The sequence below is a fragment of the Niabella aquatica genome, assembly GCF_054779315.1.
Map to the genome: position 1 here is coordinate 113409 of NZ_BAAGYM010000016.1, position 115343 is coordinate 228751.

General features: G+C 42.7%; 88 protein-coding genes (1 of these 88 only partly in view). 65 read left to right on the forward strand and 23 right to left on the reverse strand.

The genetic code is table 11. From position 1 onward, the window contains the following. Positions 1-53, forward strand: the 3' portion of a protein-coding gene (gene atpF / locus ACYVBM_RS14070; RefSeq protein ID WP_460686312.1) for a F0F1 ATP synthase subunit B. Its footprint begins 442 nt before the window's first position; the window shows 53 of its 495 coding nt (coding positions 443-495); its start codon lies off the left edge, out of view; the stop codon is at positions 51-53. A gap of 63 nt (positions 54-116) precedes the next feature. Next, positions 117-680, forward strand: a complete 564-nt coding sequence (gene atpH, locus ACYVBM_RS14075; protein ID WP_460686313.1) for an ATP synthase F1 subunit delta — start codon at positions 117-119, stop codon at positions 678-680. Between the two features lie 60 nt (positions 681-740). On the opposite strand, the gene ACYVBM_RS14080 is transcribed toward atpH, so the two are convergent. From ACYVBM_RS14080 to hemH, 4 genes are all read right to left on the reverse strand, one after another. Beyond that, complete coding sequence (locus tag ACYVBM_RS14080; RefSeq protein WP_460686314.1) at positions 741-1961, reverse strand: purple acid phosphatase family protein; 1221 nt, start codon at positions 1959-1961, stop codon at positions 741-743. Between the two features lie 6 nt (positions 1962-1967). Then, positions 1968-2525 (reverse strand): CopD family protein, encoded by a 558-nt coding sequence (locus tag ACYVBM_RS14085; RefSeq protein ID WP_460686315.1) that lies wholly within the window; start codon positions 2523-2525, stop codon positions 1968-1970. Further along, a complete protein-coding gene (locus ACYVBM_RS14090) occupies positions 2518-2994 on the reverse strand; it encodes an OsmC family protein (protein WP_460686316.1) in 477 nt (158 codons plus the stop codon). The genes ACYVBM_RS14085 and ACYVBM_RS14090 overlap by 8 nt, the downstream gene beginning before the upstream one ends. A gap of 97 nt (positions 2995-3091) precedes the next feature. Continuing rightward, complete coding sequence (hemH, locus tag ACYVBM_RS14095; RefSeq protein WP_460686317.1) at positions 3092-4135, reverse strand: ferrochelatase; 1044 nt, start codon at positions 4133-4135, stop codon at positions 3092-3094. 347 nt (positions 4136-4482) lie between these two features. Here hemH and hemA point away from each other — a divergent pair, with 347 nt between their 5' ends. From hemA to fabG, 12 genes are all read left to right on the forward strand, one after another. Further along, positions 4483-5724 carry a glutamyl-tRNA reductase gene (hemA, locus tag ACYVBM_RS14100; RefSeq protein ID WP_460686318.1) on the forward strand — a complete coding sequence of 414 codons (1242 nt, stop codon included), beginning with the start codon at positions 4483-4485 and terminating at the stop codon, positions 5722-5724. After that, complete coding sequence (hemC, locus tag ACYVBM_RS14105) at positions 5724-6665, forward strand: hydroxymethylbilane synthase (protein ID WP_460686319.1); 942 nt, start codon at positions 5724-5726, stop codon at positions 6663-6665. Before hemA ends, hemC begins: the two co-directional genes overlap by 1 nt. Beyond that, a complete protein-coding gene (locus ACYVBM_RS14110) occupies positions 6658-7335 on the forward strand; it encodes a uroporphyrinogen-III synthase (RefSeq protein WP_460686320.1) in 678 nt (225 codons plus the stop codon). The genes hemC and ACYVBM_RS14110 overlap by 8 nt, the downstream gene beginning before the upstream one ends. Further along, positions 7332-8369, forward strand: a complete 1038-nt coding sequence (gene hemE, locus ACYVBM_RS14115) for a uroporphyrinogen decarboxylase (protein WP_460686321.1) — start codon at positions 7332-7334, stop codon at positions 8367-8369. The genes ACYVBM_RS14110 and hemE overlap by 4 nt, the downstream gene beginning before the upstream one ends. A 40-nt stretch (positions 8370-8409) precedes the next feature. Further along, positions 8410-9402 (forward strand): oxygen-dependent coproporphyrinogen oxidase, encoded by a 993-nt coding sequence (gene hemF, locus ACYVBM_RS14120; protein WP_460686322.1) that lies wholly within the window; start codon positions 8410-8412, stop codon positions 9400-9402. A gap of 5 nt (positions 9403-9407) precedes the next feature. Further along, positions 9408-10280 (forward strand): hypothetical protein, encoded by an 873-nt coding sequence (locus tag ACYVBM_RS14125; RefSeq protein WP_460686323.1) that lies wholly within the window; start codon positions 9408-9410, stop codon positions 10278-10280. Between the two features lie 25 nt (positions 10281-10305). Then, positions 10306-11292 carry a porphobilinogen synthase gene (hemB, locus tag ACYVBM_RS14130; RefSeq protein WP_460686324.1) on the forward strand — a complete coding sequence of 329 codons (987 nt, stop codon included), beginning with the start codon at positions 10306-10308 and terminating at the stop codon, positions 11290-11292. Between the two features lie 39 nt (positions 11293-11331). Continuing rightward, positions 11332-12696: an oxygen-independent coproporphyrinogen III oxidase gene (hemN, locus tag ACYVBM_RS14135; RefSeq protein WP_460686325.1), complete on the forward strand. Its 1365-nt coding sequence runs from the start codon at positions 11332-11334 to the stop codon at positions 12694-12696. Positions 12697-12705: 9 nt separating this feature from the next. Further along, positions 12706-13224 (forward strand): STM3941 family protein, encoded by a 519-nt coding sequence (locus tag ACYVBM_RS14140; protein WP_460686326.1) that lies wholly within the window; start codon positions 12706-12708, stop codon positions 13222-13224. Between the two features lie 88 nt (positions 13225-13312). Beyond that, positions 13313-14620: a glutamate-1-semialdehyde 2,1-aminomutase gene (hemL, locus tag ACYVBM_RS14145; protein ID WP_460686327.1), complete on the forward strand. Its 1308-nt coding sequence runs from the start codon at positions 13313-13315 to the stop codon at positions 14618-14620. A gap of 351 nt (positions 14621-14971) precedes the next feature. Further along, on the forward strand, positions 14972-16519 hold the full coding sequence (locus ACYVBM_RS14150; RefSeq protein ID WP_460686328.1) for an HAL/PAL/TAL family ammonia-lyase: 1548 nt from the start codon (positions 14972-14974) through the stop codon (positions 16517-16519). Positions 16520-16711: 192 nt separating this feature from the next. Then, a complete protein-coding gene (gene fabG / locus ACYVBM_RS14155) occupies positions 16712-17440 on the forward strand; it encodes a 3-oxoacyl-ACP reductase FabG (RefSeq protein WP_460686329.1) in 729 nt (242 codons plus the stop codon). 102 nt (positions 17441-17542) lie between these two features. On the opposite strand, the gene ACYVBM_RS14160 is transcribed toward fabG, so the two are convergent. Continuing rightward, positions 17543-18595: a 3-oxoacyl-ACP synthase III family protein gene (locus ACYVBM_RS14160; RefSeq protein WP_460686330.1), complete on the reverse strand. Its 1053-nt coding sequence runs from the start codon at positions 18593-18595 to the stop codon at positions 17543-17545. Between the two features lie 181 nt (positions 18596-18776). Here ACYVBM_RS14160 and ACYVBM_RS14165 point away from each other — a divergent pair, with 181 nt between their 5' ends. Beyond that, positions 18777-20018: a multidrug effflux MFS transporter gene (locus tag ACYVBM_RS14165; RefSeq protein ID WP_460686331.1), complete on the forward strand. Its 1242-nt coding sequence runs from the start codon at positions 18777-18779 to the stop codon at positions 20016-20018. On the opposite strand, the gene ACYVBM_RS14170 is transcribed toward ACYVBM_RS14165, so the two are convergent. Continuing rightward, positions 19947-20564 (reverse strand): DinB family protein, encoded by a 618-nt coding sequence (locus ACYVBM_RS14170; RefSeq protein WP_460686332.1) that lies wholly within the window; start codon positions 20562-20564, stop codon positions 19947-19949. The two genes, ACYVBM_RS14165 and ACYVBM_RS14170, sit on opposite strands and share 72 nt — an antisense overlap. 44 nt (positions 20565-20608) lie before the next feature. Continuing rightward, positions 20609-21214, reverse strand: coding sequence for a Crp/Fnr family transcriptional regulator (locus ACYVBM_RS14175; RefSeq protein ID WP_460686333.1), 606 nt, complete (start codon positions 21212-21214; stop codon positions 20609-20611). 241 nt (positions 21215-21455) lie between these two features. Between ACYVBM_RS14175 and ACYVBM_RS14180 the strand changes: the two genes are divergently transcribed. From ACYVBM_RS14180 to ACYVBM_RS14215, 8 genes are all read left to right on the forward strand, one after another. Continuing rightward, positions 21456-23876, forward strand: a complete 2421-nt coding sequence (locus ACYVBM_RS14180; RefSeq protein ID WP_460686334.1) for a TonB-dependent receptor — start codon at positions 21456-21458, stop codon at positions 23874-23876. Between the two features lie 124 nt (positions 23877-24000). Then, a complete protein-coding gene (locus tag ACYVBM_RS14185; protein WP_460686335.1) occupies positions 24001-24693 on the forward strand; it encodes a Bax inhibitor-1/YccA family protein in 693 nt (230 codons plus the stop codon). 157 nt (positions 24694-24850) lie between these two features. Continuing rightward, complete coding sequence (locus ACYVBM_RS14190; RefSeq protein ID WP_460686336.1) at positions 24851-25456, forward strand: RNA polymerase sigma-70 factor; 606 nt, start codon at positions 24851-24853, stop codon at positions 25454-25456. A gap of 18 nt (positions 25457-25474) precedes the next feature. Continuing rightward, entirely contained in the window at positions 25475-26473 is a 999-nt protein-coding gene (locus ACYVBM_RS14195; RefSeq protein ID WP_460686337.1) for a FecR family protein, read from the forward strand. 11 nt (positions 26474-26484) lie between these two features. After that, on the forward strand, positions 26485-29157 hold the full coding sequence (locus ACYVBM_RS14200; RefSeq protein WP_460686338.1) for an outer membrane beta-barrel protein: 2673 nt from the start codon (positions 26485-26487) through the stop codon (positions 29155-29157). A 137-nt stretch (positions 29158-29294) separates the two neighbouring features. Then, positions 29295-31103, forward strand: a complete 1809-nt coding sequence (gene typA / locus ACYVBM_RS14205; protein ID WP_460686339.1) for a translational GTPase TypA — start codon at positions 29295-29297, stop codon at positions 31101-31103. Between the two features lie 337 nt (positions 31104-31440). Further along, positions 31441-31656, forward strand: coding sequence for a hypothetical protein (locus ACYVBM_RS14210; RefSeq protein ID WP_460686340.1), 216 nt, complete (start codon positions 31441-31443; stop codon positions 31654-31656). A 104-nt stretch (positions 31657-31760) separates the two neighbouring features. Then, complete coding sequence (locus ACYVBM_RS14215; protein ID WP_460686341.1) at positions 31761-32390, forward strand: hypothetical protein; 630 nt, start codon at positions 31761-31763, stop codon at positions 32388-32390. A gap of 219 nt (positions 32391-32609) precedes the next feature. Here ACYVBM_RS14215 and ACYVBM_RS14220 read toward each other — a convergent pair whose 3' ends face one another. Both ACYVBM_RS14220 and gcvH read right to left on the reverse strand, forming a co-directional pair. Continuing rightward, positions 32610-32993 (reverse strand): VanZ family protein, encoded by a 384-nt coding sequence (locus ACYVBM_RS14220; protein WP_460686342.1) that lies wholly within the window; start codon positions 32991-32993, stop codon positions 32610-32612. Between the two features lie 25 nt (positions 32994-33018). After that, positions 33019-33396 (reverse strand): glycine cleavage system protein GcvH, encoded by a 378-nt coding sequence (gcvH, locus tag ACYVBM_RS14225; RefSeq protein WP_460686343.1) that lies wholly within the window; start codon positions 33394-33396, stop codon positions 33019-33021. A 293-nt stretch (positions 33397-33689) separates the two neighbouring features. Here gcvH and ACYVBM_RS14230 point away from each other — a divergent pair, with 293 nt between their 5' ends. From ACYVBM_RS14230 to ACYVBM_RS14245, 4 genes are all read left to right on the forward strand, one after another. Continuing rightward, complete coding sequence (locus tag ACYVBM_RS14230) at positions 33690-36125, forward strand: TonB-dependent receptor (protein WP_460686344.1); 2436 nt, start codon at positions 33690-33692, stop codon at positions 36123-36125. A 120-nt stretch (positions 36126-36245) separates the two neighbouring features. Then, positions 36246-38681: an outer membrane beta-barrel protein gene (locus ACYVBM_RS14235; protein WP_460686345.1), complete on the forward strand. Its 2436-nt coding sequence runs from the start codon at positions 36246-36248 to the stop codon at positions 38679-38681. A 160-nt stretch (positions 38682-38841) separates the two neighbouring features. Then, positions 38842-39345: a hypothetical protein gene (locus ACYVBM_RS14240; RefSeq protein WP_460686346.1), complete on the forward strand. Its 504-nt coding sequence runs from the start codon at positions 38842-38844 to the stop codon at positions 39343-39345. Between the two features lie 80 nt (positions 39346-39425). Further along, positions 39426-39632 (forward strand): hypothetical protein, encoded by a 207-nt coding sequence (locus ACYVBM_RS14245; protein ID WP_460686347.1) that lies wholly within the window; start codon positions 39426-39428, stop codon positions 39630-39632. Between the two features lie 58 nt (positions 39633-39690). On the opposite strand, the gene ACYVBM_RS14250 is transcribed toward ACYVBM_RS14245, so the two are convergent. Together ACYVBM_RS14250 and ACYVBM_RS14255 are read right to left on the reverse strand one after the other, a co-directional pair. Then, positions 39691-41481 (reverse strand): AMP-dependent synthetase/ligase, encoded by a 1791-nt coding sequence (locus tag ACYVBM_RS14250; RefSeq protein WP_460686348.1) that lies wholly within the window; start codon positions 41479-41481, stop codon positions 39691-39693. Between the two features lie 129 nt (positions 41482-41610). Further along, on the reverse strand, positions 41611-42630 hold the full coding sequence (locus tag ACYVBM_RS14255) for a tetratricopeptide repeat protein (protein ID WP_460686349.1): 1020 nt from the start codon (positions 42628-42630) through the stop codon (positions 41611-41613). 290 nt (positions 42631-42920) lie between these two features. Between ACYVBM_RS14255 and ACYVBM_RS14260 the strand changes: the two genes are divergently transcribed. The 5 genes from ACYVBM_RS14260 to ACYVBM_RS14280 all read left to right on the forward strand — a co-directional run bounded on the left by ACYVBM_RS14260 (position 42921) and on the right by ACYVBM_RS14280 (position 48905). Continuing rightward, positions 42921-44621, forward strand: a complete 1701-nt coding sequence (locus tag ACYVBM_RS14260; protein ID WP_460686350.1) for an NAD+ synthase — start codon at positions 42921-42923, stop codon at positions 44619-44621. 34 nt (positions 44622-44655) lie between these two features. Beyond that, on the forward strand, positions 44656-45657 hold the full coding sequence (locus ACYVBM_RS14265) for an AAA family ATPase (RefSeq protein ID WP_460686351.1): 1002 nt from the start codon (positions 44656-44658) through the stop codon (positions 45655-45657). Between the two features lie 211 nt (positions 45658-45868). Next, positions 45869-46741: a DUF58 domain-containing protein gene (locus ACYVBM_RS14270; protein ID WP_460686352.1), complete on the forward strand. Its 873-nt coding sequence runs from the start codon at positions 45869-45871 to the stop codon at positions 46739-46741. Positions 46742-46770: 29 nt separating this feature from the next. Next, on the forward strand, positions 46771-47715 hold the full coding sequence (locus ACYVBM_RS14275; RefSeq protein WP_460686353.1) for a hypothetical protein: 945 nt from the start codon (positions 46771-46773) through the stop codon (positions 47713-47715). Positions 47716-47891: 176 nt separating this feature from the next. Continuing rightward, positions 47892-48905, forward strand: coding sequence for a vWA domain-containing protein (locus tag ACYVBM_RS14280; protein ID WP_460686354.1), 1014 nt, complete (start codon positions 47892-47894; stop codon positions 48903-48905). A 112-nt stretch (positions 48906-49017) separates the two neighbouring features. Here ACYVBM_RS14280 and arfB read toward each other — a convergent pair whose 3' ends face one another. After that, positions 49018-49416 (reverse strand): alternative ribosome rescue aminoacyl-tRNA hydrolase ArfB, encoded by a 399-nt coding sequence (gene arfB / locus ACYVBM_RS14285; protein WP_460686355.1) that lies wholly within the window; start codon positions 49414-49416, stop codon positions 49018-49020. A 52-nt stretch (positions 49417-49468) separates the two neighbouring features. On the opposite strand from arfB, the gene dtd reads away from it, so the two are divergent. The 4 genes from dtd to ACYVBM_RS14305 all read left to right on the forward strand — a co-directional run bounded on the left by dtd (position 49469) and on the right by ACYVBM_RS14305 (position 52083). Continuing rightward, positions 49469-49921, forward strand: coding sequence for a D-aminoacyl-tRNA deacylase (dtd, locus tag ACYVBM_RS14290; RefSeq protein WP_460686356.1), 453 nt, complete (start codon positions 49469-49471; stop codon positions 49919-49921). Positions 49922-49923: 2 nt separating this feature from the next. Next, entirely contained in the window at positions 49924-50268 is a 345-nt protein-coding gene (locus ACYVBM_RS14295; RefSeq protein ID WP_460686357.1) for a nucleotide pyrophosphohydrolase, read from the forward strand. A gap of 6 nt (positions 50269-50274) precedes the next feature. Further along, on the forward strand, positions 50275-51282 hold the full coding sequence (locus ACYVBM_RS14300; protein WP_460686358.1) for a YihY/virulence factor BrkB family protein: 1008 nt from the start codon (positions 50275-50277) through the stop codon (positions 51280-51282). Between the two features lie 93 nt (positions 51283-51375). Next, positions 51376-52083: an outer membrane beta-barrel protein gene (locus tag ACYVBM_RS14305; RefSeq protein ID WP_460686359.1), complete on the forward strand. Its 708-nt coding sequence runs from the start codon at positions 51376-51378 to the stop codon at positions 52081-52083. A gap of 315 nt (positions 52084-52398) precedes the next feature. Here the strand turns inward: ACYVBM_RS14305 and ACYVBM_RS14310 are convergent, their stop codons facing one another. The 3 genes from ACYVBM_RS14310 to ACYVBM_RS14320 all read right to left on the reverse strand — a co-directional run bounded on the left by ACYVBM_RS14310 (position 52399) and on the right by ACYVBM_RS14320 (position 55950). Then, a complete protein-coding gene (locus tag ACYVBM_RS14310) occupies positions 52399-53973 on the reverse strand; it encodes an NAD(P)/FAD-dependent oxidoreductase (protein WP_460686360.1) in 1575 nt (524 codons plus the stop codon). Between the two features lie 146 nt (positions 53974-54119). Further along, positions 54120-54704: a hypothetical protein gene (locus ACYVBM_RS14315; RefSeq protein WP_460686361.1), complete on the reverse strand. Its 585-nt coding sequence runs from the start codon at positions 54702-54704 to the stop codon at positions 54120-54122. Between the two features lie 64 nt (positions 54705-54768). Further along, complete coding sequence (locus ACYVBM_RS14320) at positions 54769-55950, reverse strand: DUF3298 and DUF4163 domain-containing protein (RefSeq protein ID WP_460686362.1); 1182 nt, start codon at positions 55948-55950, stop codon at positions 54769-54771. Between the two features lie 365 nt (positions 55951-56315). Between ACYVBM_RS14320 and ACYVBM_RS14325 the strand changes: the two genes are divergently transcribed. Then, positions 56316-58325, forward strand: coding sequence for a TonB-dependent receptor (locus ACYVBM_RS14325; RefSeq protein WP_460686363.1), 2010 nt, complete (start codon positions 56316-56318; stop codon positions 58323-58325). Between the two features lie 20 nt (positions 58326-58345). Here the strand turns inward: ACYVBM_RS14325 and ACYVBM_RS14330 are convergent, their stop codons facing one another. The 4 genes from ACYVBM_RS14330 to ACYVBM_RS14345 all read right to left on the reverse strand — a co-directional run bounded on the left by ACYVBM_RS14330 (position 58346) and on the right by ACYVBM_RS14345 (position 61599). After that, complete coding sequence (locus ACYVBM_RS14330; RefSeq protein ID WP_460686364.1) at positions 58346-58708, reverse strand: TM2 domain-containing protein; 363 nt, start codon at positions 58706-58708, stop codon at positions 58346-58348. Beyond that, complete coding sequence (locus ACYVBM_RS14335; RefSeq protein WP_460686365.1) at positions 58674-58988, reverse strand: DUF2752 domain-containing protein; 315 nt, start codon at positions 58986-58988, stop codon at positions 58674-58676. Before ACYVBM_RS14335 ends, ACYVBM_RS14330 begins: the two co-directional genes overlap by 35 nt. Positions 58989-59374: 386 nt before the next feature. Continuing rightward, positions 59375-60646, reverse strand: a complete 1272-nt coding sequence (locus ACYVBM_RS14340) for an ABC transporter permease (RefSeq protein WP_460686366.1) — start codon at positions 60644-60646, stop codon at positions 59375-59377. Between the two features lie 20 nt (positions 60647-60666). Further along, a complete protein-coding gene (locus ACYVBM_RS14345) occupies positions 60667-61599 on the reverse strand; it encodes an ABC transporter ATP-binding protein (RefSeq protein WP_460686367.1) in 933 nt (310 codons plus the stop codon). Between the two features lie 181 nt (positions 61600-61780). Here ACYVBM_RS14345 and ACYVBM_RS14350 point away from each other — a divergent pair, with 181 nt between their 5' ends. Together ACYVBM_RS14350 and ACYVBM_RS14355 are read left to right on the forward strand one after the other, a co-directional pair. After that, the gene (locus ACYVBM_RS14350; RefSeq protein ID WP_460686368.1) at positions 61781-62770 is read left to right on the forward strand and encodes a zinc dependent phospholipase C family protein; all 990 of its coding nucleotides are present in this window, start codon (positions 61781-61783) and stop codon (positions 62768-62770) included. Between the two features lie 76 nt (positions 62771-62846). Beyond that, complete coding sequence (locus ACYVBM_RS14355; RefSeq protein ID WP_460686369.1) at positions 62847-63332, forward strand: metallophosphoesterase family protein; 486 nt, start codon at positions 62847-62849, stop codon at positions 63330-63332. Positions 63333-63368: 36 nt separating this feature from the next. Here ACYVBM_RS14355 and ACYVBM_RS14360 read toward each other — a convergent pair whose 3' ends face one another. After that, complete coding sequence (locus ACYVBM_RS14360; RefSeq protein ID WP_460686370.1) at positions 63369-63827, reverse strand: hypothetical protein; 459 nt, start codon at positions 63825-63827, stop codon at positions 63369-63371. Between the two features lie 99 nt (positions 63828-63926). Between ACYVBM_RS14360 and rpe the strand changes: the two genes are divergently transcribed. After that, positions 63927-64574 carry a ribulose-phosphate 3-epimerase gene (gene rpe / locus ACYVBM_RS14365; RefSeq protein ID WP_460686371.1) on the forward strand — a complete coding sequence of 216 codons (648 nt, stop codon included), beginning with the start codon at positions 63927-63929 and terminating at the stop codon, positions 64572-64574. Between the two features lie 42 nt (positions 64575-64616). On the opposite strand, the gene ACYVBM_RS14370 is transcribed toward rpe, so the two are convergent. Further along, on the reverse strand, positions 64617-65039 hold the full coding sequence (locus tag ACYVBM_RS14370) for a DUF5684 domain-containing protein (RefSeq protein ID WP_460686372.1): 423 nt from the start codon (positions 65037-65039) through the stop codon (positions 64617-64619). A gap of 189 nt (positions 65040-65228) precedes the next feature. Continuing rightward, complete coding sequence (locus ACYVBM_RS14375) at positions 65229-67679, reverse strand: DUF5686 and carboxypeptidase regulatory-like domain-containing protein (RefSeq protein WP_460686373.1); 2451 nt, start codon at positions 67677-67679, stop codon at positions 65229-65231. A gap of 219 nt (positions 67680-67898) precedes the next feature. Between ACYVBM_RS14375 and ACYVBM_RS14380 the strand changes: the two genes are divergently transcribed. Together ACYVBM_RS14380 and ACYVBM_RS14385 are read left to right on the forward strand one after the other, a co-directional pair. Further along, positions 67899-68882, forward strand: coding sequence for a PhoH family protein (locus ACYVBM_RS14380; RefSeq protein ID WP_460686374.1), 984 nt, complete (start codon positions 67899-67901; stop codon positions 68880-68882). Then, a complete protein-coding gene (locus ACYVBM_RS14385; RefSeq protein WP_460686375.1) occupies positions 68845-69510 on the forward strand; it encodes a YiiX/YebB-like N1pC/P60 family cysteine hydrolase in 666 nt (221 codons plus the stop codon). The genes ACYVBM_RS14380 and ACYVBM_RS14385 overlap by 38 nt, the downstream gene beginning before the upstream one ends. 316 nt (positions 69511-69826) lie before the next feature. Here ACYVBM_RS14385 and queA read toward each other — a convergent pair whose 3' ends face one another. After that, a complete protein-coding gene (gene queA, locus ACYVBM_RS14390; protein WP_460686376.1) occupies positions 69827-70876 on the reverse strand; it encodes a tRNA preQ1(34) S-adenosylmethionine ribosyltransferase-isomerase QueA in 1050 nt (349 codons plus the stop codon). Positions 70877-71786: 910 nt separating this feature from the next. On the opposite strand from queA, the gene ACYVBM_RS14395 reads away from it, so the two are divergent. The 23 genes from ACYVBM_RS14395 to ACYVBM_RS14505 all read left to right on the forward strand — a co-directional run bounded on the left by ACYVBM_RS14395 (position 71787) and on the right by ACYVBM_RS14505 (position 115069). Then, positions 71787-72365 (forward strand): RNA polymerase sigma-70 factor, encoded by a 579-nt coding sequence (locus ACYVBM_RS14395; protein ID WP_460686377.1) that lies wholly within the window; start codon positions 71787-71789, stop codon positions 72363-72365. Between the two features lie 59 nt (positions 72366-72424). Further along, a complete protein-coding gene (locus tag ACYVBM_RS14400) occupies positions 72425-73489 on the forward strand; it encodes a FecR family protein (protein ID WP_460686378.1) in 1065 nt (354 codons plus the stop codon). Positions 73490-73647: 158 nt separating this feature from the next. Further along, positions 73648-77070 carry a TonB-dependent receptor gene (locus ACYVBM_RS14405; RefSeq protein ID WP_460686379.1) on the forward strand — a complete coding sequence of 1141 codons (3423 nt, stop codon included), beginning with the start codon at positions 73648-73650 and terminating at the stop codon, positions 77068-77070. Positions 77071-77167: 97 nt separating this feature from the next. After that, positions 77168-79213: a RagB/SusD family nutrient uptake outer membrane protein gene (locus ACYVBM_RS14410; RefSeq protein ID WP_460686380.1), complete on the forward strand. Its 2046-nt coding sequence runs from the start codon at positions 77168-77170 to the stop codon at positions 79211-79213. A gap of 150 nt (positions 79214-79363) precedes the next feature. After that, positions 79364-80173, forward strand: coding sequence for a DUF3823 domain-containing protein (locus tag ACYVBM_RS14415; protein ID WP_460686381.1), 810 nt, complete (start codon positions 79364-79366; stop codon positions 80171-80173). Between the two features lie 34 nt (positions 80174-80207). Further along, a complete protein-coding gene (locus ACYVBM_RS14420; protein ID WP_460686382.1) occupies positions 80208-82370 on the forward strand; it encodes a hypothetical protein in 2163 nt (720 codons plus the stop codon). A 386-nt stretch (positions 82371-82756) separates the two neighbouring features. Then, positions 82757-85876 (forward strand): SusC/RagA family TonB-linked outer membrane protein, encoded by a 3120-nt coding sequence (locus ACYVBM_RS14425; RefSeq protein ID WP_460686383.1) that lies wholly within the window; start codon positions 82757-82759, stop codon positions 85874-85876. 38 nt (positions 85877-85914) lie between these two features. Further along, positions 85915-87777 carry a RagB/SusD family nutrient uptake outer membrane protein gene (locus tag ACYVBM_RS14430; RefSeq protein ID WP_460686384.1) on the forward strand — a complete coding sequence of 621 codons (1863 nt, stop codon included), beginning with the start codon at positions 85915-85917 and terminating at the stop codon, positions 87775-87777. Positions 87778-87798: 21 nt separating this feature from the next. Further along, positions 87799-89577 (forward strand): DUF4886 domain-containing protein, encoded by a 1779-nt coding sequence (locus ACYVBM_RS14435; RefSeq protein ID WP_460686385.1) that lies wholly within the window; start codon positions 87799-87801, stop codon positions 89575-89577. A gap of 97 nt (positions 89578-89674) precedes the next feature. Next, complete coding sequence (locus ACYVBM_RS14440) at positions 89675-91606, forward strand: glycoside hydrolase family 172 protein (RefSeq protein WP_460686386.1); 1932 nt, start codon at positions 89675-89677, stop codon at positions 91604-91606. Between the two features lie 947 nt (positions 91607-92553). Beyond that, positions 92554-94116 (forward strand): ADP-ribosylglycohydrolase family protein, encoded by a 1563-nt coding sequence (locus ACYVBM_RS14445; RefSeq protein WP_460686387.1) that lies wholly within the window; start codon positions 92554-92556, stop codon positions 94114-94116. A 271-nt stretch (positions 94117-94387) separates the two neighbouring features. Further along, positions 94388-95884 (forward strand): SUMF1/EgtB/PvdO family nonheme iron enzyme, encoded by a 1497-nt coding sequence (locus ACYVBM_RS14450; RefSeq protein ID WP_460686388.1) that lies wholly within the window; start codon positions 94388-94390, stop codon positions 95882-95884. Between the two features lie 81 nt (positions 95885-95965). Further along, positions 95966-99202 carry a SusC/RagA family TonB-linked outer membrane protein gene (locus tag ACYVBM_RS14455; RefSeq protein WP_460686389.1) on the forward strand — a complete coding sequence of 1079 codons (3237 nt, stop codon included), beginning with the start codon at positions 95966-95968 and terminating at the stop codon, positions 99200-99202. A 71-nt stretch (positions 99203-99273) separates the two neighbouring features. Further along, positions 99274-100995 carry a RagB/SusD family nutrient uptake outer membrane protein gene (locus tag ACYVBM_RS14460; protein ID WP_460686390.1) on the forward strand — a complete coding sequence of 574 codons (1722 nt, stop codon included), beginning with the start codon at positions 99274-99276 and terminating at the stop codon, positions 100993-100995. 44 nt (positions 100996-101039) lie between these two features. Next, positions 101040-102008 (forward strand): family 43 glycosylhydrolase, encoded by a 969-nt coding sequence (locus tag ACYVBM_RS14465; protein WP_460686391.1) that lies wholly within the window; start codon positions 101040-101042, stop codon positions 102006-102008. Between the two features lie 70 nt (positions 102009-102078). Then, positions 102079-103257 carry a glycoside hydrolase family 172 protein gene (locus tag ACYVBM_RS14470; RefSeq protein ID WP_460686392.1) on the forward strand — a complete coding sequence of 393 codons (1179 nt, stop codon included), beginning with the start codon at positions 102079-102081 and terminating at the stop codon, positions 103255-103257. Between the two features lie 724 nt (positions 103258-103981). After that, a complete protein-coding gene (locus ACYVBM_RS14475) occupies positions 103982-104965 on the forward strand; it encodes a metallophosphoesterase (protein ID WP_460686393.1) in 984 nt (327 codons plus the stop codon). Between the two features lie 127 nt (positions 104966-105092). Continuing rightward, positions 105093-106127, forward strand: a complete 1035-nt coding sequence (locus tag ACYVBM_RS14480; protein WP_460686394.1) for a LacI family DNA-binding transcriptional regulator — start codon at positions 105093-105095, stop codon at positions 106125-106127. Positions 106128-106357: 230 nt separating this feature from the next. Next, on the forward strand, positions 106358-107521 hold the full coding sequence (locus ACYVBM_RS14485) for a glycoside hydrolase family 172 protein (RefSeq protein WP_460686395.1): 1164 nt from the start codon (positions 106358-106360) through the stop codon (positions 107519-107521). Positions 107522-107538: 17 nt separating this feature from the next. Further along, positions 107539-108786, forward strand: coding sequence for a DUF6786 family protein (locus ACYVBM_RS14490; RefSeq protein ID WP_460686396.1), 1248 nt, complete (start codon positions 107539-107541; stop codon positions 108784-108786). 59 nt (positions 108787-108845) lie between these two features. Continuing rightward, positions 108846-110633, forward strand: coding sequence for an L-fucose isomerase (locus tag ACYVBM_RS14495; RefSeq protein ID WP_460686397.1), 1788 nt, complete (start codon positions 108846-108848; stop codon positions 110631-110633). Between the two features lie 153 nt (positions 110634-110786). Then, a complete protein-coding gene (locus tag ACYVBM_RS14500; protein ID WP_460686398.1) occupies positions 110787-112082 on the forward strand; it encodes a sugar MFS transporter in 1296 nt (431 codons plus the stop codon). A gap of 413 nt (positions 112083-112495) precedes the next feature. Then, positions 112496-115069: a GH116 family glycosyl hydrolase gene (locus ACYVBM_RS14505; RefSeq protein WP_460686399.1), complete on the forward strand. Its 2574-nt coding sequence runs from the start codon at positions 112496-112498 to the stop codon at positions 115067-115069. The last annotated feature ends 274 nt before the right edge of the window (positions 115070-115343 follow it).

Here is a 115343-nt window from a genome sequence, read left to right on the forward strand (position 1 = left end):
ATAAGCAGGAAGCTCATATCAACAGTATGGTAGATAGCATTAAGCTCAATTAACCGGGTAATAAAAGGCGCGTGTTGAGTAGTATTCCATTCAAATATTAAACTTCAAATAAAAAAATGCTTAATCCCCGTTTAGCATACAGGTACGCAAAAGCTTTATTGGATATCGCCGTAGAAAAGGGACAGCTGGAGCAGGTGTTTGCCGATATTCAATGGTTACAGGCTGTTTGTAAAAGTAATAGTGATTTTGTAAGCCTGCTCAGAAGCCCTGTTATCAAGGCAGATAAAAAGCAAAAGATTATAGAAGCGGTTGCTAAAGCAAATATCGGGGAAATTTCACAGGGGTTTATCCGCCTGCTGATTATAAAAGGACGTGAAGCCCATTTGCCTGAAATGCTGAATGAATTTATTGTACTTTACAAAAAATATAATAATATTCATACGGTAACGCTAACCACTGCGGTACCTGTAAGTAATGCTGTTAAGGACAATATTGTAGCACAGGTTAAAAAGGCTGCCGGTGTAGAAAAAATAGAGCTTAATGAAAAGGTGAACCCTGGCATTATTGGCGGCTTTGTATTGGAAATGGGCGATAAAATGGTGGATGCCAGCATTGCTTATGATCTGCGTGAAGTAGCTAAACAGTTTAAGAACAACGATTTTATTTACAGGGTCAGATAGAAAAAAGATTTCTGGATAAGAGAAAAGCCGTTGCACTTGCAGCGGCTTTTCTCTTATCGGTTACTTTCTTTTCACCAGGCAGCTGCCCACTTTGGTACCATCATCTCTTAGCATTGTAAGGTTGATTTCCTGCTGGCTGGCTTTTACTTTTATAAGCGTTCTGTTACCTTCTTTGGGGCCTCCGCCAATAATGATAGGGTAATTATGTTGCCCTTTTTCGGGAGCAAAGACCCCGTATTTATGGGTGTGCCCTGCAATAAACAGGTCTATTTTATATTTATCAAATAGCGGGGCAAACAGTTCCCGGCAATGCAAGGTTCCATGCCAGTCGCCCGAGTAAAAGTGGGGGATATGCATCATTACTACCCTGAAAGGTGCTGTTTTAAAAGCTTTGGTCTGCATTTCTTTTTCAAGCCAGCTGGCCTGCTGTTTCCTGTAATTATCAAAGTCTACGATGCCAGCATAAACTTCGTGGTCATCGGGCTTATCTTCGCCGGTATCTAATACAATATTATAAACAGGCCCCCATTGGTAGCTGTAATAGTATCTTCCGGAAGGAGATGCGAAATAATCGGCAATCTCACGTGCAAATTTACCCCTGGTCTCATGGTTGCCGCGCACAAAAAGAAATGGCGTTGTGCCGGCAAACACGTCGGTACAGGGTTTTAATAAGTGATTGATGAGCTGCTGCTCATCGGTCTGATAATCAAACATATCTCCGTTCAGGAAAACATAATCGTAAGGATCATCACCGTTCAGCTTCATCAGCTGCGCAAAAGATTGAGGGCGGTCGTGTATGTCATTCATCACCAGCCAGCTTACTTCCGGAGCCCCGGGGTTTATGGTAGAAAATGTTTTTACTTCGCTGCTGATCGTTTCCCCATAGGTTAATTGGTAAGGCTGGAAACCGGTGATTTCTTTTGATACCACGCGATAGCTGTACCGGGTATTGGGTTTTAGGTTGGGCAAATGCACATTGTTAACACGGTTGTAGGCGTTTACCAGGCCGTTGGTTACTTCATGTGCTTTCTGATCCAGCTTTTTGCCTGCTCCATATTCTACCCAGCTGTAACAAAGCTTATTCGTGATCCATACAATATTCATACTGCCGGGGGCCGGGGCCTGCAGGTAAGGCTGCGATAAAAATACATGCCCCTCATCCGGGCGGGCTGTAAGCCCGTTTACATCTTTTATAAGTGTTGCTCCATTGCCAATGCCCAGCGCTCCGAATATCCCGGCTTTGGAAATATGACCGATAAACTCCCTGCGTTTCACAGACATGATTAACTAATTTTTATTCCTGATATGTTTATAAATCCTGATGGCAAGCATTAATAGTACTACCAGTAATACAGTACCCGCAATTCCCCATACCAGGCTGATGCCCTGTTTTACTACTACCAGCATTACAATGGTAATAAGAAAGATCGTTGCTATTTCATTCCACAGGCGCAGCTGCTGGGAGCTGAACCTGAAAATGCCTTTAAGCTGCTGCCTGAAAATAATATGTGTTGCCAGGTGGTACCCGTAAAGAAATACAACCAGTACCAGCTTCAGCAATAGCCAAAGCCCGGCTTTTTCAAATAACAGGGCAACCCACGCACTTTTAAACAAAACGATCAGTCCGAATAATAAGGTAAGAACAGCCGAAGGCCAGGTAATGCCATACCATAACCTTTTCATCATAATGCCAAACTGGTGTTGCAGCGCTTCTTTTACTTCTTTAGGTTTGTCGTTAGCTTCTACATTGTAAATAAGCAGGCGCGGCATGTAAAATAACCCGGCGAACCAGGTTACTACAAAGATGATGTGGATAGCCTTAAAATATAAGTATGCGTTAGACATTGCTTTCTTTAACGATTGTCTTCGGTTGATGAGTAACCGCAAAGTTGAGGGAATTGGCGATAAAACAAAACTTATTTGCTTCCTTATGAAGACCTTCTGCCTTGCTTATCATCTCTTTTGACAAAACCGTTACAATTGGATGCAGCGCTACTTCGGTAAACCTGCCGCTACCGTCAGCATTTTCTGTCATCATACCTTTGGCTTTATCTTCATAATAGGTAACGATTACTCCGTTGATGGCGCATAAATGTAAATACCAAAGCATATGGCAATTGGCAACAGAAGCAACAAACAGCTCTTCGGGATTATATTTAGACGCATTGCCTCTGAACGAAGGGTCTGAAGATGCTTCAATAACAGGTTTATTTTTGACGCTTATGGTATGGTCGCGCTGATAGCCTTTATAATCAATAGTCCCATCCTTGCTCTCCCATAAAATAGTAACGTTGTAATGATGCTGCCTGCTCATATGATGAAGTATAAAAAAGCCGCGGCTTGCGGCTTAAAAAAGAGATCAGTTTAAAAGATACTTCAATTCACTTTGAAGTACCTTGAATTTTCTATCGCTAATTTACAAAATTTTCATACGGAGCATCAACCGCCTCCTCTATCAGTTGCACCAATGCGTCTACCCATACTTCATTGGTATTAACACAAGGAATATATTCGTACTTTTCTCCGCCATGGGCCATAAAGTCTTCTTTACCGCGTTCTTCGATCTCTTCCAGCGTTTCCAGGCAGTCGCTGATAAAAGAGGGGCAAACCACTTTTATTTTTTTAACGCCTTCCTTTGGCAGGTTGGGCAGCCGTTCCTGTGTGCTGGGCAAAAGCCACGGGTCGCGTCCGAGGCGGCTTTGATAGCTTTGCGCCCATTGATTTTTTTTCAGCCCCAGCTTTTTGGCCACCAGCTCGCTGGTCATGGTTACCTGGTGGCGGTAGCAGGTGGCATGCGAAGCGCTCGATTTGTAGCAGCAATTCTCTACCTGCATACAATGGCTTTGGGTAGGGTCTGTTTTTAATACATGCCGTTCGGGGATGCCGTGGTAGCTAAACAGCAACTGGTCGTACTCATCCTGCAAATAGGGTTTCATACTTTCCGCAAGGGCATTAATATATGCCGGGTGCTTATAGAACGGCGGTACGGTTTTCAGCTTAAAACGATATTGATGTTTGGCATGAATTTCTTTCATGTACTCCACCGCAGTTTCCCAGCTGCTCATAGCATAGTGGGGATATAAAGGCACCAGAATCACTTCCTCCAGTTCCGGTACTTTAGCCAGCAGGTTGTCGTAGGCCGTTTTGGGATGTGGCTTGCGGTACCGCATTGCTATTTCCACCGGAGCTGCTACTTTGAGTTGTAATGTTTCTTTAAGGCGCTCGGTAAGTACGATCAGGGGCGATCCTTCGTCCCACCAGATCGTTTTATAGGCTTCTGCCGATTTTGCAGCCCTGAAGGGAGTGATAATACCTCTAACCAGCAATAACCGTAGCAGGTACGGCTTGTCAATCACCCGTTCATCCATCAGAAACTCGTCCAGGTATTCTTTCACATCGCTGCGGCTGGTAGAATCCGGCGAGCCTAAATTCATTAATATAATTCCTCTTTTCATTTATTATGATATCAGCAGATGCATTCCTGTAGCTATCGGGACAGCATCGGTATTCCCATTGTACCTCTCATTGGTCCGGTTGCAGGTCATCATTTACGTACGACGTAAGGAGAACGGTGTACATTTATCCTGAATCCGTACATCCAATATCGTATATCGTACATGTATTCACCTGCCGGGGTCCAAAAAAAATTTCCGCGAAGGTAGCAAATTGTTATGGTGGGGCATAGAAATTTAAGAGTGATAAATATGATTATGATCATAAAAAGAACTGATATTTTTTTTGTTGCCAGATGACAATATTATGACGCTAACAAAAGGATCGTTATATACATTTGCACCACTCAATGTCTGCAGAAGAATTTCATATTTCAAAACAGGTGCTCGACAGGTTTTGTGTGGCCGGGATCAACTACCATAAAGCTGATGCTGCCACACGGGGATTGTTCTCTATTAATAACAGCGAATTTGCTGCCCTGGCGCAGGAAGCCAAAGCTGCGGGGATAAAAAGTGTGTTTGTGGTATCTACCTGTAACCGTACAGAAATTTACGGGTTTGCAGAGTCGGTAATACAGCTGGTGAACCTGCTGCTGGAACATTGCAAAGCCGATCGTAAAACTTTTTTTGAATATGCTTATTTAAAAAACGGCAATACCGCGTTGCGGCATCTGTTCCACGTGTCGGCCGGCCTGGATTCCCAGATCCTGGGCGATTACGAAATACTGGGACAGATCAAAAAATCGGTGGAGCTGGCAAAAGATCATGACGTCATTGGCCCGGTAATGGACCGGACCCTGAATTTTGTTTTCCAGGCTTCTAAAAGGATTAAAACAGAAACGGAGCTGAGCAATGGTACCGTATCTGTTTCTTTTGCTGCTATAGAGTTGCTGCAGGCCATACCTGATATTGCTGCTAAAAAGATACTGGTAATTGGTGCCGGCAAATTTGGTTCTAATGTTTGTAAAAACCTGATCAGTTATTTTCCGTCTGTAAAGCTTACGGTAATGAACCGTACGGATGATACAGCACTGGCTTTATCAAAAGCCAGCGGTATTCATTTTTGTGAATATAAAGCCCGCAGGGAAGCGATTTCCGCAGCAGATGTGATTATTGTATGCACGAATGCCAATGAGCCTACGGTGCTGCCCGGGCATTTAAATGAAACCGATGATAAGCTGATATTAGACCTTTCTGTTCCCGTGAATGTACATCCTGATGTAAAGCAAATGAAAGGGAAACTGGTAATAGATGTAGATGAGATATCTACCACTATTTTAGATAAAACCCTGGCACGGCGGCGCGAAGAAGTGCCCAAGGCGGAAGCGATCATTGAGCATTATACCCAGGAGTTCTGGCAGTGGCTGAAAGATTATCGCTATGTTCTTCACCTTAAAACGTGGAAAAGCAAGCTGCAGGAAATTGATAAATTGCAGGATTTTACCTGTGAATTTGCTAAAGATGCGGTATTAAAAGAGCAAACTTTAAAAGCCCAGAAAGCGGTAAAGCAATTGGCTGTAAATCTTAAAACAAAAAATGACAAGGGTTGTCAGTTTATTAATTTGATTAATGATTACCTGCAAATGTCCTGATGCAAAATAATCCCATCCGAATAGGTACCCGCGAAAGTCAGCTGGCCATATGGCAGGCCGATTTAGTAAAAAGTTTACTGGAACGTAATGGCTGTAAAGCTGAGCTGGTTTATATAAAAAGCGAAGGTGATTTAGACCTGGTAACCCCGTTATATGCAATGGGCGTGCAGGGCGTGTTTACCCGTAGCCTCGATATAGCCCTTCTTAACGGGACAATTGATATTGCAGTGCATAGCATGAAAGATGTACCGGTACAGTTGCCGCAAGGCATCACCCAGGCAGCCGTGTTGAAACGGGCGAATTATAGGGACGTATTAGTTCACAGAGTTCATATAACAGGCAAGGAAAATAAGCTGTCGGCTATCAACGATCAACCGGCATCTCTAACCATTGCAACCAGCAGTATCCGCCGCCGGGCACAGTGGCTGCACCGCTATCCCAATACTACAATAGAAAATCTGAGGGGGAACATCAATACCCGGCTAAAGAAAGTAGCAGCAAGTAACTGGGACGGGGCTATTTTTGCAGCGGCAGGTTTAGAGCGCATTAATCTTCGGCCAGAAAGCAGTACAGACCTGGATTGGATGCTGCCTGCTCCTGCACAAGGCGCGATTATGGTGGTGGGCAGAACGGATGATACCCGTACACTTGAGGCCGTTTTAGCGTTAAACCACAGCGATACAGCAACCTGTGTAAAGATAGAACGTGATTTTTTGAGCGCTTTAATGGGCGGATGCTCCACACCTATCAGCGCTCTTGCTGAAATAGTGAACGGTGAAATATTGTTTAAAGGGAATATTGTTACCCCCGATGGAAAAAATAAGGTTGGAGTGGAAAAGATTTTTAGTTGGCAGGATGCAGCAACAGCCGGAGCAGTTGCCGCAGGAGAAATATTGCAAAACGGTGGAAACGCAATCATCGAAAAACTAAAAAATGGCTGATGCGGAAAGGAAAATATTGAGCACAAGAGTTTTAGAACCCGCTATAATAAGTGCAGCAGGAAGAAAAGGGATTCTTATCGATTGTATTTCATTTATTGATATTCATTACAAATCAATAGCCGGTATTAGCCAGCAGTTGGGAAATATTGATACCGGCGATATTTTTCTTTTTACCAGCCAGCATGCCGTGCAGGCAGCGTTTGAGATTTTGAAAAATTTGAAGAATAAAACTTATTGCATATCCGGCGCTACTTTTCATGCAGTAAAACAAACCTCTTTGGATGTGATAGCTACTGCAGCCTATGCCGGTGATTTGATACGCTTAATAGCTGTGAATGAAAAAGCCCGCTATGTCTTGTTTTGCGGAGATAAAAGATTACCAACAATCCCCCATTTTTTACAGCAACTGCAATTGAAGTCATCAGAAGTGATTTGCTATGAAAACCGGGCAAGTTCCAAAAAAGTAGAGCAACAGTATGACGGTATTATGTTTTACAGCCCATCGGGCGTGGAAAGTTATTTTGAGCTGAACAGCGCAGCCCCTCATCAAAAATATTATTGCATAGGAACTACTACAGCCCAGGCAATATTAAAGTACAGCAAGGAAAATATTATCATCGCAGAAAAACCGGAGATACGTGCGATGCTCGAAAAAATAAATGGATCATGAGAAGAGACAAAAATTTGCAAAACGATTTATTGGTTAGAACTTTATTAGGAGAACCAACAGAACGAACGCCTGTATGGATGATGCGCCAGGCAGGAAGGTACCTGCCTGAATATATTAAGCTAAGAGAAAAATATACTTTCTTTGAAAGGTGCCAGAATCCTGAGCTGGCCTGCGAGATCACTTTGCAGCCGGTGGATATTATCGGTGTGGATGCCGCTATTCTGTTTTCAGATATCTTAGTGGTGCCGCAGGCAATGGGCATGGAAGTGCAGCTGATAGAAAAACAGGGGCCTTTATTGCCACAACCTGTAAAAACGCGGCAAGACCTGGAACGCATCTGTGTACCGGATGTAGCAGACCGGCTGCATTATGTATTTGATGCCATTCAACTGATAAAACAGGAGCTGAACGGGCGGGTGCCATTGATCGGTTTTGCGGGAGCTCCCTGGACATTGTTGTGTTATATGGTGCAGGGAAAGGGAAGTAAAACTTTTGATGAGGCGAAAGGATTTTGCTATCAAAACCCTGATCTTGCGCATACTTTATTACAGATGATCACGGATACTACTATCAGTTATTTAAAAGGACAAATTGCCGCCGGGGCTGACCTGGTGCAGATTTTTGACAGCTGGGGTGGACTGCTGGGTAAAAAGGATTTTGAAACATTTTCATTGCAATATATCCGCCAGATCGTTGCAGCCGTGAAAGAAGAAGCACCAACGATCGTTTTTGCGAAAGGTGCCTGGAGTTCTTTAGGTGAAATGGCTGCAACCGGGGCCCATGGCCTGGGGATCGACTGGTGCGTCGAGCCGCAAATGGCAAGGCAACTGGCCGGCAACAGCGTAGCCCTGCAGGGAAATTTTGACCCGGCAAAACTCTTATCACCCATTCCTGTTATACAAAAAGAGGTAAAGGAAATGTTGCAGGCTTTTGGCCCTGGCAGTCATATAGCCAATCTGGGTCATGGTATCCTGCCTAATGTGCCTGTGGATCATGCAAAGGCATTTGTGAACACGATAAAAGAGTATAGCTGAAAATACGATCTGGCCATTTTGCTGTCTTAAAATTTTAGGAATGAGAAAAGAAGAAACAAAAACATTCAGGGACAGGTGGATCCGTTTTGTATACCATCTTCAGGAAACAATCTGTTCTGCCCTTGAAACTGAAGATGGCGCGGCGAAATTTAAAAGCGATACCTGGGAGCGTGCCGGAGGCAAAGGGGGCGGCGGACTGTCGTGTATTATGGAAAACGGGGTTGTATTTGAAAAAGCCGGTGTTAATGTATCTGTTGTATATGGAAAGCTAACCGGCAGGATGAAGAACATTCTTCCTGTTTTTGCTTCGGATGAGGGCACCTGGTTCGCTTGTGGCATCAGCCTGGTGCTGCATACACAAAATCCGTTTGTGCCGGCAGTACATGCCAATTGGCGTTATTTTGAACTTCATAATGAAGAAGGAAGGGTAGTTGACCGGTGGTTTGGCGGAGGTTCTGATATTACGCCATATTATTTATACGAAGATGATATCAGGCATTTTCATACCACGTTTAAAAACGCGATCGATCCTTTCGGGAAGGATTTGTACCCGCTCTATAAAAAACAATGTGATGAATATTTTTCTAATACACACCGGGATCATGAAATGCGTGGACTGGGAGGCGTTTTTTACGATCATTTAAAAGCAGAGAGTGAAGCTGAAGCTGCAAGGTTACTGGCTTTCCAGGAAGCTAACGGGAACGCATTTTTAAAAGCGTATCTGCCCATTGTGCAAAAGCGAAAAAATATACCATACGCTGCAGAAAATAAAACCTGGCAGGAAATAAGGCGGGGCCGTTATGTAGAGTTTAATTTGCTGCACGACCGGGGCACTGTTTTTGGTATCAAAACAAAAGGAAGAACAGAAAGCATTTTAATGAGCCTGCCCCCTACAGTGAAGTTTATATATGACTATCATCCTGAACCCGGAACGGAAGAAGATAAGTTGTTACAGGCCTGTAAGCAACCGAGGGATTGGGTGGTAACAGAAATCTCAGAAGAAGAATGGGCCGGCAGGGTAAATAAATGCTGATAAAAATGAGACCTGGAAAGTATATGTTTTCATTGCTGCTGCTTTTCCCCTTTGCTTTAATGGCCCAGGATAAAATCTTTTTCAATTGGAAAGGCAATGCGCTTGAGGTTTTTGAAAAGCCTGATGTAAAAAGCAAATTGTTGGGCAAAATAGCAAAGGGAGCAAGCGTAGAAGTTACCGGCACTGTTGCGGGCATTTTTCCTGTATATCTTAGCTACTATGGTGATACGGTAACTGCAAAGAAAGAGGAGCACGATTTTAATGAGCGCGCTTATTACACCATGAAGTCGGCATGGGTAAAAGTGAAATGCAATAATACCACCGGCTTCGTGCCTGATGCATATCTGTCCCGCCTCGAGCAAAAGAAATTACCCGTAACTGAGGAATATAACGAAGGAGTCAACCGGGTGCTTGAATGTCTGGAAATTTATTTTGGTAAACCGGGTGCTTATAAAAAGGATGAGTTGGAAAAGCAGGATTCGATGGAGGTGCATACCAGCGAAACATACCATTTTGCTGGCAAAGTGCATTATATATGGGTACAGCAATATTTTGAGGATTCGGGTGCCGGGGGTGAAACGCATACTATATTTTTGCCGGGCTTTAAACTAAATGAAGCGGTTTTGTTCCTGCTGCAGGTAACCGGTGCAGAAACTTTTCGCCCGGGAAATGTGAAATCATTCAATAAGCTAAAAAGCAGTTACGATAATTTTTCATGGTGGTATCAGCCTGTTAGCTATAACGATGATGGAGTGCTTATAAAAGCGCCTGACGGTCAGTACAGGTTTTATTATGAAACGGAAGGTAGTGGAAGCAGTGCGGCGTTTACAGAGAAAGATGGAGGTATAGAAATAGTGTACGGCTATGGAGAATGCTGAAAGTATTTATTAAACTTTTGAAGATATGTATTTACAAAGAAGAAACCGTATAACCAGGAAAACGGCTGCTGTACGGGCTTTGGTAGCGGAAACCGTTTTAACGCCCAATGATTTTATCATCCCTTTGTTTATTGATGAAGGCAAAAACATGAAAACAGCTATCCCGTCTATGCCGGGCTATTACCGTTATAGCCTTGATTTAATACTTAAAGAGGTAAAAGAATTGTGGGGCCTGGGCATTAAGGCTGTATTGCTGTTTGTAAAAGCTAAGGAAGAAGTAAAAGACAATACCGGTAAAGAGGCATGGAACCCTGATGGGCTGATGCAGCATGCTGTTAAGGAAATAAAAAATGCTGTTCCTGAGATGATAGTAATGACCGATGTGGCATTAGACCCGTATTCTGTTTACGGGCATGATGGTATTGTGGATGTTGAGAAAGGAACCATTCTTAACGATCAGACAGTGGAGGCGTTAACATTAATGAGCCTTTCCCATGCTGAAGCCGGTGCAGACTTTATTGCCCCCAGCGATATGATGGACGGGCGTATTGGCGCTTTTAGAAAGGCCCTGGAAGAGAACGGTTTTATTAATACAGGCATCATGAGTTATAGCGCTAAATATGCCAGCTGTTTTTATGGACCGTTCCGGGATGCGCTGGACAGCGCCCCGGGCTTTGGGGATAAGAAAACGTACCAGATGAATTATGCCAACCGCATTGAAGCTGTTAATGAAACGTTGCAGGATGTAGAACAAGGCGCAGATATTGTAATGGTAAAACCTGCAATGGCTTACCTGGATATTATTCGCGAGGTAAAAAATGCCGTAACAGTACCTGTATCGGCTTACCATGTAAGCGGCGAATATGCCATGATAAAAGCTGCGGCAGAGCGTGGCTGGTTAGACGAGCCTAAAGCAGTAATTGAAAGCCTGACATCTGTTAAAAGAGCAGGAGCCGATCTCATTGCTACTTATTTTGCAAAAGATGCGGCGAAGATATTGCACGAATTGTAAACAGTACAGGTGCTGATCCTGAACCCCACACTACGAATCATGAACCAGACCCTCATTAATAAATATAACATTCCGGGTCCCCGTTATACGAGCTACCCCACGGTACCTTATTGGGAAGAAGATTTGTTTTCGGCAGATGAATGGATTGAAACTTTAAAAAGAAGTTTTGAGGAAACGAATGATACGGATGGGATCAGTATTTATATACACCTTCCTTTTTGCGAAAGCCTCTGTACGTTTTGCGCCTGCCATAAGCGCATTACCAAACAGCATGGAGTGGAAGCTCCTTATATTGAAACGGTGCTGAAAGAATGGGAAATGTATGTGGATATTTTAGGAAAGCGGCCTAAAATAAAGGAGCTGCATTTAGGCGGTGGTACGCCTACTTTTTTTAAGCCCGAAAACCTGAAAATTTTGCTTGAAGGAATCTTTGCCCTGGCCGACATCAACGAACATCCCGAATTCAGCTTTGAAGGCCATCCGAATAATACAACGGCCAGGCACCTGAAAACCCTGTATAGCCTGGGATTCAGGCGGGTGAGTTTTGGTGTGCAGGATTATGATCCCCAAGTGCAAAAAACAATTAACAGGATACAGCCTTTTGAAAAAGTTGCCGAAGTTACATCCCTGGCAAGGGAAATGGGGTATGAAAGCATCAGCAACGACCTGGTATTCGGCCTGCCGCACCAAACATGGATGAGTATGAAGCATACCATTGAAAAAACAAAGCAGCTAAAACCAGACAGGATCGCTTTTTACTCGTATGCACATGTGCCCTGGATCAAAGGGGTAGGGCAAAGAGGCTTTGACGAAAGTGACCTGCCTTCACCGGAGTTAAAAAGGGAATTGTATGAAAAAGGCAAAAATCTCCTGGAGGAAATGGGCTATATAGAGATCGGTATGGACCATTTCGCATTACCAACGGACAGCCTTTATAAAGCCATCCAGGACAAAACCATCCACCGGAACTTTATGGGCTATTCTTCTTCCTCAACGCAGGTAATGATCGGTTTGGGAATGTCGGCCATTAGTGATAGCTGGTATGCTTTTGCCCAGAACGATAAATCCGTGGAAGATTATACCGCAAGGGTTAAAAACGGCTCCCTGCCGGTATTTCGGGGGCATATACTGAACAGGGAAGACCTGGTGGTAAGAAAGCATATCTTAAACCTGATGTGTAACCTGGAAACATCGTGGAATGAAGCAGATATGCATTTGCCGGAAATGCCCGGAATATTGTTGCGCCTGGAACAAATGGTGCAGGATGGGCTTATAGAGATACAGGCCGGTTCATTGAAGGTAACAGCAGCCGGCCGTGGCTTTGTACGCAATATTGCCATGGCTTTTGATTTAAGGATGATGCGTAAGCAGCCACAAACAAGAATTTTTTCAATGACAGTATAAAGAAGTATTATGATAATTGAAGTACCCGTTAATAAATCAAAAGCCCTGAAGCGGTTTGCATTATTCGTTGTACTGCTGATTTTGTTTACACTAATGGCGGTGCAGCCCCAATTGTTTGTAAAGGGCCATAGCTATGGCTTTATAAAAGTGGCAGGGTTTATAGGAACTTTTGTATGTATTATCTTAACCGCTTTTGTTGCGCAAAAAGTGTTCAATAAAAAGCCGGGGCTGACAATAGATAATGAGGGTATTACAGATAATTCCCTGGGAGTGATGTTTGCCAAAGTACGCTGGCGCGATGTAACGGATATTACGCACCTGCAAAATGCAGGCGACCATTATATAAAAATAACTATTAAAGACCCTGAAAAGTATATGGAGGCAGAGTCCCATTCATTAAAAAGAAAAATGCTCGAGATGAATTACAATACGCTTAGAACCCCGGTAAACATTGCAGCCAGCCGGTTAAAAATAAACTTTGATGAGCTGTTTGCTATAGTAAGAAGGGAGTTGGAAAAGCATCGCTAAATAGTACCGGAACAGGTAAGATAAAGCGTGCGGCACAGTCATTCGCTGTATAAGGCCTTCTCGCCTTTGGCAATTAATAAAAAACCATTTGATTAATCAGAATATGTATCAATACGAATCAAGCAAAATATTATTTGAAAGGGCGCTGCAATCCATTCCCGGTGGCGTCAACTCGCCGGTGCGCGCGTTTAAAAGCGTGGGCGGTACGCCATTGTTTATTAAAAACGCCAAAGGGGCTTACCTGTACGATGCAGATGATAACCGGTATATTGATTACATCGCGTCCTGGGGGCCAATGATCCTGGGTCATGCCTATGGGGCTGTAGTTAAAGCTATACAGGAGCAGGCCGTATACTCCACTTCTTACGGGACTCCAACCGAGCTGGAGATTAAAATGGCTGAGCTGATAAAATCAATGGTGCCGAACGTGGATCTGATACGAATGGTAAGCAGTGGTACAGAAGCCTGTATGAGCGCTTTACGTTTGGCAAGAGGCTACACCGGCCGGAATAAATTCATCAAGTTTGAGGGCTGTTATCATGGTCATGCCGATGCATTCCTGGTAAAGGCGGGGAGTGGTGTAGCAACGTTTAACATTCAAACGGTACCGGGGGTAACAGCCGCTATTGCTAACGATACACTTACATGCGCTTATAATGACCTGGAAGGTGTAAAAAGGCTGGTTGCAGAAAACCGGGATGAAATTGCGGCCATCATTATAGAGCCGGTGGCAGGCAATATGGGTTGTATTTTGCCGCAGCCGGGATTTTTGGAAGGGGTACGTGCCATTTGTAACGAAGAAAGAATCGTATTGATTTTTGATGAAGTAATGACGGGCTTTCGCCTGGCGCTGGGTGGTGCGCAGGAGAAGCTGGGTATTGGGGCCGACCTGGTTACTTACGGAAAAGTGATCGGCGCCGGGATGCCCGTAGGTGCTTTTGGGGGAAAGAGGGAAATAATGGAATGTATAGCCCCGCTCGGAAACGTTTACCAGGCGGGTACCTTAAGCGGGAACCCTATTGCAATGATCGCAGGGTTTACTTTATTAAGCGAGCTTAAAAGTAACCCGTTTTTGTTACAGCAACTGGATGCCAAAACGCAATACCTGCAAGGAGGGCTGGAAAAAGTGCTGAACGAATGGGGACAGCCGTATACAATCAATCACCTCGGTAGTATGATCAGTGTGCATTTTGGAGACAAGCCGGTTACAGACTTTGCCGGTGCGGCAGGGTGTGATATGGAAAGGTTTAAACAATTTTTTCATGCAATGTTACAGCGTGGAGTGTATTTGCCGCCATCGGCTTACGAAAGCTGGTTCCTGAACAATGCGCTGAGCTATGAAGACCTGGATAAAACAGTGCAAGCAGCAAGGGAGAGTTTGCAGACCCTGGGTTAGGGTTTTAGAAGACATAGCTGGAAAACTTTTGAAATCCTATCATTTAGACATTAAAAACCTGTTCAATACGCAATGTTGTGGTGCGCTTGCCGACCATGTTTCTCGAAACACCTGTAGATAATATACCATCTCCTTTAAGGTGATTTTTTTGAGAGGAATAAATACGACAATTACTGCAGATGCATACCATTTTGTTGTCGTGTTTTATAACCGGCAGCAGCAGCGGGGCCATTATGGGTGTTTGCCCAGCAATACAATAAATGGGGTGCGCTTATTACTCTAAAGGATATTTTTGGCTGCCATCTATATATTTTGTTCTTTTGCTTCCTTGTTTAATCAATACAATTGCAAATGATAAAGGTAGGCGGTAGCAGACTGTCTTTGAAAGATTTTGAGGAGATTCTTCTATATAAAAAACAGATAGCGGTTGATGAAGCAGCTATTAAAAAGGTAAAAGCTTCTTTTGATTTTTTACAGCAGTTTTCCGATCATAAGCTCATCTATGGCATCAATACGGGTTTTGGCCCGATGGCCCAGTATAAAATCAGCGATGACAATATCCTGCAGCTGCAATACAATCTTATCCGCAGCCATAGTAGCGGAGGAGGCAATGTACTGAACCCGCTTTTAGGCAGGGCCGTGATGATAGCCAGGCTCAATAATTTCCTGCAGGGTTACTCAGGGGTAAATACAGAGCTGGTTGAGCTGCTAACGGCTATGATCAATGCGGATCTTGTGCCATGCATATATGAGCATGGAGGGGTGGGGGCCAGCGGCGACCTGGTGCAATTGGCCCATTTGGCCTTAGGTGTTATTGGTGAGGGTGAAGTATGGTACCTGGGGCAGCTGATGCCTGCGGCCCAGGGATTTGAGCTGGCGGGGTTAAAGCCGTTGCAGGTACATATCCGGGAAGGACTTTCTTTGATCAACGGTACTTCGGCCATGACAGGCGTAGGGTTACTGAATATCATCCGGGCACATAAGCTGCTCGATTGGTCGGTAACACTTTCGGCCATTACGAATGAGCTGATGGAAGTGTACGATGATCATTTTTCGTATGAACTGAATATCGTTAAACACCATAAGGGGCAAAACCATATTGCATCGGCCTTCAGGGATATCTTAAAAGGCAGCGAAATGATCCGCAGTCGCTCCGAGCATTTATATAATCCCGAAAATATACAGCACGATGTTTTTGAAGACAAGGTGCAGGAATATTATTCTTTACGTTGTGTAACGCAGGTATTAGGCCCGGTTTACGATACCTTGGCGCAGGCTGAAGCAATTGTGGTGAACGAGCTGAACTCGGTTAACGATAACCCTGTGGTGGATGTGGCCAGCCATAATATTTTTCATGGGGGTAATTTCCATGGCGATTATGTGTCTTTTGAAATGGATAAAATTAAAATCGCCATTACCAAGCTCACTATGCTGAGCGAGCGCCAGCTGAATTATTTCCTCAACAGCAGGCTCAATCAAAAATTCCCGCCCTTTGTAAACCTCGGTGTGCTCGGGTTGAATTTTGGGATGCAGGGCATCCAGTTCACCGCCACTTCCACCACTGCCGAAAATCAAACGCTTTCTTATCCCATGTATGTGCATAGCATACCTAATAATAACGATAACCAGGATATAGTAAGCATGGGCTTCAACGCTGCACAATTAACCAAAAAGGTAATTGATAATGCATATGAGGTCATTTCCATACAGGCCATGACCTTGCTGCAGGCAGTAGATTACCTGGAATGCCATCAAAAGATGTCGCCCAAAACAAAAGCCGTTTATAATGCGCTGCGAAACATTTTTCCAAAGTTTGTGGAAGACAGTCCGCTTTATAAAGATCTGGCTAAGGTCAGAACATGGCTCGAAGCCAACGCACCGGAAACGGTATATGGATAGTTATTATGTTACCGGCTGTTGAATAAATGGTGTCGGAATTGCGTCGCACTCTTGTGCGGTAGAATATAAGCAGCAGGTCGGGAAATCCAGGATTGAATATTTATCAGAGATACCGGCGACTTGCTTTTACTCTTCCGGGCTTTCGGGCCACTTCAACCTCAAACCCTCAACTTTAACCTTCAAATCTTCAATATGAAATGTGCTTTAGTAACCGGTGGCTCCCGCGGAATAGGCCGGGCAATATGTATAAAGCTGGCCTTCATGGGCTACTATGTTATCATTAACTATAAAGGCAGCCTGCAAAAAGCCGAAGAAACCCTGGAGGCGATAAAAGCCGAAGGAGGCGATGGGGCTTTATTACAGTTTGATGTGGCCGATCGGGAAGCAGTAGCAGCCGCCTTAAATGGATGGATGGAGGCCAATACGGATAAAATAATTGAAGTGCTGGTAAATAATGCCGGTATTAAAGACGATGTTTTGCTGATGTGGATGAAGGATGAACAGTGGGACAATGTTTTAAACACCAGCCTTGGAGGATTTTTTAATGTTACACGTATTATAGTAAACGGTATGTTGCGCCGGCGCTACGGCCGTATTGTAAACGTAGTATCGTTAAGCGGGCTGAAAGGCCTTGCCGGGCAAACCAATTATTCTGCTGCCAAAGGTGGTGTTATTGCAGCAACAAAAGCCCTTGCACAGGAAGCAGGCAAGCGCAATATTACTGTAAATGCAGTAGCTCCGGGATTCATTAAAACCGATATGACTGCGGATATGGATGAAACCCAAATGAAGCAATTAATACCGGCCGCCCGCTTTGGCACACCCGAAGAAGTGGCTCATGCCGTGGCGTTTTTTGTGTCCGCGGAGGCTGGTTATATTACAGGGCAGGTACTGTCGGTTAACGGCGGTTTATATACATAAACCGTGGATGAGAAATTGGGGATGATATTACTTTTGGGTTAGCCCGGGATCTAAAAGCATCGATTGCCTGACTTCTAAATGCTATCGGCTGTCTTCTCATCCTTACCATTTCATCAGGGCACTGGCCCAGGTAAACCCGCTGCCAAATGCAGCCAGGCATACCAGGTCTCCTTCTTTTACTTTTCCTGCTTCCCATGCTTCACAAAGTGCCAGCGGAACAGAAGCAGCTGTGGTATTCCCGTATTTCTGTATATTATTAAACACCTGGTTATCGCTTAAGCCTAATTTTTGCTGCATAAACTGAGAGATACGCAGGTTGGCCTGGTGTGTTATCAACAGGTCAATATCGCTTCCCCTGTAACCATTTGTATAAAGCGCTTCATCAATAACTTCCGGCATTTTTATAACAGCCCGTTTAAACACAGCCTGCCCGTCCATATAAGGATACATATCCTGCCTGTCGACCAGGTCCTGGTTGACAAAAAGGTTGGCATAAGGATTATTTTCATCCACCTTCGGTTTCCACCCGGGGTTGTGGGCCCCTGCATGAAAACCAGGGTTAGGCATGCTTAAAATTTCTGCATCTTCGCCGTCGCTGTGCAGGTGCGTGCTTAGTATACCGCGATCCGTACTGGGAGAAGGTTGTAGTATTACGGCTCCTGCACCATCGCCAAAAATAACCGATACATTGCGCCCGCGTGTACTGAAGTCCAGCGCATAGGAATGAATTTCGGCGCCAATGATCAGGATATTTTTATACATTCCTGTTTTAATGAACTGGTCGCCAATGCTCAATGCATACACAAACCCACTGCATTGGTTGCGGACATCTAAGGCGCCCACTTCTTTCAGGCCTAATAACCGCTGTACCAATACGCCGCAGCCGGGAAAAAAATAATCGGGGCTTAAGGTGGCGAAGATCAAAAAATCAATATCACCGGCAGTTATGCCTGCCCGTTCCATAGCTATTTTGGCAGCCTTGGCGCCAAGTGTAGCAGTAGTTTCTTCAAAGCGGGTGGCATAGCGGCGTTCGCGGATGCCGGTACGTTCCTGTATCCAGGCATCACTGGTGTCCATCACCTTTGTAAGCGCTTCGTTGGTAATCACATTTTCGGGAACGTATTTTCCGATACCTGCAATGATCGTTTTGTTCATACTAACAACTGTTATTATCGGGCAAGATAATAAATACAGGCAATTGGCAATAGTTGCATTGTTAAATTATTTCAGGAGGCTTTTAAAAGGTGTATAACCAGGAAATGAGCACCTGCCGGATGGGTTAAAATGCTCTTTACAACATTTTTGTGGCGGATGTGTTATACTTGCTCAAACTTTTATGCGCATTACAGAGACCGTTATAAATCCACGTTCTTTTACCAATGTAAAAAGATTACCCGGGCAGCACAAGAAAATAGCTACCTGGCTTTCCTTTTTGCTGATACCGCTTTCCGGGCTGATCACGGATATTTATATTCCTTCGATGCCGCATATGGCGCAGGATCTGCACCAGTCAGAAAGCGCTATACAATTAACCCTTACCTTGTTTTTGATCAGCTATGGCGCTTCGCAGTTTATAGCAGGCAGCCTGATCGATAGCTTTGGCCGGTTCCGCTTAGCGCTTTTCTCCCTGGGCGCTTTTGTTATCAGTAACCTGGTCATTATCAATACACAGCATATAGAGGTTATTTACGCCATGCGGATTGTTCAGGGCATCACAACTGGCTTTATAGTAACGGCCAAGCGTGCTTTCTTTGTAGACGTATATGAAGGGGAGAAACGTAAACACTACCTGAGCATGATGTCCATCGTATGGTCATCTGCCCCGGTAATAGCACCTTTTATAGGCGGCTACCTGGAAAAATATTTTAACTGGCAGGCTAATTTCTATGTGCTTGCAGGTTACGGCCTTATTATGCTGGTACTGGAATGGGTGTTTTCTGGAGAAACGGTTCCTGCATGGCGCAGTTTTAAGCTATCTTATATTATAAGAGATTATAAAATAATGCTGCGCGACAGATTATTTGTATGTGGGATAATAATATGCGGACTGGCGTATGGCTCCACAATGATTTTTGGATTATCCGGCGCTTTTATTATTGAGCACCGGATGCATTATTCGCCGGTAGTAGCTGGCTACGCTGCTCTCATAATGGGGCTGGCCTGGATGAGCGGCGGCTTCCTGGGAAAAGCCCTCATTCGAAAGCCTTTTCTGCCCAAGCTGAGGCTGAGCAATATTTTACAGATCGTATTTGTTGCGCTGATGATCCTGAGCACCTTATGGTTGTATAATATTTATTCTCTTTTGCTCTTTGCCTTTTTAGTGCACCTGTGTGTTGGCTTCATGTTCAATAATTATTTTGCGTTTTGTTTAGGCCGTTTCCCAAAAATGGCAGGTGTGGCAAGTGGTTTTGCCGGTGGTTCTAATTATATTATTACCTCTATAGCGAGTTATGCAGCTGTAGGCCTGTTAAAACCACAGGATCAGTTTGAGCTGGGCTGGGGTTATTTAGTCATGGCTGTACTCGCGTTTATTGTTTTGCACGGAATACTGAAAAAGCATCTGTTTAAAACTGCCTGATAAATTACCGGCAGCTTCCAAAGCCTGTTGCAAATGTCTTTCGTTGTGATAAATCACTACCCTGAAAGTGTCTCCAATTTTGAGCTTGATGAAGGGGCTGATACTGATAGACGTTCTTGTTTTATTAAGATTTATTGTGGCTGCTTGATCCAGTAATTGTAATAATTGTTGGAGGCGGCTTTCGAACTTCGTCAGGGTTTGCCTGTTAATATGCTCATGAGCAGGATTCATGGATCTGAATGTTTTCATTTTGTTGAGCCTTTCTTTGGGCCACATCATTTTCGCAAAATAATTACCCAGCCATCCGCTTTTAAATATAGTATCGGGCTTTGTGCCGGCCTGGTTGATCCTTTTTTCAATTTCAGGATGATAAAATGCAGCATAACGGTTCAGGTGCTCTGTACATTCCAGCGCGTTCCAGCCCTGGGCATGAGGGCGATGCTCCAGGTCGGCATCTGGCATGGATTGCAGGTGTTGTAGTATTTCACAATGTCTTTGTGTTATTGCCTTCAGGTCACCGAGTAATTGTATGGTGGGTAGTTTCATATGGCAAAATTCATCATCCTGCTGTTAAAAAATATTGACCAGACTCAACGTTTTTTTAGCCTGGATAATGTTTCGGGGCTCATACGGAGATAAGATGCGATATACTTATTGGGTATTTGCTGGAACAACTGCGGGCTTCTTTTCAGCACCCGTTTATAGCGTTCAACAGGGGATTGTATCAGCAGATCTTTCTCCCGCTCCATCTGCTGTATGACCAGGTTCTCAAGAATCGTTGCCCAAAGATTTGACTTTATTTCAGTTTGCTGTATGAATTTTTGAAAAAAAGATTTGCTGATAATTTTTACTGTGGTTCTTTTGATTGCCTGGATATACAGATCGGAGGGTTGCGCTGTTAAGAAAGAATCCAGTGGTACTATAATATTGCCCGTGTAGCCAAAGCGAGTGATTCTTTCTTCATCTCCGTCCATGATAAAAGCATACACAGCGCCCGATTGAATAAAATAGATGTGGGTATCCACACTGCCTGCCTTTGTGAGGTAAGATCCTCTCTCGGCAACGACTGTTTTTTCAAATAATCCGTTTGAATTAAAAAATGAAGCGATTTCATCAGGGCCCATAATAGTGTTCAGGTCTTGTTTTAGTTCATACTGTTGATGTATTGGGTATAATCTGGCATTAAGATAAGTCAAAAATCAGGCTATTCGTTTTTTATTTATTCATTGTCTGTTTTTATTGCACATAAGCCGGGTATACATTTATTGGCCTGCTTATATCTTTTTTAGAGCGCCCGCTGAAAAATTCCCGATATCGTAATTTTTTTTCCTGATTGGTAAATGATGTGAGAGTGCAGGTGCTTTATTTTGCAGTGACTGAAATATTAGAACCATCCCGCTCATAATAACGAGCCATTCAAAAAAAATAAAGTATAGCGTGAAAGTATCGGTATTGTGTATATTCTTTTTTTTACCTGTTGTCCTGTTATCACAACCCCAGCGGTTAGACGTACGTGGGAAAATAACAGATAGCATTACTAACAAGCCAGTGATTTATGCTACTGCATATCTGATTTCAGAAAACGGGGACGCGCTGGCTTCTGCTTACAGTAATGAAAACGGAGAAATTTTATTGAGTGATAGTATGGGAACCCGTAACCAACTGTTTTTAATTATTTCTGCTTTGAACTATTCGGAAAAAAAGATATCCATTAACGCTGAAGGTGGTTCCCTCCGGAATATTGGCAACATACCGTTGATGCCGGGTGATAAGGTTTTGGAGGCTGTAACGGTAACGGCTTCTAAGAAGATCATTGAATTGAAGCCCGGTGTGATCGTATATAATGCCGAAAATGATGTAAGTAATACAGGAGGTACCGCTGCAGATGTTTTGCGAAAAGCGCCTGTTCTGAATGTAGACGGGCAGGGAAATGTATCCATGCGGGGAAACAGTAATCTTAAAATATTGATTGATGGAAAGTATTCGGGCCAAATAGCCCGAAGCCCTGCCGATGCACTGAATATGATGCCTGCAGATCTTATAAAATCAGTAGAAGTTATTACAACGCCATCTGCTAAATATGATGCGGAAGGTGCTGCGGGTATCATAAATATCATTACAAAGAAGAACCGGGAAAATTTTAGCGGAACGATGGAGCTGGTGGGTGGTAACCGGGAGCAGGCTTTTAACCCGCGCATTTCGGCCAACCGGGGCAAATGGAGCTTTTCTCTGCATGGTCATTTACATCAGTTACAGTTTAGAAATGCCCAGCAAACAGAGCGGGTACAGGTGAATAACGAAATGAGGGGTAACAGGCTAACTCAGGATCTTTTTAAAAATAACCGTTCGCCGCATGGCTCTGGGGACATAACGGTAGTATTTTCTCCCAACGAAAAAACGGAGTGGAGCCTCGGCGCAAATTTATGGTTTGGCAGATGGCCTGATAATAGCACTATTACAACAGCTGAATATAGCATGAGCGGTATTTTAAATAATTCATATCAGCAGCAGATCATCCGCAGGGAGGGATATTTTGGAACGGACATGAATATAGGATTTAACAGGAAACTACGAAAACCGGGCCAGGAGATTACGCTCTTAACCCAGTTTACACCTTCCCGCTCCCGCTCTCCTTATCAGTTCTATCTTTTTGAACCAGGTAAAGCCGCCCCTTTTTACCAGGAAGAAAATTTCAATACCATCCGGAATGAAGAATGGACTTTCCAGGCCGACTATGTACATCCTTTGGATCGGCTGGGCAAATATGTCCTCGAAACCGGTGGGAAAGCTATTTTACGGAATGTAAAAAATGATTATGAAGTGATAACAACAAATAATGGTGAAGCAGCTGTTACAGATTGGGGCAGGACAGATGTTTTTCAATATAGCCAGGATATATGGGCCGGATACGGTATCATAAAAGCAAAATGGGAAAACAACTGGTATGCTGAAGGAGGCATAAGGTATGAGGCGACTGATGTATATGGAGATTTTATAAGGCAATCTGCCAAAATTAAAAATACATTTCATAACCTTATCCCTGGTTTTAACATTACCAAAAAGCTAAATGAAAGTCACATGCTGGGCCTGAGCTATACCCAAAGGATAACCAGGCCGTATATCTGGGATTTAAACCCGAATGCAAATGCCAGCGACCCCAGGAATATTGAAGTGGGGAACCCCGAGCTGAAGCCTGAACAAATGCATCAGGCTGAAATGACTTATGGCTTCCAGGCAAAACCGGGCTTTTTTTTGAACACAGCGGTTTTCTGGAAACAGACAGATAATGCGATCGTTGATTTTACAGAAATCAATGATCAGGGAATTGCTGTAACCAGGAATGAAAATATGGCTTCTACTATTATGTACGGCGTCAATCTGTCGGCCTCACTGCGTCCCAGTAGTAGTTGGAGTATCAATAGTAATCTTAACGTAAATTATCTGAATTACACGAATAATGCCTGGCACGTTTTCAATAAGGGATGGGCGGCAGATATGACTGTAAATACCACTTATAAGCTTCCGCAGAGGTATGCCCTGCAGGCCTTTGGAGCATATAATACCCGCACGGTTACTATCCAGGGTTATAAAACACAAAAATTCTACTATGTGTTCGCAGTTAAAAAGGAAGTCGTAAAGCCAAAGATCACTGTAACAATAGCTACAGCCAATCCTTTTTCTGCTTACATTCCACAAACAAGTTATATCTCAGCTCCCGGATTTATTTCAACTGTTAAAAATCGGGACTATATGCGGGCCTTCAGAATTACGGTAGGGTGGGAGTTTGGCGGCAACGGGAAAATAAAAGAGGTCAAAAAAGTGGTGAACGATGACATTAAAAGTTCAGGCAAGGAATAATACAAGAGGTTTCTTAAAATTCCTGTATCATTGATACACTTTTCTCTTGAATAATTTATTATTGTTTTGGGCCAAGACGAACCTTTGATGAAATTTGTATATTTTCACTTTTAAAACAGTATTTATGAACGATAACATGATCCTTGTTTCCGAAGCTAATGATGTAGAGCGTGCCGTGTTCTATAAAAAGACCTACCTGCATGTGGCTATTGCCATTTTATCTTTTATGGTAGTTGAAGGATTTTTATTAAGAACAGTTCCGCAGGAGCTCGTATTGCAGATGATCTCCGGAAAATTCATCTGGCTTTTCATTATCGGTATGTTCTGGCTGGCCAGCATTCTGGCCGACAGGCTTGCTTTTTCAGCAAGTAAAAATATGCAATACGCTGGGTTAGGCTTATATGTATTGATTGAAGCCATCATTTTTCTACCTGTTCTTTATATCGCTTTGGTAATGAGCGATGGTGCGGCAGTAGTGCAGCAGGCTGCCGTAATTACTTTATTTATGTTTGGAGGCCTTACTGCCGTGGTTTTCATGACCAATAAAGATTTTTCATTTTTAAGGTCAGCACTGGTTATTGGAGGTTTTGTTGCTTTAGGATTGATTGTAGCTGGCGCTATCTTTGGCTTTAATCTGGGCCTGTGGTTTTCTGTGGCAATGGTAGCATTAGCAGCAGGCAGTATTTTATACCAGACCAGCCAGGTAAAATATAAATATGCAACAGGTCAATATGTAGGGGCAGCTTTGCAATTATTTGCATCTGTAATGTTACTGTTCTGGTATATTTTAAGGATATTAATGAGCAGAAGAAGCTAATTATTCTTTTATAAATTGATTAAATCCCCTGTGGTTATGACTGACAGGGGATTTTTTTTATAAAAAAAATTACAGGCAGTACGTAGTTAAAAAAAATTCTGTGTCCAACAAAAAGGAAATTCCAAAATAAATGGCCGGTAGCTGCCAGGTTTATATTATGGATATACACGAGGTGAGTATTTTAATAGAAGATTTAAAAAAGGATGACCGGCAGGCATTTGATAAACTCTTCCGGCAATATTATGTGCGGCTGGTAAAATTTGCAACAACCTTTTTAGACTCCCGGCAAAGTGCGGAAGATGCCGTTTCTGTCTTCTTCATGCGCCTCTGGAAAAAAAGAAAAATTTTACCAGTTATTAAATCTCCGGAAACTTATTTCTATACGGCTGTTAAAAACACCTGCCTGAATTACAAAAGAGATTTCAAATTTAAAACAATGCCTTATCAGCAGGAGGAAATACTATCAGCCGGCCTCCAGGCAACGCACCAGCAGCCGATCGAACTGAAAGAATTAAAATACCTGATTGAAAAAGCAGTTCAAACTTTACCCGGGCAAAGGCGGCTTATCTTCCGCCTGGTAAAAGAAAACGGGCTGAAGTGCAGGGAAGTAGCAGAAATACTAAGTCTTTCCGTACGGACCGTAGAAACCCAGTTGCATAAGGCAGTGAAAACGTTGGCGGACGAAATCAGTCATCATATTGGATATAACCCGCAGCAAAAGGGAGCAGGCAGGAACTTAAAATTGTTGCTTTTATTGATGTAAAATAAAAACGTTTCATAAATGGACAGGAAACTTTTTATAACCTTGCTGACAAAAAAAATCAGCCATGAGCTTTCAGAAAAAGAAGCAGCGCTGCTAAATACCGCTATTGCTGAAAATGCTGAATACGCGCAGATAGCAAGGGGAATATCGGAATATGGCCACCCACAGGAAGACCTTACAGCAGATTATGTGCAAAGCAAGCTGGATACCACCTGGAGCGGGATGTCGCATGAGGCTGAAATAAAACCATTCTACCGCAACACGGCTTACCCGAGGTTGTTAAAAATTGCTGCCGTTCTCCTCATTATGCTGGCCTTAGGCTTCTGGTTATTTAATGCTAAACATAGGCCTACGGCTTTAGCTGCTGTGCAAATGGATACCATTCAGTCCGGGGAACAAAAGTTGTACACTACATTAGATGACGGCACGCAGGTAACGCTGAATAAAAACTCATCTGTTGTTTACAACAGGGGTTTTGGGAAAACAGTAAGGCATATTATTTTAAATGGGGAGGCTTTTTTTGATGTAACATCTAACCCAAACGTACGATTACTGTTAGAAGCCGGTAATATTCACATTGAAGTGAAAGGAACCGCTTTTAATGTCAACGCCTATAAGGACAACAAAAATATTGAAGTAATACTGGTGCGCGGACTGATAGAAGTAATCAATAAGTACAATAAAAAAAATAAAGTGCTGCTCAACCCCAATCAAAAGCTCCTGGCACCTGCAGAAAAACAGGCCAATCTGTTATTTAATATCAGGAATGTAGACACCATTGTCCCGGTAAAACAATTGCCGGATACCGTAAACTTCAGGAAAGAAAAGCTGGAAAGCCTTGCCCGGCTGCTTGAAAAAAAGTACACGGTAACAGTAACAATTCAAAACGAAGCGTTGAAAGAAAAGCGCTTTAGCGGCATGTTTGTCAAAGAAACACTCGAAGAAGCATTAGATGCCTTAAAACTGTCTTACCCGTTCAATTATACCATACAGGCCAACCAGGTAATTATAGAATAACAGCAGAAAACATGACAATTAGATTTTTACTGGCAATCATCTTTTTGTGCGTTTGCTACGGGCTAAATGCGCAGCACCGGAAAATAACCCTGAATATAAAGGAGCAGCCGCTGCCCAACGTGCTTGCCCGGATACAAAAACAAGGCAGGTACAATATTGTTTACAGCGATGAAATTGTAAGCGATACCATGCTGGTGACGCTGTATGCCAATAAAAAAAACGTATCTGATATTTTGCAAACCATACTGGAACCTAAGCATTTGTTCTACGCCCCTCGTGCCAATGATATGATTGTGATTGGCAGCAACGCACTCAGAGACCAGGGCATTGACATAGCTTTTGCCTATTCTGATATTTCCGGAAAAGTGCTGAGCGAAGAAAACACTCCGGTTCCTTACGCTACGATTTCCGTATTGCAGGATAAGAGCATATTGATTAATACAGCCGCAGATGAAAAAGGTAACTACCGGTTGCGTTTCCCCTTTAAGAAAGGCGATAGCTATACCATTGAAGTATCTTCAGTAGGTTATATTGCCCAGACAAAGCAGTTTCAATATCCTGATACCGCAGCTTTAAACAAAATAGTGCTGGTGAAAGAAAAGAACATCCTCGGCAGCGTAACCGTTACTGCCCGAAAACCGCTGATAGAGCAGCAGGTGGACCGGCTGGTGTTTAACGTAGAAAATTCCATTGGCGTATTGGGTGGCGATGCAATGGATGCTTTACGCATTACACCCAGAGTGCAGATAAAAGGCGAGGATATTACATTAATAGGTAAATCAGGTTTAAGGGTAATGGTAAATGATAAACTGCTTCCGCTTTCCGGCGATGCTTTGGTAAGCTATTTAAAATCCATACCTGCCGCAAACATCAAAAGAATAGAAGTCATTACCACACCTCCATCAAAGTACGATGCAGAGGGCAACAGCGGGCTGATTAATATACAGCTTAAAGAGGCAAAATCTGATGCATGGAACACCACGCTGCGCGGCAGTTACACGCAAACTACTTATTCACAGAGCAACGCGGGTATCAATTTTTCTTATAAGAAAGATAAAATAGCCTTGCTGGCAGATGTGGGCATTGGCAAAAGCGCGTCTTTATACACCAACGATATTTATTATCATTATCCCGAAGAATTGTGGCACAACCAGGTAAGGAATAAAACAAACTGGCAGGGCATTACCGGTATGCTCAATTTTCAATACAGCTTAACAAAGGCAAAATCCATAGGGTTCCAATACAGCAGCAACAACACTATCGGCCATCCCTTTACTGACGAGAGAAATATTTCGCAGAGCTTTGCAGGCAATAAATTAATAAAACGGTTTGTGTCTGACGGAGGTACCGGCATTCAACCCAACAATCAGTCTGTTAACCTCAACTACAATCAGAAAATAGATACCCTGGGCAAAAATTTTTCTGTGGACTTAGACTATTTCAACAATAAAAATCCGCGCAGCAACTCGTTTGCAGCCGACCTGGATTTTATCCCGCAGGACAGCATCGTGCACCAATACGTGGTAAACAACAGTATGCAACATATTCAAAACTATTCAGCCAAAATGGATTTTTATATGCCTTACAAATGGGCTACGCTGGAATATGGGGCTAAAGTAGCCACCACCCAAACGGACAATAATGTAAGCGCTGATCTCTTTTACAATTATCCAAACAACCCGGCCTATCTTTCTGAACGGGATACTTTTCAATACCGGGAAACTACTGAAGCGCTTTATTTTTCAGCGCATAAAAAGATCAGCGATAAAATAGAAGCCAAAGCCGGATTAAGAGGCGAATACACGCAGACCCGCGGGCATTCCATCAGTATAGATAGCCTGGTGCTGCGCAATTATTTTAAGCTCTTCCCCACTGTTTACCTGCTTTACAAGCCCGGTGGAAAAAATACCTGGTCTGTAAATTTCTCCAGGCGCATATCCCGGCCTACTTTCTGGTACCTGAACCCCGCCAGATCGTATATGAATTCCAATTCCTATACGGAGGGCAATCCTTTCCTGCAGCCGTCTTTCACGTACAATTATTCAATGAACCACAGCTATAACAATATGCTCAACACCAATATTTATTTTTCTGATACCAGGGACGGGTACAGCCAGTTTGTTTATCATGATACCATAAATAATATACAGATTTTTAAACGCCTCAACTTTTATAAGAACTGGTCGGCAGGTATTTATTCTTCGCTGAACAAGCGGTTTTTTACCTGGTGGGAGCATACTTCCGGCATCAATCTCAGCTACAGTAAAACACACAATTTTATTCCGCAGGTAAACCCCTATTATTACGGGTACAGAGGCTGGTTTTCAACTACTAATACGCTTACATTGAACAAAGCGCAAACACTATTCACCACTGTTTCTTTCAGTTATAATACCCCGGCAAAGAATAATTTTTATAATACTACCACCTCTTCATCGCTGGATATAGGCTTCAAATACCTGCTGGCAAAAAAGAAATGGGTGCTGGGCCTGAATTTTTATGACCTGCTGAAAGACGACTATTACACCATTCACTATTTTGCTGACGGGGTGCAACAGTCTTACACACAATATTATGATTCGCGCGGGGTGCGGCTATCCATAAGCTATAACTTTGGAAATAAGAATATTTCGGTAAGCTCAAGAAAAGTGGGCAACCAGGAAGAGAAGAACCGGTCAAATTAACTTGCATCTGCCTGTAACTAAATTCATACATAAAAAATCTGTTTTGCCATAATTGCCGTACCTTTGCGCTCTTTTTAAGGAAAGATGGCTGATAATTCCTTATCAATCCATCAACTTTCAACTTATCAATATAGTACATGAACTTAAGAAACATAGCTATCATAGCGCACGTAGACCATGGTAAAACCACGCTGGTAGATAAAATTCTGCACGCTACCAAAGTGTTCCGCGATAACCAGGAAACCGGTGAACTGATTATGGACAGCAACGACCTGGAACGCGAGCGCGGTATCACCATTTTTAGTAAGAATGCGGCAGTTACTTACAAAGACTTCAAAATCAATGTTATTGATACACCGGGCCACGCCGATTTTGGCGGTGAGGTAGAGCGGGTATTAAAAATGGCCGACGGTGTGATCCTTTTGGTGGACGCTTTTGAAGGCCCTATGCCGCAAACCCGTTTTGTGCTGCAAAAAGCATTGGCATTGGGATTAAAACCTATTGTAGTTATCAATAAAGTAGATAAGCCCAACTGCCGCCCCGATGAAGTGCACGATGCAGTGTTTGATTTGTTCTTTCACTTAGATGCAACCGAAGAGCAGCTCGATTTCCCTACTTATTACGGTTCGGGCAAAAACGGCTGGTTCAATGATTCATTAACTGAAATTGATAATATTAATCCGTTGCTGGATGGTATTATCAAATACGTACCACCACCACATATCCATCATGGTACATTACAGATGCAGATCACTTCGCTGGATTATTCTTCCTTCCTCGGGCGTATTGCTATTGGTAAGGTAAGCCGTGGATCTATAAAAGAAAACCAGCAGGTAGCACTGGTGCAGGCAGACGGTACGATAAAGAAAACCCGTGTAAAAGAATTATATGTGTTTGAAGGAATGGGTAAAAAGAAAATAACCGAAGTACATGCAGGTGACCTTTGTGCCGTTGTAGGTATCGAGGATTTTAACATTGGCGACACCATTGCAGATGTCGAGAATCCGGAGGCATTGCCTATCATTAGTGTAGATGAACCCACTATGAACATGATGTTCGGTATCAACAATTCCCCTTTTTATGGCAAAGACGGAAAATTCGTTACCAGCCGCCACCTGCGCGACCGGTTAATCAAAGAAACGGAGAAAAACCTGGCGTTACGCGTTGAAGAAAGCGAAGGCGGTGAAAGCTTCCTGGTATATGGCCGGGGAATCCTGCACTTAGGGGTGTTAATAGAAACCATGCGCAGGGAGGGCTACGAGCTTACCGTAGGGCAGCCCCAGGTGCTGGTGAAAGAAATCGATGGCAAAAAATACGAGCCTTATGAAACGCTGGTAGTGGATGTGCCTGAAGAATTCGCGAGCAAGGTGATTGATTTGGTTACCCGCCGTAAAGGTGAAATGCTGGTAATGGAAACCAAAGGCGAAATGCAGCACCTGGAATTTGATATTCCTTCCCGCGGTCTGATCGGATTGCGTACGCAAATGCTCACGGCAACTACCGGTGAAGCAGTAATGGCGCACCGTTTTAACGATTATCAGCCCTGGAAAGGGAATATTCCCGGCCGGAACAATGGTGTTTTAATCTCAAAAAACCAGGGAAAAACAACCGGATACTCAATTGATAAACTGCAGGATAGGGGTACCTTTTTTGTAGACCCGGGCGATGAAGTGTATGCAGGACAAATACTTGCGGAAAATATTAAGCCCGGCGACCTGGTGGTGAATGCTACGGAAGAAAAGAAACTAACGAACCACCGTGCCAGCGGCAGCGATGATGCTACGCGCATTGCTCCTAAAACTTTATTGACACTGGAAGAGTGCATGGAATATATACAGCACGATGAATGTATTGAAGTAACGCCTAATTTCATCCGCATGCGTAAAGTAATTTTAGATGAAATAGAACGTAACCGGCAGGCCAAGAAAATGGCTGCAGAAGCATAATATACTGTAAAATATTATTTTATACAAAAATCCCGGCTTATACCGGGATTTTTTATGTCCCTATAAATAGAGTGCAGTCATCGTATTTACAAAACAGAATTATTACTAAAAGTACGGCAACATTCCGGCGATCAGTGCCTTTGGCTGAATGGGGAGGATGAGATACTGAAAGCATTTTGAAAGAACGGGAGTGCCTCCCAGGCATTTTATTGCGAATAGAAGGAGCAAAGTAAAAAACAACAGGCGCTTTTTCTAAAGCCTATCCCGAAGCGTCTTTTAACATTGTTCAACCAAACAATTACCTCCCTTTGATTACGTAAAATCGTAACTTTGCAGTATGATAAAGGGTGCTGCTTTATTGGTTGCTGTTTTATTGTTGCGTGTTGCGGCTTTTGCGCAATGTTCCATTTGTACTAAAACTGCCCAGCAGTTAGGTGACGGACCGGCTTCTGGCCTGAACAGTGGCATTATTTACCTGGCATTTATACCTTTACTGGTAATAGGATATATTGGGTTGAAATGGTGGAAAAGCGAAAAAAAGAATAACCGGTGAATATTACGGCTGACCTTATTTCGGGAAATTACCTGCTCGATTTCAATCAATATCCGATATCATCTATAGCTGCTTTTAATTTTCAACAACTATAAACAAATTCTATGCTGGAACAGATTTTAGACCTCGTAAAGCAGCAGGGACAACAATTTGTTGTGCAAAACCCTGAAGTGCCTGATAGTGAAAATAATGCCGTAATGATGGAGGCCGCTAATACCATAACCGGTGGTTTTCAAAATATACTGAGCGGCGGAGGGTTGCAAAGTATTATTTCAATGTTTACCGGCGGTGGTCAGGGACCCGATAGCAATGGTGGTAATGGAATGCGCTCCAACCCTATGGTAAGTATGATGATAGGCCATTTAGCGAATAACCTGGTAAAAAAGATGAACCTGAATCCTGCTGTTGCAAATAGCATAGCCAATAATATTATTCCGGGAGTTTTAAGCAGTCTGGTTAGCAAAACAAGAAGCAATGATCCTGCAGATAACGGATTTGATTTAAATAATCTGGTGGCATCTTTAACAGGAAGCCCTGCTGCACCCGATAACACGCAGATCAACGGGTTTGATTTTCAGGGTTTGATAGGCCGGTTGGGTGCTGATACCAATGGGGATGGCAAGGTAGATTTAAGTGATATTGTGAATGTGGTAACAGGGCAGGCCCAAAATCAGCAACAAGAGCAGCAGAAAAGCGGCGGGCTTGCGGACCTGATCAAGGGGTTCTTCCGGTAAACTTTCTTTTTCGAGTCTGCTTTTTGGCATGATTTCTGTTAAATATTAAGTGAAGTTCTTTAATAGCTGTAAATAACAGATTAAATCTTTTAAATTACTTTAACAAGTTCAGTAAAATAAAAAATCAGCTTGGTGCGTTTTAATAAATGTACAAGTTTAAGATAGTCAATTTTCTCATAAGCAGTTAGTTTTGGTTGCGACCCCTGTTTCTACAGGGGTCTATTTTTTTATAAATACTTTAAGGCTGATCAAAACACCTGTAATAGCGCCTGCGCTGTCTGCCACTACGTCCCACAAATCATAATCTCTGTTAGGTATTAAATATCGTTGCACGAGTTCCAAAAGATAACCCAGTAGTATGCCCGCTATAGCAATGAGTATAAATTTTTTTGAAAGCCCCGCAGGAGAACTTCTTAAGCTGACGGCCCAGCACCACAGGAAAACAAAAAGTGCGAAAATGCCAAAATGTACCCACTTGTCAAAGTAAGGTATTTCAAGAAATGAAGATTCATCAGGTAGGTCCGATCCCGGGATGCATAATAATATAATGACAATGGCCGACCAAAGTATGGCCGGCCAGTAACTGTTGAATAGTTTTTTCAAAACACTTGTTTTATGTCGTATGTAATTATCCGGTAACGGCTTCATAGCCAGCTGCGTCCAGTAAACCCTCTACATCGGCAGGATTATCCACGGTCATTTTTATCATCCAGCCTTCGCCATAGGGATCTGTATTTACCAGCTCTGGTGCATTGGCAAGTGCGGGGTTCAACTCGTTAATTATGCCGCTTACAGGCAGGTAAAGATCCGACACTGTCTTTACAGCTTCAACAGTACCGAACACATCATTTGCATTCAGTTTTTTGCCGATCGTTTCTACTTCTACAAAAACAATATCTCCCAGCTCCCTTTGGGCAAAATCAGTAATACCTACTGTGGCAATATTACCGTCCAGTTTAATCCATTCATGGTCTTTGGTATAACGCAGCGTATCAGGATAACTCATAGCTATATGATTGTTTAATTTGAAGTACAAATATGAGGTAAAACCTTTGAATTTTTTGGAAACGATCACTTTTTTTATGCCTTTTTAAAATGTATCGGCTCCATTGCCCTGTTTACCGGATCTTTTATGGTTGGTAACATTTATCTGTTTTAAACGATTTAACAGGTAGATTATGTTGCCAACCCGTATAAATAGTATTTTATCACTTTCAGCAGGCATTTTATACCATTTACCGCTAAAAGCTTTTAGGGTGCAACGCTGCAGGGTAGTTTTGTTATATACAAACCGATTTTATGCGATTACTTTTTTTACTACTTTCTTTTACTACAGCTACTGTAATTACAAAAGCACAGGTTATTACAGGGAAAATAGCAGATACAGGGTCTAAACCATTACCGGGGGCATCCGTTGCGTTATTAAAAGCAAGCGACTCTGCATTAGTTAAAATGAATATAACCGATAAGGAAGGCCTTTACCGGTTCGATAATATTATATCCGGCAATTACCTGCTGCAGGTTACCAGCGTGGGCTATACAAAAACTTTTTCCCCGGTATTTAATCATAGTACAGATAGCAAACAGAATGTAGCACTGGAGAAAACAGGTACACAAATGGCCGGCGTTGTAGTAACAGCCAAAAAACCACCGGTTGAGGTAAAAGCCGGTAAAACTGTTGTAAATGTGGATGCTTCGCCTTCTAATGCAGGGTTGAATGTATTAGAGATATTGCAAAAATCACCAGGCGTATCTGTGGATAATGATGATAACATCAGCCTGCAGGGGAAAGGCGGTGTTTTGATATTAATTGATGGCAAGCCCACTTATTTGAGCGGACAAAACCTGGCAACTTTTTTAAAAAGCCTGCAGGCTGGCAGTCTTGACCAGATTGAGATCATGACCAATCCCCCGGCAAAATACGATGCGGCAGGAGCTGCCGGTGTAATTAACATTAAAACTAAAAAAGGAACGATAAGAGGGATGAACGGAAATATGAATTTGAATTATGTGCAGGGATTATATCCCAAGTATAATGGTGGGGCTAATTTTAATCTGCGCAATAAAAAAGTGAACCTGTTTGGCAGCTATAACGGTGGTGCATGGGAAAGCTGGGGCATTATGAATATTAACAGGAATTTTTATAGGGAAGCCGCTTTCAGCGGCTCGTCCAAACAAACTACACAACGTCATAATAAAAGTTCCTGGCATAACGGCAAAATGGGAATGGATTATTATTTTACCGACAAAGATGTGGCCGGTGTAGTGGTAAGTGGTAATATAAATCCATGGAATAACTGGCAAGAAAGCGCCTCCGAACTGTATAATGCCGCTAATAACCTGAACAATGTATTAAGATCAAAGGCTTACAATGGAGGGCGTGCAAAAAATATTACAACGAATCTGAACTATAAACATACATTTGATTCGGCGGGAAGAGAAGTATCTTTTGACCTGGATCAGGGTTATTATCATAATCGCAGCAGTAACGCTCTTACAACAAGCGTGTACAAACCTGATAACACACAGGAGGGCAAAACAGTAATGCTTAACGGAGTACTGCCTTCCATTATCAATATATACAGCGGTAAGGCAGACTATGCACATCCGTTCAATAAAAATACAAAACTGGAAACGGGTATTAAAACCAGCTTTGTAAACACCGATAACAATGTTTTATATCAAAGGGATACCAGTACCGGCTGGTATGTTGATGAGCAGAGAACGAATCATTTTATTTACAGGGAAAACGTTAATGCAGCTTATGCCATCTTAACAAAGCATATAAAGAAGTGGGAGTTTACAGCAGGGTTGCGTGTGGAAAATACCTATACAAAAGGCATACAGCAGCAGGGCGATTCTGCGTTTAAAAGAAATTATACCAACCTGTTCCCCAATGCAGGTATAGCTTATAGCATTAATGATAAAAACCAGCTAAGCGCTGCATACAGCCGCAGAATAAGGCGGCCCGATTATAATGACCTGAACCCGTTTGTTTATTTTATAGATTCTCTTACTTATGGCCAGGGTAACCCCTATCTGCAACCGGAATTTTCTAACAGGGTGGAAGTGACTCATACGTTCAACCGTTTCCTGTCTTTTACTGTCAGCCATACACGAACAAATAATATTATCACCCGGCTGCTAAAACAGAATACAGAAAAGAAGACGGCCTTTCAAACAACAGAGAACTTGAGTACACGCAGGCAATGGGGTGCTTCTGTTTCAGTAAATAAGCAAATTGTAAAATGGTGGAACCTGAGCCTGTACAGCGGTGTATTTAATAACCAGTATAAGGGATTATACATTGAAGACGCTAAAAACACGCCGATAAAAATTAATATAAATGTATTAGACGCGAATATGAGCAGCAGTTTCAGTTTCGCAAAAACATGGACAGGGGAAATTAGTGGCTGGTACGTCAGTAATCCCTCGGAGGGGCTGATCATTGGCAGGCCTATGGGCGGAATGAACGCGGCCATTTCAAAACAAGTATTAAAGAAAAACGGAACGGTGAAACTCGGGGTAAGAGATATTTTCAGAACACAGAATTTTAGCGGATATTCCCGTTATGCTGATGTAGACATCAATATCTTTAATGACCGCAGGAGAGATAGCCGGCAGTTTAATATTTCCTTTGCTTATAAATTTGGTAAAAACGGTGCAGCACCTGCCAGGCGCAGAACAGGTGGTGCGGGTGATGAGCAAAGCCGGGTGGGTAGCGGAGGTAATTAATCTGTAAAAACAGCTTACACGCTTTAATATACCATTCACCGGATTTTTTTTACCGTTGAGCGGCAAGTGTTTTCCTGCATGTAGGGTAGCGCATAAGTTTGCATCAAATTTCGAAAACCAATGTTTATAAAAAATCTAATGTGCCTGGTGTTTTTAGCAGGGTATGCTAACCTGAACGCCCAAAAGATCACCGGAATGGTAAAAGATGCGGGGGGCAGTGCCCTAAGCGCAGCTACTGTATCACTACTCAACAGCCGGGATTCTTCTATTGTTAAATTAAATGCTACCGGTAAAAACGGGACGTATGTATTTGAAGGAATAGATACAGGGAATTATCTTATTATGGCAACGTCACTTGGCTATATTAAATCGTACAGCCAGCCTTTTAGTTATAATGGTGAGGATAAAAGGATAGAAGAAATAGTGCTTGCCAAAACAGCTACTGAGCTGGAAGGAGTGGTGGTTACCGCCAAAAAACCGCTGATTGAAGTAAAGGCCGATAAGATGATTGTGAATGTGGAAGGTACTATTAATGCAACCGGCAATGACGGGATTGATTTATTAAGGCGGTCTCCGGGCGTTCTGGTAGATAAGGACGACAACATCAGTATGGCTGGCAAAAACGGCGTAGAAGTTTATATTGACGGGAAGCCCAGTCCCTTGAAAGGTACGGACCTGGCTAATTATCTTCGCTCCCTTCAGTCATCCAGTATTGAAAGTATTGAGCTGATTACTAATCCCTCTGCCAGGTATGAAGCATCTGGTAATGCGGGTATTATCAATATTAAATTAAAAAAAGATAAGGCGTTAGGTACCAATGGTACCGTTACTGCCGGCTATAATGTGGGGGTTTATGCTAAATACAATGGCGGATTTTCGCTAAATCACCGCAGCAAAAAAGCCAATTATTTCGGAAATTATAATTATAGCAGGGGATTGAACTACAACACCCTTTCTTTATACAGGGAGATAGCGGACACTGTTTTCAACCAGCTTTCTGAGATGAAGGGTGAAAGAGCGGCGCATGGATTTAAAGCCGGTATGGATTATTATATCAACAGTAAAAATACTTTAGGGGTTATTTTGAGCGGTAATCTCAGTGATAATACTAATCGTACCAGCGGAGGCATGACTATTACACGAAGAGGCGATGCTTCTCCGCTCCGGATCCTGGAAGCGAACCCGGTAATGGAAGGAGACCGGAAGAACTATAATGCCAATGTGAATTACAGGTATGCAGATACCCTGGGCCATCAGTTAAATATGGATCTTGATTATGGCCGCTATGAGAATTATACCAACCAGTATGTACCTAATATTTATTATAATGGCGATTATTCAGCAGAGCTGTCTCGCAATATATACCGGATGATTACCCCTACAGACATCAATATTTACTCTTTTAAAGCAGACTACGAGCAAAATGCCTGGAAAGGAAAGCTGTCTTATGGAACCAAAATCGGCTTTGTTGAAACATTTAATCATTTCAACCGGTATGATGCGAACGGTAGCACAGAAGTACCGGACCGGAAGAATTCCAATGTATTTGATTACTCTGAAAATGTAAATGCGCTGTATGTAAACTATAACCGCCAGCTTAAAGGATTCATGATACAGGTAGGCGTAAGAGCCGAAAATACTTATTCTAAAGGCATCTCCACAAGCGAGGTAACCAGCGATTCAACGGTTAAAAGAAATTATACAGATCTTTTTCCAAGTGCTGCCCTCACTTTTAACAAAAATCCTATGAGCCAATGGAGCGTTACCTATAGCCGCCGTATAGACCGGCCGAATTATAGTAATCTGAATCCTTTCAGATTTGCGCTTAACGATTATACCTACCAGCAGGGAAATCCTTATTTAACGCCACAGTATACCAATAGCTTTGGCCTTACCCATACTTTTAAATACAAGCTGAATACCACGTTGAATTATAGCCATATAAAAGATATGTTTGCGCAAATACTCGATACGATAGAACAGAGTAAATCGTTCCAGATAACGCGAAACCTGGCTACGCAGGATGTGGTAAGCCTGAACATAAGCTATCCGTTCAACTACAAAGCATTGACTGTGTTTACAAATCTTAATTCCAATTACTCCGTATATAAAGCGAATTTTGGTGGGGCAGGCAGGGATGTGAAGGAGGATGTTTTCAGCTATGTTCTCTACGCCCAGGGCAGCTATAAGTTTGCTAAAACCTGGACAGCGGAGCTGACCGGTCTGTATGTTTCTCCATCAATATGGCAGGGTATATTCCAGAGTAAATCAATGGGTTTTGTAGATGCAGGATTACAAAAAAGCGTTTTTAAAGGAAAAGGCACGATTAAAACAAGTGTGAGCGATATTTTTAAAACGATGCATTTCAGGGGCGATGCTAATTATGCCGGGGCGGTAAATCGCATTGGCGCCAATTGGGAGTCGCGCCAGTTCAAAGTTAATTTTACTTACCGTTTTGGCAGTTCGCAGGTAAAAGCTGCAAGGCAGCGTAAAACGGGGCTGGAAGAAGAGAACAGGCGCACAGGAGAGGGCGGAGCCACACCGGGCGCCCAGTAAAAGCTTAGTTTTGTTGGTTTGAAATAAAGTTGCCGGCTTTTGTTGGCAACTTTTTTGCATGATATTCCTATTATGAAACGCTCATGAAAATCCTGATAGGATATATATGAGTACTCACCTGACAAAAAATCTCCGCCCAGGCGGATAAAAAAACATACGGATGAAATATGTATTGTTATATGCTGCTGTGTTTGCGCTTCTTATAAGCTGCAATAATTCATCAAGGGTTAATAAGTCTGATGAGGGGGATACGGTAGCTGCTGAAACAAAGTTAAAAGATACCGCTATAGTGCTGGATAGTATTACTGAGGCAGATACAGTATCTGCTGTTCTCCCCGTGGAATACGTTATAGAGGTAGCTGTGCCTGCCGCAACATTACCTGTAAAACTGAATAAAACAATAGTTGCTGAAACACAGTCCGTTCACATAACCCTCACTGACCTGGATCCCGGCCTCCTGAATGTAAGCATCAGCCCTGGTAAACCCGGTGCCAATATCAGGATCAGCCAGGTAGTAATGCCGGATGGCAGTACAGACGGGCCTTTTGGCCAGCAGCTTACCTTTGATGCCAGGCAGAAGGGGAATTATACCATTATAATCAATAAAAGCAATATGGCCTCTGGCAGCCAGGTAGGTGATGTGCTTATAAGTATTGAGAGATAACAGAACAGGTATGATAATTGCCTGTAATATAAGAATGCATATACTATTGTATTATTATTTAACGATTTAAATTTTTAGCTATGGATAATAAAAATGCAAAAAAGGATCAGGAAAATAAAGATCATCAGGATGCTCCTGTAAAGCCCGATCCCGAAACGTTGGGTAAAACTGATCCCCAGGAAAAAATGGAAGGCCCGGTATCTTCGTTAATGCAAAAAGGCAGTAAAGTAATGGAGAGTAAAGAAGATAAGGAGCATGCTACTAAAAAGCACGATGAAAAAATGTAGCTAACAGGAGTGCTGATTTCCCGGCCGGATTTTTAACCGGAAAATCGATCAGTGTTTTTTATACTGTTTCGTATATTTTTTCAATATCTGCGCTATATTTTTCTATGATCATTTTACGCCTGAGACTCATTTTGGGTGTCATTTCTCCGCCTTCCACACTCCACTCTTTAGGCAGCAGCACAAACTTTTTGATCTGCTCTACATGATTGAAATTGACATTGTAGTGGTCCAGCACAGAACGGAAAAGTGCATGCACCTTAGGATTTTTTACTATATCGTCATTGCTCATGTCAGGAATATGGTGCTCCTTCATCCAATGCCGAATTGCCGAAAAAGAGGGAACGATCAATGCGCTTACAAACTTTTTTTCGCTTCCCAGTACAATAATCTGTTCAATAAACTTGCTTTCCTTCATTTTATTTTCAATAGGTTGCGGCGCTACATATTTACCTCCGCTGGTTTTAAACAGCTCTTTTTTACGGTCGGTGATTTTGTAAAAGCGGTTTTCTATGATGGCTCCTATGTCACCTGTATGCAACCACCCGTCTATAATAACTTCACGGGTTAATTCCGGGTGCTTATAGTAGCCTTGCATCACGCTGGGCCCCTTCACCAGTATTTCGCCATCTGCTGCAAGCTTTACTTCGATGCCTTCTACAGGAGGCCCTACGGTGCCTAAATAAGTTTCATTGTTTTGCTTACGGTTTACACAGATTACAGGGCTGTTTTCGGTAGGGCCATAACCTTCATAAATGGGAATGCCTGCCGCGTTAAAAATACGAAGCAGCTTTTCCGATGCTGCCGCCCCGCCTGTAATAATAAAGCTAATGTTGCCTCCAAGGGCTTCACGCCATTTGCTGAAGACCAGCTTGCGGGCAATATTCAGCCTGAATCTATAAAAAGCAGACAACGGCTTACGGTTATCATATTTAAGGCCCAGCCCTACGCTCCAAAAGAAAAGCATTTTTTTGATGCCGCTCAGCTCCTTACCCTTAGCCATTATTTTCTCATATACTTTTTCAAGGAGCCTGGGAACAGTGGTAAAACCATCGGGCTTTATCTCTTTCAGGTTATCTGCAATTGTTTCCAGGCTTTCGGCGTAATAAATAGATATGCTGCTGAACAGGTATATATAGCTTACCATTTTCTCAAATATGTGGTTGAGCGGAAGAAAGCTCAGTACTTTGGTCTGGGGCTGATCAGGGAACGGGAAGCTGGCTTTTGAAAAAAATGCGTTACTTACAATGTTACTATGGCTTAGCATTACACCTTTTGGCTTCCCGGTAGTGCCACTGGTATAGATAATAGTGGCTAAATGCGTATTGGGTACCTGCTGTTTTGTAGTGGTTACCTGTTGCAATAACCCGTCATTCGCAAGCTCTAACAACTCGGTAAAATGGGCCGCCCCCTCTATTTTATCGAAAGTATAAATGCCTTTTAAAAAGCTGCTTTTCAGTAACCGTACTTTTTCGAGTAGTTCTTCATTACTGACAAAAATATATTTAGCTTCCGATTCGTTCAGTATATATTCCAGCTCCAGCGAACTGGTGGTAGGGTACATAGGCACCAGTATCGCGCCGATTTGTTGAGTAGCAAAATCAGTGATCAGCCATTCAGGACGGTTGTTGCTGATGATGGCTATTTTATCGCTTCCTTCGGGGCTGAAGTCATTGCCGCTCACTCCTTTGGCTAAAAGACCTGCTGAAAGCCGGTCAGCAAGGTCGGCTACTTCCTGTGTGGCATAAGATCTCCACCGGCCTTTTTCTTTGGCATTGAGCATATCGGTTTTTGGAAAATGCTCAAGTTGGTAAGCTATGGCATCAAATAATCGGTATCCCGGATACTCCATACAGCAAATAATTATTAGGTAGACAAGTTAAGAAAAAATGTTAAGAAAGAAAGAGCCGGGGCTATGAATAGAATACATAAAAAAACCACCTGCGTTTAGGCAGATGGTTACAGCGTTATTTCGGGAATTTTATTTCACAGAATACACTTGTCCCGCAGGCATTTTAAAAATCCTCGAGGTATGAAAAGCGGTGAATTTATCGTACGATTCTTTATGCGCCCCTACCCATTGTTCAAATGTAGACTGGTTATCTACCGGTCCAAACATCCACTGGTTATAAGAGTCAAATAGCCCGTCCTTCATTAGCTGCTGGTGATAATCAAACAGGCGGAAAGGAAATTCTTTAGCATAAGAAGTGTTCCAGTCAAGTATAAAGCGGGTACGTATCATTGCCAGGCTCTCGGGCGTGATTCCCTGTGCAGATATACCGGATTGTTTAGCGAAAGTTTCTATAACAGCTTTTGCAAAAGCATTTTTCTGGTTGGCTGCATCAGCTTTTAAATTATTTGAAATGAAAAGTTTTTGCTTATAAGCGTCCAGAACCATTTTCTTGATGCTGTTGGCTTTAGGGTTAAGGCTTTCCATATTAGCATAAATTTCTCCGTAAATGATCGCCCAGATCTTGTCATCCTGCTGTTTATAATAATGAACGGCGGCATTGTAGTAATTGCCTCCATAAGAAGGGGCTACCTGCATTCCTTTTTGCCATTGATCAATAGCACCTGCCGGGTTTTTTAAGATATCCAGCAATTCGCCATAGTCATTATGCAAAGGCCCGCTGTTGGGAAAATCTTTTAAGCCGTCCTTATAATTTTTTTCTGCTTCCTTGTAGTTTTCCTGGGCTTTGTAAATGTTACCCGCCAGTTGGTAAGCTGCCGGGTCGCAATCAGGACTGGCAATCACTGCTTTGATAATTTCTAACGATTTGGGGTAATCTTTTTTATAATAATAGGCCAACGCAAGATCTTTCTGCAGTTCCATATCGTTTTTATTGGCCTCGCTGGCTTTGGTAAGCACCAGCACAGCATTGTCCAGGTCGCCCGATTGCATGAAATTTCTTGCCCGCTGGCGCTCTGAGGAAATAGTGCTTTGCCCTAATACAGTCATGCAAGCAGATATAAATAAGCCTGTTACAAATATTTTTTTCATTCAATTATTTTTTTTGACTAGCTAAAGAAACAAAAAACAAGCCGAAAATGACGGTCCCGTAATATAAGATGCAAAAGTAGGAGAAAGGGTGGCAGCAAGGGAAAATTTATTTCACATCCTGAATTTTTAAGCATTTGTTAAAATGTTATAAAAAGCTGGATGTTAAAACCTTGCAAAGCGCTGTATTTTTTATAGACAGAAGGCTACATTTGTAAGTATTATACTATAGTATAGAACGTTTTTGCCGCGACGGAATAAATTATCGGGCTACCAACAATAAAACAGAATAAATGAAATTTGCATTAGCACAACAAAATTATCATATTGGCAATTTCGAAGCGAATATTCAGAAAATTATCGCCGCAATTCAGCAGGCAAAAGCTGAAGGTGTTGACCTGGTCATTTTTTCCGAATTATGTATTTGCGGGTATCCGCCCCGCGACTTCCTGGAATTCGATGATTTTATTAACCAGTGCTACGCCGCTATTGATGCCATACGGGAACAGGCCGATACCATAGGAGTGCTGGTGGGAGCGCCTGCACGAAATCCCAATCCATTAGGTAAAGACCTTTTCAACGCCGTTTTTTTATTGCATGAAAAAAAAGTTAAGGGAGAAGTACATAAAACCCTTCTTCCTACTTATGATGTATTTGACGAAGGCCGTTATTTTGAACCGGCTTACAGCTGGAATGTATTAGAGTTTATGGGTAAAAAGCTCGCAGTAACCATTTGCGAGGATATATGGAATATGGGCAGCAACCCGCTGTACCGTATTACACCTATGGAAGAGTTGATTCAATTTAGCCCTGATGTGATCATTAATCTCTCAGCCTCTCCTTATAACTATGCGCAGGACGTGGTGCGCAACAGTATTGTAAAAGCGCATACCTTAAAGTACAACCTGCCGATGCTGTATTGCAATGCTGTAGGATCGCAAACAGAGATCGTGTTTGACGGCGGAAGCCTTGTTTATGATGATGCAGGTAATAAGGCAGGAGAACTGAAATATTTTGAGGAAGATTTTAAAGTGTTTGATTTGGATGACCTGTTGAATAAAACACCGGAAAGCACAGCCGATACCACCGTGTACTTTGCTTCATCGGAAGTGGGCTTTGGTAAAGATGTGCTGGAATATCTTACAGATGAAATTAACATTGCAGAAATCTATTCGGCACTGGTGCTGGGTATAAAAGATTATTTTGCCAAGATGGGCTTTACAAAGGCCATTATAGGATCCAGCGGGGGCATTGATAGTGCGGTTACCATTGCGCTTGCAGTGAAAGCATTGGGAAAAGAAAATGTGCGTGCGGTGCTGATGCCATCTCAGTATTCCACTTCGCATTCTGTAAGTGATGCAGAGCAGCTAAGCCAGAACCTGGGTAACCCGTACGATATCATTGCCATAAAAGATATTTATGATGCGTTTCTAACACAGCTGAGCCCTATATTTAAAGACCTGCCTTTCAGTGTGGCGGAAGAAAATATACAAAGCCGCACCCGCGGGAATTTATTAATGGCCATCGCTAACAAGCTTGGTTATATACTTTTAAATACTTCCAATAAAAGCGAACTTGCTACAGGCTATGGTACATTATATGGAGATATGGCCGGCGGTCTGGGCGTTCTGGGAGACGTGTATAAAACACAGGTATATGCCCTGGCCCGGTATATCAACCGGGACAAGGAGATGATACCCGGTAACATTTTAATGAAAGCGCCATCAGCAGAATTGAGGCCCGATCAGAAAGACAGCGACAGCCTGCCCGAATATGATGAGCTGGATACGATTCTTTTTAAATATATAGAAGAGCGGCAGGGACCTAAAGAGCTGGTGGCACAGGGGTTGGATGAGAAGCTGGTGGCGCGTATTTTACGTATGGTAAACCTGAACGAATATAAGCGCAACCAGTTTTGTCCTATTATAAGAGTGAGCTATAAGGCATTTGGTGTGGGAAGACGGATTCCTATTGTGGCAAAATATTTGAGTTGATTGGCAATGAATAATCAGTAATTAATGATTCATAATGAATAGAACAGCAGCAGATATTAAGATTTTAAATGACAAAGTAGCGGCCGCGGGCGGTTTTGTTGATAAGCTGAAAGATGAGGTTGGACATATCATCATCGGGCAGGCCCACATGCTGGATCGCCTGCTGACAGGTTTATTAAGTAACGGGCATGTGCTGCTAGAAGGTGTGCCGGGCCTTGCCAAAACATTAACTATAAAATCGCTGGCAACTGCTATACAGGCCAATTTCAGCCGCATCCAGTTTACGCCCGACCTGCTGCCTGCTGATGTAATAGGAACCCTGATGTACAACCAGCAGCTGAACGATTTTGTGGTAAAGAAGGGCCCCATCTTCGCCAATTTTATTTTGGCTGATGAAATTAACCGGGCTCCGGCAAAGGTACAATCGGCGCTTTTAGAGGCTATGCAGGAAAGGCAGATAACCATTGGCGATACCACTTACCGGCTGGAGGAGCCTTTTTTGGTTTTGGCTACGCAAAATCCGCTGGAACAGGAAGGCACCTATCCTTTGCCAGAAGCGCAGGTAGACCGTTTTATAATGAAGGTGATTGTGCGCTATCCTGAAATGCAGGAAGAGCAGCTTATATTAAGGTCTAATGTGCAATCGGTAAAAATGCCGGAGATAAAGCCTGTAGTACAGGTGCAGGATGTGCTGTATGCAAGAGATCTGGTAAGGGATATTTACTTAGATGAAAAAGTAGAACAGTATATACTTGATATTGTTTTTGCAACGCGTTATCCGGACCGGTATCAATTGCAGCAATTAACGCCTTTAATTGCTTATGGCGCTTCGCCTCGGGGCAGCATTAACCTGGCGCTTGCAGGAAAAGCCCAGGCATTTTTAAATAAAAGGGCATTTGTAATACCGGAAGATATAAGAAGCATTGCACATGATGTATTGCGGCATCGTATTGGCCTTACCTACGAAGCCGAGGCCGAGAACATTGATGTAGAAAATATTATCAGTGAAATATTAGGGAAGGTGAATGTTCCGTAATTGAGATGACAGTTGACGCATAACAGGTATATTGTTTTTTCATGATCTTAATATTGCTGTAATGGTAGAAATTATTAGTGAACCGGAGTTTGAGCCATTCACAGGTATGATTGATGAATCTGTTAAGATACTAAATGGTCTTATCAACTATTATGAAAGATCAACCCTTAAATAGCTGTCATCCGTCATCTATCATCTGTCAACTAAATAAATGCGTTCCACATCCGAAATATTAAAAAAAGTACGTGAGCTTGAAATTAAAAGCAAGAAGCTGGCAAAAGACCTGTTTTCCGGCGAGTATCATAGCGCTTTTAAAGGGAAAGGCATGTCTTTCAAAGAAGTGAGAGAATATGCAGCGGGCGATGATGTACGTTTTATCGACTGGAACGTATCCGCACGGTTCGGCCATCCTTTCAGTAAAATATTTGAAGAGGAGCGGGAGCTTACCGTAATGCTGCTGGTGGATATCAGCAACAGCTCTTTATTTGGTACGCATTACGGTTTGAAAAGGGATGTGGCCACCGAAATAGCAGCCGTTCTTGCATTTTCTGCTGTAAGCAATGGCGATAAGGTGGGCGCCATCTTTTACAGCGATAAGGTAGAAATGTATGTTACTCCTAAGAAGGGAAGGCAGCATGCCTTATATATTGTCCGTGAAATATTAAGCCTTGAAGCAAAAGGTAAAGGTACCCGTTTAAGCGCCGCACTGAAGTATTTTACAAATGCCATCAGGCAATCGAGCATTGCCTTTGTGCTGAGTGATTTTATTGATGCCAACTATGAAGATGCGCTTCGTGTGGCCGGGAAGAAGCATGACCTGATAGGCGTCAGGATATATGATCAGATGGATCAGGCCCTGCCTGATGCAGGCTTAATGCAGTTAATGGATGCGGAAACAGGGCTTACACAGTGGGTGGATACCGGCAGCGCCTTTGTACGCAAAAAATATGAAGAGCAGTTCTTTAAAGCTACAGAGTACTGCCTGAATGTTTTTAAAAAATCCGGTAGTGACCTGTTACATATAAAAACCGGTGATGATTATGTAAAGGTATTACAACGGTTTTTTAAGAGCAGGATTAAATAATTGAAATTTAGGTTTAAAAGTTGAAAGGTTTGAAAGAATGTGCATCAAATAAAAATCACTATCTTAAAAATATACGATCATATATAGCAGGAATATTGGTTGTGGTGTCTGTGCTGCTGTTTTCGGCTGCTTATGCACAACCTGTTGCTGTACGGGCCTTTACAGATAAGGGAAGAGTGCTGTTGGGAGAACCGTTATGGCTTACACTGGAAGTAAAAACGCTGCATGGTGCCAAGGCGCCGGCTTTTAAGGTGGACAGTATCCCACATTTCGAGTTTATTATAAAAGACAGCTTTAAAGTATTGCAAAAGGGCGATACCACGGTTTATCACCAGTACTATCAGCTTGCCAGTTTTGATTCCGGCAGGTGGGTAATACCACAATTTACTTTGAGACCTTTTGTAAAAACTAACAGTATTTTAATAGATGTGGTGTTTACCGATAATTTTGATCCCCGGCAGCCTTATCATGATGTACAGGAAATAAAGGATGTGCCTTTTAAAATAGATGCTGGTATTGACCGCTGGTGGTACATGATCGCCGCTATACTGATCCTGCTGGTACTGGTGATTTATTGGGCAACACCACCTGGGAAGGCCCGAGCCGACACAAAGATAATTGCTGCCGGAACGGCGTACCGAAAAGCGATGCAAAGCCTGCAGGAGCTGAAGCAGCGCGGTCCTGATAAGCAGCGCTTTTATACACAGCTGGTAGAAATTTTCAGAACTTATATCCTGGAGCGAACGGGCATCAGTTCGTTGCAGCAAACGACAGCTGATCTTGTAGAAAAGATCAAATCTTTGATATCAGATGAGGCGGGGTATAACCGTCTTTCACAGGTATTATATCTTTGCGAACTTGTAAAGTTTGCAAAGTATGACCCTGCAGACAATGAAGCTGCCTCTGCTTTTGAAGTGGTGGAAGCGGCTATTAGTGATATAGAAAGCGGATTAAAAAATAAACCGGGAGGCTGACCCCAAAGGCTTCTTGATTATCATATTGAGGCACAAATAACAGGAAAATCAAGCCTGCCTGCGGTAGGTAAGTTCTTTAAAACGACAAATAAATATCGTTACTTGCTTTCATTCACAGGTGTACAAGAGTGCGACGCAAAGCTGTTGATAGTAGCACTAAGCTCATAAAATAAAAAATGATCTACGACTGGTTAAAAAATATTGTATTTATATGGCCGGAAAATTTTATACTGCTGGGCATTATCCCGTTTTTGATAGGGCGGTATATCAAAAACGAAGGCAGGGATAAGGGCGCTGTTATGGCTTCCGCTGTAAATGCGCACATTCCTGCTACTTTCAGAACCCGGTTCCGCCATTTGCCTTTTGTGTGCAGGATGCTTGCGGTTACCTGCCTGGTAATGGCGCTTGCACGTCCACAGCATCAAACCGGAAAAAGCCGTGCAGAAGGAGAGGGTATCGATATTGTTTTATGCCTGGATGTAAGCGGCAGTATGGGCACTTCGGATGTAAAGCCTTATCGCTTCCTGGTGGCGAAAGAAGTAGCGATTGAGTTTGTTAAAAACCGCCCCGTAGACCGTATCGGGTTAGTAATATTTTCAGGCGAGGCCTTTACTAAATGTCCTATAACGACCGACCGGAATGCCGTTTTAAACCAGCTGCAGAGCCTGAAAATAATGGATGGCGGCTATCTGGAAACAGGTACACTGATAGGGGAGGGCCTGGCCATGTCTGTAAACAGGATCAGCAAGGGAACCAGTAAAAGCAGGGTGGTTATTTTACTTACAGACGGGAAAGAAGATGCGCCGCCAACAAGGATTATTGATCCTGAAATGGCTATGGAAATTGCCAGGGCAAATCATGTGAAAGTCTATTGCATCGGGTTGGGATCTGCTACCAGCACTGACGAGCAACTGGTAAAGGATATATCGGGGAATACCGTAAGGAATTATATTGATGAAGATCTGCTCGGACGTATAGCAACCAGCACCGGCGGGAAATATTACCGTGCTACCGATAAAGCATCACTTCAGGCCATATACGGACAAATTGATCAGCTGGAAAAATCGAAAGTAGAGATCATACGCTATAAGGAAGTGCAGGAAATGTTTACACCGCTTGTAATAGCTGCTTTGGCCTGGCTTTTAGTGGAAGTAGTGCTGAGGTTTACTATCTTTAAAAAATTTCCATGAGCCCTGTGGTTTACTTCAGTGTGGCTGGCCATAATAGCTCTTTGATTGACCTTGCCTCATTATGCTGTCGGATCTGACGATTATGTGTGTGAAACCGGTTTTATATTCTTACTCATTCATCATTCCTGAATTTTTTCCTGTTTTCCTTTATTTTGCTGTGCCTTTTTTTAAGCTCTATCCGTTTTTCTGCTGATGCTTTCGTGGCTTTTGTGGCAATACGTGGCTTCTTTTTGTGGAGGGATTTTTCAATGAGTTCATTTATTCGCCTGACCGCATCATTTTTGTTTTCCAGCTGGGTACGGTAAGTCTGCGATTTTACCTGAAGCAATCCTTTCGCATTAATGTATGATGTTAATTTTTTTTGTATAATAGCTTTTTGCTCATCGGTAAGCAAAGCAGATGATTCAACAGGGAAACAGGCCAGCACAGCAGTTTCTACCTTGTTTACATGCTGGCCACCCTTACCGCCGCTGCGCATGGTTTTAAAAATAATTTCTCCTGATACGTTCATTATATTCAATTATCGCTCTAAATTAGTTGTTCTGTTCTGTATAACGTATAAAATGAAAGCAGTAATTCAAAGAGTATCAAAAGCCAGCGTAACTATCGATGGGAATATCCATTCCGCTATTAATAATGGCGTAATGATCTTGCTGGGTATTGAAGATGCAGATACTGAGGAAGATATCAGTTGGCTGAGCCAGAAGATCGTGCAGTTGCGTATTTTTAATGATGATGCGGGCGTGATGAACATTTCTTTAAAAGATACCGGGGGCGATATTTTGCTGGTGAGCCAGTTCACGCTGCATGCTTCTGTCAAAAAAGGAAACCGGCCGTCTTACATTAAAGCCAGCAAACCTGGTATTGCGGTACCATTATATGAAAAGATGATCCGTTGTTTAGAAACAGATTTAGGCAAAACTGTTCAAACAGGTGTTTTTGGAGCGGACATGAAAGTGGAGCTGATCAATGACGGCCCCGTAACCCTAATAATTGATACAAAAAATAAAGAATAAATATGACAATAGCTGACGCACAACAGCAGGTGGATGAATGGATAAAAACGATCGGGATAAAGTATTTTAGCGAGCTGACCAATATGGTCATCCTTACTGAAGAAACAGGAGAGCTTGCCAGACATATAGCACGTATGTATGGCGAGCAGTCTTATAAAAAAGGACAGGAGCCTACGGGGGATCAGAAACGGCTGGTACTGGCAGATGAAATGGCAGATGTATTGTGGGTATTGATCTGCCTGGCTAATCAAACAGGGATTGATCTTACTGCGGCATTAGAGCGGAACTTTGAGAAGAAAACCATCCGCGATGCCGGTCGACATGCCGGTAATGAAAAGCTGAAATAAGTATACATGAAAAAAGCCTGGACCATACTCAAACAATCGGTAGAAGAAGTTTTTGATATGCGCATCTTCAAATTAAGCGCGGCATTGGCTTATTACACTATTTTTTCTATTCCGGGACTGCTTATTGTAGTGCTTTGGATAGCAGATATTTTATCGGGTCATGATTCTTCTGTAAAATCAAGCTTATATAACCAGATTGCAGGATTGGTGGGTATGGATGCTTCCCGGCAAATTGAGGCTACTATCAATAATGCTTCAAGCGACCTTGCTAATAAAAGCTTTTCAACCATTGTAGGTCTGGTTACCCTGATATTCGGGGCTACCAGTGTATTTGCCGAAATACAGGACTCGATTAATATGATCTGGCGGCTAAAAGCAAAACCCCTAAAGGGTAAGGGCTGGCTAAAGCTGATCATAGACCGGCTGCTTTCATTTTCTGTAGTCATATCGCTTGGTTTTTTATTGCTGGTATCGCTTCTTATCAATGGGTTGATGGATATCTTTATTGAACAGCTGACACGGCAAATACCTGAAACAGAGGTAACGATTGCTTATTTATCTAATCTTGGCATCACTTTTTTAATCACTTCTTTTTTATTCGGGCTTATATTTAAGGTGCTGCCCGATGCACGTATCAGATGGAAAGCGGTGCGCGCAGGTGCTTTTGTAACGGCGGTCCTGTTTATGCTGGGTAAGTTTTTAATAAGCTATTATCTTGGCCATAATAGAATGACCTCTGCCTATGGAGCTGCCGGCTCTATTATAGTGATACTGTTGTGGGTATATTACTCCGCCATTATCCTTTATTTTGGTGCTGTGTTTACAAGGGTATATTGCATTCATAATGGTATGAATATTTTTCCTACCCAGTATGCCGTTTGGGTAGAGCAGGTAGAAGTAGAACACGCAGACTCTATACAGCATTTGCATAACGATAAAGTAGTTGCTGCCCACGAAAAGGAAATCATTAAGGAGATCGACCCTGATTCGCGGCATAACGGAAGCTTTGACTGAAATAAAGTATTTTAGTGCATTATTTTACAATGATTTACCTTCATTTCCGGATAATTAAAATAATAAAGGAGTTGAATCAAAAACTAAACAAGAATGAAAAAGTATGTCTTCTTTTTGCTGGTACTGTTTCTCACGACGGGGTCTGAAATTTCAGCACAGGTGCAATGGGGCCTAAGAGTTGGAGGCAATTTGTCCTCGATGTTATTGAAAGATGAGGGCGAATATATAAAGACGAAGCTGCAGCCAGGTTTTCATATTGGTGGTACAGCCGATGTTTTGATCTCTGATAAATTTTTTTTACAGCCGGCGCTGCTATTCACTACCAAAGGCTTTAAGCTGGACGATGATGGTTTTGCCGATGCCTTATATGGTGTAGACTATATTAAGTTCATGTCTTATCATATTGACCTGCCGGTTAACCTGGTTTTTAAACCTCAGTTAGGTAACGGCAATCTGCTGCTCGGCGCAGGCCCGTATATTTCTTATGGGCTGGGTGGCAGATGGAAAGCAGCAGCTGACGGGGCTAGTGTAAAAGGTAAACTTAAATTTACGAATGATATTGCGGATGTAATGGCAGATACCAGTTCCTTCTCTGGCAATAACAGAACAATGCCCTATATGAAACCTTTCGATTTTGGCGCTAACATGCTCGTGGGTTACGAGCTCCGGAATAATTTTTATTTTCAGATGAACGGCCAGGTAGGGTTGGTTGACGTTGACCCGGCATATAATGGGGTAAGCGATGAAAGGAGCAGCATAAAAAATATTGGGGGAAGTATTTCTATTGGCTATAAGTTTTAACGGCAGTGACCGTGGTTTTCATTTACTCCATCCTGCGCGGTAATAAAAAATAATATGGATGTACTACGGGTGCTTTAATTTTTGCCTGCTTTAAACTTTTACCAAAGCTTCTGTAACCCTGGCAAAACCGGTTATCTCAGCAATAGAGTATCCTTTTGTGGCTATTAGTTTTTTACAAACTCATAGCTTTTTTTGCGCTGCATGTTTTTAATCTGCTGCTGTCCCTGTTTTTTTTAATGCTACGATGCCCTTATGCTGTAATTAGCACGAAATTTCAAAAAAGCTTTGTACATAGCAGGCCATACAAATCTCTTTTCAAAAACGTTGCTGTATTTTTGCTGCGATCATTTTAGCTACTTTTTCCCCGTCCATTGCAGCGCTAACTATACCACCGGCATAACCGGCGCCCTCTCCGCAGGGATACAGATTTTTTATTTGAGGATGCTGTAAGGTGTCCTGATCTCTTGGTATCCTTACCGGTGATGAGGTACGCGATTCGGTGGCTACCAATACAGCTTCATTCGTATAATACCCCTTCATTTTTTTGCCGAACTCAACAAAAGCTTTTTGCAGGGCACGATGTATAAAAGCTGGCAACACCGTTTTTAAATCGCTGCTGGTAATACCCGGCAGATAAGAGCAGGCAGGTAACGAAGATGAAAATTTATTAGTACAGAAATCCACCATACGCTGGGCCGGGGCTTTTAATCTACCGCCACCTGCAATAAACGCCGCTTTTTCGATGTCCTGCTGAAACTGCAACAAAGCCAGCGGATCATTGTGGACCTTTTGGTTTTTGATAATGTCGGACAGCTGTACCTGTACGACAATGCCAGAGTTGGCATATGGGTTATTTCTTTTGGATGGGGACCAGCCGTTCACAACAATTTCATTATGACCTGTGGCGGCAGGAGCAATAATGCCACCCGGGCACATACAAAAGCTGAACACTCCCGTATGGTTTACCTGTTGTACGAGGCTGTAAGATGCCGGGGGAAGATATGCACCCCTGCTATCGCATTTATATTGAGCCTGGTCAATAAGACTTTGCGGGTGCTCGGCCCTAACGCCCAATGCAAAGGGTTTGGCCTCTATTAAAATATTTTTCTGCTGCAGGAGGCAGAAAATATCTCTTGCCGAGTGGCCTGTTGCCAGTATGACCGCATCTCCCTCAATGGTTGCACCAGACTGTGTTTTAACGCCGGTAATACTGTCTTTATGGATAACCAGGTCGACCAGTTTTTGTTCAAACCATACTTCTCCTCCGCAATCCATTATTTGTTCGCGCATGGTGGTAATGATCTTGGGCAGTTTGTTAGTACCGATATGCGGATGCGCATCATATAAGATATTTTCTTCAGCGCCGAACCGAACAAAAAGACCAAGTATCCTGTCTATATCACCCCGCTTATTGCTACGGGTGTAGAGTTTGCCATCACTGTAAGTGCCGGCCCCGCCTTCACCAAAGCAATAATTGCTTTCGGGGTTTACAATGCCCTGTTTATTCATGGCTGCCAGATCCCTTCTTCGCGATTTTACGTCTTTGCCTCTTTCTAAAAGAACAGGTTTTATCCCCAGCTCTATCAATTGTAAGGCAGCAAAAAGGCCGGCAGGGCCGGCGCCTGCAATGATCACCTTTTTATCTGCCCTGCTTACATCCCCGAAATGGGCACCCTGTATTTTGCGCGGTTGTGCCGGTTCATCAATGTAGGCTAAAATTTTTAAGTTGATCCGGGCCTGCCTGGCACGTGCATCAACAGACCGTTTTAAAATGGTAAACCCTGAAATGCTTTTAACAGGAACGGCTTCTGCTTCCGCAATGGAAGATATAATGGAGGCATCTTCAGATGCCTGCTGTGGCAATAGTTGGAGCTGAATAGTTTTCTGCATCTTGTTGTCAGGTTTTTATCCTGAAAGATGCAGCAAAGAAAAGAAGAAAAGTTGGCCTATCCTCGCATATAATCATTTTTTCGCTTTGTGTTGCACATAGCTTTCTGCAGCGTATAGGGAAAGACGCCCTTTTTTGGAGGAGGCCGCTATTGAGGGTTATCAACACTCATATTTACATATACAATTTTATACCGGTTGCCTTTTTTTCCGCCGCCATATTTTTTGCTGAGCAGCCAGCCGGCGCCTCCTATGCCTGTAGCTATAGCTACATTCCGGGCATTGCGGTCATCCAGCAGCGGTTTTGCTTTTTCAACAAACAGGCCGTTAAAAAGATTGAGAAAGGTATAGCCCAGGCCGCCGATAGCCGCATACCGGCCCAACTGGCCTATATAATGGTTCTTATAGCTGCTTTTTGGGGTATATATGTATTTGATATTTTTATAATGAAGCTGTAAAATATAAGTGGTTACCGTATCATAATCTACTGTACCGAAAATGTTAGTATAGGGAGATCTTGTAAAATATCGCAGGTAAATGCTATCATGAGCTATTTTATGGATCAGGGCATCATACCGCCTGCCATCGGTGGCCATAAAAGAGATATTCAGTCCTGCATAATAATTCTTTACAGAAACACCATTGGGCTTTTTTACGGAAATGAAATCCGGTACCTGGGCATGGACCAGCAAGGTGACAGTTAAAAATAAGCAAATCAACGGCAGCCTTAACATTGCGCTAAAGGTAAAAGATATATATAATTGCGACGAACCAAATTTGTTAAAGCATTAAGAAATTTTACAGTTTCATTCTTTTAGTAAATTCAGGGTTAAGGTAAGGTTTTAGGTCAGAAAAAGGTATCCAGATATTTATTTCCCCATCGGCATACGGTGCAATTTCGTAAGGAACATATACAAAGCCAAGACCTGCCGGACTTAAATAAAAGTTGTTATTGGGTACCAGGTGCTTTACAAATAAACGTTGGTCCAGCGGCGTGGATAACGGCAGGCTATACTGCTGCCGGAAATACTGCTCCAGAAGCTCCTGCGCTTTCAGGGAGTCGATATGTACAATGTCCTTTAGGTCCAGGCGCCTTTGGGTATCGGCATCGAAACAATACATAGACGTGCCGTAGTTGCCGTGTGCGCCGCCGGTATAGGCATAATTAAAAATACTGAGCGCTATATAGCCATGCTGGTTGTAAATAATATTGCTCAAGGTTTGATATTCCCGGTTAAGAAAATAGTGGGGCGCTTTCTTATCAATACCAACAAGGCTGCTGTCTACATCGGAGTTATAGCCATCAACCGCGTCTTTAACCAGCGCGGCGGCTGTTTGCGAGAGCGACTGGCCGGTAAATTTTTTATCACCATTAGCAATAATCTGCTTCACCTGCTGGTTTAGCCAGGCGGCACCGGTATTATCATCAATAGCCGTAACTACTGTTACGGAGGACTTTAAAGTAGGCGTATCTGTTTTAAACTTTACGTATTTGGCTGAGTCAATATAAGACGCGGCATTAAAATGTAAGGTAGGCTGGCTGTTGCTTTCTTTCAGCTCAAAAGGGTAAGCTGCTTTCCCATCACCACTTCTCCATATGCCTGTTACTCCATCTTGATGAATGGCCATTGTAAGGGTAGGTGACTGTTCGGAGGTGCGGGTACTTACCTCCAACAAATAGATACTGTCTCCCTGAGTTTTATTCCAGTCTTTCGACAGGAAAATGGGTTGTCCCTGGTCTGCGTAGTAATAATTGGCATCCACTCTGTCATAACTTTTCAGGAAGTGCATGATGATGCGCTTTCCGGCAATGGAGCCTTCTAGCGTTTTAAAGAAACATTCATCAGAAAAGCTTTGTGCTGCCGGAGCTTTGGTAACAGGCATTTTGCTTTGGCCCGTATCTGTAGTTTTTTTGTCATTACTCCTGCAGGAAACGATGCATGCAAATAATAGAAATAGCAGAAAAATTCTGTTGCTCATAATGATAAGGGTTGTCGGGTACTGTATAATACAGATGATCAGATGATTTCTCAATAAAAATTCATGCCACAATACCAAAGCTCCCTTATCTGACTCCTGTAATATTTACGCAAACCGGTATGAAATGCTTCAGGCCAAAATTATAAAGAGGCATGAAAAGTTTCATCAAAGATTTTTGTTGGTCAAAAATAATAATAAATAGGCAAGAGAAAATTACAGAGTGCTCCTTAATTTTAATAATTAAAAATATTTTGTTTACCGGCTTTTATTTGCATAACATCTGTATTACCTGTATTTGCCGCGGCAGAACGTTCATCTTGCCATGCTTATATCGTTTGTTACCATTAACCGTCCTGCTCTTTTTTTTGATTACTTTCTTCCCGGCTGGTGCACAAACCGGTCTTATTGACACTGTACCATCACTTACCGAAGTAACCGTACAGGCTTTTGGGCAGCGGGCCAATATGGCCACTGCTACGGTAACTACAATAAATTATGTACCGCATTCTAATAAAACTTCCCTGTTAACGGATATAAATACCATACCGGGGGTAAGAATGGAGGAGCGCTCGCCGGGAAGTTACCGGATCAATATCCGGGGCAGCTCGCTTCGCTCACCGTTTGGTGTAAGAAATGTAAAGGTCTACTGGAATGATATTCCGCTCACCGATCCGGGCGGCAGCACTTATTTTAATCAGCTCGCGTTTAACAATTTTTCAACCCTGGAAGTGGTGAAAGGGCCAGTGTCAAGTATGTATGGAGCGGGCACCGGTGGCTTAATAGTAACAAAGAATGCTGTTGCTGGCAACAACGGTGTTTCATTAGAATATATTACCGGGAGCTATAACCTGCAAACGGTGCTGGCTTCAGCAGGCTGGCACAGAGAAAAACTGGGATCTGAAGTAACTTATGCCCATAATCAAAGTAATGGATACCGGCAGCAGTCTGCCATGAGACGTGATAACTTTTCCTGGACAGGCCATATAAAGCTTTCGTTGCGCCGGCATTTGTCCATGTCGGTTTTATATACTGATATGTATTACCAGACACCGGGGGCGCTTACCCTTGCTGAATATAAAAAAAATCCCAAAGCTGCCAGACCTTCCGCCGGCATTTACCCATCGGCTGTTGATGCTAAAGCAGCCATCTTTCAGAGGAACTTAACCGGTGGCATCACTTATAAGGATTCTTTTAATACCCTGTTTTCCAATATTACAACGGTTTACGGCTCTTACAATCATATTAAGAATAGCGCTGTCAGAAATTATGAAACCCGCAATGAGCCACATTTCGGAGGCAGGTCTGTTTTTACATTTGATAAAAAGCTTTCTGGCGGCCATACAATCAACTGGAATACCGGTGCTGAAGTACAATCGGGCCGTTTTAATATTCATGTGAGCGGAAATAAATCAGGAGTGCCCGATACTTTACAAACCAATGATAATGTATCAACTGTAATATATAGTCTTTTTACCCAGGCTTCCTTTACCGGGTGGTCTGACTGGGTTTATACTGCCGGTATGAGCTACAACAAAAGCAAAATAGATTTTCACCGGTTAAGCGATGTGCCTGCCCTTAACCAGCCAATTGCGTTTACGAGCCAGTTAGCGCCGCGCTTCTCTGTTTCGAAGGCTTTCAGGGGCTCGTTTTCTTTTTTGGCCGTAGCAGCCAAAGGGTATGCTCCACCCACTATTGCAGAGCTGTTACCCTCTACAGGGATGATCAATAGCGCTCTGGGAGCTGAAGCGGGCTGGAACTATGAGCTTACCCTGAAAAAACAAATATTTCGCAACGTTTGGCTGGAGGCCACCGGCTTTCATTTTGACTTAAAAAACGCTCTTGTGCAGCGCAGGGATGAATCGGGAGCTGACTATTTTACAAATGCAGGAAACATTAAACAAAAAGGTGCGGAGCTGTTTGCATCCTGTAATTTCAGAGACCGAACAGCCAGGCTGCTTCATTACGGGTATGTAAGAGCCGGATATACCTATAGCCATTTTCGTTATGGGCATTTTGTTAAAGAGGAAAATGACTTTTCCGGTAAATGGCTGCCGGGTGTTCCTTCACACACGGTCTCCGTGCTGGCCGATATTCAATTCAGGAAGGGCTTTTATTTAAACAGTACTTATTATAGGGCCTCTTCTGTTTTTTTAGATGATGCTAATACCGCCGTAGCAAAAGCGTACCATTTACTAACGGCAAAACTGGGCTATGGCTTTTCTGTTAATAAGATCAGGCTGAATGTATATACAGGTGCAGACAACCTGCTGAATGAGACCTATAGCCTGGGTAACGACATCAATGCGGCGGCAGGCAGATATTACAATGCCGCCCCTGTAAGAAATTATTACGTTGGGGCAGCAATAAACTTATAAAGAACACGGGGTCTTTGCTCTTATCTGAAAACAGCCGTGGCCATATTGGCTGATTCATAGGCCATCTTCAAATTGTATTCGGTAGCTATTTTTTTGATATTGATCAGGTCTACAATCGTTCCTATAAAACACAAGCCTGCGGTGAAAAAGTATAATATACCCAGGCCAATATCGCCTACAATGAGCCTGTGTATGCCTGCAAATCCAACGAAGCCTAAAAGCGCCAGCACTAATATTAAAGTACGGTCTTTTCTTTTGCCCTGGTAAATAGACAAAAAAGTGTGTTGCTGCTGTTCGGTCATGTTTTTGGTGAGATTTATAATAGTGGTCATTTCATCATACTCCATATCAGGAAACATTCTTAAAAGTTGTTGCTGGTCCATAATTGTTTGTTTTGTTGATGGTATAAATTGCTTTACAGCTTTGATAAAATATGATTAAGGTAGCCGGTATTCCTAAAATATGTTCCTGCACCGACTTCCCGAATTCAAAATGAAGCGTATAATGAATGGCATGCCCTAAACCACATCCGGGGCACCAGTCAATACCCAGATTCTTTAAGAGGCAAAGAGAAGCAGTGCTCTTGGAGTTCATTAAGCCTAAAGCTATTAAGGACCCGTTCCAAAGAATTACCTCACTATATTTTCTTAAAAACCGGAGCATTGCTTTATTTTTTATTTTGTAAAGTTACCTGCTATACGTTTGCCGGCATATAAATCATCGGTGAATTGCAATGAAATAACGGTGAAATGGTGAGGAGGGAATGTAAAATGTAGAATATTAAATGTTGAATGTAAAATAGTTAAGTGTCCGACAGTATCCAGCGTCAAGTAACCAGTATCCTGGTTTGAGGGTTTACCGCTAAACATTGAATATTGATATATTGAAAATTGAGTATTGAATATTTCCCGATTGTGTATAGAATATCCGAACACTCAATATTCAATGCTCAACAATCAATGCTCATTTTTTGTTTGCCAAAGTTGCTTCATAGTCTATCGTCTAAATACTGTTGTCTGAGTACTAACTAAGCTTTCAGCTACCTGCCTTTATTTCCTCGTTGCCCATTTGATCATCTCTTTCCAGGTCGGTTTTTTACCGTACATTAAGATGCCGGTTCGGTATATTTTTCCTGCAAACCAAACCATGAATAAAAAACCTGCTACCAGTGATGCCATACTTAATGCCAGTTGCCAGTAAGGAACGGTGCCCGGTACTCCGTAAGCTACACGAGCCATCATCACAATGGGAGAGGTGAAAGGTATAATGCTGGTCCATACTGCAACAGAGCTGGTGGGGTCTTTCATGGCAATGGTAAGCATAAAAATGGCGAATATGATAATGAGTGTAATAGGAAAGGAAAGCGATTGCGCCTCGCGAACATCTTCGTTTACCGCGCTTCCCACTGCTGCATAGATGGAAGAATAGAAAAAGAAGCCGCTCAAAAAGTAAAAAGCAAACAGCGTTAGCAGCAGGCCCATGTTAACACTGGTAAAGATCTTTTGAGCGCCACCTACCACCTGTGCCATAGAAGGATTGGCATCTACCGCCGCTTTGCTTACATTGTAGATGATGAACACAAAAGCGATCCACAATAAAAACTGGGTCAGTGCCACGAGGGCAATACCCACTATTTTACCAAGCATCAGCTGAAACGGTTTCACCGAGGATACCATTACTTCAGCTATGCGGTTGGTTTTTTCCTCCATTACGCCCATCATCACCTGCGATCCGTAAATAAGCAGGATAAAATAAACAAGAAATCCTGCTGCATAACCAATGATCATGGCATTGGTGCCGTCAGCATTTTTATCCTGCATATTTTCTGCCGATACGTTCAGGTGGCTGTCGGCAAGGGTTTCACGTTTTTCAATGTCAATACCCAGCTCTTCATACTTAATATCGTTCCATATGCCGTTGAGCTTGGCCTGTACCGCAGGCATAGCACCTAAAGTACGGTTAGATTTTATAGAAACAACGGCAGAAGATTTGGAAACCATCATGCTGGCTGGTATTACGGTATAGCCATCGTATCCTTTGCTCTCAAAATTTTGAGACAGGTGTTCAGGAGCGTCGCTTACCAATGTAAGTACGCTGGAGCGGTCTTCTGCATTTGCTTTTTCTATTTTTTCAGCAGTGAACTTTCCGGATGAATCCACAACTGCTATTTTAAGCACAGTAGAGGATTTGGCGCCAATATAGCCCGTTCCGAAAATTAACCCGAGGTACAGTAACGGGAAAAGTAAGGTAGATATGATGAAGGTTTTTTTTCTTACACGGGTAAGAAATTCACGTTGTATAATTAAAAGTGTTTTGCTCATTATTTGTGTTTGGGTGATGATTAATGTATTTCCTGGAACCTGCGTGCTAATGGTGTTCCTTCTACCTGGCGGATAAAAATGTCGTTAAGACTGGGCAATATTTCATTAAAAGATTCTATAAACGCCCCATTACCCAGGAGGTATTGTAAAATTTCATTGTTGCTTTTGCCTTCCTGCTTCTGAATAATAATGTTGTTATCGCTTCTGCCTTTTACAATAAATACATCATTATCCGTAATGTCATTGCCTCCGCCCTTCAGCGAAATGCTGTAAAGGTGCTCTTTAAATTCCTGTTTTACCTGGTTCACGGTGCCGTCCAGTATTTTATGGCCCCGGTTCACCAATACAATATGGTCGCAGATCTCTTCTACCTGCTCCATACGGTGCGTGCTGAAGATAATAGTAGCGCCTTTTTGAGCAAGATTGAATATTTCATCTTTTATCAGGTTGCTGTTTACAGGGTCGAGACCACTGAAAGGCTCATCCAGTATAATCAGCTTAGGATTGTGCAGCACAGTAGTTACAAATTGCAGTTTTTGCTGCATTCCTTTGGAAAGGTCCTCCACTTTTTTATTCCACCAGCTTTCCATTTCAAATCTGGCAAACCACTCTTTAATTTTTGCAGTCGCTTCTTTTTTACTGATGCCTTTGAGCTGTGCGAGGTAAAGCGTTTGCTCGCCTATCTTCATTTTTTTATAAAGGCCGCGCTCTTCCGGCATATAGCCAATTTTGGCAATGTCGTTGGCGGGGTCAAATGGCCGGCCATCAAAAATAATAGAGCCGCTATCGGGATAAAATATCCCTGTGATCATTCGTATCAGAGTGGTTTTACCGGCACCGTTGGGTCCCAGCAAACCAAATATCTGCCCCTGCTCAATGCTCAGGCTAATGTCATCTACAGCCTTTTGGGTGGCAAAATATTTTTTCAGATTTTTTACTTCAAGTACCGGCATGATAACTGTGTTTATATATTAGAGTACGGCAAAGATAAAATGTTACAGCTTCCGGTAGTTTATTTTACATACGGGTAAACTGGTCTTTAATTCACTTTTCGTTATTATTATTGCTTTAATAACAGGACTGTGGCTAAATAATTGTTCATTTCCTGCAACTTTGCACCTTATCTTAATGTGTATGAACAGAAAACTATTTACTTTTTCGGTTATTTTAACAGCAGTTATCGTTTTAGTGTCCGGCTGGGGCTTTTTGGTGCACCGTACTGTGGCACAGCTGGCTATTTATCAGTTACCTAAACCTATGCGGTCTTTTTTTTATGTAAATAAAGATTCTTTGGTATATAGTGCTCCCAGACCCGATATCAGGCGTACCCAGGATGAAACCGAAGGTAGCAAGCATTATATAGATATGGAGCGTTTTGGAGAGAATGCTTTTAAAGAAGTGCCGCATGATTTTAATGAAGCGGTTGACAAATATTCTTTAGACACATTAAATAAATACGGTACGCTACCTTATGTAGTGGTAGAGTATATGGACAGGCTTACCCATGCTTTCCGTTCTCAAAATGCCGATAGTATTGTATTTTATGCGGCTGATTTAAGCCATTATATTGCTGATGCACATGTGCCTTTGCATACCTCTATCAATTACGATGGACAACTGACCGGGCAGCACGGCCTCCACGATCTTTGGGAAACCACTGTTCCTGAAGTAGAAATTACCAACTACACCCTCAGCAGCCGTCATAAGGCGAAGTATATTGAGTCTGTATCCGGTGAAATATGGAAGATTATAGAGCATACTTTTTCTTTGCTTCCCGAAATGTTTGCAAAAGAAATCGAGATTTCCAAAAACTTTACCGATTCAACCAAATACCATTGGGAGGTTCGTTGGGGAAAGAACCGGCGTTTTTATACCAGCGAGTTTGCTAAGCAATATTCGAAAGCTTTAAAGTCTTCGATCAACGATCAGCTGGTGGCCTCTTCTAATGCAGTGGCCGATTTTTGGTACACTGCCTGGGTAAATGCCGGAAAACCAGATCTAAGTAAATTACTGAAAGCGCCTTATCATAAACGTGCATTTAAAGCTGAAAGAAAAGCATTTCTACGGAATGAGCTGGTTAGAAAGAAAATATTGATTGCAACACAAAGAATGATGAAGGATTAGAGAGGTCGGAGGTCCGAAGGCAGAAGTCGAAAGTAAGTAGCTGCCATCGTACCTCGGACTTGCGACTTAAAATATTATGACCCGCATCGGACTTATATCAGACACACATGGTTTTTTAGATGAAAACGTGTTTAAACATTTTGACCAATGCGATGAGATATGGCATTGCGGGGATTTTGGAAATTCGACCGTAGCTGACCAGTTGCAGGCTTTTAAGCCTTTGCGCGGTGTTTATGGTAATATAGATGGTGCAGACATCCGCAACCGGTTTGGAGAAGTGCTCACGTTTCATATAGAGCAGGTAAAGGTAATGATGAAACATATCGGCGGCTACCCGCCTAAATATAATCCCGAAACCAAAAAGCAGGTAATTGCTGAAAAACCGCAGCTCTTTATCAGCGGGCATTCGCATATTCTAAAGATTATGTACGACGATACTTTGCAGTGCCTGCATATGAACCCCGGCGCTGCCGGAAAACAGGGCTGGCAAAAAGTAAGGACCCTTATCCGCTTTGTGATAGACGGAGCTGAGTTTAAGAACTGTGAAGTAATTGAGCTGTAGGTTGGTGAATGGTCTAATTGACCACTCATATCACATTTAAAACCATCCTCTTCCCTGTCCCACTTCTCTGAAAGGCCATGGAATAGTAGCCAGCATGATAATAAGAGCAATAACGTAGAATAAAACCGTTTTACGATGCTTGGTACTATCGGGGATGTTCTTCTTGGCAAAAGAGCGGCCAATATGTACTAAAATAATGGCAACGATCATTCCTAAAATATGCTCAACCGCAAAAAAACGGTAAACAGGGGCTTTCATAATATCGCCCATAGGCATCTGCTGAAACAGTTTCAGGCCAAAAGTTCCGGTAAACCATTGTACCAGGCCGATCAACAGGTTAATGTCGCAAAAGATCATTAACAGCAAACCTGCGGTCGCATGGCCTTTGGTAAAAGGCTTGTTACCAGCACCCAGGCTTTTAAAAATAGCAATTAAAAACATCAGCAATATTGCCCAGCGTAAAAAGCTGTGTAAATGTAACAGACCTGTTTGCATAATTTCCGAAATTTTGTTATTTGCGAAAATAGGCATTTGTCCGGTATTTTAATTGTTGCGCGAAAGCATTTACTTTGCAGCACTTAAATGATTTTGATTATGGCTTTAGTAGCTCCTTCTTTATTGGCGGCTGATTTTTTAAAACTTCAGCAGGAGGTTGAAATAATAAACAACAGCGCAGCAGACTGGCTGCACCTTGATGTAATGGATGGTATGTTTGTTCCCAATATCAGCTTTGGGCCGATGGTGATTGAGTTTGTAAAGAAAATAGTAAAAAAGCCCTGCGATGTGCACCTGATGATAGAGCAACCAGGCCGTTATGCGCAGGAGTTTAAAAATGCAGGTGCCGATCATTTAACGATCCATATTGAAGCCTGCCCTATGCTGCACCAGGATATTACCCAAATAAAATCGTTGGGTATGAAAGCGGGTGTGGCAGTTAACCCGCACACTCCTGTTTTTTTACTGAGCGATATTTTACATGAGATAAGCATTGTAAACCTTATGAGCGTGAACCCGGGTTTCGGTGGGCAAAAATTCATTCCATACACATTGGAAAAAATAAAACAGCTGAAGAAAATGATCTCCGAGCGAGGCCTCGATGTGTTGATTGAGATTGATGGCGGCGTTACGATTGATAATGCCGGGGAGATCATTGCTGCCGGTGCAGATGTGCTGGTAGCCGGAAGCACGGTGTTCAGGGCAAAAGATCCTATAGATGCAGTAGCAAAGCTAAAGTCAGTATAAATATAAAAGCCGCCAGCTGCGTTTGACGGCAGGGATATATTTTTATAGTTGCTGCTGCTCAAAATCAAACCTGCCTTTATTCCCATAGGCAGCAAAAGCAACAGGATCGCCATAAGGCCCTAAATATTTTGCGCTTCCAAAACCCAGCAAAGGATAAAAGACGAATGGCAGAAATATAAGTCCGGCAGTAAAGCCTTCGCTTTTACCAAAGCTTTTTGTCAGCATATTAGTGGCCCAAATTGCAAAGATGATGTTGATACCAGGGATCAACATGATAAGTATCCACCACCAAGGCTTACCCACAATTTTTAAAAGAATGATTGTGCTGTAAACAGGTATAATAGATTCCCATCCCTGGTAACCGGCTTTTTGGTAAATTTTCCATATTGCCACAATGATCACGATTGTGAAAATCAAAAATGGAACAAAGAAGACCAACTGCCAAATTCCTGAAAAATCATTCATAAGCATTGTTTTAAAATGTAAATGATTCGAAACTTACTTGAAATTTTTCATTCATAAAATTACACAAAGAATGGATGTGAATTTTATAAAAAGTTCCCTGCCTGCCGGCTCCTGGCTAAAAAAAATAAATATACAAGAGCAATTTACAACAATAAGTTGAGCCTGTCCATCGCTTTTTTAAAGGATCTATTACCGCCATTTATTGCCAAAGGTATCCCAGGTAGTAAGGCCTATTTTAAACTGGAGAGGTGTCTGGAACTGGTTGGCAAACGCGCTTGAAGCATATATGCCCAGCTTTACTTTTTGAAAATTCTGGAAGGGGAGCTTAAATACCCGTTCAATTCCCGCGAGGGCTTCCACATATTGAAGTTTTCTTTCCGGCGCTATTAAAAATCCGGCTCCTGCTACCTCTCTTAACCCTATCTTTTTAAACAACGGAACCTTGTTAAGGATCGCCCCGTTAAACTCATGGAAATAATGCCCTTCATAAAATCTTTTGAATACGGGGAACGTAGAGTCCATCGACTGGAAGGCTTCGTTAGGATTCATAAAAAAAATTGGGTCGCCGCGCCGCTGCCATTTATAGTCTACCAGCTGAAGGTCTTTTGTGTTTAAAAAGCTTCCCGATTTAATAGTGTATTGCGCATTGCCTATTAATCCCATTCGCAGGTATTGCCTGATGCCCAGTTCTGTATAGTCAAAGTCTACCTCGCTTCCCAGCAGGTGTGGTATGCCCTTGCGCCATTGCATATAAAATGTGGGCCATCCGGGGTCCAGTATCACTTTCTCCAACGGCTCGCGCATATAGGGCTGAAAAGGGGTATAGCTGATCTCTACATTCCCATAAAGTGCATTGTAAGCGTTAAAGGCAGGGGCTGTTCCTGTACCTTCTCCCACCACATTATTGAAAATAGTATCCACAAAATTGTACGTTTTGTAGCCGGCCAGGCTTCGCCTTAAAGCAATGCTGAGGTTTGTTTTTACATACAGACCGTTGATGAGCTCCCTGCTCCATCCCCCGCCTATTGAATTATCCAGGTAATAATTAGTACGTTTGAGCTGGTTGATCCATGCATCGCCCGAGTAAATGGCAGCAAAATCCCTTGCTATGCTGATATGGTATGTTGCCTGGTTAAAAGCATTATATCTCCTGGATAAGCTAACGCGGCCATTCACATCTTTGTTCAGGTAACCATAGCTGATATTGCTGTTAAGGCTTGTTATTTTTCTCAGGCTATCGGTTTTGTAAAAGGAAAATGGGAGCTGCGTTCTGTATCCGCCAAAGCTGAAGGAAATAGTAGAGGTAATAGATGGCAGGGTGTACCGGGTGCCTTTTTCGTGATAACTCAGTGTCTGGCCTTTATATAAAATATTTTTCCAGTTGGCTTTGTTGTTTTTTTTATCAATAGAATCAAGGTAGGCCTTGCTACGTACAACGGCAGAGACGCTGTCGGTATATTGTATGAGCCTGATCTCTTTTTCGGTAAGGGGCACTGTTCTTACAGATGCCCAGAAAGCGCTGTCCCTGCGATAGGCATCTCTTGTGGCAGCGCTTACTTCAGGTCCGAAATATTTTTTGTCGAATTTTTTATTCAGCTCAAAATTTTTGTAGGTAACGGTGGTTGTTCCCGATGCTGTAAGCCGCCGGGTATTGGAGCGATAAGTAAAGGTTTGCATGGTGATCATCCATGCCCGGTTATCTACCCAATCATATTGCTGCTCCACTTCAAAAAAATCGTATTCAGGCAGGTGGTATTTAGGAAAAGAAATCTTCGACCTCAAAATGACCCATGCGCTGTCATCAATAACCATTTCTCCGCTAACTGTGGCATTGCTAAGGCCGCCGGGCTTAATACCGATCGTATAAATATGATGGTTGCCCTTTTTTTCAACTTTTATCGTTTTGTATTTGTAGGCCATTAAGCCGCTATAGCTAACAGGCGACAGGAACGGGGTTACTGATAATGCCGGTACCTTTATAAGATTGTCATAAAAATCAAACCGGCCCTGCGTTACCGATAAATAAAACAGATGGCGTGTATTTCCCCTGCGTGTAACACCCTTACGCTCTTCTTTAAACCTGGAGGAGCTTTCATAATCCAGTCTTAAATAAATTTCGCTCATAGATAGCGGTGGTGGAGCAGGTTTGATAGCGCTGTCTTTGTTTGCTTTTCTCTTTGAAGCGGCAGCAGTGGCTGAATCTTCACGAATGGCTTTAATATAAACATCACAGCTGTAAGCACCCGATGCCGCTTGTACAGCTTCTTTATGCCGGATCACCTGACGGATATATTCTTCGGCCCTGTCCCGCGCTTTACCCCGCACTGTTACGGCTGATAAGTTTTGGATATCTTCTTCCAGTATAATAGATTGTTCTATGTTTTGTTTATTAATTACCACTTTTACAGAGCGTGATTGGTAACCTATCATTGAAATAACCACCTCATAAACGCCGCTGCTTAACTCAAAGCTGAAACTGCCATCGTCTTTGCTGAGTATACCCGTACGGCTGCCTTTAAGCTGAACACTGGCAAATGCGAGGGGCTCCAGCCGGGCATTGGTGATCCTGCCTTGGAGTGTATACTGTGCTGTAACAGCCTGGCCTGCAATGCAGCATAGTAAAAGCAGTAAAGTTTTCATGGGTGCAAAACTGTACTGATTGTTCGATCCTGATTGATAAGCATTTCTTAATTAAAAAACATTTAACAGAATTCACATTTTGTTAATAAGTTAATTTCTGTTCTTTTGAATAGAAAAAATATATTTGGAAAAGAAGGGCAGGCATCACGCAATATGCGAGATGACGCAAAATAAACCGGTTGCCCTTTGCCGGGAGCTTTAATCGTAAACTACAAAGCATTGACAGAAGCAATTATTAACCTTGAAACTGTTAACCCGCTTGATTTTTTTGGGGTTAACAACGCTAAGCTCGACATCCTTAAAAAGAAATTCCCGTTACTTAAAATTCTTTCGCGCGGCACCCAGCTAAAATTGAGCGGCTCTCCCGAGCAGATACAGGCAGCCACTGAGAAAATTAAGCTGGCTATTTCTTATTTAGAAAGAAATGGCAGCATGAGTAACAATTATTTCGACCAGATACTGGGAGGAGACGATGCAGAAGTGATTGACAATTTTATGGAACGCAATCCTAACGAAGTATTGGTGTTTGGTCCTAATGGCAAAAGCGTTAGAGCCCGTACAGCAAACCAGAAACGTCTGGTGCAGGAGGCTGAAAAAAACGATATTGTTTTTGCCATTGGTCCTGCGGGTACAGGTAAAACCTATACGGCAGTAGCGCTTGCCGTGAGGGCATTAAAGAACAAGCAGGTAAAAAAGATCATTCTCACAAGGCCGGCAGTAGAAGCAGGTGAAAGCCTGGGCTTTTTACCCGGTGACCTCAAAGAAAAAATTGATCCGTATTTAAGACCCCTGTATGATGCACTGGACGATATGATACCAGCTGATAAGCTGGGCTATTTTATGACAACAAGGGCTATTGAAATTGCACCGCTGGCCTATATGCGCGGCCGTACTTTAGATAATGCCTTTATTATCCTGGATGAAGCGCAGAATGCTACAGACCTGCAGTTGAAAATGTTCCTAACCCGTATCGGCGCCAATGCAAAAGCTATTATTACCGGAGACATGACGCAGGTAGACCTGCCTAAGAACCAGCGTAGCGGCTTAAAAACAGCTGCCCGAATATTACGAAATATACCCGGTATTGGTTATATCGAGCTGGATGAAGAAGATGTGGTAAGGCATCGGTTGGTAAAAGCTATCATTAAAGCCTATAATGCCGAACATGAAAGAACAGCAGAAAGCGACCGGGAAAAGTCATAAAGGTAAAATCCATTTTACCTTCAAAGGTATCCGTTTAGGCGGATGCCTTTTTCTTTTTTGTATAGCAGCCTGCGCCGGGAAAAATTATGATGCTGATTACAGTAAGATACATAACTTAAAATCCTTACTTAAAAATGGAGATGTTATTGTAAGAAACGGTACCGATGAAATAAGCCGTACGGCACGTAGCTTCAACCGGAAGGACAAGACCTATTCCCATTGTGGTATTATCCAGATTGAAAATGATACAGTATTTGTATACCATGCTTTGGGAGGCAGCTATAACCCTTCTCAGAAACTGCTGAGGCAGGCACTGGAAGCATTTTGTGATCCGGGTGCAGTAGATAAGATCGCTGTATTCAGGTATCCGTTGGATCAGAAAGAAGACCATATGCTTACTGCGTGGCTACATGATCGTTATGCCGCAGGCCTGCCGTTCGATATATTCTTTAATTTTTATACCGATGATCAGATGTATTGCAGCGAATTTGTGTTCAAAGCCCTGGATATTGCCAAAAACGGTACATTGCTTCGGCTTTTGCCTGAAGACACGGGTCCGGTCTATGTTTCAATTGATGACCTGTATCTGAATGGGGAAGCAAAAGAAGTGGGGAAAATAACATTCTGAAGAAATCGGGGCCTTTCAGGCCGGAGCAGTGGTCGTAGGCTCTTTTTGGTTTGATCAGTTACGTACACCCGCTTTCAGTAATTACACTTTGGCTGCTGCTGTCTGAAGCAGTATATATAGCGTTTATATGTTTTTAAGCTTGGGCCAGGTCAGAGTGCATCGTTGCATATACTACCGCACCATACGGGACAGGTTTTATTCTTTATAAGACATGCTGCTGCCTGGAGTAAAGGAATAATATATCAGCATGTTCAGTCGCAAAATAAAATGGCTATCGTTACCGACAGCCATCAGTGATTTATAGTGAATCAGATAACTAAAGGATCAGCAGGGCATCGCCATAGCTAAAGAACCTGTATTTATCCTTAATCGCTTTTTTGTATGCTTCAACTGCCAGATCGTAACCTGCAAATGCGCTGGTCATGATCATCAGGCTGGTTTTTGGCAGGTGGAAATTGGTAACCAAAGCATCAGCAATATTGAACTCGTAAGGTGGATGAATGAACATATTGGTCCAGCCTTCCGAAGGCTTTAATAATTTTTGAGCGGTAAATGAAGATTCCATAGCACGCATAGTAGTGGTGCCGATAGAGCAGATACGGTGGCCGGTTTCTTTAGCTTTATTTACAATTTTACAAGCCTGCTCATCGATCCGGTAATACTCAGCATCCATTTTATGTTTGCTCAGGTCCTCCACCTCAATTGGGCGGAAAGTACCCAAACCGGTATGCAGGGTTATTTCGGCAAAGCGGATTCCTTTGATCTCAAGGCGTTTGATCAGCTCCCGGCTAAAATGAAGACCGGCTGTGGGAGCAGCTACAGCGCCCTCATACTTGGCATAAACGGTCTGATACCTTTCTTTATCATCCTCATCCGGCTTACGTTTAATGTATTTAGGCAGCGGGGTTTCGCCCAGTGCTTCCAGCTGTGAGCGGAAGCTTTCTTCATCTCCTTCCCACAAAAATTTGATAGTACGGCCGCGGCTGGTAGTATTGTCAATCACTTCGGCCACCAGCTCTTCATTATCTCCGAAATACAATTTATTACCAACACGGATCTTTCTTGCAGGATCCACGATCACATCCCAAAGACGGTTAGGCTTATTGAGCTCGCGAAGTAAGAATACTTCTATTTTAGCACCGGTCTTTTCCTTACGTCCATACATGCGGGCAGGGAATACTTTTGTATTGTTCACTACAAAAGCGTCTTTATCTTCAAAATAGTCCAGGATATCGCGAAAATGCTTATTCTCTATTTCCCCGGTGTGGCGGTGCACCACCATCATGCGGGCATCTTCTCTTTTCTTAGCTGGGGTTTGGGCAATAAGGTTAAGCGGAAGGTCGAATTGAAATTGTGAAAGCTTCATGTAAAGTAGTCTTTTTTTTATGTTTCAAAACCTTACGCCAGTTACGGTATAGAAGCTGAGGTTGGTGGTAAAAAGCCGGTAAATAAGGCATTTTTATCTCGCCGAGCCCCGGTCTTACGGCACCGGTTTTCGATTTTGTGGCTGCAAAGGTAATGTTTTTGCCAGTTTTTTCATAATTATTTTGTGAATGCATCATATTTTTTGAAAAAGACAGGAAGGCGAATCGGGAAAGCCGGCTGTTCAAAAAGATAATGAGCTTATTTTAACGAGTTCACTACCACAGAAAAATGTATCAACCCGCATAAAAGATAGCCGGCTGGAAGTGTATCTGCAAATCCAGCACCGAAGTATTGACGATCAAAGTATTAACAGGGGTATCCTGATAACACAGAAAACATCAAAAGCGATCACCGGTTTATTACCTGAAGGATTCTGTAAAAAAAATGAAAATATAATTATCTTGCACAAACGTTTTTGCTTAAACGGTAAGGCTTAATGATTTACCATGTAATGATCTTCTGCATGATATATATGGATGCGAATACCCAGTTTAATAAGTCAAAAACGATTGTTCATAATAAAAATGATACGGCGTATGAGAAAAGGTCTTTTCTTAAACGGTTCTTCATGCTGATGGCACTTTTGTTTTCAGCCTGTTTTTATTCATAAATAGCCGTTTATACCGGAATCATTTTATATCATCTGCTGGTAATACATGGTGTTGAATAGCTACATGCTTTATCTTTATCCCGTAGCTAGTACTTTAAACAATTAAAATTTTACCTTATCGGTCGCTGGTTTCTGCGAACTGCTTTTTATATTGTAAGATCTTCAGCATTTTTTCGGCAAATATTAAAAAGAGTGTCCAGGTCAATGGAGCCCAGAATTAACAATTAAACTTCTTTTATAAATGGAGCAAAATATTAAAGAACTTGCCCGTTTGATAGCTGAACAAGACGACCAGTTAGCTTTTGCAGAACTGTACAGGCATTATTTGCCCGGCCTTTTATCTTTCGTAGACTCTATAGTAAAAGACAGGCAACAGGCCGAAGAAATTGTGCTGGAAGTATTTACAAAACTCTGGGAAAACCGCAAAACAATTACTGAAGTTAAAAGTCTTTCCAGCTATTTATATACTGCCTGTAAATATACTTCTATCAGTTTCCTGAGAAAACAGAAGCATTGGGAATTTGATGAAATAACCGAAAGCGCCTCCTGGTCTCTTCTTACTCCAGAAAGTCAGCTTATATCTAAAGAAAATCAGCATCTTATTAATGATGCCATCAATAACCTGCCGGCTAAGTGCCGCCTGATCTTCAGGTTGGTTAAGGAAGAAAAATTAATGTATACAGAAGTGGCTGAATTACTGGATATATCGGTTAAAACTGTTGAGGCCCAGGTATATATTGCAACCAGAAAGCTGATCGAAATACTGAAAAAACCTTTCCCGGGTATTCGTTCCGGCAGTTCCGGTAAAAAAAATGTATAAATTTTTTTAAAAGCTTTTAAGGGATTTAAAACTTTTTTGCGACTTAATAATAGCATATTATGAATATGGACCAACAAAGGCTCATTACGTTATTGATAAAGAAAGAAACAGGAGCCATCAACCTGTCTGAGCAAACCGAGTTAACAGCTCTGATGAGGGAGGTGCCTGCTGCTGATATTGCAGGTGCTGTAAATGAGATTTTTAAAAGCACTGTAAGTTTTGAGGAAGCAATTCATAATGATTTTGTACAGCAATCTGTAGAAAGGCTACAGCAACATATAACGCCCTTATCCGTTAGCAGGAAAGTGCCAAAGCAGCGGAGTGGCTTACTGGTGAGGATAATGGCAATAGCTGCATCGCTACTGGCTTTAATAGGTTTGGGAAGTGTGTTTTTATTAAACAACAGTACACCGGCATTAAAACAAAATATCGTAGCTACACAAAAAGGGTCTAAATCGAATATTATTCTGCCCGATGGTACTACGGTCTGGATCAATTCAGATACGCGCCTTACTTATGAAAAGTCGTTTGGAGAGCGGAAAAGAGAGGTGACACTTGAAGGGGAAGCTTTCTTTGAGGTAGCGCATGACAAGAACCGGCCGTTTATTGTGCACACAAAGAATATGGATGTACGGGTGCTGGGTACAGTATTTAATGTAAGAGCCTATAATAATGAAGCTGAAGCGCAGGCCACGTTAGTGAGCGGATCGGTTGAAGTGCTGCTAAAGGCTAAGAACAATAAGAGAGTAATACTAAAGCCCAGTGAAAAGCTCATAGTGCAGAATGATTATCAGACGGGTAAGAGCCATAACATGCACGCAAGCAATGACTCTTCTGAAGTTGTATTACGGCAGGCCACCATCAGCCCGGTAGATTCGGCTATACTGGAAACACAATGGTTGAAAAGCAGCATCAGTTTCGACCAGCAGAAGTTACAGGATATTATTCCTATGCTCGAAAGCTGGTACCATGTAAAAATTACGGTAAATGACCAGGGACTGCTTCAAAAGAGGTTCAACGGGAAAATTGAAAATGAGAGCTTAAAGGAAGTGCTTCACCTTTTCAGCCTGGTGTCGGAACTGCATTATAGAATAGAAGGAGACAATGTTACTATTTATAAATAGGGCATTTTATAAACTAAAAAAACGATGCTATGACCAGGATAACTTAACTACCATTAAAAACAAAAAGGCAGGACTGCTGCAACATTCCTGCCCGGATAACGACGTTTGTCATTGCCTAAGCAATGGCCATAATCATCATTAATTGAAAAAACAAAATTATGGAAAAAAGCGATTGCCTTGCCACGGGCCGGCAGAGGTATGTATTTGTCAAACTATTTATGATAATGAAGCTCTCGGTTTTTCTTATTCTATTTACATCCTTCCAGGCTATAGCTATTAATGGAACTTCTCAAAAAAGGATCAATTTAGACCTGAAAGGTGAATCTATCATTTCTATACTAAGACGGCTTGAAAGACGATACGAATACCGTTTTTTTTATAGCGATGATGTGGCGCTCGACCGCCAGAAAGTAGATATGTATGCCAGCAATGCTACTATCGACAATGTGATGCAGAAGCTGCTTCAAAATACAGCGTACTCTTACAAAACAATGAGCCGCGATCTGGTTGTTATTATTGGCCATGAAGATAAAATGGCTAAGATGTATCCTATCAGGGGTAAAATTGTTAACGATAAAGGGGAGCCGCTCTCCGGCGTTACGGTAATAGAAAAGGGTACCACCAACGGCACCAGCACAAGGGAAGACGGCAGCTTTAGTCTCGACGTAAAAGACCAGGACGCTGTATTGATTATTTCAACTGTGGGATATACAACGCTGGAGTTGTCAGTAAAAAATGACGATTATACGAACATAATAATGACGGCAGTTGAGAACAAACTGGATGAAGTAGTAGTAGTAGGTTACAATACACAAAAACGGGCAAGCCTTACAGGCGCTGTTTCGGATATAAAAGGCGATGAGATCATCCGAACTAAAAATGAGAATTTACAAAATATGCTTACCGGGCGCTTACCCGGCCTTCGCGTATCACAGCGTTCTTCCGAGCCGGGCTCGTTTGATATGCAAATGGATATACGGGCGATGGGTACGCCACTGATTGTTATAGATGGCATACCGCGCGATATGGAAGCTTTTCAGCGGCTTGATCCCAATGATATTGATAATATCTCTATACTGAAAGATGCCACTGCAGCAGTGTACGGGGTTCGGTCTGCAAACGGTGTAGTAGTGGTAACCACCAAGAGAGGAAAGGCAGGGAAGAGTGAGTTGAATTATAGTGGTTCTTATATTTTCCAGTTTCCTTCAGGCTTGCCGGTTACTGTAGACGCAGCGGATAATATGATACTTCGGAACGAGCTTTCCATGCATAGGTTACAGGGGCAATCGCGTCTTTACAGCGATGAGCAGATAAATGCATATCTTGATGGTACAAAACAAAGCACCAACTGGAAAGATGCTGTTTTCAAAAAATATGGCCCGCAATCTATTCATAACCTGAGCGCAACCGGCGGATCAGACAAGATAAAGTATTATCTGGGCGCTGGTTATCAATATCAGAACAGCTTTTTTAATACGGATGATGTGAATTACAAAAAGTACAATGTTCGTTCTACCATCACCGCTAATATTACCGATAACCTGAAAGCAGAGCTGCTGATGAACTTTATTATGGATGAGCAGAATACTTCTGATGTTGACAGCTGGTGGATCATAAGAGCATTCTGGAAAGTAGGGCCATTTTTCCCGGTATATGCTAATAACGACCCCGCCAGGCTGAATTTCAATGATCAAAATGATGGCGATAACCCCGTGGCATATATTAACGGGGATATAACCGGCAGAAGAAAAACCAAAAGAAAATGGATGTCGCCCACGGCCAACCTGCGGTGGGATATCCCTTTTGTTAAAGGTTTATATGTAAAAGAACAGGTTTCTTACGACTGGACAATGTGGGATATGAACCATAACAGGAGAGAATATCAGGTGTATTCTTACGACGAGGCTTCAAAAACTTATAAAGGTGTTTACAGAAACTCGCCCAGCTATGCAGAACGAGGTATGATTACACGCGATCAGCTATTGTCGCAAACTTCGATCGGGTACGACAAAAAAATCAATGCCCATAATGTATCTGGGCTTTTGGTATGGGAAACCCAGAAAAGGACAGCGGATAATTTTAATGCGAGCAGGAACCTGATATTGCCGGTACCTTATCTTTTTGCAGGCGTTAGCGAAGGTCAGCAGGGAGGTATGAACGCAAGCGATATTTACGAGATGACCGGACTGGGGCTGGTAGGGGCGTTTCACTATGATTATGAAGGAAAGTATATCCTGGATTACAGCTTCAGGTACGATGGTTCCTCCAAGTTCGCACCGGGAAACCAATGGGGATTTTTCCCTTCTGTTGCAGGCGCCTGGCGCATATCGGAGGAAAACTTTTTTAAGAACATCTTCCCCTCTGTAGACCAGCTGAAGCTAAGGGCGTCTTACGGGCTTGTAGGAGACGATGCTGCTTCGGCCTACCAGTTTGTTTCAGGGTATAATTATCCAACCGGTGGGTCGGACAGAAGGTGGTTTACCGCGGGATACGTATTTGGTAATAGCTTTTTAGCCAGCGCAGATAATAAAGGCATCCCCAATCCCAATATCGGCTGGTTCGATTCCAGGACATTTAATGCTGGGTTTGATTTTATTGGCTGGAAGGGACTTTTAGGTATTACAGCAGAATATTTTGCCCGTAAAAGAGTGGGCCTGCTGGCGCAGCGTAATGGAGGTATCCCAACAGTTGTAGGAGCCGCGCTTCCACAGGAAAATATTAATAGCGACTTAACATCCGGCTTCGAGTTAGAACTGTCTCATAAAAATACAATCGGTCGCGATCTGCATTATGGTGTAAAAGGTATGGTGTCGCTGGTTAGAGTGAAGAGACTATACGTAGAAAGAGGCGCAATAGGCAGCTCCTGGAACAACTGGAAAAACAATCAGAATAATAGGCTGCAGGGCGTTTCGTGGCTATATAATGGTACAGGCCAATACCAAAGCTGGGATGATATCTGGAACAGCAAAATATTTGTGGATCCGGGAGTGTTGCCCGGCGATTATGCCTATGAAGACTGGAACGGGGATGGAGAGATTAATGAAAATGATATCCATCCTATGAGATTCAATCAGAATCCCTGGATGAATTTTAGCCTCAACAGTGAGCTGGCCTATAAGGGCTTTGATTTTTCCTTCCTGCTGCAGGGGCAGGCACTGTCTACCATCACCTACGGAGAGAAAATAATGAATCCCATGTGGGGAAGCGGTCCGTCCGGTATTTTAAGCGAGTTCCTGGACCGCTGGCGTCCTGTTGATCCTGCCGCAGACCCCTACTCAAGAAATACTCAATGGATAAATGGTACGTATGCGTACATGGGCACTAACCCGCGCGGCGGATCTACATTAAGCACAGTGAACGGAGCTTATTTAAGATTAAAAAATATAGAGCTGGGCTATAGCCTGCCAGCCACGCTGGTAAAACGCACAGGCCTTGCAGGCATACGGATATATGGAAGCGCCTATAACCTGCTCACGTTTACGAAAGTTAAGTTTGTTGATCCGGAGCATACGGATAATTTATATGGTTATATATACCCATTAAACAAAACAGTGTCCGTAGGTTTAAATGTTAGGTTCTAAAAAACGTAAATTATGAATATGCCACAAAATTCTTTACACTCAACGGAATTATTGATGGCATATTCGATGTGGCCATTAAAAAAATAAAAAGAATCACATGAAAATCAGATATATACAATTTACATTCATATTATTCAGCCTGTCTTTCATATCCTGCAGGCATTACTTAGACGTGCCGCCAAAAAATGTAGTGCAGAATGCCGACCTTTTCAGTTCTTCGAAAGGAATGTCGGTCTATTTGTCAAGAGTATACAGCCAGATGCCTTACGAGGATTTTAAATATTCTCCCGGCGGTGGCTTTTTCCACGACTGGCTGGTTTGCCCGGGTGTGAATGAAGGGAGCTCAATTGGGCGCGACAGGAGCGGGGCTATGACGAGTGAGGCACAGGGAAACTGGAATTTCTGGAGCGGTGGTTTTTCTGTATTGCGGGATATAAACCGCCTGATAGAAACGCTGCCCGCCTATAAATCGAATTATACAGAAACAGAGTATAAACACTTTTTGGGAGAAGGATATTTTGCACGTGGCTACCTTTTCTATGCTTTTGCAAAGCGTTACGGAGGAGTGCCTCTTATTAAATCTGTTTTAAAATATCCCGAGAGCCCTGCCACCGAATTAGAAGTGCCACGTGCATCAGAAGAAGAAACCTGGAACCAGGCGCTGGCCGATATGGATAGCTCCATAGCGTTGCTGGCCGAAACAAGCCCGCAGCGGGGCATGGTAAATAAGTATGTAGCATTGGCATTTAAGTCCGAAGCAGCGTTGTATGCAGGCAGCATTGCCAAGTACAATACGCTTACAGGCTTTGGCGACAAGACCAAGGTGCGTGTAATAGGCTTCGACCCTGCTACAAGTGTAACAGCAGCCAATAAATATTTTACGCAGGCATATACAGCCGCTATGGCAGTCATCAAATCCAACAAATACGACCTGTACAGGAAAAAATGGGCCGCAGGAGATAAGGATGGTCAGCGACAAAACATGATAGATATGTTCTTTGATGCCTCCAGCCTGGAGAATATTTTTGTAAAAGACTATAAATACCCTGACCTGGCACATGGTTTTGATGTGTATAATATTCCGCGGCAACTGATAGGCGGCGGATATTCTTCTGGTAATTGCCCTACTTTGGAATATGTAACCCTGTTTGATGGTATTCCTAAAAATCCCGATGGCTCTGTTAAAACCTTTGATGCAAACGGTAAATATATTATGTATGATAATATTACGGATCTTTTCAAAAATGCTGAGCCCCGCTTAAAAGCCTTTGTATTGCTGCCCGGCGAAACTTTTAAAGGACAGACTATGGATATTCGGGCAGGTATTTACACAGGCAGCACAGCCAACGGAATAGCACCGTTGCGATCTGTTAATGGAAATGTAAATTATTCTTTAGCCGGTCCTGTTAAGTATACGGAAACAGATGCATACCGCGGAGTGGGGGCATTTAGCTCCAAAGTATTGTTTGTATCGCCACAGCAGGGTGATGAAATTGTAACATTACCCGATAATAGAAAAATAGCAGCATCGGGTGCAAGCGGACCATTTAATGATAATGCTACCTGTGCTATGACGGGGTTCGTTGTTCGTAAATACCAGAACGAAAATATGCCCCAGAACCTGGTACAGGAAGCCCGTTCCGAGCAGTCGTTCATACTAATGCGCCTGGGGGAAGTGGTGTTGAACCTGGCTGAAGCTGCCAAAGAGCTGGAACTGGCAGGCCAGCCGTCGCCCGACGGACAGAACTTAACAGGTGTTGCCTATGAGTCTGTTCGCCAGATAAGGGAAAGGGCAGGCGCTGATCCGATGGCTGGCCCGGCAGATATTGCGGGAGCCGACGGGCTGGAGCTGATCAGGAAGGAGCGGAAGAAAGAGTTGGCATTTGAGCATAAGATACTGTGGGATATAAGAAGATGGAGAATACAAACTACTGAAAAAATTAACGGCCAGACACAGGAAGACGGCACCAATTATAGCGGCTTATATCCATTTTATTCTACCGCTGCTAATAAATACTTCTTCGATGCAGGCCCTGAAATATTCCGTATCCGCTTCAGGATGACCTACCCCGAGTATTATTTCCTCATACCCGGCGACCAGGTATCGAAAAGCCCGGTTATAGACCAGCAGCCCGGACGATAATATTCTTTCACATTGTCTGTTGATTAATAAAATTAAAAATAGTAAGATGAAACCGGCATGATAAAAATTTTCATTTATATCATACAAGGGAATGAAAATTTTTATCATCAAAGGTTCCATTCGACAATTAAAAGCATAAAACATTTACGAATGAAAAAGCTATTACAGTATATCATTTTTCCGATCTCGCTTCTTTACTTCCTGTCTTGCGCTAAACCGGACAATTACGTGGAACCGGGTGAAACCATAAGAGGCAAAATAATAGATGTAAAAACCGGGGAACCTGTTCTCACCGATCAGGGCAGCGAAGGAACGCGCATACGTTTGCGCGAACTAAGCTGGAAAGAAACGCCATCGCCGGATAATTTTGATTTCTGGTGTATGAAAGAAGGGGTATACCAGAATACAAAAGTTTTTGCCGGTACTTATAATGTAAGAATAGACGGCGCTTTTATTCCGTTGGTACGGTTAAACAACAAGGGAGATACAATTGCCAATGAAAGTAAAAAGGTGGATATAAAGGGCGTTGTAGAAGTAGATTTCCAGGTGCAGCCTTTTCTTAAGGTAGAGTGGGTAGAAAAGCCTGTTGTAAAAGACGGTAAAATTACAGCGAAAGTAAAAGTAACAAGAGGGGTAAGCCGGGAGGACTTCAGGGCTAAAATCGAACCAATGGGTAATTATAATGATAATTTCTTAAATGTTACCGATATACAGTTCATGGTAAGCGAATCTCCGTTTGTCGGCTATCGTACTACTTATAATGATAACAGGAGAAAAGCGTATGAATATAGCGGCGCTGCTTTCGAGCCTTTGCTAGGCACACCTGTTGAAGTGACCCACAACGGGGTAATACAATCCGGGAGAACCGTTTTTGTTCGCGCAGCAGCAAGGATCAATTACGCTACTGAAGGCGTAAGGAGATGGAACTATAATGAGGCTATCAGGGTGGATGTGCCCTGATAAAACTAATTGCTGAAAAACGATATTGCGTATTATGAAGTATATAGCCTTTTTTTTATTTGGATTTGCCTGCTTAGCGGCAAGTGTACATTTGTTAGCCCAGGAAAAAACCGCATTTCAGATCGCTGCACCCTGGAACGAGGCTTATGATGTAAGATCTGATGTAGCTATTGTTTACGGTATCAATGATGCAGGCGGTAATTTTGAGCAGCGGGTAAAAGGATGGAGAGATAAAGGATATCAGATACATTTTATGACCGGCATTGCCTGGGGGCAATACCAGGATTATTTTCTGGGTCAGTACGATGGTAAAATGCATTTGGATGAAGGACAGGTGCAGCGCAATGGGGACACGATATGGCATGGTAAGAATGTACCCTATATTGTGCCTTCTGCCAATTATCTCGATTATTTGAAAACACATTTAAAACGGGCAATAGATGCAGGGGTAACGGCTATTCATCTGGAAGAACCGGAATTCTGGGCGAGAGCGGGTTATAGCGGAGCCTTTAAAAAAGAATGGAAAAGCTATTATGGTTTTGACTGGAAGCCGCAGCATGAGTCGCCTGAAGCAACCTGGCTTTCATCCAAGCTAAAATACCAGTTATACTATAATGCGCTGAAAGAATGTTTTGCTTATGTAAAAGCTTATAGCAAAAGCGTTGGAAAAGAAGTAAAATGTTATGTGCCTACCCATTCATTGCTCAATTATTCTGCATGGAAGATTGTCAGTCCGGAAGCCAGCCTGGCCTCAATAAACGATGTAGATGGATATATAGCCCAGGTATGGACCGGCACTTCAAGAGAGCCGGTTTATTTTAATGGGGTAAACAAGGAAAGGGTTTTTGAAAATGCGTTTTTGGAGTACGGGTCAATGATATCCATGATACAGCCAACCGGTAAAAAGATCTTTTTACTTACCGACCCTATTGAAGACTGGCCCCGCACCTGGGATGATTATAAGAGAAATTACCAGGCTACTTTTACGGCCAAGCTCTTATATCCATCAGTAGCCGATTATGAAGTGATGCCGTGGCCGAGCCGCATCTACCTGGGAAGGTTTAAGCTGGAGAACAGTAATGAACGGCAGCCTATATCTCCTGCTTATGCCACGCAAATGCAGGTGATGGTAAATGCACTGAACGAAATACCCGTATCTGCAAATAAAGTGAATGGAAGTCATGGCATCGGTATCCTTGTGTCTAACTCTATGATGTTTCAGCGGTTTCCTACGCACGCCGGTTACGAAGATCCCCAGCTTTCTAATTTTTATGGAATGGCAATGCCATTGTTAAAACGGGGCGTGCCGGTAGAAACAGTTCACATGGAAAATCTGTCTAATGCGAATACTTTAAAAAATATTAAGGTGTTAATAATGAGCTATGCAAATATGAAACCGCTGAGTGAAAGTTATCATACTGTATTAGCCGGATGGGTAAAGAGCGGAGGCGTGTTGATGTATTATGGAAGAGATAACGATCCGTTCCAGAAAGTGCAGGAATGGTGGAATACAAATGGGAAAAAATGTGAAGCTCCCTCCGAGGACCTGTTTAAAAAAATGGCATTGGACAGGATCGCCGTTTCTGAAGGGCAATTTATTAAAACAGGAAAAGGGTGGGTTTGCATTAACCGGCAGGATCCTAAGGAGCTGGTTTTAACAGCCGGAGCAGATGCTGCATTTGTCAATCACGTAAAAAAAGCATTTGAAACATATGCGGGAGAAAAGCAGCTCCTTTTTAAAAATAATTTTGTTTTAAAGCGGGGCCCATATATCATTGCAGCCGTTATGGATGAAAATGAGCAGGATGATGCACCGCTCAAGGTTAAAGGGCCGGTAATAGATTTGTTCGATCCTGAGCTGCCTGTATTAGAAGTGAAAGAGGTGTTGCCCGGTACACAGTCTTTTTTGTTGGATATAGCGAGCATTAAGTCGGAACAACCTAAAGTGCTTGCTGCTGCTTCACGGATTAATGACGAAATAATTACTGGTAACAGTTACACTTTTATTGCAAAGAGCCCTTCAAATACCATGAATGCCATACGAATCAGATTGCCAGAATCACCTAAAGCTATTAATGCGTATAAAGACAATAACGCGGTTGAAATTCTTTCGAGAACATGGGATGCGAAAACAAAAACAGTATTGTTGCGTTTGCCAAATTATAGTGAAGGGGTGCGTATCGATATAAGGTGGTAAGAATGTGCAAAAAAAATATAAAGCATCGTCAGGCATTTACTCCTGTCTGTTTTGACCGGTTTACAAAATCATCACGTTTATAAACCGGATAGATATTTTTACTCAGACTCTCATGACTCACCTGCTGCACAAATTTTTCCTGTGGCAGGATAAGGGCATCTTTTTACGCAGCACTAAGGGTTGTCAGTAAGATTTTAAATTTTTCTAAAAAATAAATTTGGAAATTACGTTGGCTTTTATAACTTTGGTTGCTTAAACGATTAATTATTAATGCTTGTTTGTTTATTCAGTTGCTAAAACGTTTTTTCCGGGAATTTATTAATAAAATGCTTAATCGTTTAAGCAGTGTCAGCTTTGTTGTTTTTTATATTAAAATAAACTGAACGATGATTAAAATTACGATGCTTTATCTTAGGAAAGTCTTGTCTGTTGCTTTCTTTTTATTGCTTGCTCACGTTGTGTATGGACAGCAGGATAGAACGACTACTTCAGTAAAAAAAGTCCCATTTAGAGTAACAGGCCGTGTAGCAAACCAAAAAGGAGAACTGCTGCAGGGGGTTTCTGTGCAGGAGGCAGGTACCACCAACGGTACTTCAACTGATGAAAGAGGGGTGTATGAAATTACCGTATCTGATGAGAATGCCAGCCTTGAATTTACGTCGGTAGGGTATATGCCCAAAACCATGACAGTGCCGAAGCGTGGCGTGCTGGATGTAGCACTCGATCAGGTTGTGGCAGCAGGCGACGAGGTAATAGTAGTGGGTTTTGGAACCCAGAAAAAAGCCTCGATTGTCGGGGCAATCAGTACGGTAGCACCAAGACAGTTACAGTTAACGCCCAACCGTTCGCTGAGCAATAACCTGGCAGGTATGGTTCCTGGCGTTATAGCTGTGCAGCGCAGCGGTGATCCATGGTCTAACAATTCTGATTTCTGGATACGCGGTGTAAGTACGTTTGGTGGCAATTCCAGGCCATTGGTTTTAGTTGATGGCGTGGAACGAAGCTTAAATGATATCGATCCGGAAGAGATCGAGTCCTTTTCGGTGTTAAAAGATGCTGCAGCCAGCGCCGTATATGGCGTACGCGGCGCTAATGGAGTTATCATGATCAATACCAAGCGTGGAAAAATTGGTCCGCCCCTTGTAAGTGCCCGTTTTGAAAGGGCCACTACTTCCTTAATACATGTGCCGGAATACGTGGGCGCTGTAAAGTATATTGAGTTAATGAATGAAATATATAAAGATGCCGGTAGGCCGGCACCTTTTAAACCGGATAGTATTTTACAGCTGTATCGCGATCAGTCAGATCCCTATCTCTATCCAGATGTGAACTGGTGGAAAGTAGTAGCCAAAGACAAGGCCTCCAACATGAGGGCTAACGTGAATATGAGTGGCGGTAACAACTTCCTGCGTTACGCCCTGGAACTGGGCTACTTTACTGAAGACGGTTTAATAAAGCGCGATACGAAGCAGGCATGGAATTCTGCTATAAAAGTAGACAGGTACAATGTACGTTCTAATGTAGACCTGAACGTTACGCCTACCACATTAGTGCGTGTAAACCTGGGTGGGTACCTGCAAACCCGCAATGGCCCGCCCGGCGATGCCAATGAAACCAATTTTGGTATCTTTTACCAGGCCTCCCGTGTACCGCCTTATGTGCATCCTCCCCAATATCCCGATGGACAATTACCCCGTATAGATTTCAGGGAAAATCCCTGGGCATGGGCTACTCAAAGAGGTTATGAGCGGTGGAATAATTATCAGCTGCAGTCCACTACCGCAATAGAGCAGGATCTTAAGGGTATTACGCCCGGCCTGAAAGCCAAGCTTACTTTTGCTTTTGATAAATTCTCAGGTAATTCGGTAATCAGAAGTAAAGTGCCTAATTACTTTATACCCGCTACCAAAAGAGATGAAAACGGCAACCTGGTGTTGCTGCCCCAGAACACAAATGGCCAGGAATTTCTTGGTTATGGTACCGGCGCTCAATGGGGTAACCAAAGTGTATATATGGAAGGAATGGTTTCCTACTCCAAAGTGCTGAATGCAAAGCACGATATCAATTCCATGCTTTTGTATAACCAGCGTAACTATGATAATGGAAGCGCCCTGCCGTTTAGAAATCAGGGGGTAGCCGGGCGGTTTTCTTATACTTTTGACAGGAGATATATAGCCGAAGCTAATTTTGGTTATAACGGCTCAGAGAATTTTGCAAAAGGAAAGCGTTTCGGTTTCTTTCCGGCCTTCGCTGCAGGATGGATTATTTCGCAGGAAAAATTTATGGAGCCACTTCAACCTGTTGTATCAACTCTAAAAATCCGTGGCTCCTGGGGAGAAGCGGGTAATAGTGATATCGGCGGACGACGGTTTGCCTATATATCAACCATTGCTGATTTCGGATATTACCGATGGGGCATAGATAATAATGATATCTACCGCCTCGGAAGGGCCGAAGGAGATGTGGGAGTTGCGGGCCTTACCTGGGAAACAGTTGCCAAACAGGATCTGGGAATGGAACTGGGACTCTTTAATGGCGCTATTAATTTCAACATAGACTTTTTTAAAGAAAAAAGACGCGATATTTTCATGCAGCGTAATAATGTGCCGGGATCGGCAGGGTTTATCAGGACTATATATGCCAATTTTGGAAAAGTAGAGAACCAGGGAGTGGAGATGTCACTGAATATGGAAAAGAACTTTTCAAAAGACTGGGCGGTAACTGCTATGGGTAATTATACCTATGCACATAATAAAAGAACAGAGATAGATGAGCCATTGGGCGTACTGGGCACCTACCGGTCTGCAACGGGTACCCCTGTTGGTCAGCTGTTTGGGTTAGTAGCAGAAGGATTATTTACTAAAGATGATTTTGACTCCAACGGTAAATTAAAGCTGGGCATACCCGATCAAACCTTTAGCGAGGTATTACGGCCGGGCGATATCAGATACCGGGATCTGAATAGCGATGGTGTTATTAATAACCTAGACAGAGCAGCTATAGGCGGACCCCGTACACCGGAAATTATTTATGGCTTTGGTGCAACAGTACGGTATAAACTGGTAGATGTCGGTTTCTTTTTCCAGGGGGCAGCCAGAACCTGGCAATTGCTTGGCGGCGAAAACTGGATGCCTGGAACTGCTTTAGGTGCTACCGGTAATATTTACACCAATATTGATGACCGGTGGACTCCCGACAACCCCAGGCAGGATGTATTCTGGCCCAGGCTCACCTATGGTGTTAATTCCAATAATGAGCAGGCTTCTACCTGGTGGCTGAAGGATATGAGCTTTTTGAGGTTGAAAAATATTGAGTTAGGAGTTACCCTGCCTGAAAAATGGAGCTTGAAGGCGGGAATGAAAACATTCCGGGTATTTGCTCGCGGAACTAATATGCTTACAATTGCCGGCTTTAAATTATGGGATCCTGAGCTGGAAACAACAGATGGGCTAAAGTACCCGCTTAACCAGTCTGTTTCCTTTGGCGCTACAATTAATTTTAAATAACCTGTTCAATACTACAACAGTTTTCAATTAAATCGTTTATGATGAAAAAGAATAAGAACTTAATCATGATAATAGCCCTGTTGCTGGTAACGCTTACAGGCTGCAGGAAATTCCTCGATAAAATGCCCGATGACCAGCTAACGATGGAGATGATCTTTAATGACAAGATCCGTACAGAGGATTGGCTGGCCGGTGTTTATTCAGGTGTGCCCAACCCTATGTGGGGCTATTTTAAAGACCAGGGATTTAATATTATGGCAGATGATATTACCATCCCGGCCGAATGGACGCCATTTGGATGGAAGAATGTATATGCTTATACTGTTGGCGACTGGAACCCGGGATCTGCCTGGAATCCCTATTATTGGGTAGAACTGCCCAAGAGGATCCGTTCAGGCCTGATTTTTATTCAGAATGTAAAAACCCTGCCAGGCGTTACTCAGCAGGATGTGGACATTATGAAGGCCCAGGCGCGTTTCCTGATAGCGTATTACTATTCGCTAATGATCGAAATGTATGGCCCTATACCATTCAAGCCCGGTGTTATTGAAGCCGTAGATGCACCTGTTTCTGAAATGTTGACCACTCAAACACCCTATGATGAAATCGTAAACTGGATTGACAAAGAGTTGAAAGAAGTGTCGGCATTATTACCTGCAGAATATAAATCCACTATTTACGGGAACGAGCACGACTGGGGGAAAGCTACCTCCATCATGTGCCTAGCCATCCGGGCAAGAACATTGCTGTTTGCAGCAAGTCCTTTGTTTAATGGCAATCCCGATCTTCTGGGCTGGAAAAATAAAAACGGCGATAATTTGTTTGGTGCTTACGATGCCACGAAATGGACGAAGGCGGCTGCGGCTTTTAAAGAATTGATCAACGCTGCAGAGAGTGCTGGCTATAGTCTGTATCGTGAATATAATAATGACGGCTCTATTGATCCCTTTATGTCTTATTATAATATGCAGCTGAAAAGATTTTCAGATGGCAATAAAGAAATTATTTTCGGAAAAGCAGATAACCCGGATTTGAATAACTGGCAGGCGCACCATCTGCCTATTGGCATTGGCGGAAACGGGGGTATGGGCGTTACCCAGGAACTGGTAGATGCGTTTTTTACGAAAAACGGATTGCCTATTACCGATCCTGCTTCAGGCTATTCTGAAAGCGGATTTTCTACACAAAATGAGACGAGAAATACAAAGTGGACCGGGGGTGGCCCTGCTGCGGGTATTGTTACCCAATCGGGTACATTTAACATGTATTGTAACAGGGAGCCACGCTTTTATGTATCGGTGATTTTTGATGGCTCATGGCTGGTGGATAATCGTAAAGCCGAGTTTGTACAGGGTGGCAGAGATACCAGGCTTTCTTTTGATGCCCCTCAAAACGGGTATAATGTGCGTAAAGGGATTAGTCTTTCCGTATTTCCCCGTGAAGGACGTTATGTGTACCAGCCGGGTATCTTATACAGGCTGGCAGAAGCTTATTTAAGTTATGCAGAAGCTTTAAACGAATCTAACCCGGGCGACCCCGATATTCTGAAATACGCAAACCTGGTTCGTGAAAGGGCCGGTATTCCTCCTTTAGCTACAGGATTATCGCAGGAGGAAATGAGAAAAGCCATAAGGGCCGAGCGTAGGATTGAATTTAATTGTGAAGGGATCCGGTTCAATGATATTCGCCGTTGGAAGATTGGTGAAGAAACCCTTAACCGTGGGTTATATGGTATGAATTTTACGGGCAATGTACGCAGTGATGCTGCTGCCAATCCCAATGCCTATTTTAAGCGCACGTTTTACAAAAACAAAATTTTTAATAAGCGTATGTATATATGGCCTGTGCCCCAGGCTCAAATGGATATTAATCCCAACCTGGTTCAGGCGCCTGGTTATTAATCAATTTAAATATTTTGATTTATGTTGAACTATTTCAAAGCATTCCTGATAGGAAGAAGAATATATAGCTATACACATTTATTCATTGGTCTTGGCTTATTGCTATTAACAGGTGCAGCATCCTGTAAAAAAAGTGTATTTCCGGACAGGCCGGCTATAAATGGGCGTGAAATTGTGTTAGACAAAACTTCTGCCAACCTGATGATTGGAGAGCAAACCATTATTACATTAAGCTTTAATGACGGACAAAGTTTTGTGAAGCCCTTTACTTTTTCTTCTTCCGATCCTAAAGTAGCAAAGGTGGAACGTGTTTCTTCGTACACAATAAGAGTAACTGCTATAAGAAAAGGCACAGCCCAGATAAAGTTCCAATCGGATGATAGCGAGGTAGGGCTTACCTGTAATGTAAATGTTGATGAACTGCCGCCGGATGGTATTACCCGTATATTGGCCATTGGAAACAGTTTTTCGGAAGATGCTATTGAAACGTATTTATATCCTGTCGCCCTGGCAGGAGGAGATAGTGTTATAATCGGTAATTTATATATAGGCGGATCCTCGCTCGAGGATCACCTGGCCAATGCGAAAGGCAATAAAAAAGTATATTCTTACCGTAAGATAGATAAGAACGGCAGAAAGGTAACCACTGAAAATATGAGCATTGAAGATGTGCTCAACAATGAACGGTGGGATTATATCAGCTTCCAGCAGGTGAGCCAGTTATCGGGCCAGTATGCAACATACCAGGCATCACTGCCGGAGCTTGTTGCGTATGTTAAGGACCGGGTGGTTTATTCGCGAACCAAATATCTCTGGCATCAAACCTGGGCCTACCAGCAAAACTCAACACATAGTGGATTTGCCAACTACAATAACAATCAGCAAACCATGTATCAGGCCATAGTAGATGCCTCCCAGAAAGCCCTGACGCTGGGTGCTTTAGATAAGGTCATTCCCGCGGGAACAGCTATCCAGAACGGACGCAGCAGTTTTTGGGGCGATAATTTTTGCCGGGATGGTTACCACCTCGACCTGAATGTGGGCCGTTACCTGGCAGCCTGTACATGGTATGAGGCCATATTCAATAAGAGTGTTGTCGGTAACTCGTATAACCCCTACAACTATCTTCTTTCAGATACAGAGCGGGCAATGGCACAGGAAGCGGCCCATGAAGCTAATTTACATCCTTATGCCACTAAAGATCTTACTGCTTATAAGCAGTTCCCCGCGGCTGATCTTACTGTTCCCGTATTTGTAGATGTAGCGCAAACGGTTCCGGTGTTTGGATGGAATGGTCTTACAAGCCCTGCCGCAAATACAGCCATCAGTTTCTTAAGAAATAAAGATGGTGCAGTAACACCCATAGGGCTTACATTAACTGAGGGTTTTAATAATATCAACCAGGATGGAGAGAAAGCAACAACAACAGAATTTAATATGCCTGCTTCTGTTTCCGGAACTTCTTATTTTGGAAATACCAAAGCCGAGTTTGGCAACGTGCTGGTGAGGCAAAGTGTGATTCGCTTAACCGGCTTCGATGGCTCCCGTTCTTATAAGCTATGCTTTTTTGGATCAAGAGGTGGTATTGCGGAAGGCCGGCAGACGAAGTACACTGCTAAGGGGAAAAATACGGTAATCGTAAACCTGATGACCGGCTCAAATAAAACAAATATTGCCTGCGCTGAAAATATTATACCCGACTCGAACGGAAACATATATATAACGATAACAGCTGGCGATTTGAATGATAATTCAACCGGGTTTTATTATTTAAATGCCATGCGGATTGCACAGCAGTAAATGGATAAATATTGGGGAATGTGGTGCGGTTGGCATAAGCCACTTAATGGATAGCTTTGTCAGACAGCGATATTAACATATAACACTATTAATAATTATGAAAAAGAGCTTTTTTCTTGCAGCGGTGTTGTTGGTAGTACTATCGGGCACCGCACAGAAGTTGGTGAACTTTGAAACAGAGCTGAACCGCCTGGCAAATATTGGGGCCTTACCTGCTTATATGGAAGGAACAGCGGTAAAGCAAATTTCTTCTTACGATCGCACCGGCGGTAATGATGATGGCTTCAGCGGCAAATACTCGTTTATCAGGAAAGAGGCAGACGGCCTCGTCATATTAGATGTACAGGGCAGTGGCGTTATCGAGCGTATATGGACACCCACGCCTACAGATGATATCCTTGATTTTTATTTTGACGGCAGCGCAACGCCCGGACTGTCCCTGAAATTCAGCGACCTGTTCTCCGGGAAAGTGGCACCCTTCTTAAAGCCGCTGGTAGATGCTTATATGGTAGGTGGCTATTACAGCTATGTCCCCATTCCGTATGCCAAAAGCTGCAAAATAGTTTTCCGGGGACAAAAAATCATGTTTCACCAGGTACAGTACCGCGAGTATGATAAATCGTATAAGGTAGAAACATTTAGTGCTGCTAATGGGGCCGCACAAAAAAAGCTGCTGCAAAAAGTAACCGGTTTATGGAGCAATGAAAACAGGACTATTGATAATTTCAGTTATCCGGGAATAAAAACAATAGCAACTGATGTCGAGTTGCTGCCCGGCGAATCAAAAACAGTTGCCCGTATCGCTTCCGGCGGCAGGATAACGGGTATAGAGCTGAGCCCCTCAAAAATTTTTAACAGCTTGTATAAACAGGCAGATATAAAAATAACCTGGGACGATGAGGCCATTCCTGCTGTATATATTCCCGTAGCCGATTTTTTTGGTTTTGCATTCGGGCAACGGGCTATGGAAAGCTTATTGATGGGCGCAACCAATGGGAAGCTGTATTGCTACATACCCATGCCTTTTGATAAAAGTGCAAAAATAGAATTGGTGTATAGAAAAACCGATACTATGCAGCAACAGCCGCTACACCTGAAGACCGCTGTATATTACACAGGCCAGAAACGCAGACCTGATGAAGGAAGGTTTTATGCGAAATGGAATAATGATGAACCACCTAACGGGCAATCCCATATCTTCCTGGAAGGAAAAGGTAGGGGGCATTACATAGGAACGTTGCTGCAGGCACAGGGCAGGGACTATAATAACTTCACTGAGTTTTTTGAAGGAGATGATCAAACTTATATCGATGGAGAACTGAGATTGCACGGGACCGGCAGTGAGGATTATTTCAATGGTGGCTGGTATGCGCAGCCCGGCGGCTGGGTAGAAAAACTGGGCGCTCCTTTAAGCGGCTGTATGGATTATACGCTTCCTTTGAGCAGAACAGCCGGCTATCGCTTTTTTCTCAGCGATAAAATGCCTTTCTCTAATAACATAAAGCATACTATTGAGCATGGCCCGGTAAACAACCGCCCCGTAAGCTATACTTCCGTAGCTATGTATTACGCCGATAAAGCTATAGCAGTGAGTGAGAACCCTTCAAACGGGCTGACAAAAGTATTTGTGCCCGATACCATAACCTTTTATACCAACTTTTTGAGACATCTTACCTACAATGGAGGCTTTGATTTCAAAGATGGCAATGTTACGGTAAAAGATAAAGCCAATACAAACGTAGTGGTTAACGTGTATGAAGTTCCAGGTGGCAGGTATCAATTGTACCTGAATAAGGTGGATGCAGGTGTTGACAAAATAGAGGTTCGCATGGCTGATGTGACAAGGATATATGATTGGAAAACCGTGAGTTTGCAGCGGGGTAAAAAAGAGGAGGAGATTTACCTTGGCGATGTAGAAATTGCAGACAATACAGTTCCGAAAGTGCCGGTAAACATTATGTTCCGGTCTGATAAGGCTCCCGGGCTTACTTTTAACAGGATCGTGTTAAGAAAGAAAGAGAGACGTTAAAGTAATTGTTTGAACAGAATTAAGCAACGGCTGCATTTAGATCGGCATTTGTAGGATAGTTAAGAACCGGTGCAGCATAAATCTCCAATTCCGGAGAGATATACTCCCCGATATCTGGACATATCTTATATAGGAAGACTTTTAAAGCGGCCTGCTCAACCGGAAACCATACTTTTTTGCATGTTTTGTAAATCCTTTGTTCAGATCTCGGTGATATGAATCGATAAATGATTTTCTTATTTCGGGAAGTAACCAAAAACCATCAGGCCGTCTCGGTTATAGCTCCAGAAAATGAGAACATGCTGATAGGTATAGACACCTGTTATTTTTCATGGAAAAAGTGCAGGTATTTAGGTCATCCATATTTCAACCAGCCTTTATGTATGATAAGCAATGGATGGAAGGATTATATTAGTGTATTGATCTGTTCATAGCTTTTATTGCATACAATTTTTATCAAAGTATCTATATTTATCTCTTCAGCATTTTAATTAGCGATATTGGGCTTCATGTTTAAGAAAACCTCTTTACCAATACGCAATTGTTATCGAATCCAGTATTAGCGGTTACAAGGAATCGTTCCAAAACTGTATTACTATTTATCAGGCTTGGGCATATCGTTTAGGGTATATGCTTATTATGCTGCATCCGCCCTGTATTATCTGCAAATGATACATTACTGGTCTTTGTGGGTTCATGAGCGCCGCAATATGTTAAGCTATGCCGGCGTATGGGAGCTGTTTAACGGAGCTGGTACCATATTCAACAGATACTTGTTTCGGATAGTATTCTTCAATGGCTTTAGTTATAGGAATGAGCCTGATAAGAGCATCTTCTGGTAATTAAAGTCAATGAATGGTTTGAATAGTATTAGTTTGTGGTGCTCCGATGGTTTATTTTTGCTTAAACGCTTAAGCTGTTTTCGATTGCTTTTTATGGATAAAATAATGACACTTATATGTACATGGGGCGTATTTTTTACACTGCTTCCGCTAAATGGGTATTGTGATGATAGTCAGGCGCTTGAGAGGGTAGTCAATAAAGAAAAGAGATACCGCATTTCCAAAAGCGATTTATCTGATAAAATAAAGGGCGGGTGGGCCGGTCAGGTTATTGGAGTAACATTTGGTAGTGTGACTGAGTTTAAATATAACGGAACTTTTATACAGGATTATCAGCCTGTTGAGTGGTACGATGGCTATATAAAAGAGCAGTTTCACCACTGGCCGGATCTGTATGATGATATTTACATGGACCTCACCTTTGTAGAGGTGATAGAACGATGTGGGTACGATTCCCCGGTGGATTCTTTTGCAAATGCTTTTGCAAATGCGGGATATACGCTTTGGCATGCAAATCAGGCTGCAAGATACAATATTCTCAACGGTATAAAAGCGCCCCAAAGCGGGCATTGGTATAACAATCCGCATGCAGATGACATTGATTTTCAGATAGAAGCTGATTTTTTAGGATTGATGCATCCAGGTATGCCAAATGCCGCTGCTGATTATGGAGACCCGATCGGGCATATTATGAGTTACGGAGACGGATGGTATGGAGGGGTCTTTGCAAGTGCGATGTATAGCCTCGCATTTACCAGTGATGATATTTCTTTTATTATAAAAGAAGCACTTAAAACCATCCCCGAGAAAAGTACATTTTACAAATGTATCAGCAATGTTATTAATTGGCATAAAGAACATCCCTCCGATTGGAAGCAAACCTGGTTTGAAGTGCAAAAAAAATGGACCTCCGAGGTTGGGTGTCCCGAAGGTGTTTTTGAAGCCTTCAATATAGATGCTAAAGTGAATATGGCTTATGTTGTCATCGGGTTACTATATGGCGGGGGAGACTTTTCAAGAACAATGGAGATTGCAACGAGGTGTGGTCAGGACTCTGATTGTAATCCTGCCACAGCAGCAGGTATACTGGGCACCATCCTGGGTTATGATAATATCTCTGAGTACTGGAAAAAAGGGCTCCATGAAATAGAGCAAAAACCTTTTAAACATACTACGCTCTCTTTAGATGCAGTATATAACATTAGTTATAAACATGCCCTTGAAATGATCCGGCGAAATGGAGGTATTGTTGACGAAGATGTAGTCATAATTCCTTTACAAAAAGCCAGACCAGTAAGGTTGGAGCAAAGTTTTAAGGGGTTGTTACCGGTTGCAAAAAAGTTTATTCAGACAACAACGCCTGATGAGATAAATTTCGATTTTAATGGAACAGGGTTCGCCCTGCGCGGAGAAGCGGTAAAGCCTTTTCCTGAAGCTCCGGATCATATATTTGAAGCAGATGTATATATTAATGATACATTTATCGAAACCTTTAAGCTATCCACCGATTTTAGGGTAAGGCGCTATGAGCTATTATGGAAATATGGATTAAAAAACGATACACATCACGTAAAAGTACTTGTGAAAAATCCGTTGCCAGGTTATGCAATTAAAACTGGAAATTGTATTTTTTATCGTAACAGATCCGGGATTAGTAATGAAGATTGAGCAAACGATAGTTATGGTTGCTGCTTTATAAAAATGGAATTGCTCGCTTATTTATGACACTTAAAAGCCAGGTTAAGTCGCTTCTCCTGATGTATCCGTTTAAGACAATGGGTTCTACATACAGCGTGGATCCGGCTAAGAAGAGTGAGCTTGTATATTAAAAGGGGCCTGGATATATTATTTGCTCCTTAGCTTCTATAGCTAAAAAACATTAAAAGCGCTTGATGTGCGCTGGGTTATACATATATACTTTTAACTAAAACCACAACAAATGATGTACCGTAATTTCCTGCTTTACTTTTTTGCCTTATCGTTTGCTTTTATGAGCTGCTACAAGCCTTATGAAATACAGGCAGATATTATACCGCCAGGCGATGTGACAAATTTGGTTGTTGCTAAATTGGATATTGATGTGAAGTTTAGTTGGAGTGCTCCTTCCGACAAAGACCTGATAGGATACCATATAGCGCTTTATAATTCTGCAAACCAGCGGTTGATCCAGTCCCGTAATATTTCCAAAGATACCACAACGTTTGTTATGGAAAGCATTGCTCCGGGAAGTTATTATGTTGTGGTGCGAACCAGGGACCGGCAAAATAACTTATCACAGGGTAGTCGTGAGTCTTTTGTTTTTCTAAGTAAGGCCCCGGTTAATGTTCAGAGAATCGGTACTACTGTAAACTGGAATGTGATACACGTTCGCTGGGACTCGCTGACTGTGGCAGACTTTGTTACCGAAGTAGGGGGGCAGAGCATATCCATACCTGTAGACAGCATTATTGTAGAAGTAGATTCGGCTTACCGGAGGTATGTACTACCTGTTACTGCTACGGGCGCAGTTATCCCCGATTTGCCGGACGGGTCTCATTATATAAAGGTATACACTCATGGAACGTCCGGTTATTATTCTGGTGTTTATTCACAAGCTTTCAGCCCTATTAAGTTCGGGGAGAAATTTGCACGTGTTACAGGTAATGGTTACGACTTCTATATATCCAGGTATGAAGTTACAACAGAGGAATACAGAAAGTTTATTGTAGATGATCTTAATATCCGTGAAGCAGCGGCCCCATACCGGGTAGATAACTCAAAAGTTGAGCCTGGGGCATGGTATAAGTGGTGGTATGGCACAGATCCGGCTACACCTGGTCTTATGAAACTTTTAGGATTTAACACGTTCGAGTTTACATTAAGTCCTGCAGAGGGTTGGGCTGCCAGAAGGTACCCCTCCCAGGCATCATTTGGAAGGGCTACATGGGAAGGCGCGATGTTATATAGCCTTGTTAATTATAATGGAAGGTGCCCAACTATTGATGAATGGCTATATGCAGCTAAGGGCGGGCAGTTAAGTAAGGGATATGATTATGCAGGCAGCAACGATCCTGATGCGGTAGGTTGGTGGGGATGGATCAGCGGTGGCGTAGAATTTTTAAAGGCTCCGGGATTGAAACTGCCGAATGAATTAGGTATTTATGACATGAGTGGGAATGCTTCAGAATATACGTATCAGCTGGATCCAAACGGAACAGCATCATTAGGCAAATCTGTTATCATCGGCGGATCTATGGGGCCTGTTCACTTCTGGGGAAACGAAGGCGAAGATTTTGGACCTGATAACAGCTTAAAGCCGAAACTAAAAGATCCGGCTATTGTAAAGAAAACAGGTGCAAAACAAAGCGACGCTATGTGGCGTATGGGTATAAGAGTATTAATTCCTCATGAAGAGATTGTTAAACCGCGATTTAATAGATTTAAATATGAGCCATAGCCGCTATTCAATCATTGAGCTTTTATTTTCCTTAACTGAATTATTAAATATTTAGCCGTCGCATAAAAGATTTTATATAACATGAAAAATATATTTTTAGTTTTTTGCCTCATTGTATGTTGCAAGGTAGCAACTGCCCAAAAACAGACTGTAAACGGTACCGTTATTTCTGAAGACGGAACTCCGTTACCAGGAGTATCTATAGCAGTAAAAGGTTTGAACACAGGAACTATAAGCAATGAAAAAGGGTTGTTTGAAATATCAGCAGTTGGGAATAGTGTATTGGTATTTACTGCAACAGGCCTGGAGCCTCACGAAGTACCTGTAGAAGGGCGCGTTTATATTAAAGTGGTTCTGAAAAGCTACACGAAACAATTGGATGACGTAGTAGTGATTGGTTACGGGTCAGTTCGGAAAAAGGATCTTACCGGGGCCATCTCTTCTCTTGGCAGTGAAGAGTTAAATAGTAACAGGCCTCTCACTATAGAACAGGCACTACAAGGTAAATTAGCAGGTGTAAATGTTTTAAGCAATGATGGAGCTCCTGGAGGAGGGATCTCAATACAAATTCGTGGAACAAACACTTTCAGCGGCAGTGGAGAACCTTTATACGTTGTGGATGGAGTTCCTTTAAATAATACGAACTCCTCAACTACACCGCTGGAAGGCACAGTAGCTGATCCAAATAGCTATACTAAAAACCAGACCAATGCATTGGCTTTTTTAGATCCTAAAGATGTGGAGACGATACAGGTGTTGAAAGACGCATCTGCTACTGCTATTTATGGATCACGCGGTGCCAATGGTGTTGTGATTATCACTACCAAAGCAGGCAAGCAGGGCCGTCCGCAAATAGACTTTTCTTCAGAGCAAGCCTGGAGCAATATCATAAAATTTACCGACGTGATGTCTGCTAAAGAATATACCCAATATATTAATGATGTGCTCTACTGGACCAATTACTGGCGGTTGTATGATCCCGAAACAGGATCCAGCAGCTATACCCCCAACCCCGAAGATTTTACTTATCCCGGAATTTTTGACTATGTTCAGGGCGTTTATAAAAAAGGCCCTAACGATTTTAGCCCCGATAGAAATGTATGGCAGAGAGCTATTATGAGAAGCGGGCGCAATCAACAATACTCATTAGGTATTTCTGGCGGAACAGTAAATACAACATATGCTTTAAGAGCAAGCAGGTCCGATCAACAGGGAATAGTTGAGAATACAAGGTTTCAACGTAATGGACTTAATTTCAATTTGAACCAGAAAGCATTCAAATGGCTTTCCTTGGGAGTTAATTCCAACCTTTCTTTTATAAAATACAATCTGGTTAATACCGCAAATACTAATGATCAGGGCGCAATGGGCCTTATTAAAACGGCTCTTTATGCCCGTCCTATTGATGCGGAAGTACCCAGCAGCTTTTTGGACGAAGGAGGATTTTACGCTACTTCTTCACCATTGGCCTATATTAATACCCCCGATGTTACCGACCAGATTTCCGCCTTTACTAATATATATGGCGAAATAACTTTTATGCCATCATTAAAGCTAAGATCCAATCTTGGTTATCACTATCACCAAAGCCAGCGGCATAAATACTATAACAGCAATTTATACGAAGGAAGGCACAGTCAGTTTGGGGATGGTTACGCGCAGGAAGGGTTTAATAAGAGCACAAATATGAGTTTTGAAAACACACTTACTTATGAAAAGAATTTTAATAAGCATCATTTGAACGTAATGGGAACCCTAAGTATGAACCAATATGAGTGGAATAGCCAGATGATGGCTGTACGAGGTTTTGGATCGGATGTTACCCAGGGCTACGATATGGGTCAGGCGGTAGGTATACCTACGCTTTCATCTGGTAAAGGGCAAAGTAACCTGATGTCATATTTAGGCAGGGCATCTTATAATTATGATAACCGGTATTACATAACCGGTTCAGTTCGCCATGACGGAGCCAGCAACTTCGCAGCCAATAACAAGTGGGCTACATTTTCATCTTTTGCGCTTGCATGGAATGTAGCGAACGAATCCTTTCTTAAACAAGTCGACTGGATGGATTTGTTGAAGTTCAGGTTTAGTTATGGTTTTACCGGCAATCAGGGAATTGGAGCTTATGCTTCTTTAGCCCGCTTTTTAGCTAACAATTATCCTTTTGAAGGTACACTGCAAAACGGGTACATCATCAGCGGCGTAAATCCCGGCAATGCTAATTTGAAATGGGAAACTACAAGGCAGCGTAATCTTGGGTTAGACCTGGGATTGTTTAATTCCAGGCTGAATTTTACAATGGATGCTTACTATAAAAAAACTTTTGATTTATTACAATATAAATCTGTTGCTATGAGTACAGGTGTTCAAAGGATGCCTATGAATATAGGAGCTGTAGAAAACAAGGGACTTGAATTTTCCTTGTCGGGTACACCTGTAAAGACTAAAGACTTTACATGGGATATTTCAGCGAACTGGTCAGCTAACAGAAATAAACTGTTGAAGTTTGGAGAAAATGCAGACGCACAGGATGTTTACGGACCGTACAGATTAGAAGGTTTATTGCTGAAAGAAGGGTATCCTATCGGGCAATTATATGGTTATGTAGAAGATGGATACTGGAACACTGTCAACGAATATAAAAGTAGTGCGTATTATAAGTATATAGAGGAAAACGATCCTACTTCGCTCCCGTCTGATGATTTGATTGTACAGAACTATTTAGGCGAGATCAAATACAGGGACCTTAACAATGATGGCCAGCTGAATGAAAAAGACCGTACGATGATTGGTGATGTAAATCCCGATTTTATGTATGGTTTTACAAACAGATTTGAGTATAAAAAAATTTCACTTAATGTATTCTTCCAGGGGGTACAGGGTAATGATATTTTGAACGCTACATTGTTGAACTTTAATACAACTTCAACATGGCCCAACAGGCCTCCGGGATTATTAGAGGAAGCCTGGACGCCTGAAAGAAGTGACGCCCCGGATATAATTAAATACCCGAAACTTGGACAAAATCTTAACCGCAGTGTTCGTTTTTCAAGAAGATATATAGAAGACGGTTCTTATTTACGTTTGAAGAATATTAGCGTATCATACAGGATAGACAAGGTTTTTAATATAAGAGATATCAAATCAGTAAACTTAACTTTCAACGTAAACAATATAGCAACGTTTACTAAGTATACAGGTTTTGATCCTGAAGTAAACGCTGCAGGAACGGGTAATGCAGCCTGGCGAGGTATCGATGTGGGGGCTTATCCTTATGCCAGAACTTATTTGTTTGCAATACAGGTACAGTTTTAATAATAAAAATATCAAAGCCTGTACAAGCGGCTCTTAAAACATTAAAAATGAATTATTCAAAAAAGTATATTATGAAAAAGGTTATGCTGTTGGCGCTCTTTTCTACACTGATCTTACAAGGTTGCAAAAAATTTTTGGAAGAAAAGCCATTTGATTTTGTCTCTCCGGAAAATGTGTATGATTCACCTAAAGGGGTCAAGCAACTAATCACTGGTATGTATGGGGTGTTTTTTAGTACCAGTATGTTCAGGAACGAAGCCTGGATATATATCACCAGTTGTGATGATGACTGGACCAACGGATTAGATTGGGTAATGGGTACTTATGGCATAGGAAACTATACGGGTGGCTGGGTGTATAATAATTCCGGTAATGACCCCTATTACGCTTTTTACAGGTTAGTCAGAGCCGCCAACACAGTTCTGGAAGTTTTACCAAACGTTGAGTTCCCGCCTGAAGAAGCGGAATTAAAGGCTCAATATGAAGGAGAAGCTTTGGCTATGCGAGGACTTGCCTATTTCTACCTTGTGCAAATGTATGGAGCGCTGCCCATGCGCCTTTATTCCGATGATCCCTCCAATATGCCCCGATCTGCAATAAAAGACGTGTATGCTCAGATAATTGCTGACCTCCACAAAGCCGAAGAAAAATTGATGTTGAATTCCAGGCGCCCCGTGGCAATAAAAAGAGGCCATCTGACAAAAGGTGCAGCCCAGTTGCTACTGGCTAAAGTGTACAGTACTATGGGGTCGGGGGCACTAACTAACGCGCAGGTAACAGTTGCCACAAATGTCAATCGCACGGCAACCGGCGATATAGTTAGAACCAATCACACTTTTTCTAAAAATAAAGTGGAAGGCTACGATTTCGATCCGCGGATTGTATATGACTCAGCAATTAAAGTAACAACGAGGTTAATAGACTCAAGAGAGTATGAGCTGGAGCGTTTCGGCGCTAATTGGAATCCGGCAAACTTCGGTGGAAAAGACTTCGTATTTGCACTTGAAACAGACTCTAGCACACAGGTAGCTTTTACGCCATTTAACAGGTTTTTTACACCGCCTGGTTTAAAAGGTGCAGGCTGGCTTACTTATGCTAAAGATTTTTATTATTTGCACGAGCCCGATGATGAACGAAGAATGTACGGGATCTGCCATGAATGGAAATCAAACAACCTTATGCCTAACGGGGTATGGATGCGCCAGTATTTTCCTGCAGAGGACAGTACCGAGATCTTTCAAAAATATGGCCGTGGGAATGTGCTCACTAATATAAACAGCAATTCTATATTTCTTATGAAGTGGTATTTAGGTAATGCCGCATCTCCACAGGTATTATTAAATTCCAATGATGCAGGTACTTTGATTGTGTCGCCCACGCAAAACTTTCCATTACTGCGTTATGCAGAAGCTTTCCTTATACTAGCAGAGGCAGAGAATGAACTGAACGGGCCAACTGCTACAGCTTTTAATGCACTTGATGTATTGCGCACCTATAGATTTAGACAAGGACATACTGATATTCCGCGTTCAATGAATCAACATGAACTTCGGTCGTATATATTGGAAGAACGAAGCAAAGAATTTGCGGGAGAGGGTTACCGGAGGTTTGACCTGATTCGCTGGGGTATATATCTTCAAACCATGGCCGCGGTCGATTTACGCAAACCCAACGCAAATAATGATAATGGGATTATCTCGAAACGAAGAGAGCAAAAACACCTGCTGCATCCTATTCCTACTATAGAAATAGATGGGAACACGGATTTCGGTGCCAATAATCCGGGATGGTAAGTGAATCAGATGTATTAATTAGATACGATAGAAATAAAATAGCGATGAAATTTATAATAGTTAGTAAAATCTTTATTGTTTTCATGCAGCTCATGGTCACCATAAGTAGTACTGCCCAGAACGTTAATAAAAATCCTGTTATAACGATAGGAGAATTTGAAAAAATTTTTGATCAAAGTATAGGCGAAAAAGATAAATGGTATATAAATGACCATTGCTTTATTCGGGCGGATGATGGTAAGTGGCATATGATCGGTATTACAGGTAGAGATGCGCCCAATCCTTGGGATGAGAGCAATTTTGCACATGCCGTAGCCGATAGCCTAGCCGGAATGTGGAAGAAAAAAAAGTATGCGCTTAGTGTGCGCAACGACCTTGATGAGACAGTATTATGGGCCCCGCATATTGTAAAAGCGAATGACATGTATTATATGTTCTATTGCGGCGGACATGCTGATCACCGGAGGTACCAGATCAATCTTGCTACCAGCAGTGATTTGTATGAATGGAAGCGATACGCGGGTAACCCCCTTTTGATGGATGGTTACGATGCAAGGGATCCTTTTATTTTTCGTGATGCAGTTAATGAAAGATGGATCATGTACTATACTGCAACCAGTAAACCCGAAGGTGGCAGGAGGGTCGTTGCCGCAAAAGTTAGTAACGATTTAATAAACTGGTCTCAGGACAGGTATGTAGTATTTAAAGATCCTGTTGATAAAGGTACATGGGGTGGAAATACAGAGTCTCCGGTAATCATTCAGCGTGGCGACTGGTATTACTTATTTATCGGTCCGGGAGCCAGCTATAAAACCACAAAAGTTTACAGAAGCAGGGATCCGTTTAATTGGGATATGGAAGATGAAGTGGCAGAACTTGAAGCGCATGCCGCCGAAATTTTTCAATCAAATGATAAATGGTATATCAGTCACTGCGGTCTTAAACAGGGTGGTCTTTACCTGGCGCCATTGACCTGGCACGATGACGTAGAAGAGAAGTTAAAAGAGAAATAAGTATATAGCCATAAGCTTTCCATACATTTCGTGAATCAGCAAAAAATTAATAACAATAAAAGAAATTATAATGAAGTTTTTTTTTAGTTTTTCATGGTTTATTTTGGTTTTTTCTACAACCGTTTGCGCCCAGTCTTTAAGTCTATCGGGGCTTACTACTATAAAAAGCGGAGTAAAATCGAAAAGAATTAGTACTTATGATAAAAGTGGCGGCAATGGCGATAATATGTATATGATCCAGCCTGGAGAAACGCGTACAATATTTGATGTAAAAGGTGCCGGTATAATTACGCATATCTGGATGACTATCGCACCCAGGCCAGAGAGTTTAAACCGGTCAGATATTATTTTAAGAATGTATTGGGATGGGAAACCTTACCCATCGGTACATTCGCCTGTAGGACCCTTCTTCGGGCAGGGGTGGAATGAAAGCTATGATTACACTGCCCTCCCCCTTTCTGTTGGTCCTGCAGGAGGAACAGGACTGGTGTCTTATTTTCAAATGCCTTTTGGCAACGGAGCCAGAATTGAAATAGAGAATCAGGCTGATCAAGCTATCGAAGCGCTTTATTTTTATATCGATTACGAAGAGATACAAACATTGCCACCCAACACTGGTCGTTTTCATGCTTGGTTCAATCGGGAAATTACTGAGGCGCCACCCGAAGGAGAAAATGAATGGGAGTCAACCAGAAAATTTGACAAGAATACAGATGGAAAGGAAAATTATCTTTTTGCCGATATTAAAGGTCAGGGGCACTATGTAGGTGTAAACTATTATATACAAAACCCATCTATTATGTGGTACGGGGAAGGCGATGATATGTTCTTTGTGGACGGAGAGGAGAAGGCCTCTATTCATGGAACTGGCACCGAAGATTATTTTAATACAGCATGGTGTCCCAGAACACCGTACCTGCATCCTTATTATGGATATCCCAGGGTCTCAAATCACGAAACAGGTTGGTTGTACAGGACGCATGTTTACCGGTTTCATATATCTGATCCCATTTATTTTAATAAAGGTTTAAGAGCCACTATCGAACATGGTCATGCCAATGGCTTAACTTTAGACCTTGCAAGCGTTGCTTATTGGTACACCAGGGAAGCTACAGATGTTGGTCCTATACCTAACAAAGAAGGTCGTAAATTTATGCCTGCTATTTCTGCAAATGATATGCTGCGCTGGCGCCATGAATGGAGAAAAAGCAGAGGCAATGATCCTAAATTGTGGGGTAATGAACGCTAAGAAAAAGATACGAAACGGCTTTTCTTACTATGTAAATAGGCTCATTTTATAATTTTTGTAATCTTTAAGAGCCTGCATGTATATTAACGGCTTTGTGTTAATAAAAAATATGTGCATAACCAAGGTTGAATAAAATGAGAAAAGTTATATGCACCTATTTTTACGGCGTTTGTATGTAATGGCCGAACCTTGCATGGTTCGGTGCCAGCCGGTAATAGAAGGAAATTGCGGCGAATTATATGTTTTATGAGATGGCAGCAATATATGTTTGCCTAGTACGGGCTGAAAAGTTTCACCAGGGTTATCAATGATAAAGGAAGCGTAGTTTTATTTTCCGGACCAATTTATAATACCCGTGATGCAATGGTAATTAAGAGTAAGAATGTCTGCTATTGCTACTATTCGGTACATAATTGCGATTGCTATTATAGAGAGAAAGCCCAGAGACCGACTTTTAGCAATCATAAATATAACGCTGAATATTGCAATACGCAACATTCTTCGTCTACGCCACTTAACTTTGGGATGCATACCGATGAATATCTGGGTGGCCAGCTTCCGATCGCTGCTTTCGAGATTATTAAAGATGGAAAACAATTCAGATAACAAGGTATAAGTTAATGAGAGGCGATTTTCGCTTCCTGTGAGGTCAAGGCAAATGTAACAGGCAAAAAAAATAGAGAAAATATCAAATGCTAATTTAGTACTACAAAGAAGAATTAAAATGAAACAGAATTTTTGGTTATTGTTGTTATTAATTATTTCTGGTTGGGCATTTACGCCCTTACAGAAGAAGAAACCGTTTACAATTGCGCTTTTACCGGATACACAAAATTATTCAGAGAAATATCCGGATATTTTTCGTGCGCAAACGGCCTGGGTAGCCGATAAAAAGAATAATGTAACATTTGTATTACAACAAGGGGATATAACAAATAACAACAGCCGTGAGCAGTGGGAAGTTGCTAAAGGAGCATTCGGCCTAATGGATAGAAAAGTACCTTATGCTTTTGTATTAGGCAATCATGATATTGGAACAAATGGCTGGACAGATACGCGGAACACTGAGTTGTTTAATCAGTATTTACCGTATGATAAGTATAAGCGGATGCCTGCTTTTGGTGGAGTATTTGAAGAGGGCAAAATGGATAATGTATGGCATACCTTCAAGGCCGGAGGCTACAAATGGTTAGTATTGTGTCTGGAATTCGGACCAAGAAACGCTGTTTTGGAATGGGCGAATGAAATTGTAAAAAGACATCCAAAATATAAAGTGATTGTTAATACTCATGCCTATATGTATTCCGATGAAACGCGAATGAGTGCGAAAAGAGATCATAAATGGTTGCCTCAAGGTTATGGGATCGGCAAAGATACAGGCCCCGATCAGGTGAACGATGGAGAAGCTATATGGGAAAAACTGGTAAGCAGGCACAAAAATATAGTATTCGTATTTAGCGGTCATGTTTTAAACGATGGCGCAGGTACACTGGTAAGTAAAGGAGTGCATGACAACGATGTTTATCAGATGCTGGCTAATTTTCAAAGCGGAGTTGAAGGGTCAGAAAACGGCGGTAATGGCTATTTACGGTTATTAACTATTGACCCCGGTAAAAGAAAAATTTTTGTGAAGACCTATTCACCCTATCTGGATAAGTATAAAAATAGTGCCGAGCATGAGTTTCAGTTTGAAAACATTAAACTGTAGGTAAGTCTTTCTGGATTTCTGAGAAGTTTACCTGTGTAACTGACCTGCCCTTCGGGCAAAGAAACAGGCAGCAGTTATGTTAATAATAAATTGATTGAAGAAAAATAATGATATTCAAAGTAGTAAGATGATAAAAAAGAAAGTTTTATTAAAAGATATCGCAGAAAAAATGGGTGTTTCTACAGCCCTGGTTTCTTACGTGCTCAATGGAAAAGAGAAAGAAGCGAGAATCAGCGAGTCGGTAGCGAAGAAAATAAAAAAAGTGGCTGCTGATATGAATTATCAGCCGAATCTGATAGCCCGCGGGTTAAAGTTTGGCCGTACCAATACCATAGGTTTAATAGTGGCTGATATTTCAAATCCTTTCTTTGCAATGCTGGCCCGTAACATCGAAGTGGAAGCTCAAAAAAACGGTTATACCGTATTATTTGGAAGCAGTGATGAGCAGCTTGACAAATCGCAGAACCTGATTCATACATTTCTTAACCGCCAGGTAGATGGCCTTATTATAACCCCTGTTGCAGGTTCCCAGTCGCAGATCCAGGAATTAAAGGCAAAGGGAGTTCCGTTTGTTTTAATGGACCGGGGATTTAAAGATGTAGAGACCAATACCGTAGTTACAGATAACCATGACGCCATGTATAGTGCCGTAAAACTACTCACAAAAAACGGCTATAAAAAAATAGGTATGATCGCCTATGATACGCCGCTCACCCATATGCGCGATCGTATCAGGGGATATAAAGATGCGCTTAAAGATGCAGGTATCCGCTTTCAATCCAAATGGCTGACAAAAGTGCCCTACCTGGATTATAAAAAGCATGTAAAAACAGCCATCGGCCACTTACTGGATAGCCCTTCAAATGCCGTTGATGCGCTTGTGTTTGCAACCAACAGTATTTCAGTACAGGCTCTCAAAGTGATTCACTCCAAAGGAATTATTGTGCCGGCGGATTTGGGTATGATTAGCTTTGATGAAAGCGATACATTCGAGTTCTTTTATACCTCTGTAACATATATAAAGCAGAACCTGAACGAGATCAGCGAAAAAACAGTGCAATCGCTTATTAAAAGCATAAACAGTAATGTTCCCCAAATATTAAAAGTTGTCGTGCCGTCTACGATCGTAGTTGGAGAAAGCAGCGCAAAAAAAAATAATTAAAAAAATATTGGTGAATAACGTTTATTTGTGTACGTTTGCTTAAACGTATAAGCAAGCTGTCGTTTTTTTAAAAAAAGCTATATGAAACCTAGCATGCAAGGCCAATGGTTGCAGAAATTTTCAAATAACCGAACCCGATCATGCCTTGGTGCCCTGTTTCGCCAGTACGATAAAAAACAGATGCATTGCAAAGTCGCGTCATACCATTAAAAAGAAAAAAAACTATAGTGATGAAAAAAATTCTATTCCTGTTGACGATCGTGATTGCTGTTAGCGCCAATGCGCAGCAGGGGAAGTTTAACGGTCTTGATATGAGCCTGGGTAATCTCTCCCGCCTTTCTGATGCAAAAACACGTTCTATCAGCCCCGAAAATTTTACCGGTGAAAAAGGTAAAGGTGCCATGGCAGACCCTGTAAAAGACAAGGGAAAACGCAATGTTGCCAATGCCGCCAGCGAAGCAAGAGATCTGGGGAAAGGATGGAAAGTAAATCCCTTCATTATTATTGAGCCGGGGGAAACCTTTACCATGGCAGATATTGAAGGCCCCGGCGCCATTCAGCATATCTGGATGACGCCCACCGGTAATAATAATTTCTCGATCCTTAGAGTGTACTATGATGACGAAACCGACCCATCGGTTGAAAGCCCCATAGGCCCCTTCTTCGGAACCGCATGGAACGAATTTTCGCCCCTGAACTCTCTGGCCATGACAGTGAATCCCGGCAGCGCTTTTAACAGCTACTGGAAAATGCCTTTCAGGAAAAGAATTAAAATGACCATGCAAAATATCGATAGTCAGCCTATGCGATTGTATTACCAGGTAGACTATACGCTTACAGCGATAGGTGATGATGAAGCTTATTTTCACGCACAGTACCGCCGCAGCAAGCCCAATATCGGCTCTTTGCATACTATAATAGACGGTATAAAAGGGAAAGGGCATTATGTAGGCACTTATATGGGCATAGGCGTTACCAACAATGGCTGGTGGGGCGAAGGTGAAATAAAATTCTTCATGGACGGAGATAAAGACTACGCCACTATTGTGGGTACAGGCACCGAAGATTATTTCTGTGGTTCCTACAATTTTGAGAACAAACGCACCAGGCAATACCAGGAGTATTCCACGGCCTATGCAGGTTTGCACCAGGTATTGCGCCCCGATGGTTTATATGGCTCGCAAATGCGCTTTGGCATGTATCGCTGGCATATAATGGATCCTATCCGCTTCGACAAAGATCTTAAAGTAACCATACAGGACCTGGGCTGGAAATCGGGTGGGCGCTACCTTCCACAATACTCCGATATTATCACCGTTGCTTACTGGTACCAGTCAGAACCGCATGCAAAGTTCCCGAAGCTGCCCGCTGCTGATGTTTTAGAAGTCAACTGATTTAAAAAAATATACAAATGAAATATCCCCTACTGACGATAATATTTGCAGGCAGCTTTTTAACAGCCTGTAATAACGAAACGAAAAATAACACCCCGTCTTCCGATACTACAAATATGACTATGGAAAATCATGCGCAGGGAACCTTTGGATATGATGCCCGGTTTCTCACCCGCTACGACAGCGGCCTCGTGGTTCTGAAAAGCAAAGACGGGCTGAGCCAGGTAATTGTATCGCCCAAATACCAGGCAAAAGTATTTACTTCATCTGCCGATGGATTGAACGGGAAAAGTTTCGGATGGGTGAACTATAAGGCCTTTGACGGACCGGTTGATGAACATATGAATGGATATGGGGGTGAAGACAGGCTATGGTTAGGTCCTGAAGGCGGCGTATTCTCACTGTATTTTAAGCCTGGTGCTAAAATGGAGTTTGCCAACTGGAAAACACCTGCTCCTATTGATACAGAGGCATGGTCGCTGGTATCTTCTGACGCGGCTTCTGTAACCATGAGCAAAGACATGAATCTGACCAACTACGCCGGTACCTTGTTAAAAATTAAAGCCGACCGGTCAGTAACGCTCATGGATCAAGATGCGATCAATAGCGATCTGGGGCTTGCGCCAGGTACAGCTGTAAAATCTGTTGCATTCAAAACCGTGAACAGCCTCACCAATTCCGGGGAAAATGCATGGGATGAAAAAACAGGGGCGCCCTGTATGTGGAACCTCGACATGTTTACTCCGTCTGAAGCCTGTACCATAGTAATTCCCTACAACAATAACGCCACTGGTAAAGTAGCAACTACCGATTATTTTGGGGAAATCGCAAAAGACCGCATCCATTACAAGGACGGTATCTTATTTTTTAAGGCTGACGGTAAATCGCGCGGAAAGCTGGGCATACCGCCGGCCCGTGTAAAAAATGTAGCCGGAAGCTATGATGCGGCTGATAATGTGCTCACTATTGTAAAATACGATATCAACCCATCCGGCAAATACCTGAACCAGGAATGGCGTACGGACAGGGAGCCTTTCAGCGGTGATGCTATGAATGCGTACAATGATGGTCCTTTGGAAGATGGAAAACAGATGGGACCTTTTTATGAAATAGAAAGTGTTTCTCCGGCAGCATTTTTAAAACCCGGAGAAAAATTAACACATAATCATAATGTGTATCATTTTACAGGAGATAAAGTGGCATTAAACGAAGTAGCTAAAAAAGTATTAGGCGTTTCAATAGAGGAAATAGAAAAGGCTTTTTGAGATAGCAGCAATTAGCCATCATCCGGTAACCAGTAATTTTTAACCTGAAACCAGAAATCGTGAAAACAAACCCGAAATCAAAAAAAGAGCAATATCCTAAAATAGGCATTCGTCCCATTATAGATGGACGTTTAGGTGGTATAAGGGAATCTCTTGAAGCCACTACAATGGCAATGGCAAAAGCTGTAGCAGCCTTATATGCAAAGGAACTGAAATATCCTGATGGTTCAGCAGTTGAATGTGTTATTGCCGATACTACTATAGGAGGCGTAAAAGAGGCCGCAGCATGCGCCCGGAAGTTTGCGGCCAGTAACGTGGGCGTATCGCTTTCTGTAACGCCCTGCTGGTGCTATGGGTCCGAAACTATGGATATGGACCCTTCTGTTCCCAAAGCTATCTGGGGCTTTAATGGTACCGAGCGTCCGGGAGCGGTATACCTGGCCGCCACGCTTGCCGCCCACAATCAAAAAGGGCTTCCCTGTTTTGGCATTTATGGCAGGGACGTGCAGGATATGGGCGATACATCCATACCGGCAGATGTGCGTGATAAGTTATTGAATTTTGCCAGGGCAGGGCTGGCAGTATCAATAATGAAAGGATATTCTTATCTCGCTATAGGTTCAGTCTCTATGGGTATTGCAGGCTCTATTGTAGACCCGCAGTTCTTCCAGGAGTATCTGGGCATGCGCAATGAGTATGTTGATTCTTCTGAGGTACTGAGGCGCATTCAGCTCAATATTTTTGATCAGGAGGAGTTTAAAAAAGCAATGGTATGGGTGAAGAAATATTGCAAAGAAGGAAAAGATTATAATAGGAAAGAAAAGATAAAATCCCGGAAGGAAAAAGATAAAGACTGGGAGTTTGTAGTAAAAATGACGATGATCATCCGCGATCTGATGATTGGTAATCCTAAACTGGAACAGATGGGCTATGCCGAGGAAGCACAGGGCCATAATGCTATGGTTTCGGGCTTCCAGGGTCAGCGCCAATGGACAGACTTTTTGCCGGACGGTGATTTTTCAGAGGCCATACTCAACTCTTCTTTCGACTGGAACGGTGTTCGAAACCCTTATATGGTAGCTACAGAGAACGATTGTTATAACGGGGTATCCATGCTCTTCAATTATTTGCTTACAAATACTGCGCAGATATTTGCAGATGTGCGTACCTACTGGAGCCCGCAGGCCACAGAAAGAGTGTCTGGCTGGAAACCTGAGGGTCGTGCGGCCGATGGCTTTATCCATTTAATTAATTCTGGTTCTGCTACATTAGACGGAACAGGGCGGCAGACCAGGAAGGGAAAACCTGCGATGAAGCCTTTCTGGGAGATAAGTGAAAAAGAAGCGGCTGCCTGCCTGGAGGCAACAACCTGGAGCCCCTCCAACAGGGATTATATGCGTGGGGGTGGTTACTCTTCCACTTTCTTAACAAAAGGTGATATGCCTGTAACCATGTGCCGGCTGAACCTGGTAAAAGGGCAGGGTCCTGTTTTACAGATCGCGGAAGGGTACACCATTGACCTTCCCGAAAACGTGCACGATATTTTAAACGAGCGTACCGATCGTATATGGCCTACCACATGGTTTGTGCCTAATCTTACCGGCAGCGGCCCTTTTAAAGATGTGTATACTGTAATGGCCAGTTGGGGGGCCAATCATGGCGCTATCAGCTATGGGCATATTGGCTCGCAGTTGATTACACTGGCTTCAATGCTGAGAATACCTGTGGCTATGCATAATGTTGATACTGCCCAAATATTCAGACCATCAGCCTGGGGTGCATTTGGTATGGATACAGAAGGCTCCGATTACAGGGCCTGTGCAGTATATGGGCCTTTGTATAAATAACCGGTGGCTAACACAACAGCGGTGAACCGCCATTACTGCTGTTTCAGCGGTAACAGATAAATTTTAGCACCCGATATTAATTGTTCAGGTACCATTCTCAAAAAAAGCTGTATTTTACCACTCATTACGTTAAAACGATTTGGAAATATGTCAATGGAAAAAAGATCTCTCTTCGTTAAGGATGGCATTAACTATGTTGGGCCTTTCGTGGCCATTAGCGCCTTATTTTTTCTTTGGGGTGTAGCACATGGTATGCTCGATACGCTGGATAAAAACTTTCAGGACATGCTGCATCTGAAAAAATGGCAATCCAGCTTTATACAATTTTCATTGTATGGCGCCTATTTTGGTATGGCCATACCTGCCGGCTTGTTCATGAGAAAATACGGGTATAAAAGAGGGGTGATATTCGGCTTGCTGCTGTTTGCCGCCGGGGCTTTGCTTGCGGCCGTTACGGCACCTGCTCAATCTTTTATATTGTTCCTTCTTTGCCTGCTGGTAATTGGTTCCGGTCTCACCACGCTGGAAACAGCCGCAAATCCTTATACCACGAAATTAGGCCCGCCCGAAACTGCTGAGCGCAGGATCAATTTTTCCCAGTCGTTCAATGGCCTTGCGTGGGTGGTTGGCCCGTTAATCGCTTTATATGTTTACGGTAATCAAAGTCATGTAGAAGGAGAAAAAATGATGTCTATCGTTTTGCCTTTTGCGATTATAGGTCTTGCGGTGCTGGTGGTGGCGTTTATCTTTATGCGGTTAAAATTGCCTGAGATAACTGAAGAAGATGAAAATGCAGCGCATGGCGGGCATGGTGTTTCTGCTGTTCCGGGCGCTGAATCAGATATTGAAGTTACTGATCCGGTGGATCCGAGGTATATTACCAAAAAGCCGTTATGGCAAAATCGTCATTTTAAAATGGGCTTCATCGCACAGGCCTGCTATGTCGCTGCGCAAACCGGGGTTTTCAGCTATCTGATCAATTTTGTTACCGACCATGATATGCACCCCCGTTTTGATGTGCAATATGGCCCTTACTTTTTATCTATCGGGTTTGCCCTGTTTATGATCGGGCGTATTTCCGGCAGCGCATTGATGAAGTATTTCAAACCTACCCGGATGTTGGCCCTGTATACCCTTGCTGTTTGCTTGCTGCTGCCGCTGGTGGCGTCTGAGATAGGCTGGACTTCGTTAATTGCGTTATATGGCGTGTTCTTTTTTATGTCTATTATGTTTCCTACCATATTTGCGCTGGCCATTAAAGGGCTTGGCCCGCAGACAAAACGCGGAGCTTCATTCCTGGTGATGGCTGTTGCGGGTGGTGCAGTTTTTCCTCCTTTAATGGGACTGGTTGCTGACACATATGGTATGTCGACTGGTTTCTTTGTTCCCATACCGCTGTTTTTGTTTATACTCTATTATGCAACAAAAGGATATAAAGTAGAAGCATAAGCCTCGTTAAGTAATGCAAGATAAATGAGTAAAAGCTACAGGTTAAAACTGCGGCTTCCGCACACAAGCTGATAGAACATTCATTATCATGTTTTCATTTTAATTATACGGAGGCATAAAATCTTTCACTACTAATGTCAGGGGAAAACATGCGCTATGATACATTATCCCGGTTTGTATTTTTTCAAACCGGAAAATTATTGTGCAGCCCATGTATGCTAGGGCTTCTTTTTACCAGCATATTTTCGTTTGGACAACTAACAAAGGACCGGAGTGTAATTATGGAGACACTTAAATTTTAATGTATTGTGACCGGTAAACGTTGCCTGCAGATATCCAGCGTTGGTGTTGCTCACTCGAAAGGCAAAAATATCATTGGTTTTTTATAATTTTATTTTGCTTAAACGATTAATATGTCAAACAGAAGATCTTTTATTAAGAAAATAAGTATAAGTGGGATGGCTACGGCGCTGATCCCGATGACTCCATTGGCAAAAGAGGCGCGCACTGAAAAAGAAAAAGAGTTAATGGAGACTGCTACTGCTGGGGCAGCAGGTTCACGTTCTTTTAATACACCGTACCAAGATGAATATTTAAACCGGGTTGCTTTTCCATTGGGTGGAATAGGAGCCGGTATGTTTTGCCTGGAAGGTACAGGCGCTATTTCCCACATGTCGGTACGCAATAACCCCGAAATGTTTTTTGAGCCGGCCATGTTTGCCGCCATCTGTATCAAAGGAATAAAAAATGGTGCTAAAGTATTGGAAGGAGCGGTTCCGGACTGGAAAAAATTCGGGCAGCGTGACTCGGGGTTAGGCGGTACAGGAGGAGCTACCTGGGGATTGCCGAGGATGAAGGCTGCCTCATTTACAGCGCGCTTTCCCTATGGTGCGCTCACTTTAAAAGACGATGATATTCCCCTGGAAACAACTATTAATGGCTGGAGCCCCTTTATACCCAACGACGCAGATCATTCAAGTCTTCCGGTAGCGTGCCTGGAGTACACCTTCAAAAATATTACAGGCCGGCCTGTTGAAGCGGTCTTTTCTTACAACAGCAGGAACTTTATGGCCCAGGCAGATGCCCTAAATGCAATAAGGCCTATCGAAAATGGCTTTATCCTTTCATCGGCCGGCACGGCTGACGCGCCGGAAAAACAAGGAGACTTTGCCATATTTACCGACGAGCCGGGCACTGAAACCGATCATTGCTGGTTCAGGGGCGGATGGTTTGACGGGCTTACGATGGTATGGAACAGCATTGTAAAAGGCAATACGGTAAGCCGGCCCCCGGTTGAAAAAAATGCACCGGGCGCATCATTGTATGTGCCGTTCCGGCTGAAAGCCGGCGGAGAAAAAACCATTCGTGTAATGATGTGCTGGTATGTGCCGCAAACCAGGCTGCAAATAGGCGAGGTGGCGCCGTCGGTTAAAGAAAAAGTAAAGAGTGATGTCTTGTTGCAATACCACAAGCCCTGGTATAGCGGGCGGTTTAAGTCGATACAGGAAGTGGCTTTATACTGGAAAGATCAGTATGAAGAGCTGAAGCAAAAAACAAAGTTATTTTCAGATACATTTTATAAAACCACCCTGCCGCCTGAAGTAGTAGAAGCTGTAGCCGCGAATCTTACCATTTTAAAGTCACCAACAGTTCTAAGACAGTACGACGGGCGTTTCTGGTGTTGGGAAGGATGCGGGGATCATTGGGGTAGTTGTCATGGTTCCTGCACGCATGTATGGAACTATGCGCAGGCGGTGCCGCATTTGTTTCCGGCTTTAGAACGATCGCTCAGGGATACAGAATTTCACGAGAACCAAAATGAAGAAGGCCACCAGGTGTTCCGGGCAAATTTACCCATTACAGAAACGGTGCACAACTTTCATTCGGCATGCGACGGGCAGCTGGGCGGCATCATGAAAGTGCACAGGGACTGGCATATAAGCGGCAATGACGACTGGCTGAGGAACATCTTTCCTAAGGTGAAGGCTAGCATGGCCTACTGTATCAGAACATGGGATCCGCAGGAAAAAGGTGTTGTGGAAGAGCCGCATCACAATACTTATGATATTGAATTCTGGGGGCCTACAGCATTTGGTACCGGTTTTTACCTGGGTGCCCTGCAGGCTATGATTAATATGGGCAAATACCTGGGTGAAGAGGTGCTGCAATATGAATCTTTATACAATAAAGGACGGAAATACATCGAAACATCGCTTTACAATGGGGCATATTTTTTTCAGGATATCAAATGGAAAAACCTGGAAGCACCCGACCCTGCCAAAGCACAATCGTTTCATACCCGATATGAGCCTGAAGCATTAAAACTGCTGGAAGCAGAAGGTCCTAAATACCAGTATGGCCTAGGATGCCTGTCTGATGGGATATTGGGTGCCTGGCTTTCCAGGATGTGCGGGCTGAAAGATCCTGTGGATACAGGAAAAATAAAAAGCCATTTACAGGAGGTTTATAAGCATAACTTTAAATCCAGCCTGAAAGAGCATTCTAACCCCCAGCGACCTACTTATGCGCTTGGCAATGAGGGCGGGCTATTGCTATGCTCATGGCCGCGCGGAGGAAAATTGTCACTGCCGTTTGTATATAGTAACGAAGTATGGACAGGTATCGAATACCAGGTAGCTGCACATTTAATAATGATGGGAGAAATAGATAAAGGCTTACATATTGTGAAAGCCTGCCGGGAGCGTTATGACGGCCGGGTTCGTAATCCTTTTAATGAATATGAATGCGGGCATTGGTATGCAAGGGCATTGTCCAGCTACGGTCTGCTGGAGGCTTTAACAGGTGTACGCTATGATGCGGTAACAAAGAAGCTGTATGTTAATTCGAAGGTTGGTGATTTTACGGTATTTTTATCTACCGCCACAGGTTATGGAACAGTGGAGCACCGCCAGGGGAAAACTACTCTGCAGGTGGCATCAGGCCGTATAGATGTCGATAGTATTATAACAGGTGAAACCAACCGGTGAGGCTCTTAGAACCTACCGGTTTATTGGTTTTGTTTCATGCCATGCGGGTTTGTTTACAGGTACTTCACCAGCACCGGTAATTTCCGCCAACGGAAGTTTACCATGAACCGGGATCTCTTGTATGAACGGTCCGTTCTGCTTTTCAATATTCTTGTATCCGGATCTTTTTGTATGGCCTATTCCTGTAGGTTGTGGAGCACCCCCATCACGCATGATAGAGGTCGGAATGTGTTTTCAAGTCAACCGGACAGAAGCATTACACGCCATTGCTGAA

Bases quoted from the DNA above. Each gene is read 5' to 3' on its own strand.
- ACYVBM_RS14235 (WP_460686345.1), top strand. From the start codon at position 36,246: ATGTTTATAAAAAATCTAATGTGCCTGGTGTTTTTAGCAGGGTATGCT.
- ACYVBM_RS14505 (WP_460686399.1), top strand. From the start codon at position 112,496: ATGTCAAACAGAAGATCTTTTATTAAGAAAATAAGTATAAGTGGGATG.
- ACYVBM_RS14240 (WP_460686346.1), top strand. From the start codon at position 38,842: ATGAAATATGTATTGTTATATGCTGCTGTGTTTGCGCTTCTTATAAGC.
- ACYVBM_RS14165 (WP_460686331.1), top strand. From the start codon at position 18,777: ATGCGCATTACAGAGACCGTTATAAATCCACGTTCTTTTACCAATGTA.
- ACYVBM_RS14450 (WP_460686388.1), top strand. From the start codon at position 94,388: ATGATGTACCGTAATTTCCTGCTTTACTTTTTTGCCTTATCGTTTGCT.
- ACYVBM_RS14345 (WP_460686367.1), bottom strand. From the start codon at position 61,599: ATGCCGGTACTTGAAGTAAAAAATCTGAAAAAATATTTTGCCACCCAA.
- ACYVBM_RS14250 (WP_460686348.1), bottom strand. From the start codon at position 41,481: ATGGAGTATCCGGGATACCGATTATTTGATGCCATAGCTTACCAACTT.
- ACYVBM_RS14210 (WP_460686340.1), top strand. From the start codon at position 31,441: ATGATAAAGGGTGCTGCTTTATTGGTTGCTGTTTTATTGTTGCGTGTT.
- ACYVBM_RS14085 (WP_460686315.1), bottom strand. From the start codon at position 2,525: ATGTCTAACGCATACTTATATTTTAAGGCTATCCACATCATCTTTGTA.
- ACYVBM_RS14335 (WP_460686365.1), bottom strand. From the start codon at position 58,988: ATGCTCCGGTTTTTAAGAAAATATAGTGAGGTAATTCTTTGGAACGGG.
- hemE (WP_460686321.1), top strand. From the start codon at position 7,332: ATGAGAAGAGACAAAAATTTGCAAAACGATTTATTGGTTAGAACTTTA.
- ACYVBM_RS14360 (WP_460686370.1), bottom strand. From the start codon at position 63,827: ATGCAAACAGGTCTGTTACATTTACACAGCTTTTTACGCTGGGCAATA.
- ACYVBM_RS14420 (WP_460686382.1), top strand. From the start codon at position 80,208: ATGAAGTATATAGCCTTTTTTTTATTTGGATTTGCCTGCTTAGCGGCA.
- ACYVBM_RS14270 (WP_460686352.1), top strand. From the start codon at position 45,869: ATGCGTTCCACATCCGAAATATTAAAAAAAGTACGTGAGCTTGAAATT.
- ACYVBM_RS14080 (WP_460686314.1), bottom strand. From the start codon at position 1,961: ATGTCTGTGAAACGCAGGGAGTTTATCGGTCATATTTCCAAAGCCGGG.
- ACYVBM_RS14400 (WP_460686378.1), top strand. From the start codon at position 72,425: ATGAATATGGACCAACAAAGGCTCATTACGTTATTGATAAAGAAAGAA.
- ACYVBM_RS14215 (WP_460686341.1), top strand. From the start codon at position 31,761: ATGCTGGAACAGATTTTAGACCTCGTAAAGCAGCAGGGACAACAATTT.
- hemN (WP_460686325.1), top strand. From the start codon at position 11,332: ATGAACCAGACCCTCATTAATAAATATAACATTCCGGGTCCCCGTTAT.
- ACYVBM_RS14150 (WP_460686328.1), top strand. From the start codon at position 14,972: ATGATAAAGGTAGGCGGTAGCAGACTGTCTTTGAAAGATTTTGAGGAG.
- ACYVBM_RS14140 (WP_460686326.1), top strand. From the start codon at position 12,706: ATGATAATTGAAGTACCCGTTAATAAATCAAAAGCCCTGAAGCGGTTT.
- ACYVBM_RS14340 (WP_460686366.1), bottom strand. From the start codon at position 60,646: ATGAGCAAAACACTTTTAATTATACAACGTGAATTTCTTACCCGTGTA.
- ACYVBM_RS14475 (WP_460686393.1), top strand. From the start codon at position 103,982: ATGAAACAGAATTTTTGGTTATTGTTGTTATTAATTATTTCTGGTTGG.
- ACYVBM_RS14310 (WP_460686360.1), bottom strand. From the start codon at position 53,973: ATGCAGAAAACTATTCAGCTCCAACTATTGCCACAGCAGGCATCTGAA.
- ACYVBM_RS14200 (WP_460686338.1), top strand. From the start codon at position 26,485: ATGACAATTAGATTTTTACTGGCAATCATCTTTTTGTGCGTTTGCTAC.
- ACYVBM_RS14260 (WP_460686350.1), top strand. From the start codon at position 42,921: ATGAAATTTGCATTAGCACAACAAAATTATCATATTGGCAATTTCGAA.
- ACYVBM_RS14265 (WP_460686351.1), top strand. From the start codon at position 44,656: ATGAATAGAACAGCAGCAGATATTAAGATTTTAAATGACAAAGTAGCG.
- ACYVBM_RS14350 (WP_460686368.1), top strand. From the start codon at position 61,781: ATGAACAGAAAACTATTTACTTTTTCGGTTATTTTAACAGCAGTTATC.
- ACYVBM_RS14280 (WP_460686354.1), top strand. From the start codon at position 47,892: ATGATCTACGACTGGTTAAAAAATATTGTATTTATATGGCCGGAAAAT.
- ACYVBM_RS14465 (WP_460686391.1), top strand. From the start codon at position 101,040: ATGAAATTTATAATAGTTAGTAAAATCTTTATTGTTTTCATGCAGCTC.
- ACYVBM_RS14110 (WP_460686320.1), top strand. From the start codon at position 6,658: ATGGCTGATGCGGAAAGGAAAATATTGAGCACAAGAGTTTTAGAACCC.
- ACYVBM_RS14480 (WP_460686394.1), top strand. From the start codon at position 105,093: ATGATAAAAAAGAAAGTTTTATTAAAAGATATCGCAGAAAAAATGGGT.
- gcvH (WP_460686343.1), bottom strand. From the start codon at position 33,396: ATGAGTTATCCTGATACGCTGCGTTATACCAAAGACCATGAATGGATT.
- ACYVBM_RS14190 (WP_460686336.1), top strand. From the start codon at position 24,851: ATGGATATACACGAGGTGAGTATTTTAATAGAAGATTTAAAAAAGGAT.
- hemC (WP_460686319.1), top strand. From the start codon at position 5,724: ATGCAAAATAATCCCATCCGAATAGGTACCCGCGAAAGTCAGCTGGCC.
- hemF (WP_460686322.1), top strand. From the start codon at position 8,410: ATGAGAAAAGAAGAAACAAAAACATTCAGGGACAGGTGGATCCGTTTT.
- ACYVBM_RS14230 (WP_460686344.1), top strand. From the start codon at position 33,690: ATGCGATTACTTTTTTTACTACTTTCTTTTACTACAGCTACTGTAATT.
- ACYVBM_RS14090 (WP_460686316.1), bottom strand. From the start codon at position 2,994: ATGAGCAGGCAGCATCATTACAACGTTACTATTTTATGGGAGAGCAAG.
- ACYVBM_RS14295 (WP_460686357.1), top strand. From the start codon at position 49,924: ATGACAATAGCTGACGCACAACAGCAGGTGGATGAATGGATAAAAACG.
- ACYVBM_RS14125 (WP_460686323.1), top strand. From the start codon at position 9,408: ATGAGACCTGGAAAGTATATGTTTTCATTGCTGCTGCTTTTCCCCTTT.
- ACYVBM_RS14245 (WP_460686347.1), top strand. From the start codon at position 39,426: ATGGATAATAAAAATGCAAAAAAGGATCAGGAAAATAAAGATCATCAG.
- ACYVBM_RS14305 (WP_460686359.1), top strand. From the start codon at position 51,376: ATGAAAAAGTATGTCTTCTTTTTGCTGGTACTGTTTCTCACGACGGGG.
- ACYVBM_RS14330 (WP_460686364.1), bottom strand. From the start codon at position 58,708: ATGGACCAGCAACAACTTTTAAGAATGTTTCCTGATATGGAGTATGAT.
- ACYVBM_RS14170 (WP_460686332.1), bottom strand. From the start codon at position 20,564: ATGAAACTACCCACCATACAATTACTCGGTGACCTGAAGGCAATAACA.
- ACYVBM_RS14255 (WP_460686349.1), bottom strand. From the start codon at position 42,630: ATGAAAAAAATATTTGTAACAGGCTTATTTATATCTGCTTGCATGACT.
- fabG (WP_460686329.1), top strand. From the start codon at position 16,712: ATGAAATGTGCTTTAGTAACCGGTGGCTCCCGCGGAATAGGCCGGGCA.
- ACYVBM_RS14460 (WP_460686390.1), top strand. From the start codon at position 99,274: ATGAAAAAGGTTATGCTGTTGGCGCTCTTTTCTACACTGATCTTACAA.
- ACYVBM_RS14500 (WP_460686398.1), top strand. From the start codon at position 110,787: ATGGAAAAAAGATCTCTCTTCGTTAAGGATGGCATTAACTATGTTGGG.
- ACYVBM_RS14375 (WP_460686373.1), bottom strand. From the start codon at position 67,679: ATGAAAACTTTACTGCTTTTACTATGCTGCATTGCAGGCCAGGCTGTT.
- atpH (WP_460686313.1), top strand. From the start codon at position 117: ATGCTTAATCCCCGTTTAGCATACAGGTACGCAAAAGCTTTATTGGAT.
- ACYVBM_RS14410 (WP_460686380.1), top strand. From the start codon at position 77,168: ATGAAAATCAGATATATACAATTTACATTCATATTATTCAGCCTGTCT.
- arfB (WP_460686355.1), bottom strand. From the start codon at position 49,416: ATGAACGTATCAGGAGAAATTATTTTTAAAACCATGCGCAGCGGCGGT.
- ACYVBM_RS14370 (WP_460686372.1), bottom strand. From the start codon at position 65,039: ATGAATGATTTTTCAGGAATTTGGCAGTTGGTCTTCTTTGTTCCATTT.
- hemA (WP_460686318.1), top strand. From the start codon at position 4,483: ATGTCTGCAGAAGAATTTCATATTTCAAAACAGGTGCTCGACAGGTTT.
- ACYVBM_RS14160 (WP_460686330.1), bottom strand. From the start codon at position 18,595: ATGAACAAAACGATCATTGCAGGTATCGGAAAATACGTTCCCGAAAAT.
- ACYVBM_RS14195 (WP_460686337.1), top strand. From the start codon at position 25,475: ATGGACAGGAAACTTTTTATAACCTTGCTGACAAAAAAAATCAGCCAT.
- ACYVBM_RS14445 (WP_460686387.1), top strand. From the start codon at position 92,554: ATGACACTTATATGTACATGGGGCGTATTTTTTACACTGCTTCCGCTA.
- ACYVBM_RS14415 (WP_460686381.1), top strand. From the start codon at position 79,364: ATGAAAAAGCTATTACAGTATATCATTTTTCCGATCTCGCTTCTTTAC.
- ACYVBM_RS14470 (WP_460686392.1), top strand. From the start codon at position 102,079: ATGAAGTTTTTTTTTAGTTTTTCATGGTTTATTTTGGTTTTTTCTACA.
- dtd (WP_460686356.1), top strand. From the start codon at position 49,469: ATGAAAGCAGTAATTCAAAGAGTATCAAAAGCCAGCGTAACTATCGAT.
- queA (WP_460686376.1), bottom strand. From the start codon at position 70,876: ATGAAGCTTTCACAATTTCAATTCGACCTTCCGCTTAACCTTATTGCC.
- ACYVBM_RS14440 (WP_460686386.1), top strand. From the start codon at position 89,675: ATGAAAAAGAGCTTTTTTCTTGCAGCGGTGTTGTTGGTAGTACTATCG.
- ACYVBM_RS14300 (WP_460686358.1), top strand. From the start codon at position 50,275: ATGAAAAAAGCCTGGACCATACTCAAACAATCGGTAGAAGAAGTTTTT.
- hemH (WP_460686317.1), bottom strand. From the start codon at position 4,135: ATGAAAAGAGGAATTATATTAATGAATTTAGGCTCGCCGGATTCTACC.
- ACYVBM_RS14485 (WP_460686395.1), top strand. From the start codon at position 106,358: ATGAAAAAAATTCTATTCCTGTTGACGATCGTGATTGCTGTTAGCGCC.
- ACYVBM_RS14455 (WP_460686389.1), top strand. From the start codon at position 95,966: ATGAAAAATATATTTTTAGTTTTTTGCCTCATTGTATGTTGCAAGGTA.
- ACYVBM_RS14490 (WP_460686396.1), top strand. From the start codon at position 107,539: ATGAAATATCCCCTACTGACGATAATATTTGCAGGCAGCTTTTTAACA.
- typA (WP_460686339.1), top strand. From the start codon at position 29,295: ATGAACTTAAGAAACATAGCTATCATAGCGCACGTAGACCATGGTAAA.
- ACYVBM_RS14425 (WP_460686383.1), top strand. From the start codon at position 82,757: ATGATTAAAATTACGATGCTTTATCTTAGGAAAGTCTTGTCTGTTGCT.
- ACYVBM_RS14385 (WP_460686375.1), top strand. From the start codon at position 68,845: ATGAAAGAACAGCAGAAAGCGACCGGGAAAAGTCATAAAGGTAAAATC.
- ACYVBM_RS14405 (WP_460686379.1), top strand. From the start codon at position 73,648: ATGGAAAAAAGCGATTGCCTTGCCACGGGCCGGCAGAGGTATGTATTT.
- ACYVBM_RS14435 (WP_460686385.1), top strand. From the start codon at position 87,799: ATGTTGAACTATTTCAAAGCATTCCTGATAGGAAGAAGAATATATAGC.
- ACYVBM_RS14185 (WP_460686335.1), top strand. From the start codon at position 24,001: ATGAACGATAACATGATCCTTGTTTCCGAAGCTAATGATGTAGAGCGT.
- ACYVBM_RS14315 (WP_460686361.1), bottom strand. From the start codon at position 54,704: ATGTTAAGGCTGCCGTTGATTTGCTTATTTTTAACTGTCACCTTGCTG.
- ACYVBM_RS14395 (WP_460686377.1), top strand. From the start codon at position 71,787: ATGGAGCAAAATATTAAAGAACTTGCCCGTTTGATAGCTGAACAAGAC.
- ACYVBM_RS14430 (WP_460686384.1), top strand. From the start codon at position 85,915: ATGATGAAAAAGAATAAGAACTTAATCATGATAATAGCCCTGTTGCTG.
- hemB (WP_460686324.1), top strand. From the start codon at position 10,306: ATGTATTTACAAAGAAGAAACCGTATAACCAGGAAAACGGCTGCTGTA.
- ACYVBM_RS14320 (WP_460686362.1), bottom strand. From the start codon at position 55,950: ATGAGCAACAGAATTTTTCTGCTATTTCTATTATTTGCATGCATCGTT.
- ACYVBM_RS14355 (WP_460686369.1), top strand. From the start codon at position 62,847: ATGACCCGCATCGGACTTATATCAGACACACATGGTTTTTTAGATGAA.
- rpe (WP_460686371.1), top strand. From the start codon at position 63,927: ATGGCTTTAGTAGCTCCTTCTTTATTGGCGGCTGATTTTTTAAAACTT.